The sequence below is a fragment of the Streptomyces aurantiogriseus genome (assembly GCF_014649375.1).
GTDB classification, from domain to species: domain Bacteria; phylum Actinomycetota; class Actinomycetes; order Streptomycetales; family Streptomycetaceae; genus Streptomyces; species Streptomyces aurantiogriseus.
Genome location: NZ_BMSX01000001.1, coordinates 338,507 through 450,951, shown reverse-complemented (window position 1 = coordinate 450,951; position 112,445 = coordinate 338,507). Strand labels below are relative to the sequence as shown.

At 70.7% G+C, this 112,445-nt stretch carries 99 protein-coding genes, 4 tRNA genes and 3 pseudogenes (2 of these 106 running past the window's edge); 51 read left to right on the top strand and 55 right to left on the bottom strand.

From position 1 onward, the window contains the following. The 5 genes from IE263_RS02135 to IE263_RS02115 form a co-directional block, all read right to left on the bottom strand. A protein-coding gene (locus IE263_RS02135; protein ID WP_189931515.1) for a DUF2637 domain-containing protein crosses the window boundary here: on the bottom strand, positions 1 to 508 show its 5' portion. Its footprint begins 119 nt before the window's first position; only the first 508 of its 627 coding nucleotides appear in the window; it begins with the start codon at positions 506 to 508; the stop codon falls past the left edge of the window. Between the two features lie 83 nt (positions 509 to 591). Beyond that, the gene (locus IE263_RS02130; protein ID WP_189931514.1) at positions 592 to 1,974 is read right to left on the bottom strand and encodes an FtsK/SpoIIIE domain-containing protein; all 1,383 of its coding nucleotides are present in this window, start codon (positions 1,972 to 1,974) and stop codon (positions 592 to 594) included. Beyond that, positions 1,974 to 2,330, bottom strand: a complete 357-nt coding sequence (locus IE263_RS02125; protein ID WP_108999490.1) for an SCO3933 family regulatory protein — start codon at positions 2,328 to 2,330, stop codon at positions 1,974 to 1,976. Before IE263_RS02125 ends, IE263_RS02130 begins: the two co-directional genes overlap by 1 nt. A 161-nt stretch (positions 2,331 to 2,491) precedes the next feature. Continuing rightward, positions 2,492 to 2,791 carry a hypothetical protein gene (locus IE263_RS02120; protein WP_229910756.1) on the bottom strand — a complete coding sequence of 100 codons (300 nt, stop codon included), beginning with the start codon at positions 2,789 to 2,791 and terminating at the stop codon, positions 2,492 to 2,494. 28 nt (positions 2,792 to 2,819) lie between these two features. Then, positions 2,820 to 3,608, bottom strand: coding sequence for a GntR family transcriptional regulator (locus IE263_RS02115; RefSeq protein ID WP_189931512.1), 789 nt, complete (start codon positions 3,606 to 3,608; stop codon positions 2,820 to 2,822). 110 nt (positions 3,609 to 3,718) lie between these two features. Here IE263_RS02115 and IE263_RS02110 point away from each other — a divergent pair, with 110 nt between their 5' ends. The 3 genes from IE263_RS02110 to IE263_RS02100 are packed head-to-tail and all read left to right on the top strand — an operon-like array spanning position 3,719 to position 4,990. Continuing rightward, complete coding sequence (locus tag IE263_RS02110; RefSeq protein WP_189932016.1) at positions 3,719 to 4,126, top strand: NUDIX hydrolase; 408 nt, start codon at positions 3,719 to 3,721, stop codon at positions 4,124 to 4,126. Between the two features lie 46 nt (positions 4,127 to 4,172). Further along, positions 4,173 to 4,601, top strand: coding sequence for an ATP-binding protein (locus IE263_RS02105; RefSeq protein ID WP_189931510.1), 429 nt, complete (start codon positions 4,173 to 4,175; stop codon positions 4,599 to 4,601). After that, positions 4,595 to 4,990, top strand: a complete 396-nt coding sequence (locus IE263_RS02100; protein WP_373311837.1) for a hypothetical protein — start codon at positions 4,595 to 4,597, stop codon at positions 4,988 to 4,990. The genes IE263_RS02105 and IE263_RS02100 overlap by 7 nt, the downstream gene beginning before the upstream one ends. Before the next feature lie 40 nt (positions 4,991 to 5,030). Here the strand turns inward: IE263_RS02100 and IE263_RS02095 are convergent, their stop codons facing one another. Further along, entirely contained in the window at positions 5,031 to 6,839 is a 1,809-nt protein-coding gene (locus IE263_RS02095) for an IS481 family transposase (protein WP_189931509.1), read from the bottom strand. Between the two features lie 547 nt (positions 6,840 to 7,386). Beyond that, complete coding sequence (locus IE263_RS02090; RefSeq protein ID WP_189931507.1) at positions 7,387 to 7,560, bottom strand: hypothetical protein; 174 nt, start codon at positions 7,558 to 7,560, stop codon at positions 7,387 to 7,389. A gap of 1,112 nt (positions 7,561 to 8,672) precedes the next feature. Here IE263_RS02090 and IE263_RS02085 point away from each other — a divergent pair. Beyond that, positions 8,673 to 9,095 carry a hypothetical protein gene (locus IE263_RS02085; protein ID WP_189931505.1) on the top strand — a complete coding sequence of 141 codons (423 nt, stop codon included), beginning with the start codon at positions 8,673 to 8,675 and terminating at the stop codon, positions 9,093 to 9,095. Positions 9,096 to 9,570: 475 nt separating this feature from the next. Further along, positions 9,571 to 9,993 (top strand): hypothetical protein, encoded by a 423-nt coding sequence (locus IE263_RS02080; protein WP_189931503.1) that lies wholly within the window; start codon positions 9,571 to 9,573, stop codon positions 9,991 to 9,993. A gap of 789 nt (positions 9,994 to 10,782) precedes the next feature. On the opposite strand, the gene IE263_RS02075 is transcribed toward IE263_RS02080, so the two are convergent. Continuing rightward, entirely contained in the window at positions 10,783 to 11,154 is a 372-nt protein-coding gene (locus tag IE263_RS02075; protein WP_189931500.1) for a DUF6344 domain-containing protein, read from the bottom strand. A 349-nt stretch (positions 11,155 to 11,503) separates the two neighbouring features. On the opposite strand from IE263_RS02075, the gene IE263_RS48190 reads away from it, so the two are divergent. Together IE263_RS48190 and IE263_RS02065 are read left to right on the top strand one after the other, a co-directional pair. Continuing rightward, positions 11,504 to 11,632, top strand: a complete 129-nt coding sequence (locus IE263_RS48190) for a DLW-39 family protein (protein ID WP_003999697.1) — start codon at positions 11,504 to 11,506, stop codon at positions 11,630 to 11,632. Between the two features lie 203 nt (positions 11,633 to 11,835). Next, a complete protein-coding gene (locus tag IE263_RS02065; protein ID WP_189931498.1) occupies positions 11,836 to 13,158 on the top strand; it encodes a hypothetical protein in 1,323 nt (440 codons plus the stop codon). 3 nt (positions 13,159 to 13,161) lie between these two features. Here IE263_RS02065 and IE263_RS02060 read toward each other — a convergent pair whose 3' ends face one another. Continuing rightward, positions 13,162 to 14,706 (bottom strand): serine/threonine-protein kinase, encoded by a 1,545-nt coding sequence (locus IE263_RS02060; RefSeq protein WP_189931496.1) that lies wholly within the window; start codon positions 14,704 to 14,706, stop codon positions 13,162 to 13,164. A gap of 203 nt (positions 14,707 to 14,909) precedes the next feature. Further along, complete coding sequence (locus IE263_RS02055; RefSeq protein ID WP_189931494.1) at positions 14,910 to 15,458, bottom strand: helix-turn-helix domain-containing protein; 549 nt, start codon at positions 15,456 to 15,458, stop codon at positions 14,910 to 14,912. A 184-nt stretch (positions 15,459 to 15,642) separates the two neighbouring features. On the opposite strand from IE263_RS02055, the gene IE263_RS02050 reads away from it, so the two are divergent. Further along, positions 15,643 to 15,715, top strand: a tRNA-Ala gene (locus IE263_RS02050). A 157-nt stretch (positions 15,716 to 15,872) separates the two neighbouring features. On the opposite strand, the gene IE263_RS02045 is transcribed toward IE263_RS02050, so the two are convergent. Continuing rightward, positions 15,873 to 16,577 (bottom strand): DUF5324 family protein, encoded by a 705-nt coding sequence (locus IE263_RS02045; RefSeq protein WP_189931492.1) that lies wholly within the window; start codon positions 16,575 to 16,577, stop codon positions 15,873 to 15,875. A 335-nt stretch (positions 16,578 to 16,912) separates the two neighbouring features. Here IE263_RS02045 and IE263_RS02040 point away from each other — a divergent pair, with 335 nt between their 5' ends. Both IE263_RS02040 and IE263_RS02035 read left to right on the top strand, forming a co-directional pair. Beyond that, positions 16,913 to 17,440, top strand: coding sequence for a peptidylprolyl isomerase (locus IE263_RS02040; RefSeq protein WP_189931490.1), 528 nt, complete (start codon positions 16,913 to 16,915; stop codon positions 17,438 to 17,440). Positions 17,441 to 17,556: 116 nt separating this feature from the next. Then, on the top strand, positions 17,557 to 18,453 hold the full coding sequence (locus IE263_RS02035) for a rhomboid family intramembrane serine protease (RefSeq protein ID WP_189931488.1): 897 nt from the start codon (positions 17,557 to 17,559) through the stop codon (positions 18,451 to 18,453). A 255-nt stretch (positions 18,454 to 18,708) separates the two neighbouring features. On the opposite strand, the gene crgA is transcribed toward IE263_RS02035, so the two are convergent. Then, positions 18,709 to 18,963, bottom strand: a complete 255-nt coding sequence (crgA, locus tag IE263_RS02030; RefSeq protein WP_189931486.1) for a cell division protein CrgA — start codon at positions 18,961 to 18,963, stop codon at positions 18,709 to 18,711. 141 nt (positions 18,964 to 19,104) lie between these two features. Between crgA and IE263_RS02025 the strand changes: the two genes are divergently transcribed. The 6 genes from IE263_RS02025 to IE263_RS02000 are packed head-to-tail and all read left to right on the top strand — an operon-like array spanning position 19,105 to position 23,223. Further along, the gene (locus IE263_RS02025; protein ID WP_189931484.1) at positions 19,105 to 19,893 is read left to right on the top strand and encodes a DUF881 domain-containing protein; all 789 of its coding nucleotides are present in this window, start codon (positions 19,105 to 19,107) and stop codon (positions 19,891 to 19,893) included. Positions 19,894 to 19,924: 31 nt separating this feature from the next. Beyond that, the gene (locus IE263_RS02020) at positions 19,925 to 20,602 is read left to right on the top strand and encodes a class E sortase (RefSeq protein WP_189931482.1); all 678 of its coding nucleotides are present in this window, start codon (positions 19,925 to 19,927) and stop codon (positions 20,600 to 20,602) included. Positions 20,603 to 20,618: 16 nt separating this feature from the next. Further along, positions 20,619 to 20,816: a hypothetical protein gene (locus IE263_RS02015; RefSeq protein ID WP_189932071.1), complete on the top strand. Its 198-nt coding sequence runs from the start codon at positions 20,619 to 20,621 to the stop codon at positions 20,814 to 20,816. Beyond that, positions 20,813 to 21,451 (top strand): aminodeoxychorismate/anthranilate synthase component II, encoded by a 639-nt coding sequence (locus IE263_RS02010; protein ID WP_189931479.1) that lies wholly within the window; start codon positions 20,813 to 20,815, stop codon positions 21,449 to 21,451. The genes IE263_RS02015 and IE263_RS02010 overlap by 4 nt, the downstream gene beginning before the upstream one ends. After that, positions 21,448 to 22,455 (top strand): class E sortase, encoded by a 1,008-nt coding sequence (locus IE263_RS02005; RefSeq protein WP_229910755.1) that lies wholly within the window; start codon positions 21,448 to 21,450, stop codon positions 22,453 to 22,455. Before IE263_RS02010 ends, IE263_RS02005 begins: the two co-directional genes overlap by 4 nt. Positions 22,456 to 22,461: 6 nt before the next feature. After that, positions 22,462 to 23,223: a class E sortase gene (locus IE263_RS02000; RefSeq protein ID WP_189931477.1), complete on the top strand. Its 762-nt coding sequence runs from the start codon at positions 22,462 to 22,464 to the stop codon at positions 23,221 to 23,223. Positions 23,224 to 23,290: 67 nt separating this feature from the next. Here the strand turns inward: IE263_RS02000 and pknB are convergent, their stop codons facing one another. From pknB to IE263_RS01970, 6 genes are all read right to left on the bottom strand, one after another. Further along, a complete protein-coding gene (gene pknB, locus IE263_RS01995; protein WP_189931475.1) occupies positions 23,291 to 25,288 on the bottom strand; it encodes a Stk1 family PASTA domain-containing Ser/Thr kinase in 1,998 nt (665 codons plus the stop codon). Positions 25,289 to 25,457: 169 nt separating this feature from the next. After that, positions 25,458 to 26,927, bottom strand: a complete 1,470-nt coding sequence (locus IE263_RS01990) for a peptidoglycan D,D-transpeptidase FtsI family protein (RefSeq protein WP_189931472.1) — start codon at positions 26,925 to 26,927, stop codon at positions 25,458 to 25,460. Next, a complete protein-coding gene (locus IE263_RS01985; protein WP_189931470.1) occupies positions 26,924 to 28,375 on the bottom strand; it encodes an FtsW/RodA/SpoVE family cell cycle protein in 1,452 nt (483 codons plus the stop codon). The genes IE263_RS01990 and IE263_RS01985 overlap by 4 nt, the downstream gene beginning before the upstream one ends. A 27-nt stretch (positions 28,376 to 28,402) precedes the next feature. Next, on the bottom strand, positions 28,403 to 29,935 hold the full coding sequence (locus IE263_RS01980) for a Stp1/IreP family PP2C-type Ser/Thr phosphatase (protein WP_229910754.1): 1,533 nt from the start codon (positions 29,933 to 29,935) through the stop codon (positions 28,403 to 28,405). Positions 29,936 to 30,076: 141 nt separating this feature from the next. Then, on the bottom strand, positions 30,077 to 30,592 hold the full coding sequence (locus IE263_RS01975) for an FHA domain-containing protein FhaB/FipA (protein ID WP_189931466.1): 516 nt from the start codon (positions 30,590 to 30,592) through the stop codon (positions 30,077 to 30,079). 10 nt (positions 30,593 to 30,602) lie between these two features. Beyond that, positions 30,603 to 31,481, bottom strand: coding sequence for an FHA domain-containing protein (locus tag IE263_RS01970; protein ID WP_189931464.1), 879 nt, complete (start codon positions 31,479 to 31,481; stop codon positions 30,603 to 30,605). 412 nt (positions 31,482 to 31,893) lie between these two features. On the opposite strand from IE263_RS01970, the gene IE263_RS01965 reads away from it, so the two are divergent. The 4 genes from IE263_RS01965 (at position 31,894) to IE263_RS01950 (ending at position 35,444) form a co-directional block, all read left to right on the top strand. Next, positions 31,894 to 31,977: transfer RNA gene (locus IE263_RS01965), tRNA-Leu, on the top strand. A 528-nt stretch (positions 31,978 to 32,505) separates the two neighbouring features. After that, a complete protein-coding gene (locus IE263_RS01960; protein ID WP_189931462.1) occupies positions 32,506 to 33,939 on the top strand; it encodes a DUF2252 domain-containing protein in 1,434 nt (477 codons plus the stop codon). 248 nt (positions 33,940 to 34,187) lie between these two features. After that, positions 34,188 to 35,018: a J domain-containing protein gene (locus tag IE263_RS01955; RefSeq protein ID WP_373311835.1), complete on the top strand. Its 831-nt coding sequence runs from the start codon at positions 34,188 to 34,190 to the stop codon at positions 35,016 to 35,018. Between the two features lie 96 nt (positions 35,019 to 35,114). Continuing rightward, positions 35,115 to 35,444, top strand: coding sequence for a rhodanese-like domain-containing protein (locus IE263_RS01950; RefSeq protein WP_189932008.1), 330 nt, complete (start codon positions 35,115 to 35,117; stop codon positions 35,442 to 35,444). Positions 35,445 to 35,453: 9 nt separating this feature from the next. Here IE263_RS01950 and IE263_RS01945 read toward each other — a convergent pair whose 3' ends face one another. The 6 genes from IE263_RS01945 to paaA all read right to left on the bottom strand — a co-directional run bounded on the left by IE263_RS01945 (position 35,454) and on the right by paaA (position 40,319). Then, positions 35,454 to 36,587 carry an acyl-CoA dehydrogenase family protein gene (locus IE263_RS01945; RefSeq protein WP_189931458.1) on the bottom strand — a complete coding sequence of 378 codons (1,134 nt, stop codon included), beginning with the start codon at positions 36,585 to 36,587 and terminating at the stop codon, positions 35,454 to 35,456. A 100-nt stretch (positions 36,588 to 36,687) separates the two neighbouring features. Further along, complete coding sequence (locus IE263_RS01940; RefSeq protein ID WP_189931456.1) at positions 36,688 to 37,749, bottom strand: 2Fe-2S iron-sulfur cluster-binding protein; 1,062 nt, start codon at positions 37,747 to 37,749, stop codon at positions 36,688 to 36,690. Beyond that, entirely contained in the window at positions 37,749 to 38,285 is a 537-nt protein-coding gene (gene paaD / locus IE263_RS01935; RefSeq protein ID WP_189931454.1) for a 1,2-phenylacetyl-CoA epoxidase subunit PaaD, read from the bottom strand. Before paaD ends, IE263_RS01940 begins: the two co-directional genes overlap by 1 nt. After that, positions 38,279 to 39,001 carry a 1,2-phenylacetyl-CoA epoxidase subunit PaaC gene (paaC, locus tag IE263_RS01930; protein WP_189931452.1) on the bottom strand — a complete coding sequence of 241 codons (723 nt, stop codon included), beginning with the start codon at positions 38,999 to 39,001 and terminating at the stop codon, positions 38,279 to 38,281. Before paaC ends, paaD begins: the two co-directional genes overlap by 7 nt. Beyond that, a complete protein-coding gene (paaB, locus tag IE263_RS01925) occupies positions 38,998 to 39,285 on the bottom strand; it encodes a 1,2-phenylacetyl-CoA epoxidase subunit PaaB (RefSeq protein WP_130439069.1) in 288 nt (95 codons plus the stop codon). The genes paaC and paaB overlap by 4 nt, the downstream gene beginning before the upstream one ends. Then, complete coding sequence (gene paaA / locus IE263_RS01920; protein WP_189931449.1) at positions 39,282 to 40,319, bottom strand: 1,2-phenylacetyl-CoA epoxidase subunit PaaA; 1,038 nt, start codon at positions 40,317 to 40,319, stop codon at positions 39,282 to 39,284. Before paaA ends, paaB begins: the two co-directional genes overlap by 4 nt. A gap of 373 nt (positions 40,320 to 40,692) precedes the next feature. Between paaA and IE263_RS01915 the strand changes: the two genes are divergently transcribed. The 3 genes from IE263_RS01915 to IE263_RS01905 are packed head-to-tail and all read left to right on the top strand — an operon-like array spanning position 40,693 to position 43,492. Then, positions 40,693 to 41,529 (top strand): DUF5819 family protein, encoded by an 837-nt coding sequence (locus IE263_RS01915; protein WP_189931447.1) that lies wholly within the window; start codon positions 40,693 to 40,695, stop codon positions 41,527 to 41,529. After that, positions 41,526 to 42,743 carry an HTTM domain-containing protein gene (locus tag IE263_RS01910; RefSeq protein WP_189931445.1) on the top strand — a complete coding sequence of 406 codons (1,218 nt, stop codon included), beginning with the start codon at positions 41,526 to 41,528 and terminating at the stop codon, positions 42,741 to 42,743. The genes IE263_RS01915 and IE263_RS01910 overlap by 4 nt, the downstream gene beginning before the upstream one ends. Beyond that, positions 42,740 to 43,492, top strand: coding sequence for a TrmH family RNA methyltransferase (locus tag IE263_RS01905; protein ID WP_189931443.1), 753 nt, complete (start codon positions 42,740 to 42,742; stop codon positions 43,490 to 43,492). The genes IE263_RS01910 and IE263_RS01905 overlap by 4 nt, the downstream gene beginning before the upstream one ends. A 6-nt stretch (positions 43,493 to 43,498) precedes the next feature. Here IE263_RS01905 and paaN read toward each other — a convergent pair whose 3' ends face one another. Further along, the gene (gene paaN / locus IE263_RS01900) at positions 43,499 to 45,205 is read right to left on the bottom strand and encodes a phenylacetic acid degradation protein PaaN (protein WP_189931441.1); all 1,707 of its coding nucleotides are present in this window, start codon (positions 45,203 to 45,205) and stop codon (positions 43,499 to 43,501) included. A gap of 161 nt (positions 45,206 to 45,366) precedes the next feature. On the opposite strand from paaN, the gene IE263_RS01895 reads away from it, so the two are divergent. Together IE263_RS01895 and IE263_RS01890 are read left to right on the top strand one after the other, a co-directional pair. Then, positions 45,367 to 46,881: a 3-hydroxyacyl-CoA dehydrogenase gene (locus IE263_RS01895; RefSeq protein ID WP_189931438.1), complete on the top strand. Its 1,515-nt coding sequence runs from the start codon at positions 45,367 to 45,369 to the stop codon at positions 46,879 to 46,881. After that, positions 46,878 to 47,468 (top strand): TetR/AcrR family transcriptional regulator, encoded by a 591-nt coding sequence (locus tag IE263_RS01890; protein WP_189931436.1) that lies wholly within the window; start codon positions 46,878 to 46,880, stop codon positions 47,466 to 47,468. The genes IE263_RS01895 and IE263_RS01890 overlap by 4 nt, the downstream gene beginning before the upstream one ends. 70 nt (positions 47,469 to 47,538) lie before the next feature. Here the strand turns inward: IE263_RS01890 and IE263_RS01885 are convergent, their stop codons facing one another. Next, a complete protein-coding gene (locus IE263_RS01885) occupies positions 47,539 to 48,024 on the bottom strand; it encodes an Lrp/AsnC family transcriptional regulator (RefSeq protein ID WP_189932006.1) in 486 nt (161 codons plus the stop codon). Positions 48,025 to 48,214: 190 nt separating this feature from the next. Here IE263_RS01885 and pdhA (IE263_RS01880) point away from each other — a divergent pair, with 190 nt between their 5' ends. From pdhA (IE263_RS01880) to IE263_RS01860, 5 genes are read left to right on the top strand one after another with little or no spacing between them, the layout of a single operon-like run. Beyond that, entirely contained in the window at positions 48,215 to 49,348 is a 1,134-nt protein-coding gene (gene pdhA / locus IE263_RS01880) for a pyruvate dehydrogenase (acetyl-transferring) E1 component subunit alpha (protein ID WP_189931434.1), read from the top strand. Then, positions 49,348 to 50,352, top strand: coding sequence for an alpha-ketoacid dehydrogenase subunit beta (locus tag IE263_RS01875; protein ID WP_189931433.1), 1,005 nt, complete (start codon positions 49,348 to 49,350; stop codon positions 50,350 to 50,352). The genes pdhA (IE263_RS01880) and IE263_RS01875 overlap by 1 nt, the downstream gene beginning before the upstream one ends. Then, complete coding sequence (locus IE263_RS01870; protein WP_189931431.1) at positions 50,352 to 51,785, top strand: dihydrolipoamide acetyltransferase family protein; 1,434 nt, start codon at positions 50,352 to 50,354, stop codon at positions 51,783 to 51,785. The genes IE263_RS01875 and IE263_RS01870 overlap by 1 nt, the downstream gene beginning before the upstream one ends. Before the next feature lie 54 nt (positions 51,786 to 51,839). Continuing rightward, complete coding sequence (locus IE263_RS01865) at positions 51,840 to 52,766, top strand: NTP transferase domain-containing protein (RefSeq protein WP_189931429.1); 927 nt, start codon at positions 51,840 to 51,842, stop codon at positions 52,764 to 52,766. Beyond that, positions 52,763 to 54,145: a molybdopterin molybdotransferase MoeA gene (locus IE263_RS01860; RefSeq protein WP_189931427.1), complete on the top strand. Its 1,383-nt coding sequence runs from the start codon at positions 52,763 to 52,765 to the stop codon at positions 54,143 to 54,145. Before IE263_RS01865 ends, IE263_RS01860 begins: the two co-directional genes overlap by 4 nt. 135 nt (positions 54,146 to 54,280) lie before the next feature. On the opposite strand, the gene IE263_RS01855 is transcribed toward IE263_RS01860, so the two are convergent. Beyond that, the gene (locus IE263_RS01855; RefSeq protein WP_189931425.1) at positions 54,281 to 55,396 is read right to left on the bottom strand and encodes a potassium channel family protein; all 1,116 of its coding nucleotides are present in this window, start codon (positions 55,394 to 55,396) and stop codon (positions 54,281 to 54,283) included. 111 nt (positions 55,397 to 55,507) lie between these two features. Between IE263_RS01855 and IE263_RS01850 the strand changes: the two are divergent. Next, positions 55,508 to 56,173, top strand: a pseudogene (locus IE263_RS01850) (potassium channel family protein); the annotation flags it as partial. 13 nt (positions 56,174 to 56,186) lie between these two features. On the opposite strand, the gene IE263_RS01845 reads toward IE263_RS01850, so the two are convergent. Both IE263_RS01845 and IE263_RS01840 read right to left on the bottom strand, forming a co-directional pair. Further along, entirely contained in the window at positions 56,187 to 57,035 is an 849-nt protein-coding gene (locus IE263_RS01845) for an ABC transporter permease (protein ID WP_189931420.1), read from the bottom strand. Further along, the gene (locus IE263_RS01840) at positions 57,032 to 58,039 is read right to left on the bottom strand and encodes an ATP-binding cassette domain-containing protein (RefSeq protein ID WP_189931418.1); all 1,008 of its coding nucleotides are present in this window, start codon (positions 58,037 to 58,039) and stop codon (positions 57,032 to 57,034) included. The genes IE263_RS01845 and IE263_RS01840 overlap by 4 nt, the downstream gene beginning before the upstream one ends. A gap of 256 nt (positions 58,040 to 58,295) precedes the next feature. On the opposite strand from IE263_RS01840, the gene IE263_RS01835 reads away from it, so the two are divergent. Beyond that, a complete protein-coding gene (locus IE263_RS01835) occupies positions 58,296 to 59,276 on the top strand; it encodes an NAD(P)H-quinone oxidoreductase (RefSeq protein WP_189931416.1) in 981 nt (326 codons plus the stop codon). A gap of 23 nt (positions 59,277 to 59,299) precedes the next feature. Here IE263_RS01835 and IE263_RS01830 read toward each other — a convergent pair whose 3' ends face one another. Then, a complete protein-coding gene (locus tag IE263_RS01830) occupies positions 59,300 to 59,848 on the bottom strand; it encodes a hypothetical protein (RefSeq protein ID WP_229910753.1) in 549 nt (182 codons plus the stop codon). A 206-nt stretch (positions 59,849 to 60,054) separates the two neighbouring features. On the opposite strand from IE263_RS01830, the gene IE263_RS01825 reads away from it, so the two are divergent. Next, entirely contained in the window at positions 60,055 to 60,603 is a 549-nt protein-coding gene (locus IE263_RS01825) for a bacterial proteasome activator family protein (RefSeq protein ID WP_189931414.1), read from the top strand. Positions 60,604 to 60,658: 55 nt separating this feature from the next. On the opposite strand, the gene IE263_RS01820 is transcribed toward IE263_RS01825, so the two are convergent. Beyond that, positions 60,659 to 62,302: a Stk1 family PASTA domain-containing Ser/Thr kinase gene (locus tag IE263_RS01820; protein WP_189931411.1), complete on the bottom strand. Its 1,644-nt coding sequence runs from the start codon at positions 62,300 to 62,302 to the stop codon at positions 60,659 to 60,661. Between the two features lie 346 nt (positions 62,303 to 62,648). Here IE263_RS01820 and IE263_RS01815 point away from each other — a divergent pair, with 346 nt between their 5' ends. After that, on the top strand, positions 62,649 to 64,247 hold the full coding sequence (locus IE263_RS01815) for a protein kinase domain-containing protein (RefSeq protein ID WP_189931409.1): 1,599 nt from the start codon (positions 62,649 to 62,651) through the stop codon (positions 64,245 to 64,247). A 104-nt stretch (positions 64,248 to 64,351) separates the two neighbouring features. Here the strand turns inward: IE263_RS01815 and IE263_RS01810 are convergent, their stop codons facing one another. Continuing rightward, positions 64,352 to 65,356 carry a phosphotransferase gene (locus IE263_RS01810; RefSeq protein ID WP_189931407.1) on the bottom strand — a complete coding sequence of 335 codons (1,005 nt, stop codon included), beginning with the start codon at positions 65,354 to 65,356 and terminating at the stop codon, positions 64,352 to 64,354. A 625-nt stretch (positions 65,357 to 65,981) separates the two neighbouring features. Here IE263_RS01810 and pdhA (IE263_RS01805) point away from each other — a divergent pair. Genes pdhA (IE263_RS01805) through IE263_RS01795 form a run of 3 tightly spaced genes read left to right on the top strand, consistent with a single transcriptional unit; the run spans position 65,982 to position 69,715 of the window. Beyond that, positions 65,982 to 67,238 carry a pyruvate dehydrogenase (acetyl-transferring) E1 component subunit alpha gene (gene pdhA, locus IE263_RS01805; RefSeq protein WP_189931405.1) on the top strand — a complete coding sequence of 419 codons (1,257 nt, stop codon included), beginning with the start codon at positions 65,982 to 65,984 and terminating at the stop codon, positions 67,236 to 67,238. A gap of 1 nt (position 67,239) precedes the next feature. Next, a complete protein-coding gene (locus IE263_RS01800) occupies positions 67,240 to 68,226 on the top strand; it encodes an alpha-ketoacid dehydrogenase subunit beta (protein WP_189931403.1) in 987 nt (328 codons plus the stop codon). A gap of 10 nt (positions 68,227 to 68,236) precedes the next feature. Continuing rightward, positions 68,237 to 69,715: a dihydrolipoamide acetyltransferase family protein gene (locus tag IE263_RS01795; RefSeq protein ID WP_189931401.1), complete on the top strand. Its 1,479-nt coding sequence runs from the start codon at positions 68,237 to 68,239 to the stop codon at positions 69,713 to 69,715. A gap of 478 nt (positions 69,716 to 70,193) precedes the next feature. Here the strand turns inward: IE263_RS01795 and IE263_RS01790 are convergent, their stop codons facing one another. The 5 genes from IE263_RS01790 to IE263_RS01770 form a co-directional block, all read right to left on the bottom strand. Continuing rightward, the gene (locus IE263_RS01790; protein WP_189931399.1) at positions 70,194 to 72,512 is read right to left on the bottom strand and encodes an ATP-binding protein; all 2,319 of its coding nucleotides are present in this window, start codon (positions 72,510 to 72,512) and stop codon (positions 70,194 to 70,196) included. 3 nt (positions 72,513 to 72,515) lie between these two features. Then, positions 72,516 to 72,587 (bottom strand) — tRNA-Ser (locus IE263_RS01785). Positions 72,588 to 72,592: 5 nt separating this feature from the next. Further along, a tRNA-Cys gene (locus IE263_RS01780) sits at positions 72,593 to 72,664 on the bottom strand. A gap of 221 nt (positions 72,665 to 72,885) precedes the next feature. After that, positions 72,886 to 74,244, bottom strand: coding sequence for an MFS transporter (locus tag IE263_RS01775; RefSeq protein ID WP_229910752.1), 1,359 nt, complete (start codon positions 74,242 to 74,244; stop codon positions 72,886 to 72,888). After that, positions 74,241 to 74,903: a GntR family transcriptional regulator gene (locus IE263_RS01770; RefSeq protein ID WP_189931397.1), complete on the bottom strand. Its 663-nt coding sequence runs from the start codon at positions 74,901 to 74,903 to the stop codon at positions 74,241 to 74,243. Before IE263_RS01770 ends, IE263_RS01775 begins: the two co-directional genes overlap by 4 nt. Positions 74,904 to 75,196: 293 nt before the next feature. On the opposite strand from IE263_RS01770, the gene IE263_RS01765 reads away from it, so the two are divergent. Next, complete coding sequence (locus IE263_RS01765; RefSeq protein WP_189931395.1) at positions 75,197 to 76,051, top strand: D-alanyl-D-alanine carboxypeptidase family protein; 855 nt, start codon at positions 75,197 to 75,199, stop codon at positions 76,049 to 76,051. An 83-nt stretch (positions 76,052 to 76,134) separates the two neighbouring features. Here IE263_RS01765 and IE263_RS01760 read toward each other — a convergent pair whose 3' ends face one another. Further along, complete coding sequence (locus tag IE263_RS01760; RefSeq protein WP_189931393.1) at positions 76,135 to 76,959, bottom strand: maleylpyruvate isomerase family mycothiol-dependent enzyme; 825 nt, start codon at positions 76,957 to 76,959, stop codon at positions 76,135 to 76,137. Between the two features lie 196 nt (positions 76,960 to 77,155). On the opposite strand from IE263_RS01760, the gene IE263_RS01755 reads away from it, so the two are divergent. Further along, complete coding sequence (locus IE263_RS01755) at positions 77,156 to 77,953, top strand: carbon-nitrogen family hydrolase (protein WP_189931391.1); 798 nt, start codon at positions 77,156 to 77,158, stop codon at positions 77,951 to 77,953. A 71-nt stretch (positions 77,954 to 78,024) separates the two neighbouring features. Here IE263_RS01755 and IE263_RS01750 read toward each other — a convergent pair whose 3' ends face one another. Beyond that, positions 78,025 to 78,453, bottom strand: a complete 429-nt coding sequence (locus tag IE263_RS01750) for an SsgA family sporulation/cell division regulator (protein ID WP_373311831.1) — start codon at positions 78,451 to 78,453, stop codon at positions 78,025 to 78,027. 176 nt (positions 78,454 to 78,629) lie between these two features. On the opposite strand from IE263_RS01750, the gene IE263_RS49430 reads away from it, so the two are divergent. Beyond that, the gene (locus tag IE263_RS49430) at positions 78,630 to 80,138 is read left to right on the top strand and encodes a sigma-70 family RNA polymerase sigma factor (RefSeq protein ID WP_189931389.1); all 1,509 of its coding nucleotides are present in this window, start codon (positions 78,630 to 78,632) and stop codon (positions 80,136 to 80,138) included. Between the two features lie 28 nt (positions 80,139 to 80,166). Here IE263_RS49430 and IE263_RS01740 read toward each other — a convergent pair whose 3' ends face one another. Next, entirely contained in the window at positions 80,167 to 80,661 is a 495-nt protein-coding gene (locus IE263_RS01740; protein WP_189931387.1) for an LURP-one-related/scramblase family protein, read from the bottom strand. 140 nt (positions 80,662 to 80,801) lie between these two features. On the opposite strand from IE263_RS01740, the gene IE263_RS01735 reads away from it, so the two are divergent. Beyond that, positions 80,802 to 82,625, top strand: coding sequence for a thioredoxin-like domain-containing protein (locus tag IE263_RS01735; protein ID WP_189931385.1), 1,824 nt, complete (start codon positions 80,802 to 80,804; stop codon positions 82,623 to 82,625). A 12-nt stretch (positions 82,626 to 82,637) separates the two neighbouring features. On the opposite strand, the gene IE263_RS01730 is transcribed toward IE263_RS01735, so the two are convergent. From IE263_RS01730 to IE263_RS01715, 4 genes are all read right to left on the bottom strand, one after another. Beyond that, positions 82,638 to 82,892 (bottom strand): DUF6458 family protein, encoded by a 255-nt coding sequence (locus tag IE263_RS01730; RefSeq protein WP_189931383.1) that lies wholly within the window; start codon positions 82,890 to 82,892, stop codon positions 82,638 to 82,640. Between the two features lie 194 nt (positions 82,893 to 83,086). Then, positions 83,087 to 84,385, bottom strand: a complete 1,299-nt coding sequence (locus IE263_RS01725) for a M18 family aminopeptidase (RefSeq protein ID WP_189931380.1) — start codon at positions 84,383 to 84,385, stop codon at positions 83,087 to 83,089. A 202-nt stretch (positions 84,386 to 84,587) separates the two neighbouring features. Next, a complete protein-coding gene (locus IE263_RS01720; RefSeq protein ID WP_189931378.1) occupies positions 84,588 to 86,414 on the bottom strand; it encodes an acyl-CoA dehydrogenase in 1,827 nt (608 codons plus the stop codon). A 135-nt stretch (positions 86,415 to 86,549) separates the two neighbouring features. After that, on the bottom strand, positions 86,550 to 87,395 hold the full coding sequence (locus IE263_RS01715; protein WP_189931376.1) for an intradiol ring-cleavage dioxygenase: 846 nt from the start codon (positions 87,393 to 87,395) through the stop codon (positions 86,550 to 86,552). Positions 87,396 to 87,581: 186 nt separating this feature from the next. On the opposite strand from IE263_RS01715, the gene IE263_RS01710 reads away from it, so the two are divergent. From IE263_RS01710 to IE263_RS01695, 4 genes and pseudogenes are all read left to right on the top strand, one after another. After that, the gene (locus IE263_RS01710) at positions 87,582 to 88,055 is read left to right on the top strand and encodes an SseB family protein (RefSeq protein WP_189931374.1); all 474 of its coding nucleotides are present in this window, start codon (positions 87,582 to 87,584) and stop codon (positions 88,053 to 88,055) included. Between the two features lie 177 nt (positions 88,056 to 88,232). Continuing rightward, entirely contained in the window at positions 88,233 to 90,182 is a 1,950-nt protein-coding gene (locus IE263_RS01705; RefSeq protein WP_189931372.1) for an NHL repeat-containing protein, read from the top strand. A gap of 127 nt (positions 90,183 to 90,309) precedes the next feature. Beyond that, a pseudogene (locus tag IE263_RS01700) lies at positions 90,310 to 91,017 on the top strand (pirin family protein); the annotation flags it as partial. 140 nt (positions 91,018 to 91,157) lie between these two features. Continuing rightward, positions 91,158 to 92,225: an AI-2E family transporter gene (locus tag IE263_RS01695; protein ID WP_189931370.1), complete on the top strand. Its 1,068-nt coding sequence runs from the start codon at positions 91,158 to 91,160 to the stop codon at positions 92,223 to 92,225. Here IE263_RS01695 and IE263_RS01690 read toward each other — a convergent pair. Beyond that, positions 92,174 to 94,354 carry an ATP-binding SpoIIE family protein phosphatase gene (locus IE263_RS01690; protein WP_189931368.1) on the bottom strand — a complete coding sequence of 727 codons (2,181 nt, stop codon included), beginning with the start codon at positions 94,352 to 94,354 and terminating at the stop codon, positions 92,174 to 92,176. The genes IE263_RS01695 and IE263_RS01690 overlap by 52 nt on opposite strands. A gap of 156 nt (positions 94,355 to 94,510) precedes the next feature. Between IE263_RS01690 and aspS the strand changes: the two genes are divergently transcribed. From aspS to IE263_RS01675, 3 genes are all read left to right on the top strand, one after another. Further along, a complete protein-coding gene (aspS, locus tag IE263_RS01685; RefSeq protein WP_189931366.1) occupies positions 94,511 to 96,274 on the top strand; it encodes an aspartate--tRNA ligase in 1,764 nt (587 codons plus the stop codon). A gap of 187 nt (positions 96,275 to 96,461) precedes the next feature. Then, the gene (locus tag IE263_RS01680; RefSeq protein WP_189931364.1) at positions 96,462 to 97,433 is read left to right on the top strand and encodes an intradiol ring-cleavage dioxygenase; all 972 of its coding nucleotides are present in this window, start codon (positions 96,462 to 96,464) and stop codon (positions 97,431 to 97,433) included. Between the two features lie 177 nt (positions 97,434 to 97,610). Continuing rightward, positions 97,611 to 98,012, top strand: a complete 402-nt coding sequence (locus tag IE263_RS01675; protein WP_189931362.1) for a hypothetical protein — start codon at positions 97,611 to 97,613, stop codon at positions 98,010 to 98,012. Between the two features lie 42 nt (positions 98,013 to 98,054). On the opposite strand, the gene IE263_RS01670 is transcribed toward IE263_RS01675, so the two are convergent. Further along, positions 98,055 to 98,717 (bottom strand): hypothetical protein, encoded by a 663-nt coding sequence (locus tag IE263_RS01670; RefSeq protein ID WP_189932000.1) that lies wholly within the window; start codon positions 98,715 to 98,717, stop codon positions 98,055 to 98,057. Between the two features lie 35 nt (positions 98,718 to 98,752). Continuing rightward, positions 98,753 to 99,022: pseudogene (locus tag IE263_RS01665) on the bottom strand (VCBS repeat-containing protein); the annotation flags it as partial. 272 nt (positions 99,023 to 99,294) lie between these two features. Between IE263_RS01665 and IE263_RS01660 the strand changes: the two are divergent. Then, positions 99,295 to 99,642, top strand: coding sequence for a hypothetical protein (locus tag IE263_RS01660; protein ID WP_229910751.1), 348 nt, complete (start codon positions 99,295 to 99,297; stop codon positions 99,640 to 99,642). A 22-nt stretch (positions 99,643 to 99,664) separates the two neighbouring features. On the opposite strand, the gene IE263_RS48180 is transcribed toward IE263_RS01660, so the two are convergent. After that, on the bottom strand, positions 99,665 to 102,196 hold the full coding sequence (locus IE263_RS48180; RefSeq protein ID WP_229910750.1) for an FG-GAP repeat domain-containing protein: 2,532 nt from the start codon (positions 102,194 to 102,196) through the stop codon (positions 99,665 to 99,667). A gap of 195 nt (positions 102,197 to 102,391) precedes the next feature. Here IE263_RS48180 and IE263_RS01650 point away from each other — a divergent pair, with 195 nt between their 5' ends. Then, a complete protein-coding gene (locus IE263_RS01650; RefSeq protein WP_308430572.1) occupies positions 102,392 to 103,735 on the top strand; it encodes a pectate lyase family protein in 1,344 nt (447 codons plus the stop codon). Positions 103,736 to 104,028: 293 nt separating this feature from the next. On the opposite strand, the gene IE263_RS01645 is transcribed toward IE263_RS01650, so the two are convergent. From IE263_RS01645 to IE263_RS01620, 6 genes are all read right to left on the bottom strand, one after another. After that, on the bottom strand, positions 104,029 to 104,286 hold the full coding sequence (locus tag IE263_RS01645; RefSeq protein WP_189931361.1) for a hypothetical protein: 258 nt from the start codon (positions 104,284 to 104,286) through the stop codon (positions 104,029 to 104,031). Further along, the gene (locus tag IE263_RS01640; protein WP_189931359.1) at positions 104,283 to 104,630 is read right to left on the bottom strand and encodes a hypothetical protein; all 348 of its coding nucleotides are present in this window, start codon (positions 104,628 to 104,630) and stop codon (positions 104,283 to 104,285) included. Before IE263_RS01640 ends, IE263_RS01645 begins: the two co-directional genes overlap by 4 nt. An 80-nt stretch (positions 104,631 to 104,710) precedes the next feature. Beyond that, on the bottom strand, positions 104,711 to 104,854 hold the full coding sequence (locus IE263_RS48175; RefSeq protein WP_229910749.1) for a hypothetical protein: 144 nt from the start codon (positions 104,852 to 104,854) through the stop codon (positions 104,711 to 104,713). Positions 104,855 to 104,903: 49 nt separating this feature from the next. Continuing rightward, a complete protein-coding gene (locus IE263_RS01630; RefSeq protein WP_189931357.1) occupies positions 104,904 to 105,770 on the bottom strand; it encodes a helix-turn-helix domain-containing protein in 867 nt (288 codons plus the stop codon). Positions 105,771 to 106,168: 398 nt separating this feature from the next. Then, on the bottom strand, positions 106,169 to 107,785 hold the full coding sequence (gene metG, locus IE263_RS01625) for a methionine--tRNA ligase (RefSeq protein WP_189931355.1): 1,617 nt from the start codon (positions 107,783 to 107,785) through the stop codon (positions 106,169 to 106,171). A 121-nt stretch (positions 107,786 to 107,906) separates the two neighbouring features. Beyond that, positions 107,907 to 109,802 (bottom strand): VWA domain-containing protein, encoded by a 1,896-nt coding sequence (locus IE263_RS01620; RefSeq protein ID WP_189931353.1) that lies wholly within the window; start codon positions 109,800 to 109,802, stop codon positions 107,907 to 107,909. 290 nt (positions 109,803 to 110,092) lie between these two features. On the opposite strand from IE263_RS01620, the gene IE263_RS01615 reads away from it, so the two are divergent. Beyond that, positions 110,093 to 112,177 (top strand): PhoX family protein, encoded by a 2,085-nt coding sequence (locus IE263_RS01615; protein ID WP_189931352.1) that lies wholly within the window; start codon positions 110,093 to 110,095, stop codon positions 112,175 to 112,177. Positions 112,178 to 112,241: 64 nt separating this feature from the next. Here IE263_RS01615 and IE263_RS01610 read toward each other — a convergent pair whose 3' ends face one another. Beyond that, positions 112,242 to 112,445, bottom strand: the 3' end of a protein-coding gene (locus IE263_RS01610) for an endonuclease/exonuclease/phosphatase family protein (protein ID WP_189931351.1). The gene runs 816 nt beyond the window's last position; the window shows 204 of its 1,020 coding nt (coding positions 817-1,020); its start codon lies off the right edge, out of view; it ends in the stop codon at positions 112,242 to 112,244.

Here is a 112,445-nt window from a genome sequence, read left to right as displayed (position 1 = left end):
CGTGGTCGATGAGGGCGGTCGGGACCGGGACGGCCGGGCGGTCCGGCGGGGCCTCGATGGCGGGTGGTGCCGGGGTGGGCGGCTCGGGGGCCGTTTCGGGCTCGTCCTCCTGGTCCTCGATCAGCTCGACGTCATCGGCCGTCTTGGGTGCGGTGTGGGCGAGGAGGGTTCCGCCGAGGAAGGCGACGGCGGGCCAGCCTGCGACGAGGATGCGCAGCCAGGCCGGGACGTCGTCGAGGTCGAGCAGGCCGGCCGTGGCGACGTTCGCGCCGAGGGACGCGGCGAGCGCGATGACGAACCAGCACCAGGCCGCACCCTTGGCCGAGCCGGAGCGCAGTCGACGCCAGGCGGCGACGAGCAGCAGGTCGACCGAGACGGGGTAGGCCCAGGCCTTCCAGCCGTCCTGTCCGGCCGCAACGGCGACGTCGTGGATGTGCGCGAAGGACAGCGCGGCGGCGATGAGCGCCTGGACGAGCACCGCGTCTACCCGCGCCAGTTGGGCGCGCATGAGGACGTCTCCTTCCTGATCGAGGCAAGGGAGGGGTAGGGACGTGGCGTGAGACGGTCACGCCGACCGGGGTGCGGTGAGGCTCAGTCGGTGAGGGGACGCGGCTGGACGGCAGGCCCCGGCCGCTCGACAGAGGGCAGAGGGGCGGGCACGTAGGGCCGGAACGGCTTCAGCGCGGACAGGTCCGGCACCAGATGGGCCGTCTCCCGGCAGACGTCGGCGGCGTCGCCGAGGGAGAGATACGGGGTGCGGATGCGGGACCAGCCCCCGGACGTGTCGCCGGCGACCGCGAGGCCGGGACGCTCGGCAGGGATGGCGCAGGCGGCGAGGACCGCTTCCGGCGCGATGTCGCCGAGGGCCATCTTCGCGGAGGCCTCATCGTTCACGCGGTGGCAGACCCGGCCGGTGAGCTGGGCTCGGAGCATGGTCGCGCCCTTGCCGAGTTCGGCACCGAAGCGCTGCCCGCAGACCTCCAGGTAGATGCCGGCCGCGCGGCCGAGCTGGGCGAGGCGGATGAGTTGGGTGACCATCTCGTCGCGCCGTTCCTCGTCCTTGCGGGTGGCGGTCAGGAAGAGTTCGGCTACCTCGTCGACGAACAGGGCGATGGGTACGGGCCGTTCGCTCTCGGGCAGGCCCCAGATGTCGGAGGTGATCTCCTCGTCAGGGGTGCCAGGGGCTATGCCCTGCCAGGCTTTGATCAGGTCGTATCGGTCCTCCATTTCCTTGACCAGGACGGGCAGCAGCTCTGCGGCTTCGTCCGGGTCGGTGGCCAGCGCTGAGAGACGCGAGGCGAACGGAGCCAGCTCGACGCCCCGCTTGCAGTCGACGCCGACGAGGGCGACGTTCTGTGGGGCGAGACCGGAGACGAGATGGCGCAGGTACATGGACTTGCCCGACAGCGTCGCGCCGAGGGTGAGTTGGTGGGGAACGGCCCGGTAGTCGCGGACGAAGGGCATGGCGTCCTCCCGCAGCGCGACCGGCACCTGGAGGAACCCGCCCTCGGTCTTGCGAGGCATCCGCACCTTGCGCAGGACGTCGAAGCCGACGAGCCGCAGTTCGACGACACCGGGCTTGACGGTGGAGACGTACACGGCGTGGACGCCCCAGGCGTGCCGCAGCCGTTCGGCGGAGGCGGCGACGTCGGCGGGTTCCTGCCCTGGAGCGAGGCGGAGGCGGAGCCGTAAACCGGACGACGTAGGACGGATGATGCCCCGCCGAGGCGGTACGGGCCGCACCTCCCGTCGGGTGGTGGCCTTGACGGCGAGGACCCGCAGCCGGGACGGCGCGACGGTCAGGCCGCAGGCTTCCATGACCGAGGCGTACGAGCTGAGCAGCCGGACGGTGGATATCGGGCCGCCGACGGCGGACCAGTAGAGGCGGGGGTGGTTGGCCCGGGCGTAGGCGGCCCCACCGCCGAATGCGGCGACAGGACCACCTACCTCCAGAAGCGTCGTGAGATCGGACATCAGGCCGAGGCCCCCATGACGGCCGGGAAGGCGGCCGGGGTGACGGCGGCGGCCCGGAAGGCGATGCCGTGACGCTGCTGTCCGTTGAACACCGACTCCCACGGCCGGGCGACGAGCCCCGGCAGCGAGACCGGCGCACCGAGGTTCAACCCCTCGGAGACACCGCCTTCCGGGACGGTGACCTTGATGAGCGAGGACTCCCCGTCCTCGATGTAGACGACGCCGATGGTCATCAGCGCCTCACCGCTGACGGCGTCCTTGGCGATCTCACCGGTCTGACGGTCGCGGACCTTCGGCTCGGGAGCCTCGGTGAGGAGGATCGTCGCGGCGGAGGTCTCCACACGGATGGTGCGCACAGTCTCGTTCCTATCTACTCGTCTATACAAGAAGCGATCTGTGAACCCGATCTCCCGGGCTCACGACGATCACCTTGCCACACAACTTGCCCACTCGTCTATACGAGTAAGCGTGTTGGGGTGTACGAGTTCGCTGTGCCGACGGGAACGAAGTGGCGAGGTCACCACCGAAACCGTGCCTTGCCCCCATGGATCCGGATGAGGAAATCGGTGATCGTTGATCCCCCCTCGCTCCCGGCGAGGACGAGGCCCGCCGCGCGAATGCGCTGGTCAGCCACCATGGCGGCCTCTCTATCTCCCCGCACCCAGGCCTCACGCGAGGCGTCGAAGAGCGGACGAAGCACTTCCCACTCAGGCCCCGGCTCGAAGGCGCAGTCCGTCCAGAACATGTCGATAGCCTCCATCCGGAGGGTTCCGACGAGCCGATCGCCGCACATGAGCTGCCAGCTTTCCTCGGTCACGCCGCGTCTCCCTCCTGATGCCACGGGCTCATGTGGCGGGTAGCTGGTACGCCAGGACGTACGCATCCGCCGCCATGACCGTGTCACAGACCTCGACGGGCCGCTTCTCGGCGTCGAAGGCGGTCCGGATCAGGTGAATGACCGGCACGCCGGCCGCAAGCCGCAGCGTGCGCACCTCGTCCGGCGAGGGCATCCGGGCACGGATCTCCTCCTCGAAGTGGTCGAGGCGGTGGCCCAGCTCTTCGAGCCGGGCGTAGATGCCGCCGGGGCCGGGGTTGGGTTCGGCGATCTGCGTGCCGCGGGCGATGTCGAGTGGCAGGTAAGAGGTGGCGAACTCGACCGGTCGACCGTCCAGGAGGTAGCGGCGCCGACGTGCGAGGACCCGTCGCACGGACCCGAGCCGCGCGGAGATGTCCTGACTGGCCTTCTCTTCCTGCACCTCAAGGCTGTCGACCTGCGGGTGACTGCCGGCCGCGTCGGCTTCGACGATGAACGCGGACTTCCCCTGATCGCGATGACGGCGGGCGAACCGGTCCGAGGCGAGCCGCCGCACGGGCGGTCGAGGCCGGACGAAGACGCCCTTGCCGTGCTCGGCGTGGACGAGGCCTTCCCCCTGGAGGATGGAGAAGGAGTTGCGGACCGTCATCCGGGAGACCCCGTAGTGGTCGACGAGCTCCGCTTCCGAGGGCAGCTTCTCGCCCTCCCGGAATCGCCCGCGGTCGATGGCCTCACGCAGCTGGTCGGCGATCTGTCGGAAGACCGCACGATCACTCGTGGGGTCGAGATCACCGAGCAGGCCCGAAGAAAGAGGGCTCACGTGTGTACTCCTTTAGGTATCTAGACGAGTGGGCGAGTGCTTGTTGCTACGGTGGAGAGCCTAGCCATCCGAGAGGGCCAAGGAACGTGAGCACAGAACGCCCGCACTCCGTGAGCGTGGCCGGGGTCGTCGTCGACGCCCAGGGCCGGGCCCTCCTGATCCAGCGCCGGGACAACGGCCACTGGGAACCGCCGGGCGGCATCCTCGAACGAGAGGAGACCGTTCCCGAAGCCCTTCAGCGCGAAGTCCTCGAAGAGACCGGCATCAAGATCGCGCTTCCCGCGATCCTCACCGGCGTCTACAAGAACATGACGGGCCTGATCGTCTCGCTGGTCTTCCGCTGCGAGGCAGCCGACGGCACGCCGACCACCGGCGACGAGACCCGTGCACTGCGCTGGGTGACCCGTGAAGAAGTCTCCGAACTCGCCGACGAGGCGTACGCGATCCGCGTCATAGACGCACTCGACGCGGCATCCCCGCCGGCCGTCCGCGCCCACGACGGCGTGAAACTCGTCTAGTCCGAACCCGCTGCACATGGCGGCCTACCAGCATGAAGGAACTTGTATGCACGAGTATACGAGTACTGCCCGGGTGTGGGGACTGTCTTGCCCAGGTTTCCCGGAAGAGGTCAGCCGGGCCCGCCGATGGACGCGCGACGTCCTGCGGGGCTCCCCTTTCGCGGAGGACGCCGAGCTGATCGTGAGCGAGCTCAGCGCGAACGCGATCCTCCACACGGCGAGCGGACACGAGTCGGGCAGCTTCCACCTAGCCGTCGCCGTCTCAGCCCAGGTAGTGGCGGTATCGGTTACGGACGCCGGAGGCACGTGCACGGCGCCGAAGGTCGAGCACCAGGACCAGGACGCCGAACACGGCCGCGGACTCGGCATGGTCAGCGCGATCGCCCACCGGGTCGTCGTCCACGACAGCGACGCCGGCCACACCATCACAGCGGAGCTCTTCACCGACGCACGCCGAGGAGGGCACCCGTGCTGAAGACGACGACCATGCCGGGCTTCTGGTGCGAGTGCTGGACACAACGACTCGACGGACGACGCCCACCGGCTCTCTTCGGCTCCTTCGACGCGTACTCGGCGGTCGAGGCGAACAACTGGGTGGCGACGATCCTGCGCACCATCTCGCCCGCACTCGACACGGCCGCGTCGCAGGAGGCGTGGACGCGACTCCACGACGACCGCATCGACACGAGGCGAGCCCTGTTGCGCCGGGAACCTTGGACGGTGTCCATCACGCACGTCAGCACGCGCATCACATGGACAGTCCGACCAGCACTCTTCCTGCCCCTTGCACACCGTCAGGGCGTCGAACTCCCAGCCTGCGCGAACGACTTCAAGCCCCACGCGACCGTGTCGGATCCCAGCTGATGCCTGACGTTCTGGTCCCAGGTGATGCTTGACGGTGGGCCTAGACAACATGGGAAGCCCCGTGGGGCTTGTTCGCTTTCACGTTACGGACCGGGACGTCGGTCGTGCGGCGGATGACCCGGATCTGGCCGTCCAGCTCGACGGTGATCGTCGTGTCCGACACGTGCACGGTCACGGTCCGGCCTGCGTAGGGGCGGCCGAGGGAGACAGTCTGGCGGCAGACCATGATCGTGCCGACCGCGCTGACCCGCCGCTGCACCCTCACGGGCTCGATGCCCGGACGCGGCGGCGGGCCGGCCGGACGCAAGCCCCGCAGACGCCGCACCGCCTCGGGGCTGAGCGGGTTGGGCCGCACCCGCAGCAGCTGTCGCGAGGACAGGTCGAAGAACGACAGCGTCTCGTCGTCGATCCGGATGCCGACCTGGCGGCCGCCGAGGATCTCCGCCGCCAGGACCTGGCGCCCGCCCAGGTTCACCAGCCCGCTGTTGTTCACCACCCGGTCCACCTCGAACGCCGCCCCGTCGCTGGCAGGCAGCGGGGCCGGCCCGGCCGCACGTCCGCCCCGGGCCGCCAGCTGCGCGAGATCCGCCACGGACAGGTGCGAACGCACACTCTTGATCCGCGTCCCGGCGATCAGCAGATGGATCACCGAGGTGTCGGCCCAGAACGTCACCGTCAGCCCCGAACGGGACGGACCCAGCCAGAACTGCTTGCCCGCGACCTGCAGATTCCCACTCGCAGGCACCACCCGCTCGAACTCCACCGGCCCACCCTCCTCCACCTGCACCACCTCCGGAAGAGGGGCAGCAGCGGGCACGGCTTCGGCCGGATCCGGCTCCGCAGAGGCAGTCCGCTGCTGCGGCACCAGCGCGAGCACCCCGGGCACCCTCAGGGCCAAGACGTCCTGTTCCTGCTCGGAAACCGGGGTGAACCGGTCGACCGGGGACTGCATGTCCAGGGCCTGATGCGGACGGACGGAGTTGTACTCCTCCACCCACGCATCCAGCGCCGTCTGAGCCGCCTGGACGCTCTCGAACGCGCCGCAGTCGTCCAGGAGTTCGCGCCGAAGCGTCTGATGGAACCGCTCGACCTTGCCCGTCGTGGTCGGCGACGCCGGCTGCGTCAGCCGGTGCGCGATCCCGTTCTCCCGGCAGATCCGGTCGAACAGCACCTCACCACCGTGCCCGAAACGGTCGGTGAACTGCTTGCCGTTGTCGGTGAGCACCTCTTCCGGCACCCCGAACCTCTGCAAAGCCCGGGCGAAGGCCGCGCAGACCGCCCTCCCGGTCGCCCGCTCGACCACCGACGCGATCACGCAAAACCGGGAATGGTCATCCACCCCGGTCACGACCTTGGCCTCGGTCAACTCCCCGGTCACCGGGTTGACCAGCATGACGCCGCCGACGATGTCCAGCTGCCACAGCTGCATCGGCCGATCCCGCTGCCAGCGCTTGTATTCCGACCGCTTCCGACGCCGGACTCCGGGTTCCACCAGCCCGTGACGGACCAGGATCCGATACACCGTCATCCGCGACGGCACCGGGCTCACCGCCCCGGACCGCTCCAGCACATGAGCAATCCGCCGCGGACCCCACCGAGGATGCTTGCGCCGCAGCTCACACACGGCCGCCTCCACCTCGGCAGACGCCTGATGCGGACACGAGGCCGGCCTGCGTGACCGGTCAGCCAGCCCGGCCAGACCCGAGGCCTCATACCGGGACTTCCAGCCGCTGACCGTCTGCCTGGACACACCCAGCTGGGCAGCGACCTCCGTCACCGTCGCACCCGCCAGCACCGCAAGCACAGCCCGGTATCTCTGCTCGACAACCGACAACTCCACCAGCGCCAATCCCGGCCTCCTGCCACACGCCGCAACGACGCGCACAGAAAAGCCGATCACGGCCACTGTCAACCATCAGCTGGGACCGAACTGTCAAGCATCACCCGGGACCGGACAAGCCCCACGCGACCGACTGAGTTACAACTTTCTCTACTGGTTCAAGGCGGCCCGCCTGCGGCGGGCCGCGCGCGCTGGCGGCCATGGGCCGCCGCCGCTTCCTGTCTCCGCCACCGCTGCGCCGGCCCCCGGCCACTCAGCGCGCAGCACCGCCAAGGTAGGCAGCCAGGCCCAGGAAGCAACTTGCCCAGCCCGAGCACCAGGACCAGGACCAGGCCCGACCAAGCGTGAACGCGCCGTCCGGCTGACCGCCCTTTCTCAATAGGAAAGCGTGGCTGAGGCCGGACAGGGTTGCTGGAGACACACGTGACAGATGCTCGTTCGGCGCTCCCGCCGCCGTGGCTGACTTTCGGTGGCTCAGGTCCGAACTGCGCGTCAGAGCTGGCCCACGTGCTGCGCGAGACTGCTGCAGCTCGAAGCCGACGGTGCTGGACGTCGCTCAGTTGTCCTGGGACAGGTGCTCAACCTGTTCTTCAAGTATCGATTGCGTGGCACTGGTGAAGTCTTGGACGAAGTTGGTCAGCGCCTGCGGAGGTTGGGGGGCGATCGTCCCCCACATCCAGCCGAGGAATACTACGGTGAATATGGTTAGAACTGCCGCAACGATGGTCAACCGGACAGTGGAAGCACGCTCCGCCCTCTCTTCGGCGGTTCGCTGGTGATCCTTCCTTACACGCTGGGACTGCAGCTTCCTCCTTGGTTCCTGCGTGTCTGCGCCGTCTGACGTGCGGCCTCGGCTCGCTGCGTTTTCCGTGGGGCGCTTAGCGCGAAGCGCCTTCAAGGTGTTCTCTGGCGATGAAGTCGTCACTCGCCCAATTTACGGCACCGCCTGTCGAGGACGGTGCGACGCACGTCTCCCCCGGGTTCGGCCGCAAGCGGCTCCGAAACGTGCGTTACGCACACGAAGGATATTTCCGAAGGAACCGCCGTAAGTCGCAAGTTGTGGCTTAAGGACGGCATGGTCGGGACGCCGAAGGGCGGCGCAAGCCTCAGGGACGCTGGCGATCACCGCCTCCCAATCCATAGATCGGGCCCAGTGCTGGCGTACTTGGTGCCGGTTCACGCAACGTCCACGACTTCTTGGGCCGTTCGGCCAAGCGCTTCAGATCTGTCCTTCAGCGGCCGAATCTGGCAAGCGGTCAACCTCCTTTAGAGGGCCGGGCAGGCCGTACGGTCCTGTCTGCGCGGATGGGGCAACCCTGTGAGATGAGCCATTTTCGGCCAAGAGGTGACACCGGCTCACTAGTCGCCACTTGTAACAGAAATACAGACCTCTTCCCTGCGCCGCCTGAGGGATCGCGTGCACGGAGGTGGCAGCCGGGCGTGATGTTTTCACGCCACACCTGAAACAAACCCCTGTTCTATTCGGACCGTCTCCGGCATGTTGATCACCGCGAACGGGCGATCCAGGTCTACCGCTTTCGTCGACTTCGGTCGCCGGTTGGGGTGTTGGTGTCAGGCACAGGGGAGGTGCTGTCAAGCGTGGCGTCACGGGTGGAAGCCACTTCGGTTTCTGTGGCCTGCGTGCAGCCGAGTTCCTCGACTCATGAACCAGGAACTGGCACCCCTGCAGCCATGACTGATCGGTACCGCGCCTGAGGTAGCCATTCGCAAGCGAGGGTCTGTCAAGCCCTCCACGGTGCCCGCGTCAGAGCGATGGGCTCTCTGTGGCACCTCATTCGAACTTGAGTTCGAATTTTGTCTCAAATGATCTGGGAGGGAAAGATGAACATCCAGGGAATAGCCAAGAAGGCCGTCACCGCAGCTGCCATAACTGTGTCTGCTGTGGCGCTGAGCACCGCCCCGGCCTGGGCCGGCACGAACGGCCACGCCTACACAGACTTCGAGGACTGCGGAGTTCTCTCCTGTACGACCATCGAGGCTGGTGAGGGCTTCTTCACGGCTAACGGCGACCAGTGGAAGGCCTGCGACCTCCTGTCCGACGGCGATCGCGTCATAGTCGAAGCTCGCTGGGTCAGCGGCGGGGCGACGCACATCTACTCCGCCACCGCCGCAAGTGGAACCGGAACGTGTGGCACGTACACGAAGGACATTCCCGAAGGGGTCACCGTGAATCTCAAGGTGTGGCACCAGAACGGTGCCAGCGGCACACCGAAGGATGTCACCAGCTTCAAGGGCGTCGCCTGATCTGAACCGGCTGCGGGCTGCCCTGACAGACGATTTCAGGGCAGCCCACCCCCGCGGCAGGCGCCAGACCGGTGCTGGAATGTGCGTGGTGCGAAGCCCCACTGCCATGGCGTCGCACAGCGTGGCGGCCTTCAAATAGGTCGTTCTTGCGAGGCAGAGGGCCAGCACGCGCACGTCTTTTACCGTGACGCGGCAGTTGTCCTCTCCCAACCGCTCGGCCTGTCATCGGACGAGGGCGTGCTGCGCGGTGAATGTGCCGCGTTGGTTGCGGTGGTCAGAAGCCCGCACCCGCAAGAGGTCCTCGCGCAGGTCATCTCGGAATGACGGTGCTGCGGATCTTGAAGGGTCGGTCCCATGCACGGGACCGCCGTAGGCGGGTCCTCGAACCGCCGCCCAATGCCCGCATCGGGGCGCACACCGACAAATCGCGCAATGCCGTGTCCAAAAGTATGTGGGCGAAATTATGAGAGGGACGATGAACGTCAAAGGAATAGCCGCGAAGGCCTTCACCTCCACCGCTATCGCAGTGACGGCCGTGGCTCTGGGCAGCGCGCCGGCTTCGGCTGGCACCAACGGCAGCGAATATACGCGGGCCCAGAGTTGCGGGGCCATCTCGTGCACAGCCATTCCGGTCGGTAAGGGCACCTTCACGGCCAACGGCGACAAGTGGGAGGCATGCGACCTCAGCGCCGACGGCGATCGCGTCATCGTTGAAGCTCGCTGGGTCAGTGGTGGGGCGACGCACATCTACTCTGCCACCGCCGCAAGTGGCGAGGGTACGTGTGCCACGTACTCGAAGGACATTCCTGAAGGAGTCACCGTAAACCTCAAGGTATGGCACCAGGACGGCGCGAACGGGACGCCGAAGGACGTCAACGGCTTCAAGGGCGTCGCCTGATCTGAACCGGCTGCGGGCTCCCGTCGATTTTCCAGGCCTCGGATCCTTTCTGGAGCCCTGACGGTGCGGCCTCTTGAGAAGGTGAGTGGCGATCTTGTCAAGTCCACCCCTGGCGGCTGACACCAGCGCCTGACACCAACACCCCCGAACGCCGGCGGTCACCCCCGAACCCCAGCGGACGGTCAGCCCAAGACCACGGCCGGTTGGCCACCGCTGCCGACGCCTCGCAATCGACCTGATAAGGATGAGGCCACAGGTTCAAATCCTGTTAGCCCCACCAGCGAAAAGGCCCCCAACCGATCATGGTTGGGGGCCTTTGACATCAGCGGTTGACATCAACCGCTGCGGTCGGCCGACAAGCGGGTCTTCCAGCAGCTCCGCGAGCATCGCGCCGGCTCTCCTCTCACTCTCACCGACCCCACCGACGACGACCGTCGGGCGAAGTACCAGCAGATCGCGGATCTTGCTCCGTACCGCCTCACCAGGCAGGACGTCGGCCACCTAGATCCTGTCCAGCGCCTGTTCCTTGGTTCGACGCCGAGTGCGCCGTCGGCACATGCATCGGCGACATCCGGTCGCAGTTACGAGGGGCCAATGAACCTGTGGCCCCTGTCAGCCACACCAGCGGCATCAGGGGGCCAGACCACGGCGAAGGCCCGGCGCTCCTCAGGGAGCTGCCGGGGCCTGCTTCGTGCGGGCTGTACGCAAGTCGCCGTTACGTCGTCGTGGTGCGTTGTTACGTGGTGCGTTGTTACGTCGTCGTGGTGCTGAGGGAAAGGGGGTGCGGGATCAGCGCTGGCGGGGGATCGGCGGTGTGGGATCCGCCGGGATGGATTCCGGCTCGCAGGGTGGCAGGAGATGGTCGGCGGGCTCCGCTTCCGTGCGGTGGCGGTGGCGACAGCTGGGGGACTTGCCGTGGGCCTCTGCTCGGATGCGTTGCTTCATCGTGGGGGGCAGTGACCGGGCGTGGAGCCAGGACCAGGGGGACATCGTCGACACGGTCGGGTGAGCGGTGGTGCCGCTCTTGCCGGTGTTGCGCGTCGGCTCGGTCTGCGCTACCGCCGTCGTGGCGGTCGTCGTGACGAATCCGAGCGCCGTGCACAGCGCGAGGAAGGCGGTGATGATGGCGGTCCACAGCTTCATGACTCGGTTCTCGGCCATGTCCCCTCACTTTCGGAGGCGGTCGATTTGCGTACTTTCCTCATGATGTGTATGAGGGCTCGGAAGTGGTGGACCGACGCTCGTGGCGCGGCGATGTTCCTATGAGCACCACTCCTATGGGTGCATGTAGGGAGAAAAGTTGGAGACAGGTTCATATAGGGCGACAATCGCCCTCCGTGGGGATGTGATCACCCTCCGGTCGAAGGTGTGGTCCGCTCCCCTCGACATCTCCTACAGCGCTGTCGAGGGCGGGAGTTGGGCGCCCGACGCAGGTCACCGATCGATATCGATCGGTGTGTATAGTCGGGCGCCAGAGGTCCCCTACGTCAAGGAAAGACGAGGTCGCGCGGTGAAGAAGCTTCTCCTGGTCGCACTGGCCGCCATCGGCGGGCTCCTCGTGTACCGCCAGATCCAGGCGGATCGCGCCGAGCAGGATCTGTGGACGGAGGCGACTGACTCCGTGCCCACGGGTTCGTGAGTACCGACACCGGAAACTGAACAGACCCCCGGCCGCCCCTCGTGGCCGGGGTCTTTGTGTTGCGGGGCACGCCCGCCCGAGATAGAGGCGGGCGTTTAGGACGCTCGTACGGAATGCGCGGGTGGTGCGCGGGTCGGCGGGGCAGGATGGCCCACGGTCGGGTCCGGGCAGGACCAGGTGCCGGCGAGGCGAGGGGGCGTGTGATGGGCCGGCGTGCGAGGTGGACGGCCGCGTGGGGCGTCGTGCGGCGAGTGACGGTCGTGGCCGCTGTGGTCTGTGTGACGTCGGCGGCGCTGCCGGGGACCGCCGCCGTGGCGGCGGACATGCCCTCCTACGGCTTCGACGAGGACGCCCGGAGCGTCACCGCCGCGCCGGGCACCGGCGACGCCGTACGCCTGGAACCCGGCACGACCTACCGCAGTTCCTTCACGGGCCGTGGGAAGGCCTACTACCGACTCGAACTCGACGCCGCCTCGAACGCGTACGTCTCCGTGACGGCCGTCCCCCGCGCCGACGCCACCCTCGCGAGCGGCGACGGGATCAAGGTCTCCGTGCAGGACGCCGACAGCACCGGCTGCTCCCGCGACTCCGTGACCGTCGGGGCGTCCCGGAGCCCGCGCCCGCTCACGGCCTGGGGCGCGCGCGAGATCCAGGCCGGCAAGCGGCTGTGCCAGGAGCCCGGGACGTACTACGTCGTCGTCGACCGCACCGGCACGGGCGGCGCCGAGTCCGACCTGCCCTGGGAGCTCGAGCTCGCGCTCGTCTCCGAGCCGCCGCTGGAGAAGGCCGGCGCCACGAGCGTGCCCGAGTCATGGAACTCCGCCACACCCGCGCCGGTGGCAGCCGAGCCCGTGCGCCGTCCGGGAGGCGCGGGCTTCGCCCGGGCGACGCCCTTGACCCAGGGTGTCTGGCGCGACGACATCACCCCTGGACAGACCCTCTTCTACAAGGTGCCCGTCGGCTGGGGGCAGCAGCTGTACGCCACCGTCGACCTGGACAGCGCGGAGAAGGACACCGGGTTCGTGGTGCCCGCGCTCGACCTGACCCTCTACAACCCCGTGCGCGCCGAGGTCGACGAGACGAGCATCGGCTACGGCGGCCGGCAGACGTCGACCTCGCTGCCCCCGCTGCCACCGATCCGGTACGTCAACCGGTACGCCCCCACCGACCCGACGAAGAGCCTGCGGTTCGCCGGCTCCCACTATCTCGTCGTGCATCTCGCCGCGAAGGTCGCCGACCGTTTCGGCGACGGCCCCTACGGCCTGAAGCTGCGCATCGGGGTCGGCGGAGCGGCGCAGTCCGGGCCTGGATACGCGGCGCAGTCGGCGCCGCGGGGTGTCTTCGAGGCCGACACCGAAGGCACGGAAGGCACGGAGGGCGGTGAGGTCGCGGCGGGCGGCGACACGGCCGGTGGCAGGGGCGGCGGCACCGCCATGAAGGCCGTCGCCGTGGGCGGCATCGGCACCGGCACCGCGCTGCTGCTGGTGCTCGGCGTGTGGACGGTCATGGCCCGTCGCCGGGCCTGAGGTTCAGATCCGCGCCAGCGCCCAGAACCCCACGGCGTAGCAGGCCAGCGCGAGCAGCAGGAGCGGGAGCGCGACCTTGGCCGGCGGGCCGGGGCGGCGGGGGGCGCGGGCGCGCCGGTGACCCCTACGGGCCTGTTCCGGCTTGTGAGGGGCCGAGTGCGGATCCTGAGCGGTGTACGAAGCGGTGGACGTGTCGACACGGGGCTCGGAGGGGCGCAGCGCGTAGGTGGGTTCGTGCGGGGAGACGGCAAAGGCCGGGGCGGGTGGCTGCGCCTGTGGAGGAGGGGGAGCGTAGGCGGGAGGACGAGGTGTGGGGGACTGCGCAGGCGGGGTCGCCGACAGGGAGGAGCCTGTGGGGTGCGGGGGTGGCAGGGGGAAGCTGCCGGTGTCCGACATGGAGGGAGCCGGTGTGGCAGCGGGGGCGGCTGCTCGGGGCGCCTGTCGCGCGGGCCCGCGTGGATCGGGCGGTGGGGTCACGGCGCCCGGGGTCGCGATGCCGCTCGTTCCCGGGGCGTACGCCGCCACGGAGCCCGTGCCCGCCTCTGACGCCACGGATTCCGTGCCGGGCCACGCCGAAAGGGAATCCGTGCCCGGGCCGGCGTCCGGTTCCTGCTCCGGGGCCGTTCGCTCGGAGGCCGACGGTCCCACCGTGATGCCCGAGGCGGGCTTCAGCGGGCCTTCAGGGCCGAATCCCTCGGGCAGCGGCCCGACTTGGTCGAAGATCTCGATCTGTTCGTTGTCCGGGCCGGGCTCGGGCAGGAGTTCGGCGGCCGCGGCCAGCGCCTTGCGTGCCCCCGTGGCCGTACGGAAGCGGGCCTGGGGATCCGGTTGCAGCAGCGTGGCCACGATCTGCCACAGCGGCTCCGGAATGCCCTGGGGAGCGCTCGGAGTTCCGTGTTCCGCGAAGTACTGGACGAGTGCCTTGACGTCCGGCTTGGCGCCCTCCAGGAGGTACAGCGCGACCAGGCCGACGGCGAACAGGTCGGCGGGGAAGTCGGGTTCGGAGCCCATCATCTGCTCGGGGGCGAGGTAACCGGGCGTTCCCACCACGAGGTTGGTCTCGGTGAGGCGCGGTTCGCCCAGGCGCATCGCGATGCCGAAGTCGGACAGCCGCAGCCGCGGCCGCGCCGTGCCGGTGGCCTCCAGCAGCACGTTGGCGGGCTTGATGTCGCGGTGCACGACACCTTCCGCGTGCACCGCGGCGAGCCCGGACAGGAGTTGGTCGAGGAGCGTGCAGACGAACGCGGGGGGCAGGGGGCCGTAGTCGCCGACGAGGTGGACCAGGGAACCGCCGGCGACCAGGTCCATCGTGAAGAGGACCTTGTCGTCGTCGGCGGCCCAGCTGGCGGGGGCGAGCACATGCGGATGGTCGATGCGCAGCGCCTGTTCGCGGACGAAGCGCAGCAGCGCGTGGGCGTCGCGCTGCTGGAGCACCTTGGCGGCCACATAGCGGCGGCGCCGATGGTCCCAGGCACGCCAGACGGCGCCCACCCCTCCGCGGCCGATCGGGTCGGCGAGTTCGTACCGTCCGGCGAAGACCTCACCCATGGCAGTGCGTCGCTCCTCCCCCTGCGGTTTCCCCCTGCTACCCCCTCGCTACCCCCGTGATGAGCGATACGACCCCCGTGATCCCTCGCGATCCCCCGCGTCTGCTGGTCCCCCGGTGAAGAGCGTCACCCCGCGCTCCTCGCGGCCCGCCTGCCTGCCGTCGGCCCGGTCGCCGAACCCCCTTCGGTGACCGGGCCCCGGGCTCAGCTCTGGTGGGACTGGTAGTGCGTGACCGCGTCGGAGGTGCGGCCGGCGCCGTACACCCGGAGGAACTCTGCCAGTTCCGGGTGGGTCGGGGCGAGGGTGTCGGCGGCGTCGATGATGTCGCCGGCGGCGGCCACCGAGCGCAGCAGCGACTGGATCTCGCGGACCACGCGCTTGACCGTGGGCGCCCCCGAACCGCTCGTCGTCTGCGTGGTGTTGCTGAGCACCGATCCCCCCTGCGACCTCTTGATCTCGTCCATGCGCTCGGTCGCCTCGGCGGCGCTGACGCTGCCGTCCGCGACCTGGGCCGCCAACTCCTGGAGCAGCTGCACGCGCTGCACCACGGCCGGGTTGCCGATCTTCGCCCGTTGGCCGCTCATCAGCTGCGACAGCATCGGCGCCGACAGCCCCAGTACCCCCGCGAGACGAGCCTGGTTGAGACCAAGATCGTCGATGAGCTTACGGAAGAGCGCCCCCAGCGGCTCCCCGTACCAGTTCCGCTGCAGTTCCCGCGCTCTCGCGGTGGCTTCCTGCTGTGCGGCATCCATGTGCGTCTCCCCATCGCTTCCCCAGAAAACCGCGGTTCGCTGTAGCGAACCACGCCGAGCATCTTACGGAGAGTGGTCATCCGCGGGGACCCCCAATCTTTTTGCGAGATACGGGGGGTGACCCGGTACTCTGGTCTGCGGCGCCCGCCGGTACGAGGTTGTTCCGGCCGGACGCTTGCTTTGAGGGGCCTTAGCTCAGTTGGTAGAGCGCTGTCTTTGCATGGCAGATGTCAGGGGTTCGACTCCCCTAGGCTCCACTTCCACGAAAAGCCCCTCCGACCGGCGCGACGCCGGTCGGAGGGGCTTTTCGGTGCTCAGGGCGGGCAAGGACGCCGAAGAACAACCCCTCCGGCCTCGTTTGGACGAAGCCGGAGGGGTTGTTTCACGTGAAACGTGAGCCGTGAGACGGGGGCCTCAGCTGCGGTCCTCGCGGTTCGCGGCCTCCTCCTCGGCCTCCTTCGCCTGTACCTCGGGGTCGAGGGAGGTCGTCTGGTCGGTGCCGTCCACCGAGGTCAGACCGCCCCCGGCGGGGACCTCCGTGGCGGCGGGCGGCTCGACCAGCCAGTCCGGGTTGGCCTGCTTGTCCCACCACTTCCAGGCCGCGAACGCACCCCCGGCGACGGCGCCCAGCACGGCGAGGGCCTTGGCGAGCTTGCCCGCCTTGGCACGGCGCCGGTGCTTGCGCGCCAGCTTCTGGATCTCCTTCGGCGTCACCTGCCCGCGCAGGGCGGCCAGCGCGGCGACACCGCGGGCGGCGGCCTCGTCCTTCACGGGTCCGGCCGCGGCCTTCGCCTGTTCGATCCTGGGCCGGGAGTAGTCGGCGGCCTGCCGTGCGGCCTGCCGCGTACGGGCGGCCGCCTCGTGCGCGGCATGGTCGACCTTCGGCGGGACGTGTGTCCGCGCCTGCTCCAGGCGGGGGATGACATGGGCGTCGTACTGGGCGCGGGCCTGTCCGGCCGCCTGCGACACCTTGGGCGCGAGCCGTACGCGGGCCTCATGCGCGTAGAGCGCGGCCTTCTCCTTGGCCGTGTCGGCGTAGGGCGCCACCACTTCCGCGGCGTGCAGCACGCTGTCCTTCGCCGAGCCGGTGGCGGCGCGCACGCTGTCGATGCGGGTCACGGGTTCCTCCTCCTCGGTGGCGTACGGTATTTCGACTTTCCACCCTTTTACGGATCATGCCTGCCGACGGCTGCCTGGGCATGCTCGGACGGGCATACGGGTGCCGAACGTCCCGAGTTGTAGTGATCGGATACAAGAGGGGGTGAATATGGGGCAACGTGAGCTTGTCGTCGACAATGCCACGGATCGGCTCCGCTCGCTCCCGTCAGGGACGAGTCGGGCGCTTTTCCGTACGCGAAGTGGGCGGTTACGGCATCCGAAGCGGTCGCCGGGCGACGTTTGGGCCCGGGCGTGCGAGGATCGGGGGGTCACAGGAAGACAACGGAAGGCAGATCGTGGCCGAGCAGCTTTACGCCACCCTGAAGACCAACCACGGCGACATCGAGGTCCGGCTCTTCCCGGACCACGCCCCGAAGACGGTCAAGAACTTCGTCGACCTCGCCACCGGCGGGCGCGAGTGGACCCACCCCGCCACCGGCGAGCGGTCCGCGGCCAAGCTCTACGACGGCACGGTCTTCCACCGGGTGATCAGCGGTTTCATGATTCAGGGCGGTGACCCGCTGGGCAACGGCACCGGCGGTCCCGGCTACCAGTTCGAGGACGAGTTCCACCCGGACCTGCGCTTCGACAAGCCCTACCTGCTGGCGATGGCCAACGCGGGTCCGGGTACCAACGGCTCGCAGTTCTTCATCACCGTCGCCCCGACGGCCTGGCTGAACCGCAAGCACACGATCTTCGGTGAGGTCACGGACGCGGCCAGCCAGAAGGTCATCGACACCATCGCGAGCACCCAGACCAACCCGCGCACGGACCGTCCGCTCAACGACGTCGTCATCGAGTCGGTCGTCGTCGAGAAGCGCTAGCAGTCCGGGCAGAGTCGGCAGCTCGACGGACGGTTCCCTCCGGGAACCAATTGCCCCGCCCGTCCGTATGGATGAGCGGGGCAAAGCCTTGCAGTACGACGACCTTGGGGGACCTCATGGATCAGGCGCCAGGCAGCCGGCAGGACGACGCCCACAGCGGCCTGCCTGCCTGCTACCGCCACGGCGACCGTGAGACCGGTGTGCGCTGCACCCGCTGCGAGCGGCCGATCTGCCCTCAGTGCATGGTCAGCGCGTCGGTCGGTTTCCAGTGCCCCGAGTGCGTCCGCAACGGTTCGGGCACGGGTCACGCGCCCGCGGCGTCCCGGCCGCGCACGCTCGCGGGGGGCACCATGACGGCCGACCCCCGTCTCGTCACCAAGATCCTGGTCGGTCTCTGTCTGGCCGTGTTCCTGGTCCAGCTCTCCGTCGGCGACCGCTTCACCGACAGCTTCGACCTGATCGGACGCGCCTACGTCCCCGTCCTCGGAGAGGTCGAGGGCGTCGCGGAGGGCCAGTGGTACCGCCTGCTGACCTCGATGTTCCTGCACGGCAGCTATATCCACATCGTCTTCAACATGCTCAGCCTGTGGTGGCTCGGCGGCCCCCTCGAAGAGGCCCTCGGTCGCGCCCGCTACCTCGCGCTCTACTTCGTCTCCGGCCTCGCGGGCAGCGCGCTGACCTACCTCATCGCCGCCCCGAACCAGCCGTCGCTCGGCGCCTCCGGCGCCATCTTCGGCCTCTTCGGCGCCACCGCCGTCCTGATGCGCCGGATGCGCTACGACATGCGGCCGATCATCGCGCTGCTGGTGATCAACCTGATCTTCACCTTCAGCCCGGGCTTCAACATCTCCTGGCAGGCTCACGTCGGCGGCCTCGTCGCCGGCGTCGTCATCGGCTACGGCATGGTCCACGCCCCGCGCGAGCGGCGCGCCCTGCTGCAGTTCGGCACCTGTGCGCTGATGCTCGCCGCGGCAGTGGTGATGACCCTTCTGAGGACCGGCCAGCTCGCCTGAGCGCTCTGTTTCCACAGTGTGCCGGATCTTGTGCACAGCGTGCGGGAACAACTGTGCCCCCTGTCACCGACCCGCTGTTTGTGCAGGTCAGGCAGGGGGCGAACAGGTTTGCGGCAACCGGTGTGGCAGTCGTATCGGTGTCAACCCTCGACGGGTTATCCACAGATCGTCTTTCTTTTCCCCAGGCGGGGTGTGGAAATCTGCCAGAGCTGTGGATAACTCAGCGGATACCCCTGGGCAGAGGTGGTACGGGGGCTACTTCCACTGGGTGGAGACGCCGAATCCGGCGGCGATGAAACCGAAGCCGACGACGATGTTCCAGTTGCCGAGCTGGTCGATGGGCAGCGATCCGTCGGTCACATAGAACACGACGATCCAGGCGAGCCCGATGAGGAACATGGCCAGCATCACCGGCGCGACCCAGGCACGGCTGTTCAGCTTGATCGCGGTCGCCTGCTTCGCCGGCGGAGGCGTGTAGTCGGCCTTCTTGCGGATACGTGACTTCGGCACGAGGGTCTCTCCTGTCGATGCGCTGCGTGGCCGCGCAGGGTACTGGGTCGGGCTCGGGGCAGCGTACAAGGGGACACTGAGCGCTCCCCCGGGCGTCCGTTAGCGTAGTGCTTCTACGGCGCCGAAGGAGATAAGGGTACGTTGAGCAATTCTGCCGACTCCCCCGGGACGGGTTCAACGGGTTCCGTTCCCGTCCGCCGGCCCCGTTTCCGGCCGGTGCGGGTGCTCACCGTGGGTGTCTTCGCCCTCGCGGGGCTCATTTTCTTCACCAGTTTCAATACGGCCAAAGGCACCAATATCCGTACGGACACGTCCTTGCTCAAGCTTTCCGACCTGATCCAGGAACGCAGCCGCAAGAACGGCGAACTGGACGAGTCCAACGCGACCCTGCGCGACGACGTCGAGTCGCTGGCCGAGGCCGACGACGGCAGCACGCGGGCGGAGGACGAGAAGCTCGCCCAGTTGGAGAAGAAGGCGGGCACCCAGGCCGTCAAGGGCAAGGCCATCACGGTCACGCTCAACGACGCCCCGCCGAACGCCACCGCCAAGCTCCCCGGCTATCCCGAGCCGCAGCCCGACTACCTGGTCATCCACCAGCAGGACCTCCAGGCCGTGGTGAACGCCCTCTGGCAGGGCGGCGCCCAGGGCATCAAGGTCATGGACCAGCGGCTGATCTCCACCAGCGCCGTGCGCTGCGTGGGCAACACCCTGATCCTCCAGGGCCGCGTCTACTCCCCGCCGTACAAGATCCAGGCGGTCGGGGACCCGGAGAAGCTGCAGCAGGCGCTCGCGGACTCCCCGGCGATCCAGAACTACATGGTGTACGTCAACGTCTACGGACTCGGCTGGAAAGTCACCGAGGACGGGACGGTGACTCTGCCCGGCTACTCGGGCACAGTGGATCTGCACTACGCGAAGCCAGTGGAGTAGCCGGAAGTAGCCGCCTTACGGGGAGCCGCCGGTGCGCGTGATCGTCCGGACCGTCAGCGAGCTGTGCATCACCGTCGGCACCGTGATCGTGCTCTTCGTCGTCTACGTGCTGTTCTGGACGGGCGTGAAGGCCGACCACGTGATGGACGACCAGATCGACCGCCTCGAGCAGCAGTGGGCGCAGGAGCCGCCGAAGACCCCGGCCGCGGTCGCGAGCCCGCCGCAGCCGGCGCCGTACCAGAAGGGCAAGCCCTTCGCGATCATGTACATCCCGCGGCTCGGTTTCACGTGGAACAAGCCGGTGCTCGAAGGGACGGCCACCAGCACCCTGAAGAAGGGCCTGGGCCACTACGCGGGCACCGCACGGCTCGGGCAGACCGGGAACTTCTCCGTCGCCGGGCATCGCCGCACCTACGGCGACCCCTTCAAGGACTTCCCGAAGCTGCGCCGCGGCGACGCGGTGGTGCTGACGGACGGGACGACCTGGTTCACGTACCGGATCGACCAAGGCCCGTACAAAACCATGCCGACGGACGTCGAGGTGATCGGCCCTGTGCCACGTAAGTCGGGGTATACGCGTCCCGGACGCTATCTGACGCTGACCACGTGCGATCCCGAGTGGGGGCACAGTCACCGGCTGATCGTCTGGGCGCACCTGGACTCCACACAGCCCGTGGAGGCAGGCAAACCGAAGGCTCTACGCCGTTAGTCTGGTGCCGTACGGCGTGAGTCTGGTGCCGTGGTGCGACGGAAGGGACGGCATGTACGGCTGGATCTGGCGGCATCTGCCGGGAAACGCCTTGATGAAGGCACTGATCTCGATCGTGCTGGTGCTGGCCGTCGTTTATGTCCTGTTCCAGTACGTCTTTCCGTGGGCCGAACCGCTGCTTCCCTTCAACGATGTGACGGTGGACAACCAGTGAGCGCGCGCATTCTCGTCGTCGACAACTACGACAGCTTCGTCTTCAACCTCGTCCAGTACCTGTACCAGCTGGGCGCCGAGTGCGAGGTCCTGCGCAACGACGAGGTCTCCACGGCCCATGCCCAGGACGGCTTCGACGGCGTCCTGCTCTCCCCGGGCCCCGGCACACCGGAGGAGGCCGGCGTCTGCGTCGACATGGTCCGCCACTGCGCCACGACCGGCGTGCCCGTGTTCGGCGTCTGCCTGGGCATGCAGTCGATGCAGGTGGCGTACGGCGGTGTGGTGGACCGGGCGCCGGAGCTGCTGCACGGCAAGACGTCGCTGGTGGAGCACGAGGGCAAGGGTGTCTTCGCCGGACTGCCCTCGCCCTTCACGGCGACCCGCTACCACTCCCTGGCGGCGGAACCGGCGACCGTCCCGGCCGAGCTGGAGGTCACCGCCCGCACGCACGACGGAATCATCATGGGCCTGCGCCACCGTGAACTGCCCGTCGAGGGCGTGCAGTTCCACCCGGAGTCGGTGCTGACCGAGCACGGGCACCGGATGCTGGCCAACTGGTTGGTGGAGTGCGGCGACCAGGGTGCGGTGGCGAGGTCGGCGGGGCTCGCCCCGGTGGTGGGCAGGGCCACGGCGTGACCGCGCTGCGCCCCGAGCGCGAGGACTTGTACGGCGGCACGCCGTACGAGCCTCCCATCGACGAGGAGACGGTGGCGCTGCGGATACCGCCGCCGGAGTCCGTGTTCGGCGGCGAGCCCATGACCGCTTCTGACGCCCCGGCAGCCTCTTCCGTCACCGGAACCACACCGGGCGGCCGAGCGGCCCGCAGAAAGGCCGCCAAGCGCCGCCACGGGCGTCATGGCGGCGCGCCTGAGGCAACGCGGCAGCCGGAAGGGCAGGAGGGGCACGAAGAGCGGGATGCGCGACCCCTCTCCCGTGTGGAGGCCCGCCGCCAGGCACGCGCGCGCAAGCCGAGCGCGGCCGTGGTCGCCAGCCGGGCCGTCGGCGAGGTGTTCATCACCACGGGCGTGCTGATGCTGCTGTTCGTCACCTACCAGCTGTGGTGGACGAACGTCCGGGCACACGCACAGGCGGACAAGGAGGCCAGCAGCCTCCAGGACGACTGGGCGAACGGCAAGCGCAACCCGGGGACCTTCTCGCCCGGGCAGGGCTTCGCCCTCCTGCACATCCCCAAGCTGGACGTGGTCGTGCCGATCGCCGAGGGCATCAGCAACAAGAAGGTGCTCGACAAGGGCATGGTCGGGCACTACGGCGAGGATCCGCTCAAGACGGCCATGCCCGACGCGAAGACCGGCAACTTCGGGCTCGCGGGCCACCGCAACACGCACGGCGAACCGTTCCGCTACATCAACAGGCTGCAGCCCGGCGACGCGATCGTCGTCGAGACACAGGACGAGTACTACGTCTACAAGATGGCCTCGATGCTGCCGGTGACCGCGCCGAGCAACGTGAGCGTCCTCGACCCCGTGCCGAAGGACTCCGGATTCACCGGGCCGGGCCGGTACATCACCCTGACGACCTGCACGCCGGAGTTCACCAGCAAGTACCGGTTGATCGTCTGGGGCAAGATGGTCGAGGAACGGCCGCGCAGCAAGGGCAAGCCGGATGCGCTCGTCGAGTAGGGGCAGATGAACGTGGCAGCGACCACCGACGACACTGAGCACGCAGAGCACACCGACGCGCCCTCGACCGCGTCCCCGCCGCCCCGGCGCCGGGGCGGCGGGATCGCCCTGGCGGTCAGCGTCTTCGGCGAACTCCTCATCACGGCCGGGCTGGTGCTCGGCCTGTTCGTCGTCTACTCCCTGTGGTGGACCAACGTCATCGCCGACCGCAAGGCGGACCAGCAGGGCGACAAGGTCCGCGACACCTGGGCCCAGGAGGACACCGGCCCCGGAGCGCTCGACACCAAGAACGGCATCGGCTTCCTGCACGTGCCCGCCATGAAGAACGGCGAGGTCCTGGTCGAGAAGGGCACCTCGTCGAAGATCCTCAACGACGGCGTCGCCGGCTACTACACCGACCCCGTCAAGGCCACGCTCCCCATGAGCGGCAAGGACGGCAACTTCTCCCTGGCCGCCCACCGCGACGGCCACGGCGCGAAGTTCCACAACATCGACAAGCTGAAGAAGGGCGACCCGATCGTCTTCGAGACGCGGGACAACTGGTACGTCTACACGGTGTACGCCGTCCTCCCCGAGACCTCGAAGTACAACGTCGAGGTCCTCGGCGGCATCCCGAAGGAGTCCGGGAAGAAGAAGGCCGGCAAGTACATCACCCTGACGACCTGCACGCCGGTCTACACGAGCCGCTACCGGTACGTGGTGTGGGGCGAGCTGGAACGGGTGGAGAAGGTGGACGCGGAGCGGACGCCGCCGAAGGAACTCGGCTGAAGCCACACAGACGTCGGGCCCTGCCGGATCAACCGGCAGGGCCCGACGTCTGTGTGCGGGGGAGCGGCTAGCCGCCGTCGGTGCCTCCGAAGACGATGGTTCCGCCGTTGTTCCCGCCGTTGTTGTTGCCGCCGTCGCCGCCGAAGGTGACCAGGTTGACCGTCTGGCCCCTGTTCACCGTGCTGCCCGGGGCCGGGTCCGAGCTGAAGACCCTGGCGTTGTCGTCGTTACTGCCGGTGATGCTGCCGACGTTCAGACCCGCGTCCTGGAGCGCCTTCTTGGCGTCCTTCAGGCTCAGGCCCTGGAGGTTGCCCGGGACCTGGGTCTGCTGGTTCTCGGGCGCTTTGCCGATCTGGATCTGCACCTGGGAGCCCTTGTCGGCCTGCGAGTTGGCCGACGGGACGGTCTGGATGACCTTGCCGACCTGGTTCGGGTCCTGGGTCTCGACCTCGGTGCAGTTGCCGACCAGGTCGTTGGCCTGCATCTGCGCCTTGGCCTGGTCACAGGTCTGGTTGAGGACGTCGGGGACGGTCGCCTTCTCCTCCGCCTTGGCGATGGTGAGGGTGATCTTGGAGCCCTTCTCCACTTCGTTGCCGAGCTCCGGGTTCTGCTTGATGACCGTGCCCGGCTCCTCCGTGGAGACCTCTTCCTTCGTCTCGACGACGAACTGGTACTTGTCACCCTCCAGCTCCGACTTGGCGTCCTCCAGGGTCTTGCCGAGGACACTCGGCACGGCCACCTTGGGCGCGCCGGTCGAGACGGTGATGTTGATCGTGTCGCCCTTGTTGACGTCGGCTTTGGGCAGCGGGTTCTGGTCGCACACGTTGCCCGCCGGCTGGTCCTCGCAGGCCTTCTTGGTGACCTGGACCTCCAGCTCGACGTTGCTCGCCATCGTCCTGGCGCGGTCCTCGGTCTGCCCGACGAAGTTCGGGGCCGGGAACGGCTTGTCCGCGCTGCCGTTGCCGGTGAAGGCCCACTTGCCGATGAGGATCGCGCCGACGAGCACCAGCACCGCCGCGACGACCAGCAGGATCGTCGAGGTGTTCGACTTCTTCTGACGGCGCCGGTCGGGGCGGTCGTCGTAGCCGAAACCGCCGTCGTCCGGGCTCATCGGGGGCAGCATCGAGGTGGCGCCGGCGTCTGTGGAGCGCAGGGCCGTGGTGGGCTGGTCGTCGGGGTAGCCGCCGTAGCCGACCGAGCCCATGGCCGCGGTGGCCGCGACCGGCTGGCCGTCGAGGCAGGCCTCGATGTCGACGCGCATCTCGTCGGCGGACTGGTAGCGGTAGTTGGGGTCCTTGACCAGGGCCTTCAACACGATCGCGTCCATCTCGGGCGAGATCTCGGGGTCGAAGACGCTCGGCGGCTGCGGTTCCTCACGGACGTGCTGGTAGGCCACGGCCACAGGGGAGTCGCCGACGAAGGGCGGGCGGACCGTCAGCAGCTCGTACAGCAGGCAGCCCGTCGAGTAGAGGTCCGAGCGGGCGTCCACCTGCTCGCCCTTCGCCTGCTCCGGGGAGAGGTACTGGGCGGTGCCGATGACGGCGGCGGTCTGCGTCATCGTCATGCCGGCGTCGCCCATGGCGCGGGCGATGCCGAAGTCCATCACCTTGACCTGGCCGTTGCGCGTCAGCATGACGTTCGCCGGCTTGATGTCGCGGTGGACGATGCCACTGCGATGGGCGTACTCCAGGCCCTGGAGGATGCCGATGGTCATCTCCATGGCGCGCTCCGGCAGCAGCTTGCGGCCGGAGTGCAGCAGCTCACGGAGGGTGGAGCCGTCGACGTACTCCATGACGATGTACGGGATCGAGACCCCGTCGATGTAGTCCTCGCCCGTGTCGTAGACCGCGACGATCGCGGGGTGGTTGAGCGAGGCGGCCGACTGGGCCTCCCGGCGGAACCGGGCCTGGAAGGAAGGGTCGCGCGCGAGGTCCGCGCGCAGCGTCTTCACCGCCACGGTGCGGCCGAGGCGGGTGTCATGCGCGAGGTAGACCTCGGCCATGCCACCACGGCCGAGCACGTGGCCCAGCTCGTACCGGCCGCCGAGGCGACGCGGCTCTTCCATAGCTACCTACCAGCCCTCTCCGTCGGTCCCGACCGGCACACGTGTGCGGCCGGAGGCTGCCGTCCGGGCATACCGTACCCGGACGGCGCTGTGTGACCTGGCCAAGCCCGTCACCCGATACAGGACCGGTATCGCAACGTGCACCGATGTGTAGGCGACGTGATCGGGGTCACTTCTTGCTGTTGATGACTGCCTGCATCACGTTCTTCGCGATCGGGGCCGCCAGACCGCCACCGCTGATGTCGCCGCGGTTGGCGGCGCCGTCCTCGACGACGACGGCCACGGCCACCGGCGCGCTGCCGTCGGGCAGTTTCGCGTAGGAGATGAACCAGGCGTACGGCTTCTCCTTGTTGTTCAGGCCGTGCTGGGCGGTACCGGTCTTGCCGCCGACCTTGACGCCGGAGATCTTCGCGTTGCCGCCGGTGCCCTGCGGCTCGTTGACGACCGCCTCCATCATCTGCTGGAGCTTCTGCGCCGTCTCGGAGGAGACGGCCTGGGACAGGACCTCCGGCTTGGTCGTCGTCAGGGTGTCCAGGTTCGGCGCCCTGAGCTGGTCGACCATGTACGGCTTCATCAGCTTGCCGTTGTTGGCGATCGCGGCGGTCACCATGGCCATCTGCAGCGGGGTGGCCCGGTTGGAGGCCTGACCGATGCCGTCCATGGCGTTCTGCGGCCTGTTGTCCTCGGGGTACACGCTCTCGGCGGCGCGGACCGGGGTGTCCAGCGCCTTGTTGTTGAAGCCGAACTTCTGCGCCTGCTCGATCATCTTCTCGTTGCCGACGGTGTCGGCCATCTTCGCGAAGACGGTGTTGCAGGACACCATGAGCGCGTAGCGCAGGGTGGCGTTCTCGCACTCACCGTGCTGGTTGGTGAGGGGCTTGGTCGACTGCGGCAGCGGGTACGGGTCCGGCGTCTTGGTGGCGTCGTCGATGCCCGACACCGCGCCGTTCTCCAGCGCGGCGGCCGCGGTGACGACCTTGAAGGTCGAGCCCGGCGGGTAGACCTCGCGCAGCGCCCGGTTGAGCGTCGGGTCGTCGGGGTTGTTCGCCTTCTGGACGGCCTTCCAGGCCTCGCCGTCCTTGTCGGAGTTGCCCGCGAACTTCGACGGGTCGTACGACGGCGTGGAGACCAGCGCGAGGATCTTGCCGGTGGACGGCTCGATCGCGGCGACCGCGCCCTTCTTGGTGCCCAGACCCTTGTACGCGGCCTTCTGCGCGGCGCCGCTGAGGGTGGTGACGACGCTGCCGCCCTGCCTCTCCTTGCCCGTGAGCATGTCGAGCGTGTTGCGGAAGAAGAGCCGGTCGTCGTTGCCGGAGAGGAAGTCGTCCTCCAGCTTCTCCAGCTGGTTGGCGCCGAAGGCCTGCGAGGAGTATCCGGTGACCGGCGCCCACATGGGGCCGTTCGTCCAGGTGCGCTTGTACTTGTAGTCGCCGCTGGTCTCCACGGAGCCGGTGATGGCCTTGCCGTCGACGATGATGTCGCCGCGCGGAATGGCGTAGCGCTCGATGTTGACGCGGCGGTTCTCGCTGTCGCTGGCCAGGCTGTCGGCCTTGACGTACTGCAGGTAGTTGTCGCGGATGAGCAGGGCCAGGATGAGGAGCCCGCAGAAGATCGCGATCCGGCGCAGGGGCTTGTTCATGACGGGCGGACCACCTGGGTCATCTCGGCGTCGGGGTTGGAGGCGGGGGCGGGGGCCGGGCGGCGTGCGGTGTCGCTGATGCGCAGCAGGATGCCGATCAGGGCCCAGTTGGCGATGACGGAGGAACCGCCGTAGGCCACGAACGGCAGCGTCATACCGGTCAGCGGGATGAGCCCCATGACACCGCCGGCCACGACGAAGACCTGGAAGGCGAAGGCGCCGGACAGACCCACGGCCAGCAGCTTGCCGAACGGGTCACGGGCCGCGAGTGCCGTGCGCACACCGCGTTCGGCGATCAGGCCGTAGAGCAGCAGGATCGCCATGACGCCGGCCAAGCCCAGTTCCTCGCCGAAGGTGGCGAGGATGAAGTCGGAGTTGGCGGCGAAGCCGATGAGGTCGGAGTTGCCCTGGCCGAGACCGGTGCCGAGGGTGCCGCCGGAGCCGAACGCCCACAGCGCCTGCATGGCCTGCTCGGAGTGGACGACGCCGTCGCTGACCCCGGAGCGGCTGGCCAGGTACTCGCCCATCGGGTCGAGCCAGGCCTGCACACGCGTCTGGATGTGCGGTTCGAAGCTCGCCACGCCGACGGCGCCGACCGCGGACATCAGCAGACCGAACACGATCCAGCTGGTCCGCTCGGTGGCGACGTACAGCATGATGACGAACATCCCGAAGAACAGCAGCGACGTACCGAGGTCGGTCTCGAAGACGAGGATCAGGATCGAGATCGCCCAGACGACGAGAATCGGGCCGAGGTCGCGGCCGCGCGGCAGGTACAGGCCCATGAAGCGGCGACTGGCCAGGGCCAGGGCGTCTCTCTTGACCATGAGATAGCCGGCGAAGAACACCGCGAGGACGATCTTCGCGAACTCGCCCGGCTGGACCGTGCCGAGGCCCGGAATGCTGATCCAGATCTTGGCACCGTAGATGTTGGCGCCGAGACCCGGCACGAGCGGCAGGACGAGCAGGAACAGTGCGCCGGCCATGGAGATGTAGGTGTAGCGCTGCAGGACGCGGTGGTCCTTGAGGAAGATCAGCACGGACACCAGCAGGGCGACACCCATCGCGGAGTACAGCAGCTGGCGCGGCGCCGCCTCGACGTAGGCGCTGCTCTGCTGCAGCCGCTTGGACTGGTCGAGACGCCAGATGACGACCAGGCCGATTCCGTTCAGGAGGGTCGCCAGCGGCAGCATCAGCGGGTCGGCGTACGGCGCGAACTTGCGGACCACGAGGTGGGCGACGCCGGCCAGCAGACCGAGGCCCAGGCCGTAGGCGAGCAGGCCGGGCGGCACCTGCTCGTTGATGGCGAGGCCCACGTTGGCGTAGGCGAAGACCGGGATGGCGACGGCGAACACCAGCAGCGCGAGCTCGGTGTTGCGCCGGCTCGGCGTACCGATCGAGCCGATCGTGGACGTGTGGTGCGTCGGCGAATTGGTTGTACTGCTCATCGTGTGACGGGGCCTCTCACGGCTTGCCTACTGCTTACCGCACAGCGAGACGACCTTCTGCTCCTCCTCCGACAGGGTGGGGCCGGGGCTGGGAGTGGGAGCGGTCGGGGACGTGGACGGGTTCGGGGACGTGGTCACCGAGGGGCTCGGTGATGCCTTGGACGTGAGGGAGGCGGGAGTGGTTCCCGTGGTTCCTCCGGCCTCGCCCTCGCCGGTCTTGGCAGTCTTCTCGCTCCGGGTCGTGGCCGCCTCCACCTGCTTCCTGCACGCTGAGGCCTGCACGGCCAGATCGTCGATCTTCTTCTGGGCGCTGGACAGACTGCCCGCGGAGATCGTCGCCTCGACCTGCTTCTGCTGGTACTCGGGGAGGTACTTGAGTTCGATCTCGGGGTGGTCCTTCTCCACCTTCGAGAGCGAGACCCAGGCCAGGTCCTGGCTGATCCCGCGGTACAGCGCGAGGTGTTCGCCGTTGGTGCCGACGTAGTACTGCGTCTGCGTCCAGCGCCAGCCGCCGTACAGCCCGCCGCCGATGACGGCGAGCGCCAGCACGCTGTAGAAGGATCTCTTCAGCCACCTGCGGTTCTTGCGGGGCTTGACGAAGTCGTCGTCGGTGTAGTCGCCGAAGCCGCCCGTGGGGATGAAACCCGTCACATCGCCGGAGCCGGGCGGGCCGAACTCGCCGCCCCCACCGTGCCCGTGACCCTGGCGGCCGAGGCCGGCGGCACGGCCGGCCGGGGTCTGCATGATCCCGTTGTCCTGCAGCTGGTGCTGGTTCTCCGCGACGGCACCGACCACCACCGGGGTGTCGGACATCTGCCCGGCGAGGGTGTCGCCGGTGTCCAGATCGAGGACGTCGGCGACGATCACGGTGATGTTGTCGGGGCCACCGCCGCGCAGCGCGAGCTGGATCAGCTCCTGCACGGTCTCCTGCGGACCCTGGTAGCTGGCGAGGGTGTCCTCGAGGGTCTGGTGGGAGACGACCCCGGACAGCCCGTCGGAGCAGATCAGATAACGGTCGCCGGCCCGGACCTCACGGATCGACAGATCGGGCTCGACATGCTCACCACTGCCCAACGCCCGCATCAGCAGGGAGCGTTGGGGGTGTGTGGTGGCCTCCTCCTCGGTGATGCGGCCCTCGTCGACGAGGCGCTGCACCCAGGTGTGGTCCTGCGTGATCTGCGTGAGGACGCCGTCGCGCAGCAGGTACGCGCGCGAGTCGCCGACGTGCACCAGGCCGAGGCGCTGTCCGGTCCACAGCAGCGCGGTCAGCGTGGTCCCCATGCCTTCGAGCTGGGGATCCTCCTCGACCATGGCGCGCAGCTGGTCGTTGGCGCGCTGGACGGCCGCGCCGAGCGAGGTGAGGACGTCGGAGCCGGGCACGTCGTCGTCGAGAGCGACGATGGTGGAGATCGCCTCGGAGGAGGCGACCTCACCGGCGGCGGCGCCGCCCATGCCGTCGGCGATGGCGAGCAGGCGCGGACCGGCGTAACCGGAGTCCTCGTTGCCCTCCCGGATCATCCCCTTGTGCGATCCGGCGGCGAAGCGCAGTGACAGACTCATGCCCACCTCGCCCGTCGGCCCCGGGTACAGCCGGTCGTGTCGAGCCACACTGCCCACCCTCCGGTCGGGAGCGCGCCGGGGCCCGGGGTGCCGGCCGCCGCTGCGTGCTCGCTCCGCTCGCGCTCATTCATTGGTGTAGCACTACTTCCGCAGCTCGATGACGGTCTTGCCGATGCGGATCGGCGCGCCCAGCGGGATCGGTGTGGGAGTCGTCAGCCGCGTTCGGTCGAGGTACGTGCCGTTGGTGGAGCCCAGGTCCTCGACGATCCACTGGCCGTCGCGGTCCGGGTAGATCCTGGCATGGCGGCTGGAGGCGTAGTCGTCGTCCAGCACGATCGTGCTGTCGTGCGCGCGGCCCAGCGTGATCGTCTGGCCCTGCAGCGCGACGGTGGTGCCGGTGAGGGTGCCCTCGGTCACCACCAGCTTGGAGGGAGCGTTACGGCGCTGGCGGCCGCCGGCCGCCTGCTGCCGCTGCTGCGGGGGCGCGGACTGCTGCCGGGCGGCCTGCTGCGGCCGGCCGGCCTCGCGCCGGGACCCGCGCTGGGTGACGCGCGTACCGAACAGATCGCTGCGGATGACCTGCACGGCCACGATCACGAACAGCCACAGTACGGCCAGGAAACCCAGCCGCATGACCGTGAGGGTCAGCTCTGACATTGCCCCCGCTTCACCCTTCGGCTTGCCTATAGATAACGGTGGTGCTGCCCACGACGATCCGCGAGCCGTCGCGGAGCGTAGCGCGGGTGGTGTGCTGCCCGTCCACCACGATGCCGTTGGTGGACCCGAGATCCTGGATCGTCGAGGGCGTTCCGGTCCGGATCTCGCAGTGCCGGCGGGAGACGCCGGGGTCGTCGATCCGCACGTCGGCCTCGGTGCTGCGGCCCAGCACGAGCGTCGAGCGGGAGATCTGATGGCGGGTGCCGTTGATCTCGATCCAGTGGCGGGTGCGGGACCCGGGCTGCGGTGCGCCCGCGAGGCCGCCGCCGGCCGCGCCGGGGCGCTGGCCGCCCGCGGCGGGCGGGTAACCGTAGCCACCGGGACGGGCACCGGCGGCGCCGGGCGGTGGTGCGGACGGCATGGGGGGCGCGGCGGCTCCGCCGGCGGGCGGATAGCCGTAGCCACCGGGGCGCTGACCGCCGGGGGGCGCGTGCTCGGGCGCCTGCTGGCTGCTGGAGGAGGCGAGCGTACGGCTGCGCACCCGGTACAGGCCGGTGTCGAGGTCGTCCGCCTTCTCCAGGTTGACCTTGATCGCTCCCATGAAGGTGTAGCGCTGCTGCTTCGCGTAGTCGCGCACCATGCCGGCGAGCTCGTCACCGAGCTGGCCGGAGTAAGGGCTGAGGCGCTCGTAGTCCGGCGCGCTCAGCTCCACGATGAAGTCGTTGGGCACGACCGTGCGATCGCGGTTCCAGATCGTCGCGTTGTTGTCGCACTCTCGCTGGAGCGCTCCCGCGATCTCGACGGGCTGGACCTCGGACTTGAAGACCTTGGCGAAGGTGCCGTTGACCAGACCCTCGAGACGCTGCTCGAATTTCTTCAGGACTCCCATGGGGCACCTCCTCCGTCGTGACTTGCGTCCCGCGTCCTGCTGCTTACCTGGTACTGCTTACTGATCGTATCCACGCGCCGGTGAATCGGCTGGTTCCCCCTGTCGGCCCCGTCGACGGATGTCGACGCCCTCCTTATGTACCTGCTTCTGCCCAGGATCGTAGAGGCGGCCGAGGACCAGTGTCCCGCACCCGACGGTGGACCTCGTCCGGCTCCTGGGGAGACGGCCGTCATAGGTACGAGGTTGATACGTGAACCAGTCACCGCCGAGACGTGCCGGGGTTGCCGTGGGCTCTCGCGGTGTCCACTGCCCCCGAACAACGGATGTGAACGCACCCTGTCCCGCGTGCTAATGTTCTGCGTGTCGGAAGGCGCCGGGCCGCAAAGCCCACAAGCCCAAGGACACACCCAATGCGCGGGTGGCGGAATAGGCAGACGCGCTGGATTCAGGTTCCAGTGCCCGCAAGGGCGTGGGGGTTCAACTCCCCCCTCGCGCACCGCTGGAAGCCCCGCAGGTCTCGGACCTGCGGGGCTTTCACATGTTCGGGGGCGGGTTCGGGGCGTGAGGTATCTCACGGGTGTGGGGGCCCGGTCAAGCCCGCGAGCACGACCGTTGAGCCTGCGGTGTCCCGAGCCCGCGGTGTCCCGAGCCCGCGGTGCCGGTCGCCGGTTTCGCGGCCTTGCGCGGTGCGGTGTCCTTCGCTCGCTCCTCGCGGTTGCGGAAGTCGACGACAGGGCGTGGTGGGTGCCGCGGGCCGCCCGCAGGCCGCCCGCAGACGGGCCCAGCAGTGTGGTTGGGGCGCCGGTGGTTCGCGGACGGGCCGAAGCCCTCGAATACCGCCGTGACCGTGGCCATGCTCACACCGGCGCGGAGCGGGTTGTCCACAGGTCGGGAGTTGTCCACAGGGTCTGACGCGGCTCGGGCGTCGGGCTGTACGGTCGGCACGAGTTGATGTTTCGGCTCGTCGAGCCGATCGATGTACGGATCTACGGACGATGCGTGACGTGCGGGGGAGGCGGTCGTGATGACCGAGGTCGGCGCTGGAGCGGGCGTGGGCGCGCAGGGGGCCGGAGGAGCGCGGCTTCCCCGGGTGCGTGGATTCGCCGAGTGGCCCTCCCCGGGGTCGCCGAAGGAGGAGGGCAAGGCGCTGCGTCGCCGGGTGCCGCGCGCGGCGCACGCCGGACTCGACCTGGACGCCTCCCGCCCGGACGCGGTCACGGCGGTCGAGGAGTCCAGCCGCGGCCGCATCCCCGAGCTCACGCCGATACGGGTCGGCCGGATGACAGCCACGCCGTTCGCGTTCCTGCGCGGCTCGGCGGGCCTCATGGCGTACGACCTCGCCCGAACGCCGATGACCCGGATCCGCGCCCAGATCTGCGGGGACGCCCACGCGGCCAACTTCGGCCTGTACGGCGACGCCCGCGGCGGCCTGGTCATCGACCTCAACGACTTCGACGAGACGGTCGACGGCCCCTGGGAGTGGGATCTCAAGCGGCTCGCCGCCTCCCTGGTGCTCGCGGGCCGGGAGGCCGGCGCCGACGAGGACACCTGCCGCAAGGCGGCGCACGACGCGGCCGGCGCCTACCGCCGCACCATGCGCCTCCTGGCCAGGCTGCCGGTGCTGGACGCGTGGAATGCCATCGCCGACGAGGAGCTGGTCTCCCACACCGACGCCCACGATCTGCTCGGCACCCTGGAGCGGGTCTCGGAGAAGGCACGGGCCAACACCAGCGGGCGGTTCGCGGCGAGGTCGACCGAGCCGACCGCGGAGGGCGGGCGCCGCTTCGTCGACGCGGCGCCGGTGCTGCGGCGCGTGCCGGACGCGGAGGCGGCGGCGGTGGCCGCGTCCCTGGAGCAGTACGTGACCACGCTGCCGGAGGACCGCCTCCCCCTCCTCGCCCGGCACGCGGTGCACGACGTCGCCTTCCGCATTGTCGGCACGGGCAGCGTGGGCACGCGGTCGTACGTCGTGCTGCTGCTGGACCACCGGGGCGAGTCACTGGTGCTGCAGGTGAAGGAGGCACGGGCGTCGGCCCTCGTGCCGCACCTGCTGACCGCCGGTTTCGACGCACCGGAGGTCGACCACGAGGGCCGGCGAGTGGTCCTCGGCCAGAAGCGGATGCAGGTTGTCAGCGACATCCTGCTCGGCTGGACCACGGTCGACGGCCGCCCCTTCCAGGTCCGCCAGTTCCGCAACCGCAAGGGCAGCGTCGACCCCGCCGCCCTCGCCGCCGACCAGATCGACGACTACGGCCGCATGACCGGCGCCCTCCTGGCCCGCGCCCACTCCCACAGCGCCGACCCGCGCCTCGTCGCCGGCTACTGCGGCAAGAACGAGGAGCTGGACGAGGCCGTGGCGACGTTCGCCGTCACCTACGCCGACCGCACGGAGGCGGACCACGCGGAGCTGGTGGCGGCGGTGCGGGCGGGCAGGGTCGCGGCGGAGATGGGGGTGTGAGGGCGAGGGCTGGGTGAGGGCCGGGTGAGGGAAGACGGGGGCTCAGGGAAGGCGGCAGCTGGGTGAGGAGGGCGGCCAGCTGAGTGGCCAGTTGAGTAAGGAGGGCGGGGGCTGGGTGAGGAGGGCGGGGGGCTGAGTGAGGGGCGTTCGGTGACGGGCGCCGACCTCGATGTGGGGTTGGGGAGGGTGGGGGCGGGGTGGGAGGGGGGGAGGGGGAGGGGGAGGGGGACGCCCCCCAAGAGGAGACGGTGGCCCTCCGGTCCGTGGCCTACGCTGGACAGGTGACGACCCCCGAAGCTGAGCAGGCGCGGCCCGAGGAGCGGCTGGAGCGGGCCGTGCGGGCCGCTGAGCAGGCGTTGATCGAGTTCGAGATCGCGGTGGAGACCTTCCGCGTCGAGGTCGAGAACTTCTCGCGGCTCCACCACCAGAAACTCGGTCCGATGTACGCGCGGCTCGACGAGCTGGAGGCACAGATAGCCGAGGCCCGGGCTGCCCGTACCGGCGACCCGGAGGATCTGCGCAAAGCGTCCGAGGCGCGGGCGCGGGTGTTGCCGATGCCCGGGGTTGAGGAGCTGTTCCACGGCTGGATGGACGGGGACGGGCTGTTCCCGGAGGCCGCGGCGATGCTCACGGACCAGTCGGTGCGGCCCCCGGAGCGGGTGCGGCCCAGCGACGAGGCGCGCAAGCTCTACCGGGAGCTGGCCCGCAAGGCCCACCCCGACCTGGCGCAGGAGGACGCGGAGCGGGCGCGGCGTGAGGAGTTCATCACCCGTGTGAACGCCGCCTATGCCCGGGGCGACGAGCCTCTGCTGCGGGAGCTGGCCGAGGAGTGGGCGGCGGGTCCGGCGCCCGCGGAGCGGAAGCCGAGCCCCAGCGAGGAGCTGTACGCCCGCCTGGAGTGGCTCGCCGAGCGCAAGGAGATGCTGACGGACGTCGCCCGGGAGCTGGAGGAGAGCGCGATCGGCGCGATGCTCCGGATGGCCCCGGACGATCCCGACCGCCTGCTGGACGAGATCGCCGATCAGCTTCTGGCGGAGGTCGCGAAGAAGGAGGCCGAGTTGGCGGAGATGGTGAGCTAGGGCACCCTCGGTACCCGTATCGGCAGCGCGTCCGCCGGGACCGTCCTGACGTGTGTGGCGTCCGGTAGCGTCGGGGGTATGAGTTTCGGAGCTGGTGTGCCCACGGTCGAGGTCGCGGACCTCAAGGACGGCGACTTCCTGCTGGACGTCCGCGAGGACGACGAGTGGCAGGCGGGTCATGCCGAAGGGGCACTGCACATCCCCATCAGCGAGTTCGTCGCCCGGTACGGCGAGCTGACCGAGGCGGCTCCGCAGGACGGTCGGGTCCATGTGATCTGCCGCTCCGGTGGCCGTTCGGCCCAGGTCACGATGTATCTCGTGCAGCAGGGCATCGACGCCGTGAACGTCGACGGCGGCATGCAGTACTGGGCGGCCGCGGGCCGGCCGGTCGTGACGGACGAGGGCCGGCCGGGCTCCGTTCTGTAGCGCGGGAGGTCAGCCGAGGGGGTGGGCGGCCAGCAGGTCGCCCAGGGTCTCCTCGTGCGCCGCGGCCGGGCCGAGGGACAGCTCCAGGTGTTTGGCCCAGGCGTGGTAGCGGTGCAGCGGGTAGTCGACGTCGGCGCCGAAGCCGCCGTGCAGGTGCTGGGCGGTCTGCACGATGCGCCGGACGCCCTCCGACGCCCAGATCTTGGCCACGGCGATGTCGCCGGAGGCGGGCAGCGCGCCCTGTGCACCGGAGGCGATCCGCCAGGCGGCCTGCCAGAGGGTGACCTCCATGGCGCGCAGGTCGATGTAGCGGTCGGCGGCCTGTACGGCGACGGCCTGGAAGCTGGCGATCGGGTGCCCGAACTGCTCCCGCTTGCCGGCGTAGTCGCTCGTCATCCGCAGCACGCGTTCGCCGAGGCCGAGTGTCAGTGCGCAGGTGCCGGTGGCCAGCAGTCCGCGCAGCCACTCCCAGGCGCCGTCGGTGGTGATGACGTCCCGGGCGGTGATCCGTGCCGATTCGAGACGCAGTTCGCCGAGCCGTTCACCGGTGGTGGAGATCTGCTCGGCGAGCGTGGTTCCCTCGTGTGCACGGGGGATCAGGGCGAGGACGCTGCGGTCGTCTCCGGTGTGCGCGGGCACGAGGACGAAGTCGGCGTCGTACGCCCACGGCACCGCCGTCTGTGTTCCGTCCAGCACCCATTCCTCGCCGTCCTGCCGGGCGGTCACGGCGAGTTCGGCCCCGTCATGGCCGGTGCGGCCGTGTGCGGCGACGGTGAGGACGATCTCGCCCCGGCCGGCTCGCGCGAGCAGCGCCGACTTCAACTCCGGGCTGCCGTAGGCCTGTACGGCGGCTGCGGCTGCGCTGCTCTCCAGGAGCGGGACCCTGGCCAGCACCTTCGCCGATTCGCGCAGCACCAGGCAGAGCGCGACGGCGTCCAGGCCGGCCCCGCCGTACTTCTCGTCGAGCAGCAGGCTCAGCAGGTCCGCGTCGGCGATCCTGGTCCACAGGGCCCGGTCGAAGTCGTCGGCGACGGCGCCTGTGGTGAGCGCGGGGCTGGGTACGCCGTCGGGTGCGACGCCGGCGAAGACTCCGCGCGCGGCCTCGGCCGCCGCCTGTTGCTCCTCGGTGAAGGTGAAGTCCACGGCCTGTCCTCCCGACGGGTCAGCTGATCTGACGGAGCGTCAAGATAGAACAGGTTCTAGGAGAAGGGAACGGTCGGACACGGTGCCCTTCCCCGTCCGCTCACCGGTCGAAGTCCACCTCCACCGTCTCTGTCAGCGGATGCGACTGGCACGCCAGCACATAGCCCGCCTCCGTCTCCTCCGGCTCCAGGGCGAAGTTGCGGTCCATGCGGACCTCGCCGGAGACCAGGAAGGCCCGGCAGGTGCCGCACACGCCGCCCTTGCAGGCGTAGGGGGCATCGGGGCGGTTGCGCAGGACGGTCTCGAGGACCGACTCGCCGTCCCGCACGGGCCAGCTGCCGCCGCGGCCGTCGAGGCGGGCGGTCACCGTGGCGTGGGTGGGCGCGCTCGTGGTGGCCGGGGGTGCGGTGGCATCCACGTGGAAGATCTCCTCGTGGACGCGGGAGCGGGGGACGCCGATCTCCCGCAGCGCCCGCTCCGCGCCCTGCACCAGGCCGAACGGCCCGCACAGGAACCATCCCGCCACCTCCGCCACGGGCAGCAGCGCCGGCAGCAGCGAGGTCAGCCGTTCCCGGTCCAGCCGCCCGGAGGGCAGTCCGGCCTGCTGCTCCTCGCGCGAGAGCACGGTGACCAGCTGCAGCCGGTCCGGGTAGCGGTCCTTGAGGTCGGCGACCTCCTCCAGGAACATCGTCGAGGCGGTCGTCCGGTCGCTGCGTATGAGACAGAACCGGGCCGCGGGCTCGCGTGCCAGCAGCGTGGAGGCGATCGACAGCACGGGGGTGATCCCGCTGCCGCCGACGATCGCCGCGTACAGGCCGGGGGCCGGCTCGAGGGTGAAGCGGCCCGCCGGTGTCATCACCTCCAGCTCGTCGCCGACGTTGATCTCCTTGAGGGCGTACGGGGAGAAGGCCCCGCCTTCGACCAGGCGTACGCCCACCCGCAGGGTGCGCGGCCCCTCGCCGCCGGGCTCGGGCGCGGGCGAGCAGATCGAGTACGTCCGCCGGATCTCGGTGCCGTCGGCCGTGCGGCGCAGGGCGAGGTGTTGGCCGGGGGCGTGCCGGTACTCCTCCCGCAGCTCGGCGGGGACGGTGAAGGTGAGGGCGACGGAGTCGTCGGTGAGCCGGTCCACAGCGGCCACGGGGAGCGGGTGGAAGCGGGCCATCACAACTCCTTGAAGTGGTCGAAGGGCTCACGGCAGGCGAGGCAGCGTCGCAGCGCCTTGCACGCGGTGGAGGAGAAGCGGCTGAGCAGTTCGGTGTCGGCGGAGCCGCAGTGCGGGCAGCGGATCGGGGCGTCGGCCGGGGCCTCCGAGGGGTGCGTGCGGGTCGGGCCGAGGGTGAGGGAGACCGGTTCCGAGGCCGACCGGGTGCGTGGGGGCGCTATGCCGAACTCCCGCAGTTTGCGTCGGCCTTCGGCGGAGATGTCGTCCGTCGACCAGGCGGGTGTGAGCACGGTGCGTACGGTGACCTTGCGGACGCCGTGTGCGTGCAGCGCCCGCTCGATGTCCTGGGACATCGCCTCCACGGCCGGGCAGCCGGTGTAGGTCGGGGTCAGTTCGACCTCGACGGCGTCCGCGTCACGCACGTGCACTGCGCGCAGGACGCCGAGTTCCCGGAGGGTGAGCACGGGCAGCTCGGGGTCCGGCACCGAGCCGGCCACCTCGAGGAGTTCCGCCTCCAGCGGGGTGAGTGTCACCATGACGCCCCCGGGTGGCTGCGGTGCAGGTGCTGCATTTCGGCGAGCATCCGGCCGAAGGGCTCGGTGTGCAGGCCCTGGCGGCCGGCGCCCGCCGTCCACGCCCCGGACTGCGGCCCGTCGGGCACGGTCAGGGTGGCTCGGCGCAGCACGTCGCCGACGGACTCCAGCCAAGCCGCGTTCATGTCCTCCGTGTCGATGTCCAGGCCCTCCACCGGCTGGAACATCTCTCCGGTGAACCGCCACAGCGCGTCGCAGGCCCGCTGCATCCGCTGGTGGCTGAGGTCCGTGCCGTCGCCGAGGCGCAGGGTCCACTGCTCGGCGTGGTCGCGGTGGTAGGCGACTTCTTTGACGGCCTTCGCCGCGAGCCCTGCGAACGGGCCGTCGCCGGTGGCCAGTCGGGCGTACAGCAGGTGCTGGTGGGTGGAGAAGTACAGCTGGCGGGCGATGGTGTGGGCGAAGTCGCCGTTGGGCTGCTCCACCAGCTGGAGGTTGCGGAAGGCCCGCTCCTCGCGCAGATACGCCAGCTCGTCCTCGTCGCCGGCCATCGACAGCAGTACCCGGGCCTGGCCGAGCAGGTCCAGCGCGATGTTGGCGAGGGCGACCTCCTCTTCGAGGACGGGGGCGTGGCCTGCCCACTCCCCCAGCCGGTGGGAGAGCACCAGGGCGTCGTCGCCGAGGGCGAGCGCGGCGGCCGTGGCAGTGGTGGTGGCCGTCACAGGTGCTTCACCCCTTCCGGGATCTCGTAGAACGTCGGGTGGCGGTACGGCTTGTCGGCGGCCGGCTCGAAGAACGGGTCCTTCTCGTCCGGCGAGGACGCGGTGATCGCCGTGGACGGCACGACCCAGATCGAGACGCCTTCGCCGCGCCGGGTGTACAGGTCGCGGGCGTTGCGCAGGGCGAACTCCGCGTCCGGCGCGTGCAGGCTGCCGGCGTGGGTGTGCGAGAGGCCGCGGCGGGAGCGCACGAAGACCTCCCACAGGGGCCAGTCGGTGTTCGTCATGCCTGTTCCACTCCCGTCTCGCCGTGTCCTGCCGCGGTGCTGTGCTTGGCCGCGTAGGCCGCGGCGGCCTCCCGTACCCAGGCGCCTTCGTCGTGGGCGCGCCTGCGCTGCGTGATCCGCTGCTCGTTGCAGGGGCCGTTGCCCTTGAGGACCTCTTTGAACTCGGTCCAGTCGATGGGGCCGAAGTCGTGGTGCCCCCGCTCCTCGTTCCACCGCAGGTCCGGGTCGGGGAGGGTGAGGCCCAGGGACTCCGCCTGGGGGACGCAGATGTCGACGAAGCGCTGGCGCAGCTCGTCGTTGGAGTGCCGCTTGATCTTCCAGTCCATCGACTGCGCGGAGTGCGCGGACTCGTCGTCGGGCGGGCCGAACATCATCAGGGACGGCCACCACCAGCGGTCGACCGCGTCCTGCGCCATCGCGTGCTGCTCCGGGGTGCCGCGGCTGAGGGCGAGCAGCAGCTCGTAGCCCTGGCGCTGGTGGAAGGACTCCTCCTTGCAGATGCGGATCATCGCGCGCGCGTACGGGCCGTAGGAGCAGCGGCACAGGGGGACCTGGTTGGTGATCGCGGCGCCGTCCACCAGCCAGCCGATCGCGCCGACGTCGGCCCAGGTCAGCGTGGGGTAGTTGAAGATCGAGGAGTACTTCTGGCGGCCGGTGTGCAGCTTGTCGAGCAGCTCGTCCCGGCCGGTGCCGAGGGTTTCGGCCGCGCTGTACAGATACAGCCCGTGCCCCGCCTCGTCCTGGACCTTCGCCATCAGGATGGCCTTGCGGCGCAGTGAGGGCGCGCGGGTGATCCAGTTGGCCTCCGGCTGCATGCCGATGATCTCGGAGTGCGCGTGCTGGGCGATCTGGCGGACCAGGGTGGCGCGGTACGCGTCGGGCATCCAGTCGCGTGGCTCGATGCGCTCGTCGGCGGCCACGGCGGCGTCGAAGGCGCGCTGGTGGGCGTCCTCGGTGCCGGTGGCGCCGGCAGTGCCGTCGTGGGCTCCGTGCTGCTGTGTGCGGGCCGGCTGGTGCGCGGCTGCTGTCGCCATGTCGGTCCCCCTCGATCTTGGGCTCTGCCCGAGCTTCTCCCGACCGATCGTTCGGTCCGTGCGATTCCATGGTGAGACGGCCGTCGTAAGGTGTCAACCGCTGTGGACAACCTGCGGGCCTGCCTGTGGACAACCTCGCGGGAAAGCGTGCGGCCCCCTTTTTTCGGTGCGGCCCGGCCGGGCCGGTCCGGGGGGACGGCTGCGCGGGGCGGGCGGGGCTGAGTACCGTTCCGTGCGACGCCTGTGCGACGGCCGTGCGAAGGCCGTCCGGCTGTGCGCGGTGGCGCACGCGGACGCGCGGCGGTGTGTACGAGCGAACCGCCGTGGGGCGGGAGCAGTCGGAAGACGGACCGGGATCGGGGAACGGGGCGGAATGGACGCGTACGACGGAGGCTCTGACGCACCGCGGGAGGCGGAGGCGGAAGCGGCGCCGGAGCCTGGGACGGGGCGGCCCACGGACATGCCGTCGGCGAAGGACCCCCTGCCCGGCGCCCCCGCCGAGATCGCCGACGCCCGCCTTCGGCCCGAGCCCGGTCATCTCGCCGCCCCCGCTCCGGAGCCCCGCACCGGTGTGGCCGCCCTCTCGCCCCGCTACCAGATAGGCGCCGCCCTCGCGCTCGCGGTCGTCGCGATCGCCGTCTGTGTGCACATCGGCATGGTGTTCCTGCACGTCGCGCCGTCCAACACGGTCAGCAAGACGCACGGCGAGGCGATCGACGAGTACATCTACCCGGAGTTCGAGCAGAACTGGAAGCTCTTCGCGCCGAACCCGCTGCAGCAGAACATCGCCGTCCATGTCCGCGCCGACATCCGCGCGGCGGACGGCGCCGAGCGCACCACCGGCTGGTACGACCTGTCCGCGCAGGACGGGCGGAACATCGACGGCAACCTGGTGCCCAGCCACACCCAGCAGAACGAGCTGCGCCGCGCCTGGGACTTCTACGTCGGCTCGCACGACTCCGACAACCGCTCGGTCGGCCCGCGCAGCGCCCTCTCCGAGGAGTACCTGCGCCGCATCGTCGTGCTGCGCCTGGAGCGTGGCGGTGCGGCCGGGGACGGCGGCGTGATAGAGCGCGTCCAGGTCCGTTCCCGCACCACCAATGTGGAAGCTCCCCCGTGGAGCGCCGACAAGGTCTCGTCGACGCCGGTGTTCCGCGTGCTGCCCTGGTGGTCGGTGCCCGCCGCCGAGGCCGAGGGAGGTGTCAAGTGAACCGGTTCTCCCTGTCGGTGTCCGCGGTCATCGCGCGCGTGACCGAGTCGGCGTTCGGGCCGTACCAGACGGCCGTGATCCGTATCGGCTTCAGCCTGACCTGGCTGCTGTTCCTGCTGCGCGAGCTCCCCCACCGCGAGGAGCTCTACGGGCCCGACGGCCCCTGGAGCTGGGAGCTGGCCCGGCGGCTGATAGACGGAAACGGCGCCTTCACGGCCCTGATGTGGTCGGACGGGCGGGCCTGGTTCGAGGCTGTGTACGGGCTCGCCGTGCTGGCGAGCGTGCTGTTGCTGCTCGGCTGGCGCACCCGCACGATGTCGGTGCTGTTCATGGTGGGCGTGCTCTCGCTGCAGAACCGCAGTGTCTTCGTCGGTGACGGCGGCGACAACGTCCTGCACCTGATGTCGATCTACCTCGTGTTCACGCGCTGCGGCCAGGTGTGGTCACTGGACGCGCGGCGGGCGCGGCGCGCCGACGAGGCACGCGCGCGTGGGGAGCGGGTCACCGACCGGGTGGGGCCCGCCCTGTGGGGTGTGTTCGGGGTCGTTCTGGTCGCGGCGGCCGGGACGGGCCGCTTCGACGGCGACTGGACCGTGCCGGCGATTCTGTGGGCGACCTGGGCCGCACAGGGCCTGTGGTGGGCCGTGGGGCGCCTGACGACGTCCCCCGAGCCCCGGATCCTGCTGGACGTCATCACCAACATCCTGCACAACGGCGCCCTGCTCGTGATCATGGCCGAGGCCTGTCTGATCTACGCGACGGCCGGCTGGTACAAGATCCAGGGTTCGCGCTGGCAGGACGGCACCGCCGTCTACTATCCGCTGCACCTGGACTACTTCTCGCCCTGGCCGGCCCTCGGCGACCTGATGTCCGCCAGCGGCACGATGGTGATGATCGTGACCTACGGGACGGTCCTCGTGCAGGTCGCCTTCCCCTTCACGCTGGTCAACCGGCGGGTGAAGAACGTCCTGCTCGTGGCCATGATGACCGAGCACGCGGTGATCGCCGTGGTGCTCGGTCTGCCGTTCTTCTCGCTGGCCATGATCGCCGCGGACGCGGTCTTCCTGCCGACGCCGTTCCTGCGCCGAATGGGCGGATGGGTGGTACGCGTGCGTGAGGCGATCCTCTCGCGGGACGGCGCCGCCGTTCCCGAGCAGCGGGACGCGCGCACGTCCGAGGACGCCGAGCCCAGCCGCGTAGGCTTCACGGCATGACCGACCCCCTCGCGCGGTGGCGCCGGCTCGCCGACGCCGCCGTGCTGCTCGACGGCTTCCACGCCCTCAAGCACGCCGTGCGCTTCGGGGCCGAGGTCCCGGTGGCGGTCGCCGTCGACCGGAAGGCGGCGCTCGCCCTCGCCGACGAGCTCGCCCCCGACGTACGGGCGACGCTGGACGCGCTCCTGACGGAGGTGCCGGAGGCGACGTACGCCTCGCTCGTGCCGCGTCCGCATCCCACGGCGGTGGCCGCTCTGGCCGTACGGCCCTCCCGTGAGGGGAATCTGCGGGTGCTGGCCCGGATGCCGCGCACCGCGCCGGTCGTGGTCCTCGACGAGCCGCGCAACCTGGGCAACGCGGGGGCCGTGATCCGGCTGGCCGCCGGTTTCGGCGCGACCGGTGTGGTCACCACCGGCACGCTCGACCCCTGGCACCCGACCGTCGTACGCGGCGGGGCGGGGCTGCACTTCGCGACGGCCGTGGAGCGGCTGACCGTCGACGAGCTGCCGCCCGGCCCGGTGTTCGCGCTCGACCCGGAGGGTGCGGACATCCGGGGCGTGCGGCTCCCGGACGACGCCGTCCTCGCCTTCGGATCGGAGCGCAGCGGCCTGTCCGCCGCGCTCCGCGCGCGTGCCGACCGTCTGGTGGCCCTGCCGATGCGCCCCCAGGTCTCCAGCTACAACCTCGCGACCAGTGTGGCCATGACGCTGTACCACTGGAGCGCGACCGGGGGCGCGAGGGCCTGTTGAGGGGCCTCAGGCCTCCCGGCGGACCTCCACCACCCGGAAGCGGTTCGCGACGAACGCCCCGTCGGTGAGGGCCGCGTTGGCCGCCGGGTTGCCGCCCGAGCCGTGGAAGTCGGAGAAGGCGGCCGTCTGGTTGACGTAGACCCCGCCGGTGAGGTTGAGGGACAGCTGGGCGGCCTCCTCCAGGCAGACCTCCTGGACGGCCTCCTCGACCTCCTCGTCGGTGGTGTACGCGCCGACCGTCATCGCGCCCTTCTCGCGGACCGTGCGCCGCACCAGGTCGAGGGCGTCCGCCGCGGAGTCGACGGCGACGGCGAAGGAGACCGGGCCGAAGCACTCGCTCATGAAGGCGGCCTCGTCGTCGGTCCCCTCCCAGTACTTCCGCGCGCCGTCCAGCTTCACGATCACGGGCGTGCGCACGACCGCGTCCGGGAAGTCCGGGTTGCTCACCTCACGTGAGGCCAGTGCGACCTCGCCCAGTCCGCTCGCGGCCTCCAGACGGGCCTTGACGCCCGGGTTGACGATCGCGCCCAGCAGGGCGTTCGCGCGCGCGTCGTCGCCGAGGAGACCCTCGACCGCGCGGGCGAGGTCGGCGACGACCTCGTCGTAGCTCTTGGGGCCCTGGTCGGTGCGGATGCCGTCGCGGGGGATCAGCAGGTTCTGCGGGGTGGTGCACATCTGGCCGCTGTACAGGGACAGCGAGAAGGCCAGGTTGGAGAGCATGCCCTTGTAGTCGCCGGTGGACTCGACGAGCACCGTGTTGACGCCGGCCTTCTCGGTGTGGACCTGCGCCTGGCGGGCGTTGGCCTCCAGCCAGTCGCCGAAGGAGGTCGACCCGGTGTAGTCGATGATCCGGATCTCGGGGCGGGTGGCCAGCGTCTTGGCGATGCCCTCGCCCGGGCGCTCGGCGGCCAGCGCGACCAGGTTGGGGTCGAAACCGGCCTCGGCGAGCACCTCGCGCGCCACGCTCACGGTGAGCGCGAGGGGCAGCACCGCGCGCGGGTGGGGCTTGACCAGGACCGCGTTGCCGGTGGCGAGGGAGGCGAACAGGCCCGGATAGCCGTTCCACGTCGGGAAGGTGTTGCAGCCGATCACCAGGGCGATCCCGCGCGGGACCGGCGTGAACCGCTTGGTGAGCGCGAGCGGGTCGCGCTTGCCCTGCGGCTTGGTCCACTCCGCGGTGTCGGGCGTGCGGACCTGCTCCACGTACGCGTACGCCACCGCTTCCAGGCCGCGGTCCTGTGCGTGCGGGCCACCCGCCTGGAACGCCATCATGAAGGCCTGGCCGGAGGTGTGCATGACCGCGTGCGCGAACTCGTGCGTCCGGTCGCTGATCCGCTTGAGGATCTCCAGGCAGACCACCGCGCGGATCTCCGCGCCCGCGTCCCGCCAGGCGCGCTGCCCGGCCTTCATGGCGGGCAGCAGCACGTCGACGTCCGCGTGCGGGTACGTCACGCCGAGCTCGACGCCGTACGGGGAGACCTCGCCGCCCACCCAGTCGTCCGTGCCGGGCTGGCCGAGGTCGAGGCGGGTGCCGAGGACGGCGTCGAAGGCCGCCTTGCCCGCTGCCGCGTCCAGGCTGCCGTGCTCCCCGTAGGCCTTCGGGTGTTCCGGATGGGGGGACCAGTACGCGCGTGTGCGGATCGCTTCCAGGGCCTGGTCGAGGGTGGGCCGGTGCTTGGCGATCAGAGCGTGCACGGTGAGTTCGGCGGCCATGCGGGACCAACTCCTCGTCTCAAGAGCTCCTCGTCGAGCTCATGACCTGGGCGGAAACAGGGGACAGGAACACACAGTCAGAGTTAGAGTAACCGAACGATCGGTCGGGACAAGGGGGACCGCCGCATCTGTGGAAAACCCCGTGCGGGAGGATCGCGCACATGACAGCACTCGACCTCAGCAGCCCCGTGGCCGTCGTCGGCACCGGCACCATGGGCCAGGGCATCGCCCAGGTCGCGCTGGTCGCGGGTCACCCCGTGCGGCTGTACGACGCCGTCGCGGACCGCGCCCGGGAAGCGGCCGCCGCGATCGGCGCCCGCCTCGACCGGCTCGTCGAGAAGGACCGTCTCACCGCCGCCGAGCGGGACGCCGCCCGCGCGCGTCTCACGCCCGTGGACGATCTCGCCGGGCTCGCGGGCTGCGCGCTGGTCGTGGAGGCCGTCCTGGAGCGCCTGGACGTCAAGCAGGAGCTGTTCCGCGCCCTGGAGGGCATCGTCGGCGAGGACTGTCTGCTCGCGACCAACACCTCGTCCCTGTCGGTGACGGCCATCGGCGGCGCCCTGCGCAACCCGGGCCGCTTCGTGGGCCTGCACTTCTTCAACCCCGCGCCGTTGCTGCCGCTCGTCGAGGTCGTCTCCGGCTTCGCCACCGACGTCACCTCGGCCACGCGCGCGTACGAGACCGCCCGCGTCTGGGGCAAGACCCCGGTCGCCTGCGCCGACACCCCCGGCTTCATCGTCAACCGCATCGCGCGGCCCTTCTACGCCGAGGCCTTCGCGGTCTACGAGGCCCAGGGCGCCGACCCCGCCACCATCGACGCGGTCCTGCGTGAGTCGGGCGGCTTCCGGATGGGCGCCTTCGAGCTGACCGACCTGATCGGACAGGACGTCAACGAGTCCGTCACGCACTCCGTGTGGCAGTCCTTCTTCCAGGACGTGCGCTTCACCCCCTCGCTCGCCCAGCGCCGCCTGGTCGAGTCCGGCCGCCTCGGCCGCAAGACGGGCCAGGGTTGGTACGACTACCGCGACGGAGCCGACCGCGCCGAACCGCACACCGCGGAGAAGCACCAGCCGCCCGCCTACGTCGTCGCCGAGGGTGACCTGGGCCCCGCCTCGGAGCTGCTCGCGATGATCCGCGAGGCGGGCATCCAGGTCCGCGAGGAGGAAGAGGACCACGGCACCCGCCTGGTGCTGCCCGGCGAGGGCCAGCTCGCGCTCGCCGACGGGCAGACCTCCGTGGAGTTCCGGGACGTCGTCTACTTCGACCTCGCCCTGGACTACCGCAAGGCCACCCGCATCGCCCTGTCCGCCTCCCAGGACACCTCCCCGCAGGCCCTCTCCGAGGCCATCGGCCTGTTCCAGGCCCTCGGCAAGGACGTCAGCGTCATCGGCGACGTCCCCGGCATGATCGTCGCCCGCACGGTCGCGCGGATCGTCGACCTCGCGCACGACGCCGTCGCCAAGGGCGTGGCCACCGAGGAGGACATCGACACCGCGATGCGCCTGGGCGTGAACTACCCGCTCGGCCCCTTCGAGTGGAGCCGCAGACTCGGCCGCAGCTGGGCCTGCTCCCTCCTGGACGACCTCCACCAGCGCGACCCCTCCGGCCGCTACGCGCCGTCCCTCGCGCTCTACCGGCACTCCTACGCCACCGAGAAGCGGGAGGGCGCCTCGTGACCACCGCCAAGCGCGACACGTACACCCCGGAGACCCTGCTGTCGGTCGCCGTGCAGGTCTTCAACGAGCGCGGTTACGACGGCACGTCCATGGAGCACCTCTCCAAGGCGGCCGGCATCTCCAAGTCGTCGATCTACCACCATGTCGCCGGCAAGGAGGAATTGCTGCGCCGCGCGGTCAGCCGGGCGCTGGACGGCCTCTTCGGGATCCTCGACGAGGAGCACGCGCGCGTGGGGCGCGCCGCCGACCGCCTGGAGTACGTCGTGCGGCGCATGGTCGAGGTGCTCATAGCCGAGCTGCCCTATGTGACGCTGCTGCTGCGGGTGCGCGGCAACACCGACACCGAGCGGTGGGCGCTGGAGCGCCGCCGCGACTTCGACCACCGGGTCGCCGCGCTGCTGAAGGCGGCCGCCGTCGACGGGCAGGTGCGCGCCGACGTGGAGGTGCGGCTCGCGACCCGGCTGGTCTTCGGGATGATCAACTCGATCGTCGAGTGGTACCGGCCGGACGGGCGGGGCATGGGCGAGCGCGAAGTGGCCGAAGCGGTGGTGCGGTTGGTGTTCGGAGGCCTCCGGGACGACGTCTGAGGCCGGTCCAGCCCCTGAAGCCTCACTTCTGTGGCTTCTTTTCAAGCCTCGTCCCTGTGGCTGTGAAGCCTCATCCCTGCGGTTCCAGGTCCTCCTCCTCGAACACCAGCAGCGTGCGCGTGCTGAGCACCTCGGGAATCGCCTGGAGCCGGGTGAGCACCAGCTCGCGCAGTGCCCTGTTGTCGGGCGTGTGCACCAGGAGCAGGACGTCGAAGTCGCCGCCCACCAGGGCGATGTGAGAGGCGCCGGGCAACTGTCTGAGCTGCTCGCGCACCGTGCGCCAGGAGTTCTGGACGATCTTCAGCGTGATGTACGCGGAGGTGCCGTGGCCGGCGCGCTCGTGGTTGACACGGGCGCCGAAACCGCGGATGACGCCGTCCTCGACGAGCCGGTTGATGCGCGCGTAGGCGTTGGCGCGCGAGACGTGCACCCGCTCGGCGACCGACCGTATCGACGCTCGGCCGTCCGACTGGAGCATCTGCAGGATGTCCTGATCGATGGCGTCGAGTGGGCGGGGCGGTGGCAGTAGGGGTCCGCCGTCCGGGCCGTCGGCCATTTGTTCAGCTGCCATGTCCCCCCGCCTCTCCGCCGTGGACGTCCTGCGTCCATCTCAGGTTGTGCAGAACCGTTTGTCCACAGCCTGAGGGTGCCTGTAGCCAAAATGTGCCGACGACCGAACAATCGGTAGGTGAGGCGGGTCACAGCCGACACGCCTCCCGTAGCCACTCCTATGAGGAGGTGCCGTCATGACGGTCATGGAGCAGCGGGGCGCGTATCGGCCAACGCCGCCGCCCGCCTGGCAGCCCCGCACCGACCCCGCGCCGCTGCTGCCCGACGCGGAGCCCCACCGCGTCCTCGGCACCGAGGCGGCCGCGCAGGCCGATCCGGAGCTGCTGCGCCGGCTCTACGCCCAGCTGGTGCTCGGCCGCCGCTACAACGCGCAGGCGACCGCCCTCACCAAGCAGGGCCGCCTCGCCGTCTACCCCTCCAGCACCGGTCAGGAGGCCTGCGAGGTCGCTGCCGCGCTCGTCCTTCAGGAGCGCGACTGGCTCTTCCCCAGCTACCGCGACACCCTCGCGGCCGTCGCACGGGGTGTGGACCCCGTCGAGGCCCTCACCCTGCTGCGCGGCGACTGGCACACCGGCTACGACCCCCACGAGCACCGCGTGGCGCCCCTGTGCACCCCGCTCGCCACCCAGCTTCCGCACGCCGTCGGCCTCGCCCACGCCGCCCGCCTCAAGGGCGACGACGTGGTCGCGCTCGCCCTGGTCGGTGACGGCGGCACCAGCGAGGGCGACTTCCACGAGGCGCTGAACTTCGCGGCCGTCTGGCAGGCACCGGTCGTCTTCCTCGTGCAGAACAACGGCTTCGCCATCTCCGTCCCGCTCGCCAAGCAGACCGCCGCCCCCTCCCTGGCCCACAAGGCCGTCGGGTACGGCATGCCGGGCCGCCTGGTCGACGGCAACGACGCGGTGGCCGTGCACGAGGTGCTGGGCGACGCCGTACGGCACGCGCGCGCGGGCGGCGGGCCGACCCTCGTCGAAGCCGTCACCTACCGCATCGAAGCCCACACCAACGCCGACGACGCGACCCGCTACCGCGGCGACGCCGAGGTCGAGACCTGGCGTGAACACGACCCGATCCTGCTGCTGGAGCGTGAGCTGACCGCGCGCGGACTGCTCGACGACGAGACGAAGCAGGCGGCGCGGGACGCCGCCGAGACCCTGGCCGCCGACCTGCGCGCCCGTATGAACCAGGACGCGACGCTCGACCCCATGGACCTGTTCGCCCATGTGTACGCCGAGCCCACCCCCCAACTGCGCGAGCAGCGCGCCCTGTTGCGGGCCGAGCTGGAGGCGGAAGGGGAGGAGGGGCGCTGATGACCACTGTCGCCGTCAAGCCGGCCACCATGGCGCAGGCCCTCACGCGCGCGCTCCGTGACGCGATGGCCGCCGACCCGTCCGTGCATGTCCTGGGCGAGGACGTCGGCACCCTCGGCGGCGTCTTCCGGGTCACCGACGGACTAGCCAAGGAGTTCGGCGAGGACCGCTGCACCGACACCCCGCTCGCCGAGGCGGGCATCCTCGGCACGGCCGTGGGCATGGCCATGTACGGCCTGCGCCCGGTCGTGGAAATGCAGTTCGACGCCTTCGCCTATCCGGCGTTCGAGCAGCTCATCAGCCACGTCGCCCGTATGCGCAACCGCACGCGCGGCCGTATGCCGCTGCCGATCACCGTCCGCGTTCCCTACGGCGGCGGCATCGGCGGCGTCGAGCACCACAGCGACTCCTCCGAGGCGTACTACATGGCGACTCCGGGGCTCCATGTCGTCACGCCCGCCACCGTCGCCGACGCCTACGGCCTGCTGCGCGCCGCGATCGCCTCCGACGACCCGGTCGTCTTCCTCGAACCCAAGCGCCTGTACTGGTCCAAGGACGCCTGGAACCCGGAGGACCCGCAGACCGTTGAACCCATCGGCCGCGCGGTGGTGCGGCGCTCGGGCCGGAGCGCCACACTCATCACGTACGGGCCGTCGGTGCCCGTCTGCCTCGAAGCCGCCGAGGCGGCCCGGGCAGAGGGCTGGGACCTCGAAGTCGTCGACCTGCGTTCGCTGGTGCCGTTCGACGACGAGACGGTCTGCGCCTCGGTACGGCGGACCGGCCGCGCGGTCGTCGTCCACGAATCGGGCTCCTTCTCAGGCCCGGGCGGGGAGATCGCGGCCCGCGTCACGGAGCGCTGCTTCCACCATCTGGAGGCACCGGTGCTGCGTGTGGCCGGGTTCGACATCCCCTACCCGCCGCCGATGCTGGAGCGCCACCACCTGCCCGGCGTCGACCGCATCCTGGACGCCGTGGCGCGTCTGCAGTGGGAGGCCGAGAGCTGATGGCACAGGTGCTGGAGTTCAAGCTCCCCGACCTCGGGGAGGGGCTCACCGAGGCGGAGATCGTCCGCTGGCTGGTCCAGGTCGGTGACGTCGTCGCCGTCGACCAGCCGGTCGTCGAGGTCGAGACGGCCAAGGCAATGGTCGAGGTGCCCTGCCCCTACGGCGGTGTGGTCACCGCCCGCTTCGGCGAGGAGGGCACGGAACTGCCCGTCGGCGCCCCGCTGCTGACGGTCGCGGTCGGCGCGCCGGCCTCCGGCGGTTCGACGGAGGGCTCGGACACCCGGGGCTCGGGCAACGTGCTGGTGGGCTACGGCACGTCGGAAGCGCCCGCGCGCCGACGCCGGGTGCGGCCGGCGCGGCCCGGGCCATCGGCCACCCCGGTACCGCCGGAGCCTGCCGCTGCTGCCACCGTGGCCCCGGCGGCCACCGGGCAGACCGGTGGCTTGGCCGGCCCGGGTGATGCCACGGTCCCGGCCGCGGACGGTCCTGTCCCCGTCATCTCGCCCCTCGTGCGCCGTCTCGCCCGGGAGAACGGCCTGGACCTACGGGAGTTGAGAGGATCCGGACCCGACGGCCTGATCCTGCGGGCGGATGTGGAGGACGCCCTGCGGGTGGCCGCAGCCCAGGGCCGGGTGACGCAGCCGACGACGGGGCAGCACACGCGTGTGGCGACGACCACCGCCCCCACCCGGCCCGCCCCGGTGACGCCGACGGCCGGCACCCCCACCCCCTCGGCCCCCGCCGGAGGCCGCCGCATCCCCCTCAAGGGCGTCCGCGGTGCCGTCGCCGACAAGCTCTCCCGCAGCCGCCGCGAGATCCCCGACGCGACCTGCTGGGTGGACGCCGACGCGACGGAACTGATGCGCGCCCGGACGGCCATGAACGCCGCCGGCGGCCCGAAGATCTCCCTCCTCGCCCTGCTCGCCCGGATCTGCACGGCGGCCCTGGCCCGCTTCCCGGAGCTCAACTCCACCGTCGACCAGGAGGCCAGGGAGGTCGTCCTGTTCGACCACGTCCACCTCGGGTTCGCCGCGCAGACCGAGCGGGGGCTCGTCGTGCCCGTCGTCCGCGACGCGCATGCCCGGGACGCCGAGGGGCTCACCGCGGAGTTCGCCCGCCTCACCGAGGCGGCCCGCACCGGCACCCTCACCCCGGCCGAACTGACCGGCGGGACCTTCACGCTGAACAACTACGGCGTCTTCGGCGTCGACGGCTCCACGCCGATCGTCAACCATCCCGAGGCGGCCATGCTCGGTGTCGGCCGTATCGTCCCCAAGCCCTGGGTCCACGAGGGCGAACTGGCTGTGCGCCAGGTCGTCCAGCTCTCGCTCACCTTCGATCACCGGGTGTGCGACGGCGGCACGGCGGGCGGCTTCCTGCGCCATGTGGCGGACTGCGTGGAACAGCCGGCGGTACTGCTGCGCACACTGTGAGGCCAGGGGGGCTCCCGCGTTCCCTGTGATCGGGACGCCGCGCATACTCGGGGGGTGACTTCGAACGAGCCCCGAGGAGCGACCTCCGGCGAGCCCCCCGCCCACGACGCCGTCGTGCTCGCCGGAGGCGGTGCCCGCCGCCTCGGCGGCGCCGACAAGCCCGGCGTGCGGGTGGGCGGGCGCGCGCTGCTCGACCGGGTCCTCGCGGCTTGCGCCGGCGCGCACACGACCGTCGTCGTCGCCGACCCCCGGCCCACCCTCCGGCCGGTGCGGTGGGCGCGCGAGGACCCGCCCGGCGCGGGCCCTCTCTCCGCCCTCGGCGCCGGACTGCACCACACCAGCGCCGACCTCGTCGTCGTCCTCTCCGCCGACCTGCCGTTCCTCGCGCCGGACACCGTACGGCGCCTGCTGGCCGCCCTGGGTAGCGGCGGAGCCGAGGGCGCGCTGCTCACCGACGCCGACGGCCGCGACCAGCCGCTCGTCGCCGCGTACCGCACGGCCGCCCTGCGCCGCGAACTCACGGCGCTCGGCGACGAGCAGGGTGGCCTCACCGGCCTCCCCCTGCGCCGGCTCACCGCCGGGCTCGACCTCACCCGCGTCCCCGATCCCGTCGCATCCTTCGACTGCGACACCTGGGACGACATCGCCACCGCCAGGGCACGTATCAGGGAGCATGGCCACGTGTTGGATGAATGGATTTCCGCAGTCAAGGACGAGCTGGGCATCGACCTCGACGTCGACACCGACGTCCTCCTCGACCTCGCCCGCGACGCCGCCCATGGAGTGGCCCGCCCCGCGGCCCCGCTGACCACCTTCCTGGTCGGCTACGCGGCCGCGCGGGCCCAGGGAGGCCCCGAAGCCGTCGCCGAGGCCGCCCGCAAGGCCGCCGCCCTGGCCCTGCGCTGGGCCGACGAGTCCGCCGACGGTCGCTCCGACGTGGCCCCGGACGCCACGCCCGACACCCGCCCGGACGCCGGATGACCGCCCCCGGAATCCGGGACGGCCAGGACGCGGAGGACCTCGACGTCGAGGAGGTACTCGCCCTCGTGAAGGACGACCACCACGCCGCGCGCCCGGCCGGCGACCGCGGCCCCGGACCCGTCCCGGCGCCCGGCCGAGGCAACCCCGCCCGCCCCTCCGGCGCGGAGCCCCGCCACCGGGCCACCCCCTGGACCGACGCCCGCGCGATCGCCGGTCGCGCCGCCCGCTCCCTCGCCGCCCGCCGCACCCCCGTCTCCGTGACCCTCGGCGACGCCCTCGGCCTCGTCCTGGCGGCCCCCCTCACCGCCCTCACCGACCTCCCCTCCTTCAACACCTCCGCGATGGACGGCTGGGCCGTCGCCGGCCCCGGGCCCTGGGACGTACGGGAGGAGGGTGTCCTGGCCGGGCACGCCGAACCCGCGCCGCTCGCCGACGGGGAGGCCGCCCGCATCGCCACCGGCGCCCGGATTCCCCCGGACACCACGGCGGTGCTGCGCAGCGAGCACGGCCGCACCGACGAGCAGGGACGACTCCACCCGACCCGCGAGGTCCAGCACGGCCAGGACATCCGTCCCCGCGGCCAGGAGTGCCGCTCCGGCGACCAACTGCTGCCCACCGGAGCGGTGGTGACCCCGGCCGTCCTCGGGCTCGCCGCGGCGGCCGGGTACGACACCCTGGCCGCCGTTCCCCGCCCCCGGGTCGAGGTGCTCGTCCTGGGCGACGAACTGCTCACCGAGGGCCGCCCGCACGACGGCCTCATCCGGGACGCGCTCGGCCCGATGCTGCCGCCGTGGCTGCGCGCACTGGGCGCCGACGTCGTGGCCCTGCGCAGGCTCGGCGACGACGCGAAGGCCCTGCACCAGGCCCTCACCCTGTCCTCGGCCGACCTCATCGTCACCACCGGCGGTACGGCCGCGGGCCCCGTCGACCACGTCCACCCCACCCTGCGCCGCCTCGGCGCCGAGCTCCTGGTCGACGGCGTCCAGGTGCGCCCCGGTCACCCGATGTTGCTGGCCCGCCTCAAGCCCGACCAGCACCTCGTGGGCCTGCCCGGCAACCCCCTCGCGGCCGTCTCGGGCCTGCTCACGCTCGCCGAGCCCCTGCTGCGAACCCTCGCCGCCCGTCCGGCCCCGGAGCCCTACACGCTGCCCCTGCGAGAGGCGGCGCAGGGGCACCCGTACGACACCCGGCTCATTCCGGTCGTTCTGCGGGGCGACCACGCCGTGCCGCTGCACTACCACGGCCCGGCGATGCTGCGGGGCATCGCGGCGGCCGACGCGCTCGCCGTCGTACCGCCGGGCGGTGCTCCGGCCGGTCAGGAGGCGGAACTGCTCGACCTGCCCTGGGCTGTGGCCGGTATCGGGGCCTGTTTCACGTGAAACGTCGGAAGGGGAGGGCATGTACCACCCAGCAAGTACCACCCCGGCGTGTTTCACGTGAAACGCACGGTTGGGCCTTCTCCGCCTGTTTCACGTGAAACCTCCCCGTAGGGCAGGTGGGGGCCTCCAGGACGGTCACGCCTGGTCGGCAACGATCGCCCGGCTCACCGTGATCACCCGGTCTCCCGCCTTGAGCTGGGCGAGTCGGGGGTCGGCGAAGTCCAGGAGTTCCTTGCCGCGGACGACGGCCACGATCAGGTCCGCGCTGGCGCGCGGCGACCGACCCGCCTCTTCCGCGGTGACGGGACGCTCGATGAGGTCCAGGCCGCTGCCGAGTGTCATCAGATCCTCCAGTGTCCTGGCCACGGTCGGGCTGACCATCGAGACCCCGAGGAGCCGGCCGGCGGAGCTGGAGCTGGTGACCACGGTGTCCGCACCGGACTGCTTGAGCAGTGGCACGTTCTCGTCCTCCCGGGCGGCGGCGACGATCGTGGCGCGCCGGTTCAGCTGGCGGGCGGTGAGGGTGACCAGGGCGGCGGTGTCGTCGCGTTGCGGGGCGACGATCACCCGGTCGGCGCTCTGGACCTCGGCCCTGAGGAGCGTCTCCGATCGGGTGGCGTCCCCGGTCACCGACACCAGTCCGTCGTCGCCGGCTGCGTCGGCCGCCTTGCGCTGGGCGTCCACCACGACGATCCGGTCCTTGCCGATGCCCTGCCCGACCAGCGTCTCCACCGCGTGACGGCCCTTCGTGCCGTATCCGACGACCACGACGTGGTCGCGGGTGCGGGCGCGCCAGCGGTGGACGCGGACCTGCTGGCGGGTGCGCTCGGTGAGCACTTCGAGGGTCGTACCGACCAGGATGATCAGGAACAGCACGCGCAGCGGGGTGATGACGAGGATGTTCACCAGCCGGGCGGCGTCGCTGACGGGCGTGATGTCGCCGTAGCCGGTGGTGGAGAGGGTGACGGTGGCGTAGTAGGCGGCGTCGAGGAAGTCGACGGAGCCGTCGGAGTTGTCGTTGTAGCCCTCGTGGTCGACGTAGACGATCAGCGTGGTGAGGGCCAGGACGAACAGGGCCAGGGCGAGGCGCCGGAGGACCTGTTGGAGCGGGGGGAGGCCGCTCTGCAGCGGCATGGTGATGGAGCGGCCCGCCTCGGCGTCGTCGCGGGCCTCGGCGCGCGAGCGGTACCAGAGAGACTTCAGGAGGGTGAGTCTGCCCCTCCCGGTGACTGGTCGTTCGTGGTCTCGCATCGCGTGCCCCCTGTGGTGGTGATCCGATCGGTGGGCACCATGGTTCCCGGCGGGGTCGCACCCACCGTGAGCAACACCCTGTCCGCACCGAGGTTTCGCCCAGCATCCCGGAGGTTCCCCTTGCGCGACCACACCGTCGTCGTCGGCTTCGGCACGAAGGGGCGGGCCGCGATCCGTACCGCCTGTGCCGCAGGGCTGCGCAAGGAGCAGGTCGTTGTCATCGACCCCGGTGCCAAGATGATCGACGCGGCGACGGCCGAGGGCTATGAGGGCGTGGTAGGCGACGCGACGCGCAGTGACGTGCTGCGGCGGGCGGAGGTGCAGCGGGCGGGGAAGATCATCATCGCGACCGAGCGTGACGACACCGCCGTCCTCGTGGTCCTGACGGCCCGCCAGCTCAACCCCCGCGCGAAGATCGTGGCCGCGGTGCGGGAGGAGGAGAACGCGCCGCTGCTGAAGCAGTCCGGCGCCGACGAGGTCATCACCAGCGCCGGAGCGGCCGGACGGCTCCTCGGCCTGTCCGTGCTCAGCCCGGCGGCCGGCCAGATCATGGAGAACCTGATGCACCAGGGCAGTGGCCTGGACATCGTCGAACGGCCGGTCACCAAGGCCGAGTCGGGACGCACCCCGCGCGAGACGGACGACCTGGTGGTGAGCGTCGTGCGCGGCCACCGGGTCCTCCCCTACGACGATCCGGCCGTCGGCGTCCTGGAGTTGACGGACCGTCTCGTCACCATCGTGCGGGTGCCGCCGGAGCGGCCGACGGCACCCCGTTGAGCCGCCCGCACACCTACTTACGGTTGTACAACCGCATCGTCACCGGCCCGAAGACCAGCACGAACAGCCCGGACCACCCCAGTGACCAGGCGATCTCGGCCGTCGGCCAGTCGCCGGCCATCAGCCCGCGCACCGCGGACGACAGATGCGTGACGGGGCTGTTGTTGACGAACGCCTGCAGCCAGCCCGGCATGGTCTTCGGGTCGACGAACACGTTGGACAGGAAGGTCAGCGGGAAGATCACCATCATGCTGACGCCCATCACCGACTTCTCGGTGCGCAGCAGCAGCCCGAACATCGTCCAGATCCACGAGAACGCGAACGAGAAGACGATCAGCAGGGCGATCCCTGCGACCACACCGCCGACCCCGCCGTCCGGGCGGTAGCCGAGGATCATGCCGACGGTGAGCATCACGACGGACGCGATGGTGTAGCGCAGGGCGTCGCCGAGGAGGTAGCCGACCATCGTCGACGGCCGCCAGATCGGCAGTGAGCGGAAGCGGTCGAACACGCCCTTCTCGATGTCGGTGTTCACCGAGACACCCGTGTACATCGTGATCATCACGACCGACATCACGAGGATGCCCGGCAGCAGGAACTGGATGTACTCCTTCGGCGACCCGGCCAGGGCGCCCCCGAAGAGGTACGTGTACATCAGCACCATCATGATCGGGAAGGCGGTGACGTCGAAGAGCTGCTCCGGCACGTGCTTGATCTTGAGCATCGCCCGCCAGCCGAAGGTGAGGGAGGCCGACCACGCGCTGGGGCGCGGCGGGCGCTCCTTGGCGACGAGCAGCGCGGCGAGCGAGTCGGCGCTGACGGGGGCGAGGTCCTGGGTCTCGTTGGTCGTCGCGGTGCTCATGCCGCCACCTCGTCGTTCGCGTCGTCGGCGCTCTCGTGGGTGTCGTGTCCGGTGAGGGCGAGGAACACCTCGTCCAGGCTGGGCTGGCCCAGCGAGAAGTTGTCGACGGTGATCCCGGCGCGGGCCAGTTCGCCGAGCGCCCGCGCGGCCTGCTCGGCGGCCGTGTCGCCGGCCGCCGCCGCCAGCCGGGCCGTCAGTGCCACGGGGTCCGGTTCGGGCTGCACGCGCGCGTCCAGCGCCCGCCGCAGCACCTCCGCCGCCTCCGGTCGCTGCTCCGCGTCCCGCAGCCGCAGATGGACGGAGCCGGCGCCCACGGACGCCTTCAGTTCGCCCTTCGTGCCCTCGGCGATCACTTTGCCCCGGTCGATCACGGCGATCCGGGAGGCCAGCTGGTCGGCCTCGTCCAGGTACTGCGTGGTCAGCAGCACCGTGGTGCCCTGGGCGACCACCGCCCGCACGATGTCCCACACCTGGTTGCGGCTGCGCGGGTCGAGACCGGTCGTCGGCTCGTCGAGGAAGAGCAGGTCGGGCGTGCTCAGGATGGACGCGGCGATGTCGATGCGACGCCGCATACCGCCCGAGTAGTGCTTGACCTGCTTCCCGGCCGCGTCGGTGAGCCCGAAGGCCTCCAGCAGCTGTGCCGACCGCTCCCGCGCGGCCTTCTTGCCGTGCCCGAGGAGCCGGCCCAGCAGCACCAGGTTCTCGGTGCCGGTGAGGTCCTCGTCCACCGACGCGTACTGGCCGGTGAGGCTGACCCGGCCGCGCACCTCGTCGGCCTCGCGGACGACGTCGTGGCCGAAGACGTGGGCCTCGCCGCCGTCGGGCCTGAGAAGGGTGGCGAGCATCTTGACGGTGGTGGTCTTGCCGGCGCCGTTCGGTCCGAGGACGCCGTAGACCGTGCCGGCCGGCACGGCGAGGTTCACGCCGTCCACTGCCCGGGTCTCGCCGAACGTCTTCACCAGGCCCGCGGTCTCGATGGCCAGGCCGGCGGTGTGCTGGCTCATGGTGGGGTGTCCTTCCGCGCAAAGGGGTTACGCATGGGGAGACCCTTACCGTCGCGCAGATTCATCGGTCCCGCACGGGGATTTCCGGATGGATCGGTCGAAGGACCGACGCGGGTCCGACCGGGGACCCGGGAAACTCCGACCGGGGACCCGGGAAACTCCGACCGGGGACCCGGGAAACTCCGACCGGGGACCCGGGAAGCTTCGGCCGGGGACGCGGGAGTTCCGACGGGACCGCAGGAGTAGCGTCCCCCTCATGCATGCGATCACGATTCCCGAACCTGGTGGTCCCGAGGCGCTGGTGTGGGACGAGGTCCCCGATCCCGTACCCGGCGAGGGCGAGGTCCTGGTCGAGGTGGTGGCCAGTGCCGTCAACCGTGCCGACGTCCTGCAGCGTCAGGGCTTCTACAACCCGCCGCCCGGCGCGTCTCCCTACCCCGGCCTGGAGTGCTCGGGCCGGATCGCCGCGCTCGGCCCGGGGGTGGCCGGCTGGGCCGTCGGCGACGAGGTGTGCGCGCTGCTCACGGGCGGCGGATACGCGGAGAAGGTCGCCGTCCCGGCCGGGCAGCTGCTGCCCGTGCCCGAGGGGATCGACCTCGGGCGGGCCGCCGCGCTCCCCGAGGTGACCTGCACGGTCTGGTCGAACGTCTTCATGATCGCCCACCTGCGCCCGGGCGAGACGCTGCTCGTGCACGGTGGTTCCAGCGGCATCGGCACTATGGCGATCCAGCTGGCCAAGGCCGTCGGCGCGAAGGTCGCCGTCACCGCGGGCACCGAGGAGAAGCTGCGGCGGTGCGCCGAGCTGGGCGCGGACGTCCTGATCAACTACCGAGAGCAGGACTTCGTCGAAGAGATCAAGAAGGCCACGGACGGCGCCGGTGCCGACGTCATCCTCGACAACATGGGAGCGAAGTACCTGGAGCGCAATGTCCAGAGCCTCGCCGTCAACGGCCGTCTCGCGATCATCGGCATGCAGGGCGGCGTGAAGGGCGAGCTGAACATCGGCGCGCTCCTGGGCAAGCGCGGCGCGATCAGCGCGACCACGCTGCGGGCCCGCCCGCTCGGTGAGAAGGCGGCGATCGTCGCGGCCGTACGCGAGCACGTCTGGCCCCTGCTCGCCGCCGGTCATGTGCGCCCCGTCGTCGACCGAGAACTCCCGATGAGCGACGCGGCCGCCGCCCACCGGGTCGTCGAGGAGAGCGGCCACGTCGGCAAGGTGCTGCTGATCACCCCCTGAGCGCGACAATCCGCTTCTGCTTCCTAGTCGCGCCGCAGGCGCAGGCCCAGGAAGGCCAGGCCGAGACCGAGGCCGATGAGGATGAGGCCGCTGCCGAGGGGCAGGATCCGCAGCACGCGCCCGGCGGGCTGCTCCTCGACGGCCTCGGCCTGCGGTGACGCGGAGGGGACGAGCTCGGCCTCATGAGGCGGTTCGCCCTGCTCGGCCGGTTCGTCGGCAGGGTCCTCGCCCGGTTCTTCACCCGGTTCTTCACCGGGCTCCTCGCCGAGTTCCTCCTCGCCCTCCGGTTCGACGAACACCTCACCGCTCCGCCCCGGCCGTACGCGCCCCTCCCCGGCCCGGCTCCCGGCCCGGTCGGGGTCGGAGGGGGAGGCGGAGAGAGAGGGAGAGGGAGAGGAGGACGTCGATACGGCGGCGTACGACGACACGCTCCCGTACGTCGATACGGCGGCGTACGACGACACGCTCCCGTACGACGAGACGGCGGCGTACGCCGATACGGTCGCGTACGACGCAACACCCCCGTACGGCAGCCCGACCGCCACCAGGCCGAGCCCCACCCCCACGCCCACCCCGGCCCCCGCCCTCCACCACCCCCGCCGCCATGGAGCCACGCCCGTGACCCCCCTCCCGGTGTCGAGCCGCCAAGAAAAGTAGCCATAAGCCTGGCACTTCTGAATTTTCATCGCATTTCGGACTCCGCCGAACGGAAACGGTGGATCACCCTGCGCAGGGGGCACCACGGTGATGAGGTGTAGGGGTGCGAGAGAATGGCGGCATGGAGATGCCGAGAAACGATAGGTCGCCGGAGAACGCCCAGAAGATCCTGGTCGTGGGCCAGGACGGCATGGCACTCGGGGGCATCGACGCAGACGAGGACTCCCGTGAGACGCCGGTGACGGAACAGGTCGAGCAGCCCGCGAAGGTCATGCGGATCGGCAGCATGATCAAGCAGCTGCTGGAGGAGGTGCGCGCGGCTCCTCTGGACGAGGCGAGCCGGGCCCGGCTCAAGGAGATCCACGCGAGCTCGGTGAAGGAGCTGGAGGACGGCCTGGCGCCGGAGCTCGTCGAGGAACTGGAGCGGCTCTCCCTGCCGTTCAACGACGACACGACCCCCAGCGACGCCGAACTGCGCATCGCGCAGGCCCAGTTGGTCGGCTGGCTGGAGGGCCTCTTCCACGGCATCCAGACCACTTTGTTCGCCCAGCAGATGGCGGCACGGGCCCAGTTGGAGCAGATGCGCCGCGCACTGCCGCCGGGCATGGGCGGCCAAGAGGGCACCGACGACCCGCGTGCGGGGGGCCGTTCGGGCGGACCGTACCTCTAGACCTCGACAAGAAAGGGCCCGGCGACCGGAGCCGGGCCCTTTTCCATGCCGTGTGTCAGGACGGCGGGTTGCCCGTCGACACGCTCAGCTCGATCTCGGGCATGTCCTCGGGGTCGACGTCCGTCCCCGCGGAGGGGAACTGGTCCATGACAGCGCCCTCGCCGTACGTGTTCTCGTCGTAGTCCTTGACGTTCATCGTCCAGCCGGCGGCCTGGAAGCACGCCTTGACCGACTGGATGTACTTGAACTTGAAGTCCGGTATCCGGATCTTGTCGGGGTCGTTGTACGACTCCTGCGGCTCCGAGCACTCGGTCGCGTCGATCGTCTTGGACGTGTCCGGCCCGCGGTAGTCGGCCGCCTTCGTGGCCGAAGCCGAGGTGCTGGGCCCGCCGGTGGCGCCGCCCCTTTCCTCGCTGCCGCTGTTCGCCAAGAGGGTCCCGACGAGGGCGCCGACGGCCACGACGGCCACGATCGTCGAGCCGATGATCACCGGCTTGTTGCTCTTGCGCCCGCCACCCGAGGACACGGCCGTCGAGGGCTGCGGGCTGAGGTTGTACGCGGGCGGGGTGTGCGGCGCCTGCTGGTGGCCGAAGGCCGGAGCGGGCGTCTGGTAGCCGCTCTGCTGCGGGTAGCCGTAGGACGGGGCGGGCGTCGAGGGCGCCGGGGTGCCGTACGGGTTGTTCGGGGCCGGCTGGTAGGGCGTCTGGACGTTGCTCTGGGGCGCCGGTGTGCTCTGGCCGACGGGCGGGAAGACCGCGGAGCCGACGCCCGCGCCGCTCGACGTCTGGACGCCGGGGACGATGCTCGGCGGGGCGGCCTGGAAGGAGGCCGCGACGCGCAGGCACTCGTCGCGCATGGCGACGGCGGTGGGGAAGCGCTCGTTCGGGTTCTTCTTCAGCGCGCGGGCGACGAGCGCGTCCACGGCCGGCGGCAGCGAGCGGTTGATCGAGGACGGAGCCACCGGCTCCTCCTGCACATGCGCGTACGCGATCGCCAGCGGCGAGTCCGCGTCGAACGGCAGCCGCCCGGTGACCAGTTGGAACAGCATGATGCCGACCGAGTACAGGTCGGAGCGGGCGTCCACGCCGCGGCCCAGCGCCTGTTCGGGCGAGAGGTACTGCGGGGTGCCGACGACCATGCCCGTCTGCGTCATCGAGGTGACGCCGGACTGCATCGCGCGCGCGATGCCGAAGTCCATCACCTTGACGACGCCGCGCTTGGTCATCATCACGTTGCCGGGCTTGATGTCGCGGTGGACCAGCCCCATCTCGTGGCTGATCTCCAGCGCCGCCAGCACGTCCGCGGCGATCTTCAGCGCTTTGTCGGCGGGCATCGCGCCCTGCTGCCGCACGTCCTCGTCGAGCACCGAGCCGAGCGGACGGCCCTCGATGTACTCCATGACGATGTACGGCGTCGTCATGCCGTCGAGGGTGTCCTCGCCGGTGTCGAAGACCGAGACGATGTTGGTGTGCGTGAGTTTGGCCACGGCCTGGGCCTCGCGGCGGAAGCGCTCGCGGAAGGCCTGCTCGCGGCCGAGTTCGGTGTGGAGTGTCTTGATCGCGACCTGGCGGTCGAGCACGGAGTCGTAGGCGAGGTGCACCGAGGCCATGCCGCCCTCGCCGAGCAAGTCGCGCAGCTGATAGCGGCCGCCGGCGAGCGCCCGCCCCGCGAACCGGCCCTGTGCGCCGTCCTGGCTCATCTTCTGCGTCCCCCGTAAGGCCCTCAGGCGCCTGTCGCTTGCCGTGGCTCGCCGTTGATCGAAAGTCCTATTCCCGGCCAAGTCTGCCCCAGGCCACTGACACGTCAAGCTCGGTGCCCGTTCCGTGACCGTACGCGAAAGAAGCGTCGCGGAAGCGTTACAGGTGCCGTACGGCCGGTACACAGAATTTGCGCGCGGGTACGGAGTGCGGGTTTGATGGCCGGTCTGTCTCGGACCGGTACCCGGGGTCGTCCCGCACCGGCGGCTTGCGCGGAGGCTGTAGCGTGGCCGACGGAGACCGTAACAACACCGCGCGCACCGCGGGCAGAAACGACGGCGAGGACTGATGGCACAGCAGCAGCGCGCTCAGGGCCCGTCCGACCCCGAGGCGACTGGCGGCGGTATGTCAGATGCGCCGGAGATGTGGGGTAACGGCGGACTTGTCGGGGACGGCCGGTATCGGCTCACCGGCAGACTCGGCCGGGGCGGCATGGCGGAGGTGTTCGCCGCCGAGGACGTGCGTCTCGGACGCACCGTCGCCGTCAAGCTGTTGCGCGCCGATCTCGCCGAGGACCCGGTGTCCAAGGCCCGCTTCACGCGCGAGGCCCAGTCGGTGGCCGGCCTCAACCACCATGCGATCGTCGCCGTGTACGACTCCGGCGAGGACGTCGTGGGCGGCCAGAGCGTGCCGTACATCGTCATGGAGCTGGTCGAGGGGCGGACGATCCGTGATCTGCTGCTCAACGCCGAGGCGCCGGGCCCCGAGCAGGCGCTGATCATCGTCTCCGGTGTGCTGGAGGCGCTGGCGTACTCGCACCAGCACGGCATCGTGCACCGCGACATCAAGCCGGCGAACGTCATCATCACGCACAACGGCGCGGTGAAGGTGATGGACTTCGGCATCGCCCGCGCCCTGCACGGCGCGTCGACGACGATGACGCAGACCGGCATGGTCATGGGCACCCCGCAGTACCTGTCGCCGGAGCAGGCCCTCGGCAAGGCCGTCGACCACCGCTCCGACCTGTACGCGACGGGCTGCCTGCTGTACGAACTGCTCGCGCTGCGCCCGCCGTTCACCGGCGAGACGCCGCTGTCGGTGGTCTACCAGCACGTCCAGGACATCCCGGTGCCGCCGTCGCGGACCTCGGACGGCGCGTGTCCGCCGGAACTCGACGGCCTCGTCATGCGCTCCCTCGCCAAGGAGCCCGACGACCGCTTCCAGACCGCGGAGGAGATGCGCGGTCTGGTCCAGTACGGCCTGCAGATGCTCTACGACCAGGGCGGCCACACCGGCACCTGGAACACCGGGCCGGTCGACGCCCCGGCCGGCGCCGGTGCCGCCGCGGGCTTCGCGAGCACGACCGTGCTGCCGCACGGCGCCGACGGCTCCAGCACCTCGCAGATCCCGCAGCCGATCCTGCCCGCGGGTTACGGAGGCGACGACGGCGGCTTCGAGGGGCACGGCAACAGGGGCAGCGGCCGCGGCAAGCTGTGGATCCTCGCCGTCCTCGCGGTGATCGCCATCGCCGCGGGCGTCGCCCTGGCGTTGAACAACGCCGGTTCCGACGGCGGCGGTGACACCAAGACCACGAAGTCGCCGAGCGCCACGCAGTCCGCGACCGACGACCAGACCAGCGCGCCCCCGAGCGAATCGCCGACCGACGAGTCCACGGAGGACACCTCGGACGGCAGCACCGGATCGGGAGACTCCGGTTCCAACTGGCAGCCGACGTACACGCCGTCGGAGGAGTCGTCGCCCAGCTACAGCAGCGAGCCGTCGGAGGAGCCGTCGGAAGAGGTGACCCCGACGGCGCCGACGGAGGAACCGAGCAATCCCGAGACGAGCGACCCGGGCACCGCGGACGGCGGCACGACCGAAGGCGGTGGCTCCTCGGAGGGCACCATCGAGGGAGTCACCAGCGGCACCGAAGGCGGGAACGGCTGACCCGCCCGCACACGGCACGACGCACGCGCGCGTGAACCCCTGACGGGGCTTCACGCGCGCGTGGCCGTTTCGGGGGCCGCTCCTCCAGTCCGTTCCGGGGGCCGTCAGCCCGTGAAGGCGTCGCACACCGCGCCGTACTCCCGTGTCCACCACACGGCGAGAGCCGAGCTGGCCGGGAACTGGGAGTCGGCGCGGGTGTCGCCGCGCTCGTAGTGCCAGCGCAGCATCCAGAAGTCGTTGAGGCGCTCCCACCACACGCGGTGCACGGCCGCCGCCAGTTCGGAGGGCGTGGCCCCGGCCGTGCGCCGGTACGCGCGCGCGTACGCCCGGGCCTTGGGCAGGTCGAGGGTGCCGTCGGGGAGGACGAAGAAGATCGCGGCGGCGCGCACGGCCTCCTCCGCGCGGGGCTGCACGCCGAGCCGGTCCCAGTCGACGATGGCGGCGGGGGCGTCGCCGCGGTAGAGCAGGTTGAACGGGTGGAAGTCCCCGTGCACCCAACCGACCGGACCGCCGTGCGGGGGACGGCGGTCCGCGTGCCGTTCCAGCAGGGTCCGCCGCTCCAGCAGCCGGTGGCGGGCCAGCTCGTCGAAGGAGTCGGCGGGGCGGTGCCGGCGCACGCGCGCGAGGAGGTCGTCGATCAGGGCGAAGGTGTCATCGGGGGCGGGGCTCTCGACAGGGGTGGTGCGGGCCCGCGCGTGCACCGGCATCACGCGCTCCAGGCTCGCGTGGACGACACCCAGCAGCGCCCCCAGGCGGGCGCACCCGACGGGCGTGAGCTGGGCACCGTGCCGGTGGCGGCCGTCGATCCAGGGGTGCAGGGCGTAGGCGTGGCCGCCGACGACGGCGACCGTGCGCCCGTCGCGGCCGGGCAGCGGGGGCGCCACGGGAACGCCCAGGTCGGCCAGACGCTGGGTGGCCCGGTGCTGGCGGACGATCGAGGCCGGGTCGGCGGTGTCCGGGTCGAAGTGGTGCTTGAGGAAGTAGCGGCCGCGGGTCGTGCGCAGACGGTAGCCCCGGTTCAGCAGCCCCTGGTCGACGGGTTCGCAGGCGAGCGGGGAGCCGGCGGCGTACCGGCGGAGGAGGGCTCCCAGAGGGGGCGCGTGGGGCACGAGGGGTGGTACACAGGAGCGCGGCACGCGCCCGATGCTAGGGCACGAGACGCGCCTGTGAGCTGGGCGTTGTCACAGAACGTCACCAGGCGTCACAAGTGGTCTCCGACGGTCGCCTTGGGATGCTGCGGTGGCGTGAAGTGGTCCGGGGTGAGAGGGAGTCTCCCGCCGATGCGGCGGTCGGTGATCCCCTCGCCGACCACTTCGATGCCGTGATCCGTCGAGAACGGCCTCGGCGCGCGCCACGCCGGACGACCTGGTGGTCGTTGGGGAGAAAAATCCCGGAATTTCGGTCTACACGTAAGGGATCGGTCTCGGACACGAACTCTTCCCGTGAGCTGGGTGTGCGGGATAACGTGCCGTTGCTCCGGCCTCCTGCAAGGCTGTGACCAGGGTCCTTCCCGACTTTGCCGATTTACTTGGAAATCCAAGCAAAAACGCAGGTCAGGAGGGGTTTCACAGAAATGTGTCGCACTGGGTAACGTGAGGCTTGCAGGGCGCTCGCCGGGGCACCTGTCACGCCTGTTCCGGCCGAGTGACACCCACCCCGTGCACGGGTGTCGGAAACAGGTGAGCCGCACTGGTTCCCGGCAACCCCGGGGGCCGGACCGACGGAGGAGCACACGTGACCGTGGAGAGCACTGCCGCGCGCAAGTCGCGACGCAGCGCCGGAGGCAAGGCCGGCGCCACCGGCACCGAGACGGCGGCCGGCACCACCCGCGCCGCGGCGGCCAAGGCCACCGGCACAAAGCGCACCAGCGCCACCCGCACCACCCGCGCCACCGCCAAGAAGGGCGCCGAGCCCCAGCTCGTGCAGCTGCTGACGCCCGAGGGCAAGCGCGTCAAGAACGCCGAGTACGACCCGTACGTCGCCGGTGTCACCCCCGAGGAGCTGCGCGGCCTGTACCGCGACATGGTGCTCACCCGCCGCTTCGACGCCGAGGCCACCTCCCTGCAGCGCCAGGGCGAGCTGGGTCTGTGGGCCTCGCTGCTCGGCCAGGAGGCCGCCCAGATCGGCTCCGGCCGCGCCCTGCGCGACGACGACTACGTCTTCCCGACCTACCGCGAGCACGGCGTCGCCTGGTGCCGCGGGGTCGACCCGACCAACCTGCTGGGCATGTTCCGCGGCGTCAACAACGGCGGCTGGGATCCCAACAGCAACAACTTCCACCTCTACACGATCGTCATCGGCTCCCAGACCCTGCACGCCACGGGCTACGCGATGGGCGTAGCCAAGGACGGCACGGACAGCGCCGTCATCGCCTACTTCGGCGACGGCGCCTCCAGCCAGGGCGACGTGGCCGAATCGTTCACCTTCTCCGCCGTCTACAACGCGCCCGTCGTGTTCTTCTGCCAGAACAACCAGTGGGCGATCTCCGAGCCGACCGAGAAGCAGACCCGCGTCCCGCTCTACCAGCGCGCCCAGGGCTACGGCTTCCCGGGCGTCCGCGTCGACGGCAACGACGTCCTGGCCTGCCTCGCGGTCACCAAGTGGGCCCTGGAGCGGGCCCGCAGGGGCGAGGGTCCGACCCTCGTCGAGGCGTACACGTACCGCATGGGCGCCCACACCACCTCCGACGACCCCACCCGCTACCGGCACGACGACGAGCGCGTGGCCTGGGAGGCGAAGGACCCGATCCTGCGCCTTCGCCGCCACCTGGAGGCCTCAAACCACACGGACGAGGGATTCTTCGCGGAACTCGAGGCCGAGAGCGAGGCGTTGGGCAGGCGAGTGCGCGAAGCGGTCCGTGCCATGCCGGACCCGGACCACTTCGCCATCTTCGAGAACGTGTACGCGGACGGGCATGCGCTCGTCGACGAGGAGCGGGCCCAGTTCGCCGCCTACCAGGCGTCGTTCGCGGACTCGGACGGGGGTAACTGAGATGGCCGAGACGATCAAGACGATGGCACTGGCCAAGGCGATCAACGAGTCGCTGCGCCGCGCGCTGGAATCCGACCCCAAGGTCCTCATCATGGGTGAGGACGTCGGAAAGCTCGGCGGAGTGTTCCGGGTGACGGACGGCCTGCAGAAGGACTTCGGCGAGAGCCGCGTCATCGACACCCCGCTCGCCGAGTCCGGCATCGTGGGCACCGCGATCGGTCTCGCCCTGCGCGGCTACCGCCCGGTGGTGGAGATCCAGTTCGACGGCTTCGTCTTCCCCGCCTACGACCAGATCGTCACCCAGCTCGCGAAGATGCACGCCCGCTCGCTGGGCAAGGTCAAGCTCCCGGTCGTCGTCCGCATCCCCTACGGCGGCGGCATCGGCGCCGTCGAGCACCACTCGGAGTCCCCCGAGTCGCTCTTCGCGCACGTGGCGGGCCTGAAGATCGTCTCCCCGTCGAACGCCGGCGACGCCTACTGGATGATGCAGCAGGCCATCCAGAGCGACGACCCGGTGATCTTCTTCGAGCCGAAGCGGCGCTACTGGGACAAGGGCGAGGTCAACGCCGAGGCCATCCCCGGCCCGCTGCACAAGGCGCAGGTCGTCCGCGAGGGCACCGACCTGACCCTCGTCGCCTACGGCCCGATGGTGAAGCTCTGCCAGGAGGTCGCCGCCGCGGCCGCCGAGGAGGGCAAGAACCTCGAGGTCCTCGACCTGCGCTCGGTCTCCCCGCTCGACTTCGACTCCATCCAGGCCTCCGTGGAGAAGACCCGCCGTCTGGTCGTCGTCCACGAGGCGCCGGTGTTCTTCGGCTCGGGCGCGGAGATCGCCGCCCGGATCACGGAGCGCTGCTTCTACCACCTGGAGGCCCCGGTGCTCCGGGTCGGCGGCTACCACGCCCCGTACCCGCCGGCGCGCCTGGAGGAGGAGTACCTGCCGGGCCTGGACCGGGTACTCGACGCCGTCGACCGTGCCCTGGCGTACTGAGGAGAGGGTCGTGACGACGATGACGGAAGCGTCCGTACGCGAGTTCAAGATGCCGGACGTGGGTGAAGGGCTCACCGAGGCCGAGATCCTCAAGTGGTACGTCCAGCCCGGGGACACGGTGACGGACGGCCAGGTGGTGTGCGAGGTCGAGACGGCCAAGGCCGCCGTCGAACTGCCCATCCCCTACGACGGTGTGGTCCGCGAGCTGCACTTCCCCGAGGGCACCACGGTGGACGTGGGCACGGCGATCATCGCGGTGGATGTGACGGGCGGTGCCGCACCCACCGAGGCGCCGACGCCCGCGCCCGCGTCGGCATCGGCACCGGCTCCCGCCCCGGCCGCGGAGGAGAAGCCCGCGGAGCCGAAGGCGGAGGGTTCCGGCCGCCAGCCGGTCCTCGTCGGGTACGGCGTGGCCACGTCCTCCACCAAGCGCCGGCCGCGCAAGGCCGTGGAGGTCCCGGGGCAGGAGTCGGCGGCCGCCGCGGCCGTCCAGGCGGAGCTGAACGGGCATGGGACGGCGGGCCACGCCACACCGCCCGTCGCCGTGGAGAAACCCCGACCGCTCGCCAAGCCGCCCGTGCGCAAGCTGGCCAAGGACCTGGGCGTGGACCTCGCGACGGTGGTCCCGTCCGGCCCGGACGGCATCATCACGCGCGAGGACGTCCACGCGGCGGCGGCCCCCGCACAGGCGCCCGCTCCCCAGCCGGAGGCCCCGCAGCCCGCCCCGGCGGCAGCCCCCGCGCCGGCCCCCGTCGCGGCGCCGACTCCGGTCGTCACGTACGACACGGCGCGTGAGACCCGTATCCCGGTCAAGGGGGTGCGCAAGGCGACCGCGCAGGCGATGGTGGGGTCGGCGTTCACGGCGCCGCATGTCACGGAGTTCGTGACGGTCGACGTCACCCGCACGCTGAAGCTCGTCGAGGAGCTCAAGCAGGACAAGGACATGCAGGGTCTGCGGGTCAACCCGCTCCTGCTGATCGCCAAGGCCCTGCTGGTCGCCATCAAGCGCAACCCGGACATCAACGCGTCCTGGGACGAGGCCAACCAGGAGATCGTGCGCAAGCACTATGTGAACCTGGGCATCGCGGCCGCGACCCCGCGCGGTCTGATCGTGCCGAACATCAAGGACGCCCACGACAAGACACTGCCGCAACTCGCGGAGGCGCTGAGCGAGCTGGTGGCGACGGCACGCGAGGGGAAGACGTCCCCGGCGGCGATGCAGGGCGGCACGGTCACCATCACCAACGTCGGCGTCTTCGGCGTCGACACCGGCACGCCGATCCTCAACCCCGGCGAGTCCGCGATTCTCGCGGTCGGCGCGATCAAGCTCCAGCCGTGGGTGCACAAGGGCAAGGTGAAGCCGCGTCAGGTCACCACACTGGCGCTGAGCTTCGACCACCGCCTGGTAGACGGTGAACTGGGGTCCAAGGTGCTGGCGGACGTGGCGGCGATCCTGGAGCAGCCGAAGAAGCTGATCACCTGGGGGTGAGACACCCCGCCCATGGGAGGAGCCGCGTGCCCGTCGCCCGGGACGCGGCTCCCGGAGGCCGGTCGCGTGGCCGGGCGGCCCGGCCCGGGCTCGGGTGTTCTCGCCCCGCCGCCCCTACCCTCCCCCACTCTCGACTTCGCTCGAGCGGGGGGACCCCCATCGTCCCTGGGGGCTCCGCCCCCAGACCCCCGACCTTCGCCCACCCACCACCCGACTCGGTCGGACAAAAGGCGACCCGCCAGACCGCGCCCCCTCACCCACCGGGCGAGCGCCACGCGTACCCACCGAGGCACCTCACCGGGCCGCAGGCCGGCACCGTTTCCCGAGGCACCCACCGGGCTGTGGCCGGCACCGTTTCCCGAGGCATCTCACCGGCCGAAGCCGGCACCGTTTCCCGAGGCATCTCACCGGGCCGCAGGCCGGCACCGTTTCCCGAGGCACCCACCGGGCTGTGGCCGGCACCGTTTCCCGAGGCATCTCACCGGGCCGAAGCCGGCACCGTTTCCTCTCGCATCCAGTGGCCGCCGGTGGTCCACCCCAGCAGAAGGCGGCCGTTGCCCTCCTCTGCTGAGCCGCCCTCCGTGACCTGGCGCAGGCCGGTGAGGGCGGGGGTCAGGCGGGTTGTCACATGGGCGGGGCGGCGGGTGGCCTCCTCGAAGAGCCAGGTCAGGGTGCGTGCCTGCTCCTGCTCCGTGCACAGGGACAGGTGGAACAGCATCTGGCGCCACGCGTAGGCCGCGTCCTTGATGGTGGACAGGGGGCGCGGGTTGCCCTGGACGCGGGCGGTCAGGTGGCAGACGGTGCCGAAGCTGCGGCGGGCCAGGTCCTCCCAGCCCGTGGCCGGGGCGATGCCGGCGCGGTGGACCAGGGTGGCCAGGTTGTGGGTGGTGAGGATCTGCGCCTGTTCGATCACCGTGCCGTTGGCGGCCACCGAGCCGAAGCCCCACCGCTGCCGGGACGAGGAGGCCTTGGCGCGCTCGGCGCACAGCTTCGCGAACCCCGGTGAGGTCCGGGGCCGGGACGTCCGGATCTGTGCCTCACCGGCCTCCGCGATCGCCATGTTGCGGACGGCCCGGTAGTCGATGCCGTAGTAGCGCTCGTAGAGGGAGCCGCCGCCCAGCAGTTCCGCCGCGACGCGGGCCGCGGCGAGGAACTTCGGGGTGAAGGTGCCCATGAAGATGTCCGCGGCCAGCTCCTCGACCAGGGGAGCGCCCAGGTCGGCCTGGCGGGCGAGGACGGACAGCTCGCGGACGAGGGGGTTGGGCAGGATCGTGCCGGGGAAGGCCTGCACGGCCAGTTCGCCGAGCTGCCGCAGCGCGATCGCGGACACCTCGCCCGCCTCGGCGTCGGAGCGCCACCCGGCCACGGCCTTCACCCACGGCAGCTCCTCCACCCGCACCTGCCGCTCCAGGTTGAGCAGCAGCAGCGAACGGCGGTTGCGGAACGCGCGGTAGTTGGCGGCGGCCAGGGTGCGCAGGGCGTCGTCCGGGTAGGCCTGCGCGGTGGTGGCGGCGACGAGCTGCGGGACCAGTTCGGCCAGCACCTCCGCCGAGGGCACGACTCCGCGCTCCACCAGCGTGCCGATGGGCGCGCTCAGCGCGGCCTCGACGGGCCGGCGCAGGGCGGGCGGGATCGCCGCGCCCGCGGGCAGCCCCGTCTCCCGCGCCTCGTCCTCGCTCACCGGAGCGACAAGCGGCTCGACTTCCGCGACACCCTCCTCCTGCGGCAGCCCGGACAGCCGGCGCAGCACGAGCTGGGCGAGGGCGTGGTGCGAGGGCAGCGCCGCCTGCGCGGCCTGCTCCCGGCGCAGCGCCGTCAGCTCGGCGGAACCGGGCAGCCCGCGGCGCCGCACCATCGACGTGACGGCGTGCCGCAGCAGCCCGAGCCGACGCGCGTCCAGCTCACGCCCGGCGACGGTCTCCTCCAGCGCGCCCCGCAGGATCCCCAGGTTCTGCTTGGGGTTGAGGTGCTTGGTGCAGTACGTGTGCCGGCGGGCGAGGTCGCGGTAGCGGTGCAGCAGCCGCGCGCCCCGCTCGTGCCAGGCGGCCTCGGGCGTGCGCGTCAGGACCTGCCCGTCCTCGGCCGTCTCCAGCCAGTGCGCGAGCAGTTCGTCCCCGAACGGGTGCCAGACGGCCAGGGCCTCCCGCTGCGTCTCCACCGCCTCGCTGGACCGGCGCCGGTGCAGGGCGTGCCAGGCGTCGTCGACGGTACGGCGGTGCACCGCGTCGGCGTCGGGCGCGGGACGGTCGGCGGGCGGCGGTGTGAAGCGCAGGCGGTCCGCGAACGGGGCCAGCTCCTCGACGAGGTCCAGCGCCGCGTCCGTCTCCCCGGCCCGGGCGAGCCAGGCCACGGTGAGCAGGGCGGCCTCCTCGGGGACGGTCACCTCGTACCGCCCGCTGTCCAGCAGGCCGTAGAGCCGGCCCAGCCCGTCCTCGGACAGCCAGTACGCGAACAGGGCCCGTCGGGTCTCCGGGATCCCCGCGTGCCGCGCGGCCTCGATCTCGTACGCGCGCAGCGGGCCGCCGGCGCTCGGCTCACCGGTGGCGAAGCCGCCGCGGACGACCTCGGGCGTCACCCAGGCGGGCAGTCCGGCGACCGGGGTGCGCGAGCCGATCGCGAGCAGCCCGTTGGCCATGCCCGCGAGGACGGCCCGCCAGGCGCGGCCCTTCTCCTGCGCACGGCTGCGGGTGTCGGGGTCCTGGTGGGTGTGGGCGGTCCTGAGCGCCTTGGCCAGTTGGCCGGACGCGTAGCCCGGGTTCGCCTCTGCGAGGTGCTGCTGGTCAGCGTCATGGTTCATAAGCCGACGTGACGGGTTCCGCCCCCGTGCCCTCCGGGTCTCGAGCCCGGTGCTCTGCTGCTGAGCTACACGTCGTGGATCCGACGTGGCGGGTGCCGCCCCCGCGCCCTCCGGGTCTGCAGCCCGGTGCTCTGCTGTTGAGCTACACGTCGATGGGCCAGACGGTAGAGGTCGAACGACCGTGCGGGCAACCGGTTTTGGTGGTCCGTTCCTTGTGGGCGGACCTGGGTGAATCAGCCCATTCGGTGTCGGCTTTTCGGCGAAGGGCACGTAAATCCAGCCCGTCCGGCGTTTGAGGACGAGGCCCGTTCAGGGCCGAAACGGGGGTCTGGGGGCGGAGCCCCCAGTAACGCCCAGACCAACACCGGCCCAGTCAAACAGGAACGTGCACGGAAGAAACCCGACTCGCAATCAACCGCTCCCGCTCCCGCCGAGCCGTCCGCCTCCGCAACCGCAGGATCTGACTCACCCCGAGCGCCTGCAGGACGAACACCGCGGAGAAGGCGACCCGATAGTCGTCCCCGGTCGCGTCCAGCAGCACGCCGATCGCGAAGAGCGTCGTCATGGAGGCGACGAAACCACCCATGTTGGTGATCCCGGAGGCGGTCCCCTGCCGCTCGGGCGGATTGGCCGGCCGCGCGAAGTCGAAGCCGATCATCGAGGCGGGCCCACAGGCACCGAGCACCGTGCACAGCACGACCAGCAGCCACATCGGCGCCCGCTCACCGGGATACACCAGCACGGAAGCCCACAGCAAGGCCGTCGCCCCGACGGTCCCCAGGGCGAGCGGCAGCCGCGCCTCGTGGTGCCGGGCGACGACCTGCCCGTACACGAGCCCGACGACCATGTTGGACAGGACGACCAGCGTCAGCAGCTCGCCGGCCGTGGCCCGGCTGAGTCCCTGCGCCTCGACGAGGAACGGCAGCCCCCACAGCAGCAGGAACACCATCGCCGGGAACTGGGTGGTGAAGTGCACCCACAGCCCCAGCCGCGTCCCCGGCTCCCGCCAGGACGCGACGATCTGCCGCCGTACGTACGCGGAGCCCCGGTGCGGGAAGGGCTCGGGCTCGTGCCCCTCGGGGTGGTCCTTCAGGAACAGCAGAAGCAGCACCAGTACGACCACGCCCGCCGCCGCGCTCCCGGCGAACGCGGCCGTCCACCCCACGCCGTGCAGCAACCGCGCCAGCACCAGCGTGGAAACGAGGTTGCCCGCCATCCCCGCCAGCCCCGCGAACTGCGCGACCAGCGGCCCACGCCGGGCGGGGAACCACCGCGTCCCGAGCCGCAGCACGCTGATGAACGTCATCGCGTCCCCGCACCCGAGCAGCGCCCGCGAGGCCAGCGCCATGCCGTACGAGGGCGAGAACGCGAACCCGAGCTGGCCGGCCGTGAAGAGCACGACGCCGATGCCCAGCATCTTCTTCGTACCGAGCCGGTCGACCAGCAGGCCGACCGGTATCTGCATGCCCGCGTACACCAGCAGCTGGAGGATGGAGAAGGTGGACAGGGCCGAGGCGTTCACATGGAAGCGGTCGGCGGCGTCGAGGCCCGCCACCCCCAGCGACGTGCGGAAGATGACGGCGACGAAGTAGACGGAGACACCGATCCCCCAGACGGCGACAGCTCGCCGTCCGCCCGGCGGATCCCCCGGAAGGGTGGAGTTGCTCCCCTGCCTCCCCGGCTCTCCCGGTACCCCCGGCTTCCCCGGACTCCCCGGCTTCCCCCGCGTCATCGGACCTCCCCCCGCGCCAGATGCGAGAACCAGCCGACGTGCCGGTGGACGATCCCGACGGCTGCCTCCGTGTCACCGGCGCGCAACGCCTCGAGGATCTCCTCGTGCTCGACGAGGGTCTTGGCGATCCGGTCGGGGTGGGAGTGCAGGACGGCGACGCCCATCCGCAGCTGCCGGTCGCGCAGTTGGTCGTAGAGCCGGGACAGGATCTCGTTCCCGCCGCTGCGGACGATCTCGGCGTGGAAGCAGCGGTCGGTGACCGCTGCCCCGGCCAGGTCACCGGCGGCGGCCTGCGCCTTCTGCCGCGCGAGCAGCTCCTCCAGCCGCTCGAGGAGCCCCGGCGGTGCCGGTACGGCCTTGCGCGCCGCGTGCTCCTCCACCAGCAGCCGGGTCTCCACCACGTCCGCGATCTCCTGCGCGGACACCGGCAGGACCAGCGCGCCCTTCTTCGGATAGAGCTTGATCAGCCCCTCCGCCTCGAGCCGCAGCAGCGCCTCCCGCACCGGAGTACGGGAGACCCCGACGGTCTCGGCGAGCTCGCCCTCGGTGAGAAGCGTGCCGCCCTCGTAACGGCGGTCCAGGACACCCTGTTTGACGTGGGCGTAGACACGGTCGGCGGCGGGCGGCTGCTTGAGCGGGACGGTCGGGGCGGATGGCATGTCCACAGGATAGATACAACACGTACGCATGAGGCTGCGGCGTCCACCATGCGGACCTGGAAGGGGCCGTCGGAGGGACGAAGATCACCGGGAGGTGGGACAGGAGAGGCGGTTGAGAAATTTCTCGCAGCGGACGCACAACCTTCTGTGCTACCTACGTGTCACACACATGCGGCCCCATCTGCTTTCCCCTCCAACTCGGCCGCACCGTAGGGGCATTCGACGTAATCGGGGTATTTCAGTTGATAACCGCCACCAAGGGCTTCCGTGTCCGCAGGGCCGCAGCCGTCGTCGTGACGACTGGCGCAGTGCTCGCCGCCGGTGCCCTCACCGCGGCGCCCGCGCAGGCTGCTGTCGCGGTGCCCACGATCACGGCCAAGAGCGGGTTCGTGATGAACGGCGCCACGGGCAAGGCGCTCTACGCCAAGTACGCCGACACGCACAGGCTCACCGCTTCCACCACGAAGATCATGACCGCGAAGGTGGTGCTGTCGCAGGCCAACCTGAACCTGGACGCTCCGGTCACGATCAAGAGGGATGTCAGCAACTACATGGTCGCCAAGGGCTACCCCTCGACGGCCCGCCTTATCGTCGGTGACAAGGTCACCGTCCGTCAGCTGCTGTACGGATTGATGCTGCCGTCCGGCTGCGACGCTGCGATGGCCCTCGCCGACAAGTTCGGTACCGGTACGACGGTCTCGGCCCGCACCAAGAACTTCATCGCCAAGATGAACAACATGGCCAAGAGCCTCGGCATGACGAACACGCACTTCGACTCGTTCGACGGCATCAGCAACGGGTCGAACTACTCGTCGGCGAAGGACCTGACACTCCTCGCCCGCAGCGCGATGAAGAGCACCACCTTCAAGTCCGTCGTGAAGACCAAGTCGTACACGGCGAAGACGAAGACGAGCACCGGTGCGACCCGCACGATGGCACCGTGGGTCAACACCAACACCCTGCTCGGCTGGAACGGCACCCTGGGCATCAAGACCGGTTCCGGCACCGAGGCCAAGTACGCCCTCGTCTTCGCCGCCACGCTCAACGGCAAGTCGGTCATGGGCACCGTCCTCACCTCCTCCTCGGCGGCCAACCGCACGACGGACGTGAAGAAGCTCATCAACTTCGGCTACGCGAAGATCGCCTGACGCCGGAACAGCACACGCAGCGGGCCCGTCGTGACACTCACGACGGGCCCGTTCCGTAAAGGTACCTCTTGTGTCTGAATGCCCTACTTCGTCACCTTGAAGTTCCGCAGGATCGCCGCCGTCAGCTCCGGTTCCCCCTCCGCCTTCACCCGGTCTGCGGCCGCCTCCGGGGTGACGCGGCCGCAGGCGAGGCGGACGTACGTCTCCCAGTCGAGGGTGAAGGCGGCGGCCGGGCCGAGGGCGGGGGCTGTTTCGAGGGTGCCGCGGCCCTGGATGTCGACGCGGATCGTGCGCAGGAACTCGACGGGCCCGTGGACGTCGAAGACGATCGCGGAGCTGCGCGGGGCGTCGGCCTTCTCGGCGACGACGGCGGGCAGTTCGGCGAGGAGGACATCGCGGGCGACGTGGGCGCCGGGGGAGTCGAGGTTGCCGGGGCGGCCGAGGGCGGTGCGCAGGTCCTGCTCGTGCACCCACACGTTGAACGCGTGGCTGCGCATGGACTCCTCGAGGGTGAGCTCGGTGCCGAGGGGGCCGCGCACCTTGGTGCCCGGGTCGCGCGACTCGTTCCGCAGCTGGCGGTTGCGGCGGATGATCGTGTACTCCAGCTCGGACGTCATCTCCGGTGCCGTGTGGTGCCGGCGGACGTCGACCTGCACCTCTATGTAGCGCTGGAGGTCGGTGGTGACGTGGAAGAGGTCGCGCGGGAGGGAGTGGATGGGCCGCGGGTCGCCGTACATCTCGCAGTCCAGCCCGATGACATGGGACACGATGTCGCGCACCGACCAGCCCGGGCAGGGCGTCCGGCGGTTCCAGTCCGCCTCCACCAGCGGCTGCACCAGCTCGGATATCGCTTCGATGGAATGGGTCCAGGCGTCGGCGTAGGGCTGGAGGGTGGGATGCAGACTCACGGAACGGGACCCCTCGGCGGTCGGTACACGGGCGGGCAGGTGGTGGCGGCGTTGCCAGCGGGAGGTGGCTGTCGGCGGGTGTCTTGAAACGCTAAGTTACGCTGCTGTGAGGCACCCCGGCAGTGCTTTCGTGTGACGATCGTAGGCCCGTGTGGGAAGCCCGTGTGGACCGCTCGAATGCCAGGACGGTGGTAGTGTGCGCGCGTCTCTGATCCAGATCGCCGTGGAAGAGGGCGAATCGGTCGAAGCGCGGCGGGTGCGGGTCGCCTCGCTGGTGCGTGAGCAGGCCGGTTCCGCCGACCTCGTGGTGCTTCCGGAGCTGTGGACGACCGGGGCGTTCGCCTACGAGGAGTTCGGCAGTGAGGCCGAGCCGCTGGAAGGGCCCACCTACGAGGCCATGGCCAAGGCCGCGAGCGACGCGGGCGTATGGCTGCACGCGGGCTCGATCCCCGAGCGAGACCCCGACGGTCCCCTCTACAACACGTCTCTCGTCTTCTCCCCCTCCGGTGAGCTGGCCGCCGCCTACCGCAAGATCCACCGCTTCGGCTTCGACAAGGGCGAGGCCGTCCTGATGGGCGCGGGGCGCGAACTGGTGACGGTACGGCTCCCCGGGACGACTCTCGGTCTGGCCACCTGCTACGACCTCCGTTTCCCCGAACTCTTCCGCGGTCTCGTCGACGCCGGCGCCGAGACCCTGGTCGTCCCGGCGGGCTGGCCGGAGCGCCGCCGGTCGCACTGGACGCTGCTGGCCCAGGCGCGGGCGGTCGAGAACCAGGCGTTCGTGCTCGCGTGTGGAACGGCCGGGACGCATGCGGGAGTTCCGCAGGCGGGTCACTCGATCGTGGTGGATCCGTGGGGCGAGGTGCTCGCGGAGGCAGGCTCCGGCGAGGAGGTCCTCACGGTGGACCTCGACCCGTCGAAGGTCGCGACGACCCGGGAGCAGTTCCCGGCCCTGAAGGACCGGGTGCTGGGGCTCCAGCCTCCTCGGCGCTGAGCGTCCCCGGCCGGCGGCGCGGCTCATACGCCGTCGAGGAAGGTGGCTCATACGCCGTCGAGCAAGGTGGCTCATACGCCGTCGAGCAGCGCGGCGAGGCCCCGGTCCAGGGCCGGGCCGAGGAACTCGTCGGCCGGTTCGGTCACGGTGTACGACCGCAGCAGGAAGCGGTGGAGCGCGGCGGAGTCGAAGCGGATCATGGCCACGCCCTCCGCCGCGTGGAGTTCCACGATCGTGTGGGACGGCCCGCACGGCCAGATGTGCACGGCGCCCACACCGGACGGCGCGACCAGCCCCTCCTCCAGGAGCGTGCGGGCGAACATCCAGGTCGCCCTCTCGCCGTCGAGCGTGGCGCAGCCCGGGAACACGAACTGCACGGCGAGCGGGTCGTCGGACGTGCAGCGCAGGGTGACGGGCACCGCGACCTCCTGGTCACGGGTGATCAGACGGGCGCCCATGGGCTGGTCCAGGGTGATGTGCACGGTCGGTCTCCGATTCATGTGCCGGTATGCCTTTCTCGACCGTGCGGAGGGCCGTGCATTACGCGACCGACGAGAGCAATCGGTGTGACCTGAGTCACTTTCTCGGGCCGCCGGAACTGTAGTTGAAAGTTTTGTCATCTACGCTGACAAACCTGAAACTCCCCTCCTTCGCAGGCAACTGGAGCGTTGCTGCCATGAACGCTGGTTCCACCCCCGGTTCCACCGCCGAGTACGCCCGGATCTACGAGGAGCAGCAGCCTCGGCTCGTCGCGTACGCGCGCTCGCTCACCAGGAACACCTGGGTCGCCGAGGACCTCGTCGCCGAGGCGCACTTCCGGGTGTGGCGGAGGCTGTCCGCGGGGCACGAGATCGACAACGTCCCCGCGTACCTCATGACGACGGTCCGGCATCTCGCGATCGCCGCCGGGAGCGCCGCCCGGGAGACACCGCGGGATCCGCAGACCGACGTGCGGGCCGAGGCCGACGCGCACGGGGACGACCCCGCCGAACAGGTGTCCTCCGTCGACCTGCTGATGCGGGTGCTGGGCCAGCTGCCCGAGCGCTGGGTGAAGGCGCTGTGGCTGGCGGAGGCGGAGGGCCAGCCGCTGGCGGCGATCGGGCCGCAGCTCGGCACCAAGCAGGGCGCGACCGCGGTCCTGCTCCACCGCGCCCGCGAGGGTATGCGGCAGGCCTACCTCAGCACCCAGACGGGTGTCCCGGACGACCCCGCCTGCCAGGTGCACTGTGCCCGTATGCCCGCGTACGTGCGCGGTGCGGCGACGGCACGGCAGTCCGAGCGGCTGCTCGGCCATGTGGACGCGTGCGACGACTGCCGCGCGCGGCTCACGGCCTTGATGCAGGCCAACAACCGACTGCCCGCGCTCGTCGGTCCGGCGCTGCTGGTGTTCGCGCTGGGCGGCGCGGGGCGGTTCCTGCTGTCGTTCACGGCGGGGTCCGCCGGTGCGGTGACCGGTGCGGTGACCGGGTCGAGTGCGGCGGGCGGGCACGGCGGCGGGCTGCTGCACGGGGCGCGCCACGCCGCCACCGGTGGCGCGAAGACGCCGCTCGCTGCCGCGGCGGGCGCGGCCGTGGCAGGCACCGTGGCGATCTGCCTCGCGCTCGGCTCGGCCGACGCCTCGCCCGAAACACCGGAAAGAACGCCGGTGGCCGAGGTCCCCGTGGCGCAGGCGCCGGTGGCGCAACCGCAGAAGGCCGGCACCGAGGAACCCGAGAGCCGGAGGCAGGAGGCCGAGCAGGTGCGCACGGCCGCCGGCACGGCCGTATCCCCCGGAACGTTCGCGGGACCCGCGACCCTCGAGCCGGTGGCCGACCCCGGCGGGACGGGGACGACGGGCGAGGCCGTGCCCCGGAAGCCTGCGGACGAGGCACCGCAACCGGGCGGTGCGGACAGGCCGGCTCCAGGAACGGACCCGGAGCCGGCGGCGCCCTCGGACAACCCGGGCACGCACACCCCCGGTTCGGGGACGGACGATCCGGAAACGGACGACCCGGCCACCGAGACCCCGACCGAACCTCCCGTGGACACCCCGGACCCGGAAACCCCCGCCCCTCCGAAGGAGGACACCCCGGCGCCGTCCGAGCCGAACCCCGAGGTACCCGGGGAACCCGGCGGCGACTGCGCGGACGGCCACGGTCCGATGCACGAGGCCCCCCACGGCCGTATCCCTCACGGCAGGGCTTGAGAAGTCCGGCCGCGTCGGTCCTCCCGCGTCAGTCCTCCCGCTCCTTCTCCGTCAGGTGGATCACGCACACCGTGACCGCGATCAGCAGCGCCGGATCCGCGTCCTCGCGTACGACGTCGACGCCGTACGTCTCCCGCACATGCAGCCAGCGCCGGGAGACGACGGCCAGGAGCTCGCCGTCGTACTCGATGGCGAACTCCCGGTCGAGGATCTTCCCGCTGACGTCCAGCTCGGTGCGGCCGTCCGCCAGGGAGACCCGGTAGTGGTTGCGCAGCAACGACAGCCGTTTCCGCCGGATGGTGGCCAGCGGCTCGCCGTCCCGTTCGATCACCATGGTGTCCCGCAGGGCGAACATCTTCTTGCGGATGTCGATCAGGACCCGCCCGTGGGTGTCCTTCAGCTCGAAGGTGTCCCGCAGCCGGATCGCCTTGCCGTCGACGAGGTACACCCTGTTCCCGCGGTCGTCCTCGATCCAGTAGTCGTCACCGAAGGCCAGGAGCCGGTCGCGCACGAGGAATCTCATGTCGTCACCGCTTCCCCGGCGGCCGGTCCGGAACGCCGTCGGTAGGCCGACGGGCTGAGTCCGCGTCCGGTGCGGCGGCGGACGAGTCCACGGGTACCGCCCGCCTCGACCGCCTGCGACGCCGTGACACCCTGGAGGCCATGAGTGACTCCTCTCCCCGCCGCGTCCGCGTCCGCGCCCCCGAGCTGATCGGCAAGGGCGGCTGGCTGAACACGGGCGACAAGCAGTACACCCTTGCTGACCTGCGCGGACGGATCGTCATCCTGGACTTCTGGACGTTCTGCTGCATCAACTGCCTGCATGTCCTCGACGAGCTGCGCGAGCTGGAGGAGAAGCACCGGGACACGGTCGTCGTCATCGGTGTGCACTCGCCGAAGTTCGTCCACGAGGCGGAGCACGAGGCGGTCGTCGACGCGGTGGAGCGGTACGGCGTGGAGCATCCGGTGCTGGACGACCCCGAGCTCGCCACCTGGAAGCAGTACGCCGTGCGTGCGTGGCCCACGCTCGTGGTCATCGACCCCGAGGGGTACGTCGTCGCCCAGCACGCCGGTGAGGGGCATGTGCACGCCATCGAGCGGCTGGTGACGGAGCTGGAGGCCGAGCACGAGGCGAAGGGCACGCTCCGGCGCGGCGACGGGCCGTACGTGGCGCCCGAACCGGAGCCCACGGCTCTCCGCTTCCCCGGCAAGGCGATCCTGCTGCCGTCCGGGAACTTCCTGGTCAGCGACACCACCCGGCATCAGCTGGTGGAGCTGGCGGGGGACGGGGAAAGCGTCGTGCGGCGGATCGGGTCCGGGGCGCGCGGCTTCGCCGACGGCACGGTGGACACGGCCGCCTTCAACGAGCCGCAGGGGCTGGCCCTGTGGGACGACTCCTCCGTCGTCGTCGCCGACACCGTCAACCACGCCCTGCGCCGCCTCGACCTCGTCTCCGGCGGGGTGACGACCCTGGCGGGCACCGGGAAGCAGTGGTGGCAGGGCTCATCGACGTCCGGCCCGGCCCGCGGGATCGACCTGTCCTCGCCGTGGGACGTGGCGCTCTTCGGCGGCAAGGTCTGGATCGCGATGGCGGGTGTGCACCAACTGTGGACGTACGACCCGGCCGAGGGCACGGTCGGCGTCGCCGCCGGCACCACCAACGAGGGGCTCGTCGACGGGCCCGCCGCCGAGGCCTGGTTCGCGCAGCCGTCCGGGCTCGCGGTCTCCCCGGACGGGGAGCGGCTGTGGCTCGCCGACTCCGAGACCTCCGCCCTGCGCTGGGTGGACCTCGAGGGCGTCGTCCACACCGCCGTCGGCACCGGCCTGTTCGACTTCGGGCACCGCGACGGCGCCGCCGAACAGGCCCTCTTCCAGCACCCCTTGGGCGTTACGGCGCTGCCCGACGGCTCGGTCGCCGTCAGCGACACCTACAACCACGCCCTGCGCCGCTACGACCCGGCGACGGGCGAGGTCACGACGCTCGCCACCGATCTGCGCGAGCCCAGCGACGCCGTCCTCGTCGGGGACGACATCGTGGTCGTGGAGTCGGCCCGGCACCGGCTCACCCGGCTGCGGCTGCCGGAGGAGGCGGTCAGGGTCGCCGCCGTCGCCCACCGCACCCAGCGCGCCGCCACCGAAGTGGCGCCCGGCAGGCTGCGGTTGGACGTGATCTTCCAGGCCCCCACGGGCCAGAAGCTCGACACACGGTACGGCCCCTCCACACGCCTGCTGGTCTCCGCCACCCCGCCCGAGCTGCTGCTGTCGGGCGAGGGCGCGGACACGGACCTGTCGCGCACGCTGGAGCTCAACCCGGCGGTGCGGGAAGGGGTTCTGCACGTCTCGGCCATGGCCGCGTCCTGCGACGACGACGCTGCGAACGAATACCCCGCCTGCCATGTCCACCAGCAGGACTGGGGCGTTCCGGTGCTGCTCACCGAGAACGGCGTCGACCGGCTGCCGCTGGTGCTGGCCGGCCTGGACGCCTGATCCCGGCAACGGTCACACGCCGTACCCGTCGTGGTATCCGCCGCGGTGGTGGTGATGGCGCTCCTCCTCGACGACGGTCGTCGAGGCCGGAGGCACCACCACGCGGCGGCGCCGGGCGATGCTGCTGAAGGTCGTCACGCCGATCAGGCCGACGATCATCAGGATGATTCCGACCAGGTCGAGGTTGACCCCCTGCATTTCCCAGTCGGTCGCGAACGTGAGGATGGCTCCCACGGCGATGAGGATGATGCACCCGCCGAGGCCCATGAGTGTCGCCTCCCCTTCGGTGTACCGGTCGTTCCGGTCCGTGACAGCGGGTACCCGGGCGACCGCCGACCACACATCACCGAGCTGCGGGCCGTCCTTGCCGCCGTCCGGGCCATCGCCGACCGCCTGCCGGACGAAGCCTCCGGAGGCGCGGCCCCCGGAGGCTGACCCGCGAGGAACGCCCTGGGCAGGCCCTAACCCTGCAGGAACGCCACCAGCGCGTTCGCCAGCAGGTACGGGTCGTCAGCGCCGCTCAACTCCCGTGCGCTGTGCATCGACAGGATGGCCACGCCGATGTCGACGGTCCGGATGCCGTGGCGGGCCGCGGTGATCGGGCCGATCGTCGTGCCGCACGGCATGGAGTTGTTGGAGACGAAGGACTGGAAGGGCACGCCCGCCTTCTCGCAGGCGGCGGCGAAGATCGCCCGGCCCGAACCGTCCGTGGCGTAGCGGTTGTTGACGTTGACCTTGAGGATGGGGCCGCCGTTGACGCGGGGGTGGTGCGTCGGGTCGTGCCGCTCCGCGTAGTTGGGGTGGACGGCGTGACCGGTGTCGGAGGAGAGACAGACGGTGCCGGCGAAGGCCCGCGCCCGGTCCTCGTACGACCCTCCGCGCGCGAACACCGAACGCTCCAGCACGCTGCCGAGCAGCGGCCCGTCCGCGCCGGTGTCCGACTGCGAGCCGTTCTCCTCGTGGTCGAAGGCGGCGAGGACCGGGATGTACGGCAGACCCGCACCGCTGGTCGCCACGGCCGCCAGCGCCACCGTACCGGCGTGCACGGACAGCAGGTTGTCCATGCGCGGCCCGGCCACCAGCTCCTGGTCACGGCCCAGGTAGGCGGGCGGCTCGACGGAGTGCGTCATCAGGTCCCAGCCGGCGACCTCGCCCGCGGGCAGCCCCGACTCCTCCTCCAGGAAGGCGATCAGGTCGCCGTCCCGGACGTCGTTGCCGAGACCCCAGATCGGCTGGAGGTGGCGCTGCTTGTCGAGCTTGAGGCCCTCCGACGACACGGAACGGTCCAGGTGGATGGCGAGCTGCGGCACCCTCAGCAACGGCCGGCCGATGTCGACCAGGCGTGTCGAGCCGTCCCGCAGGGTCACCCGGCCGGCGAGGCCCAGGTCGCGGTCGAGCCAGGAGTTGAGCAGCGGCCCGCCGTAGATCTCCACGGCGACCTGGCGCCAGCCGTGCGCGCCGGTGTCGGGCAGCGGCTTGACGCGCAGGTTGGGGGAGTCGGTGTGGGCGCCGATGATCCGGAAGGGGGTGTGCGGGGTGGCGCCCTCGGGGACGTACCAGGCCACGATCGCGCCCCCGCGCAGCACGTACTTGCCGCCGCTGGACCCGTCCCAGGCGTCCGTCTCCGCGACCTGCCGGAAGCCGGCCTTCTCCAGCCGTTCGGCGGCGTTCGCCACGGCGTGGTACGGCGAGGGGCTCGTCGCCAGGAAGGACATGAGGTCGTCGGTGTGGCCGCGGTCGAAGCGGGAGGGTTCGCTCATGGGGTTCACCTTAACGACGTACGAGGGCCCGCTCCCCGAGATGGGGAGCGGGCCTCGTGAGGTGTGCGAAGTGACGGGTGTCCACCAGGTGCCCGGAGCTGGTGCGGGCCGGGGGCGAGTCACGCGGCCCGGCGCTTGCGGGGTGCCGCCCGCGCCCACCCGTGCCGCCCCGGCGGCACGACCGCCCGCGGCTTGACGGGGCCTAGAACGCGGCCTCGTCCAGCTCCATCAGGTCCAGTTCGACGCCCTCGGCGACCTTGCGGGCCAGGGTGACGCCGGGCAGAACGTTGGCGGCGAAGAACTTCGCCGCGGCGATCTTGCCGGTGTAGAAGGCCTTGTCCTTGGCGGAGGCCGTCTCCAGCTTCTCGGCGGCGACCGCCGCGCCCTTCAGCAGCAGGTAGCCGACGACGACGTCACCGGAGGCCAGCAGCAGACGGGTGGTGTTCAGGCCGACCTTGTAGATGTTCTTGACGTCCTGCTCGGTGGCCGCGAGGTCGGTCAGCATCAGGCCGACGATGGCCTCCAGTTCGACGGCCGCCTTGGCCAGGTGCTCGCGGGCGCCCGCCAGCTCCTCGCCGCCGGTGCCCAGCGCCAGGAACTTCTTGATGTCCTCGGCGAGGGAGTTCAGGGCCGCGCCCTGGTTGCGGACGATCTTCCGGAAGAAGAAGTCCTGGCCCTGGATCGCGGTGGTGCCCTCGTACAGGGTGTCGATCTTGGCGTCGCGGATGTACTGCTCGATCGGGTACTCCTGCAGGAAGCCGGAGCCACCGAAGGTCTGCAGCGACTGGGCGAGCTGCTCGTAGCCCTTCTCGGAGCCGTAGCCCTTCACGATCGGCAGGAGCAGGTCGTTCAGGGCGTGCTCGGCGGAGGTGTCCTCGCCGGCGGCCTCCTTGACGGCGATCGCGTCCTGGACCGAGGCGGTGTAGAGGACGAGGGCGCGCATGCCCTCCGCGTACGCCTTCTGCGTGATGAGCGAGCGGCGCACGTCGGGGTGGTGGGTGATGGTGACCTTCGGCGCGGTCTTGTCCATGAAGTTCGCCAGGTCCGGACCCTGGACGCGCTCCTTGGCGTACTCCAGCGCGTTGAGGTAGCCGGTGGAGAGGGTGGAGATCGCCTTCGTGCCGACCATCATGCGGGCGAACTCGATGATGCGGAACATCTGGCGGATGCCGTCGTGCTTGTCGCCGATCAGCCAGCCCTTGGCGGGGTGGCGGTCGCCGAAGGTCATCTCGCAGGTGTTGGAGGCCTTCAGGCCCATCTTGTGCTCGACGTTGGTGGCGTAGGCGCCGTTGCGCTCGCCCAGCTCGCCGGTCTCGAAGTCGAAGAGGTACTTGGGGACGAGGAAGAGGGACAGGCCCTTGGTGCCGGGGCCGGCGCCCTCGGGGCGGGCGAGGACGTAGTGGAGGATGTTCTCCGACATGTCGTGCTCACCGGACGTGATGAAGCGCTTCACGCCCTCGATGTGCCAGGAGCCGTCCTCCTGCTGGATCGCCTTGGTGCGGCCGGCGCCGACGTCCGAGCCGGCGTCCGGCTCGGTGAGGACCATCGTGGAGCCCCACTGCTTCTCGACGGCGATCTGCGCGATCTTCTTCTGGACCTCGTTGCCCTCGTCGAAGAGGATGCCGGCGAAGGCCGGGCCCGAGGAGTACATCCACACGGCCGGGTTGGCGCCGAGGATCAGCTCGGCGTACGCCCAGATCAGGGACGGCGGGGCGGTGGTGCCGCCGATCTCCTCGGGCAGGCCCAGACGCCAGTACTCGGAGTCCATGAAGGCCTGGTAGCTCTTCTTGAAGGAGGCCGGGACCGGCGCGGTGTTGGTCTCCGGGTCGAAGACCGGGGGGTTGCGGTCGGCGTCCGTGAAGGACTCCGCGAGCTCGTTCTCCGAGAGGCGGGTCAGCTCCTCGAGGATGCTCTTCGCGGTCTCGGTGTCCATCTCCTCGAACGGGCCGGTGCCGTACAGCTTGTCGCGTCCCAGTACTTCGAAGAGGTTGAACTCGATGTCGCGGAGATTCGACTTGTAGTGCCCCATGGCGACGGCTCCCGGCTCCGTAGAGAGATCGGCGAGGCACTGGATCCTCGCGCTAGTTCACGTACCAACAAGTAGCTACGATGATGCTACCCGTCGGTAATAAGCCGCAACCCCGAACCGGTGAACTGTGACAGGTCACACCGGCACCGTCAGCGTCGCCGTGTATCCCTTCTCGACGCTGCCCGTCATCGTGGCCAGCTGCTGGTCGTGGCCGTCGCTGAAGATGTTGTCCGTCTCCAGGGAGAGCCGGCCCAGGTTCTGCGCGCTCTGGCTGTAGCCGTCCGTGGCGTACACCGTGTCGCAGACGTCCTCGGGCAGCGCGAGCTGCGAGGTGTTCGTGATGGACGTGGCCGCCGTGGCGTCGTCCAGGCTGCCGTAGACCTCGAAGTGGATGTGCGGCCAGCGGCCCGGGTAGCAGGCCGGGAAGATGCTCGTGAAGGTGACCCGGCCCTTGTCGTCGGTCTCCTGGACGCCCCGCAGGTAGTTCTCCTCGGTGACGCCCTCGGAGTACAGGGAGTAGTTGCCGTCCCGGTCGCAGTGCCAGAGGTAGACGGCGGCGCCCTTCTTCGGGGTACCGCAGCCGGAGGCGGCGTCCACGACCGTGAGCGTGACGGTGAGGGGGACGCCCTCGGCGGTGCCGCCCGCGGAGTCGCCGAAGCTCTTCGTGATGTCGCTGCGGACGACACCGCTCTCCTTGAGGACGTTCACGCCGTTCGAGCCGTCGCCGGGATAGGGGCCGGCGGTCTCGTTCGGGATCGTGGCGCACTCGGCGGAGGAGCTGCCGGACGACGCGGACGAGGAGGAGCCGGAGGCGGAGGAGGACGACGACGCGGTGTCGTCCTCGCTGCCCGAGCAGCCCACCAGGGGCACCAGGCTCGTCCCCGCGAGAAGCCGGATCATCCGGCGGCGGGCGAGGACGGGAAGGTCGTAGGAGAGCCCTCTGTCGTGCTCGTGGTCTTCGTCGTCGTGGTGGTGCCGCATGGTGGTGCCCCTCGCTGTGATGGCCGGCGCTGTGCCGTTCCGTGGCGCGCTCTTCGATGGGGGGACGCTATGGGTGTCCACTGTGGGATTCCAGGGCCGGCGCTGTGAAGTACCCATGGGGTGTGCGGGCCTCCCGGTGGCCCCGTGCCACCCCACTCGCCGGGCGATCTCGGTACGCTTGCGCGCATGTATGGATACGGCCAGCCCATGGACGGTGGCGCTGCCCAGCAGCAGTACGCCCCGCCGCAGCAGCCCATGGCCGGCGGGTACGGCCAGCAGCCGCCCCTGTATCCCGAGCCGTCCCCGCCCTCGCTCGCGGACGCGGTGCGGGCCTTCACCACCGGGCAGATGGCCGCCGAGGACTTCCAGCAGGTCTTCGCGACCTCGAAGGTGTACTGCCCGCGCGGCGACAACCCCGGCTTCCTCGCCCTGCACAACACCCAGCAGCCGGTGATCCCGATGTTCTCCACGCTCAAGGAGCTGCGCCGGTACGCGGGCAAGGAGTCCAAGTACTTCGTCATCACCGGTGCCGAGGTGCTCGACCTGCTGCCCACCGGCTACGGCTTCGTCCTCGACATGGAGGGCGAGCACCGGATGGTCTTCGACGCGAAGGCGGTCGAGCAGATGGTCGACTTCGCGATGCGCCGCATGTACGGCTGAGAGTTCCCCCGCGGCCGGAAAACGCTTCCGTGTTTGTCACAGGCATGCCATAGGGTTCCCTCTGGCAGCCGCGCCCCGTATGTCACCGCGCTCACGCGGTCGCGTCCGGGTGCCGCGCGGCGCTCTCATCTCCCGGTCGACCACCGGGTTCTCTTGTGGGGGTTCCTTACTGTGCGCATGCGCAGCACTTCGGCCGCGACGGCACTCGCGGTCCTCGTCAGCTCTGCGGCGCTGAGCGTCGCCGCGGCCGGTACCGCCGCGGCCGCTCCCGCCACCGTCACCAGCCCCGTCGGCCTCGTCGTGGACCACGCCCTGCAGCGTGTCTTCGTCGGTGACCAGGCCAACGGGCGGATCCTCGCCGCCGACTACACGGGCAAGCTCGTCGGGCTGAACGTCGGCTTCGGCGACGTCAGCGACCTGGCCGTGTCCGACGACGGCGCCACCGTCTACGCGGCCCTGCCGGCCACGCACGAGATCGTGGCGCTCGACGCGACCACGCTGCAGGTGAAGACCCGCTACGCCGTCGCCACCAACGCCGGCCCGCGCCACCTGGCCTTCTCCGCCGGCAAGGTGTGGTTCACGTACGGCGACCAGTGGGACGGCGACCTGGGCTCCGTCGACCCGTCGGTGGACCCGGCGAGTGGCACCGACCCGGTGACGCTGGCGCAGTTCCCGACCGAGGGCACCTCGGTCGGCCTCTGGGGTCAGGCCCTGCTGGACACCGACCCGCTCCGTCCGGGCGTGCTGGCCATCGGCCAGACCGGCGGCGGCTCCACGGACTCGATGGCCGTCGTCGACGTGTCGAGCGGGGCGCCCCAGCTCACGGCCTGGCACTTCAGCGACTACACGCTGAACACCGGTATCCGGGACATCGACCTCGTCGCGGGCTCGAACCAGGTCCTGGTCAACGGCACGGACCGGGACGCCTACGCGGACGGGAAGTTCAGCAAGGCCGGCGCCTACCCGGCAGGGCAGGCGGCCGACGTCGGCCGCAGTGGCCTGATCGCCCAGATCACCGGCACCAAGGTGGCGGTGTACCGGCCGAACGCCGCCCAGCCGGTGCGCACCTTCAGCACCGGAACCCAGCCCGCGGCCGACGTGACCTGGGCCCCGGACTCCTCCCGGATCTTCGCGCTCGTCCAGGACGGCAACGGCTACACGGTCAAGCCCCTGACCCAGCCGGCGCTGAACGTCCCCACCCTCACGGTCAACGCCCCCGCGTCCGCCCCGCGCGCCAAGAAGCTCACCGTCACCGGCAAGATCTCGGCGACGGTGCCGCTGCCGGCCGGGGTGAAGCTGACCGTCACCCGCACCGACCTGGAGAGCCCGAGCGGCAAGGCGCTGCCGGCCGTCACGGCGAAGGCGGACGGCACGTACTCCTTCACGGACGTCCCGCCGGCCGGTGGCACGGTCACCTACAAGGTCACCTACGCGGGTGACGCCACGCACACCGGGGCGAGCGCCTCCGACAAGGTCGCGGTCTCCCGGGCGGCGGTCTCGCTGACCCTGAACAACAACGGCAAGATCTACAACCACGGCACCGACGTGAAGTTCACGGCGCGCCTCGGTACGACGTACAAGAACCGTACGGTCCAGATCTGGTCGGACCCCTTCGGCGGCGACGCCCCGAACAGGCTGATCAAGACCGCCAAGGTCGATGCCCACGGCAACATCGGCGCGTGGGTGGACATGACCCGCGACACGACCGTCACCGCGGTCTTCGCGGGCGACGCCGGCTACGCGCCGAAGACGGTGAAGGTCACGGCGTACGCGCGCGTGAAGGTCTCCATGGCCGTCTCCAAGCACTACAAGACGGCCAAGATCGGCTCGACGTCGTACCAGTGGTTCCACAGGAACACCGACCCGCTGCTCACCTCGACGATGAGCTACTACCCGGGTCGTCAGCAGCGCTTCGATCTGCAGGTCTCCTACCGGGGTTCGTGGGTCCCCGCGGACCCGCTCTGGGTGGGGATGGCCACGAACGGCAAGTCGCTCGTGACGCTGGAGGCCCCCGGTGAGTCCGGATGGAAGGTGCGCGTCCGCTCGGCGTACATCAACGGCTCGTCCGGTGACAGCGTGAACTCGACGACGTACGGGGCCTGGAAGTACCTGTACTTCAGCAACTGAGCATGATCGCCTGAGGGCGGTCCAGGCAGCGGAGCCCGGAGGGAATGTCCTCCGGGCTCTTGTCGTTCTGGGTGGCAGAAAGTTCAACGCTCAACTAAACTGGGACGCACGTCGCCCAAGGAGGTACATCGACGGCATCTTCGACCACCAGGACAGCAACGGCGGTGGCGGCACCATCACCAACGGCGACACCCAGTGGATGACGGCCGGCGCGGGCCTGCTCCACATCGAGGCGCCGCCGGAGCACCTCGTCATGTCCGGCGGCCTCTTCCACGGCCTCCAGCTGTGGGTGAACCTCCCGGCGCAGGACAAGATGATGGCCCCGCGCTACCAGGACATCCGCAGCGGCAACGTCCAGCTGCTGACGTCCCCGGACGGCGGCGCGCTCCTGCGCGTCATCGCCGGCGAGCTGGACGGCCACGCGGGGCCGGGCATCACCCACACCCCCATCACGATGATCCACGCGACGCTGGCGCCGGGCGCGGAGATCACCCTGCCCTGGCGCGAGGACTTCAACGGTCTCGCGTACGTCCTGGCGGGCAGGGGCTCGGTCGGCACGGAACGCCGCCCGATCCACCTCGGCCAGACCGCCGTCTTCGGCGCCGGTGGCTCGCTGACCGTCCGCGCGGACGAGAAGCAGGACTCCCACACCCCGGATCTCGAGGTCGTCCTGCTGGGCGGACAGCCGATCCGTGAACCGATGGTCCACTACGGCCCGTTCGTCATGAACACCAAGGACGAACTGATGCAGGCCTTCGAGGACTTCCAGAAGGGCCGGCTGGGGACGATTCCGGCGGTGCACGGGATGACGGAGGAGGGCCCGCAGGAGGTCTGAGCTCCGGTACGTCGCGTCACGGCCCGAAGCCGCAACCTCGTGTTGCGGCTTCGGGCCTGCCTGTCTCAGCGGGGGCGCTGCGTCACCCGGGCGGGCCGTGTCCGCAGGACAGCCCTGCACGTGCGTGATCCGCTGGAGTCGTGCGTCTGCTCCCCGACCCCGTTCGCCGGCTCGCCGCCTGGTGCGTCGTCATCCTGCTCGTGTCCGGTGTCGTGTACGTCGGGATCCGGCTGTCCGTGGAGTTCCGGACGGCGATCGTGCCGGTGTTGCTCGCGTTGCTCGGGACCGCGTTGCTCGGGCCCTTTCATCGGAGGCTTGTCAGAGCGCGGGTCAATCGGTCCGTGGCGGCCGGAGTCACCTGTGTGGCCGTGGTGTGCGTGGTCGGGGGAGCCGTGTACATCGTCGTCGCCGCGCTGGTCGCCAGCGGGGACGACATCGTGGCCTCGTTGCGGAACGCGGGGCGGGACCTCGCCGAGCACTTCGGGGCGGCCGGGACCTCGTTGGACGATCTCGCCTCCAACGCGCGGGAGTTGCTGACCAAGTTCGGGGGGACCGCCGCCTCCGGGGTCATCAGCGGGGTCAGTGTGGTGGGCGAGACCATCGCCATGGCCGTACTCGCGCTGTTGCTCGTCTTCTTCTTTCTGCGTGACTCCGACCGGGCCGTCTCCGCCCTGCGGGCCTTCGCGCCGGGCGGCACCGCGGACACCCTGGAGGCCATGGCGCGGCGGGCCTTCCATGCCGTCGAGGGGTTCATGCGGGGGACGACCTTCATCGCCTTCATCGATGCCGTGTGCATCACCGTCGGGCTGCTCGTGCTCGACGTGCCGGGTGCCGTGGGGCTGGGGGCGCTCGTCTTCGTCGGTGCCTACATCCCCTATCTCGGCGCCTTCCTCTCCGGCGCCGTCGCCGTGCTCGTCGCGCTGGCCGACCGGGGGTTTGTCATCGCGTTGTGGGTGCTCGGGGTGGTGCTCGCCGTGCAGGTGCTGGAGGGGCATGTGCTGCAGCCGATGATCCAGAGCCGGACCGTGCAGATGCATCCGGCGGTGGTGATGCTGACGATCACGGCCGGGGCGTCCGTCGCCGGGATCCTCGGAATGCTGCTCGCCGTACCGCTGACGGCGGCGGCGTTCGGGGTCCTGCACGAGCTGCGGACGCGTTACGCGGCCCCCTCGGACACGTCCTCGGAGGCGCCCGCGGAGGGCTCGTAGAGGTCGAACCAGATGCTCTTGCCCTCGCCGCGCGGCGCCACCCCCCACTCGTCCGCGAGCAGCTCGATGAGGACGAGGCCGCGGCCCGAGGAGGCCAGTTCGCCGGGGCGGCGCTTGTGGGGCAGGTCGTCGCTGGTGTCGGTGACTTCGATACGGAGGCGGCGTTCGCCGGGCGCGCCGGTGACCTCGGCGACGAGCAGCGCGTCGGCGTCCGTGTGCACGAGGACGTTCGTCAGCGTCTCGGAGACGAGCAGCACCGCCGAGTCGACCTGGTCGTGGCAGGCCCAGTCGTGCAGCAGCTCGCGCACCTGCCGGCGGGCCTCGGCGATCCGCTCGGGCTCGGCCTGCGCGACCGTCAGCACGGTGCGCCGCCCGGGCGGCCGTACGGGCGCGGCGGCGCCGAGTCCGCTGCCCTCGCCCTGGCGGCAGACGAGGAGGAGCGCGATGTCGTCCTCGCGCCGGTCGGCCAGGGGGCCGGTGGTGTGGTGGGACGAGGGGCCGTGGACCGCCTGGACCAGGGCGTCCGCCAGTTCCTCCAGGTCGCCCTCGTGTGTCTCCAGGATCCCGCGGACACGCTGCCAGCCGGTGTCGAGGTCATGGCCGCCGGTCTCCAGCAGGCCGTCGGTGCACAGCATCAGCGCCTCGCCCGGCTCCAGGGCGAGGCGGGTGGTGGGGTAGTCGGAGTCCGGGTCGATGCCCAGCGGCAGTCCGCCGGCCGTGGCGCGGACCAGGACCGTGCCGTCGGCCATCCGGATCGCCGGGTCGAGGTGGCCGGCCCGGGCGAACTCCAGGACCCCCGTCACCGGGTCGACCTCGACGTACAGGCAGGTCGCGAACCGCAGATCGGCGGTCGCGTCGACACCGTCGCTGTGCGTGAGGCCGTAGAAGAAGCGGGAGGCGCGGGAGAGGACGGCGTCGGGGCGGTGGCCCTCGGCGGCGTACGCCCGCAGGGCTATGCGCAGCTGGCCCATGAGGCCCGCGGCCCGGACGTCGTGGCCCTGCACGTCGCCGATGACCAGCGCGAAGCGCCCTCCCCCGGACTTCGTCCGGGAGGTGCCCCCGGGCAGCGGGATCATGTCGTACCAGTCGCCGCCGACCTGGAGGCCGCCGCCGGTGGGGATGTAGCGGGCGGCGAGGGTCATGCCCGGTATCTCGGGGCCGAGCGTGGGCAGCATCGAGCGTTGCAGGCCCTCCGTCAGCTCGCGCTGGGTCTCGGCGGCGCCCGCGCGGGTCAGGGCCTGGGCGAGCATGCGGGCCACGGTGGTGAGGACGGACCGTTCGTCGGGGGTGAACGCCACCGGATAGGTGAAGGCGGCCATCCAGGCGCCCATGGTGCGGCCGGCCACCGTCAGCGGCAGGAACGCCCAGGACTGGCGGCCGAAGTGCGCGGCCAGCGGCCAGGTGAGCGGGTAGCGCGACTTGTACTGCTCGGGTGAGGACAGGTAGACGGCCCGGCCCGTGCGCGCGACCTCGGCGGCCGGATAGTCCGTCTGGAGGGACATCTGGGTGAAGGGGCTCTCGTCGCCGGGCCGTTGCCCGTGATGCCCGATGACCGTCAGCCGGTCGCCCTCGACGCCGAAGACGGCCAGTCCGTCCGGGGAGAAGCCCGGCATGGACAGGCCCGCCGCGACCCGCAGCACCTCCTCCGTGGACCGCGCCTCCGCCAGCGCCCGGCCCGCGTCCAGCAGGAACGCCTCCCGGGAGCGCCGCCAGTCGCCGGTGACGGCGGTGCGTCCGGCGGGGGTGCCCGGCCTCGGCTCGGTGACCTCCTGGAGCGTTCCGATCAGCTCGTACGCCCGCTTCACCGGGTCGAACGACGGCTTGGAGCGGCTGCGGACGACCCGGACGACCCGCCCCTGGTCGTCCATGATCCGGATCCGGACCTCGGCGAGGGTGCCCTCGGCGACGGCGAGCCGGATGACGCCGGTGATCTCGTTCCAGTCGACGGGGTGGAGGCGGGCCCGGGTCTGGGCCTCGGTGAGAACGGTCTCCTCGGCGGGCAGCCCGAGCAGCCGGGCGGCCTCGGCATCGACCGTGACCAGTCCGGTGGCGGTGTCCCAGTGCCACAGGCCGGTCGCGAGGGCGGCGAGAACCTCCCCCACGGCGGGCAGAGGCTCGCCAGTGCGCATTGCCCCACTTTAAGAAGACGCGATCGAACCCTGCCACTGATCATCGACCGGGTGGTGACGTCATAAGTGGGGAGAGCCGTTCGTGGGCCGCCCGGTACGCTGGGGGTTGTTTCACGTGAAACGTGCCCCCGATCCGCGAAGACTGGATGAACGACGATGCATCGGTACAGGTCCCACACCTGCGGCGAGCTCCGCGCCTCTGACGTCGGCACCGACGTCCGGCTGAGTGGCTGGCTGCACAATCGGCGCGACCTGGGCGGCATCCTCTTCATCGATCTGCGCGACCACTACGGCATCACGCAGCTGGTCGCCCGTCCCGGCACGCCCGCGTACGAGGCCCTCGACAAGCTGACCAAGGAGTCGACGGTCCGCGTCGACGGCAAGGTCGTCTCCCGCGGCACCGAGAACGTCAACCCGGACCTGCCGACCGGTGAGGTCGAGGTCGAGGTGGGCGAGGTCGAGCGGCTGGGCGCCGCCCAGCCGCTCCCCTTCACCATCAACACCGAGGACGGGGTCAACGAGGAGCGGCGCCTGGAGTACCGCTTCCTGGACCTGCGCCGCGAGCGCATGCACCGCAACATCATGCTGCGTACGGCGGTCATCTCCGCGATCCGCCACAAGATGACGGCGCTGGGCTTCAACGAGATGGCGACGCCGATCCTGTCGGCCACCTCCCCGGAGGGCGCGCGTGACTTCGTCGTGCCGTCCCGTCTCAACCCGGGCAAGTTCTACGCGCTGCCGCAGGCCCCGCAGCAGTTCAAGCAGCTGCTGATGATCTCCGGCTTCGACCGCTACTTCCAGATCGCGCCCTGCTTCCGTGACGAGGACGCGCGTGCGGACCGTTCACCGGGCGAGTTCTACCAGCTCGACATCGAGATGTCCTTCGTCGAGCAGGAGGACGTCTTCCAGCCGGTCGAGAAGCTGATGACGGAGCTGTTCGAGGAGTTCGGCAACGGCCGTCACGTCACCTCTCCCTTCCCGCGGATCCCGTTCCGCGAGGCGATGCTGAAGTACGGCTCCGACAAGCCGGACCTGCGCGCCCAGCTGGAGCTGGTCGACATCACCGACATCTTCGAGGGCTCCGAGTTCAAGGCCTTCGCGGGCAAGCATGTCCGTGCGCTGCCGGTCCCGGCCGTCCAGGACCAGCCCCGCAAGTTCTTCGACCAGCTCGGTGAGTACGCGGTCTCGCTCGGCGCGAAGGGCCTGGCCTGGGTCCGCGTCGCCGAGGACGGCTCGCTGACCGGCCCGATCGCCAAGTTCCTCACCGAGGACAACGTCGCCGAGCTGACCAAGCGGCTGTCGCTGGCGGCCGGTCACGCCGTCTTCTTCGGCGCGGGTGAGTTCGACGAGGTCTCGAAGATCATGGGCGCGGTGCGCGTCGAGGCCGCCAAGCGGGCCGGCCACTTCGAGGAGGGCGTCTTCCGCTTCTGCTGGATCGTCGACTTCCCGATGTACGAGAAGGACGAGGACACCGGAAAGATCGACTTCTCGCACAACCCGTTCTCGATGCCGCAGGGCGGCCTGGAGGCCCTGGAGACCCAGGACCCGCTGGACATCCTGGGCTGGCAGTACGACATCGTCTGCAACGGCGTCGAGCTGTCCTCCGGCGCGATCCGGAACCACGAGCCGGAGATCATGCTCAAGGCGTTCGAGATCGCGGGCTACGACCGGGAGACCGTCGAGGAGAAGTTCGCCGGCATGCTGCGCGCCTTCCGCTTCGGCGCCCCGCCGCACGGTGGCATCGCGCCGGGCGTCGACCGCATCGTCATGCTGCTGGCCGACGAGCCCAACATCCGCGAGACGATCGCCTTCCCGCTCAACGGCAACGCCCAGGACCTGATGATGGGCGCGCCGACGGAGCTGGAGGAGGCGCGGCTGCGCGAGCTGCACCTGACGGTGCGCAAGCCGCAGCCGAAGTAGGCCGGGAGCAGGGCAATCAAGTAGGGCAAGCAAGGTGAGCAAGCCAAGCCTTACCTAATTGAATTCCCGAAAGGGGCCGGAAATCGCCGTGGATTTCCGGCCCCTTCCCGTTTCCGTTTCCGGTTTTCTTGGCAAACCACAGTCCCTTCCCACGGCTCTGACAGGCTCCTTACCTAGCGTCCGGGCCATGACGGGAACACAAGGACCGAAGCACAAAAGGGATCTGACGCGACGCAAGGTCGTCGTGGCCGGCGGAGCCGCCGTGGCCGCTGTCGGGGCGGGCGGCGCCCTCGCGATGCCCGCCTCCGCCGACGAGGCGACCGAGGCGGCCGGCACCGCGTCCGCCTCCGCGGCCGGCACCGCGAAGACCTGCTACAAGCTCACCTCGGAGACCACCGAGGGGCCGTACTACATCGACGCGGACAAGCTCCGGCAGGACATCACCGAGGACAAGGAGGGCATCCCGCTGACCCTCCAGCTCAAGGTGATCGACTCCGAGACCTGCAAGCCGGTGGCCGACGCGGCCGTCGACGTCTGGCACTGCGACGCCCTGGGGCTGTACTCGGGGTACGAGAGCTTCTCCCAGGGCGGCGGGACCGCCCCGACGGACGCGCCCTCCGGCACCCCCACGGACGTGCCGTCCGGCACCCCGACCGGTGAGCCGCCGTCCGGCGGTGGCGGCGGCGGGCACGAGGAGCCGACCAGCGACACCCGCTACCTGCGCGGCACGTGGAAGACGGACAAGCAGGGCCGTGTCACCTTCAAGACGATCTTCCCTGGCTGGTACCAGGGCCGCTGCGTGCACATCCACACCAAGGTGCACGTGGACGGCGAGTGGACCGACGCCGGTTACGAGGGCGGGCACGCCTGCCACACCGGCCAGTTCTTCTTCGACGAGGAGTCGGTCCTGGCCTCGGCGGTGGTGGAGCCGTACGCCTCGAACACCGCCGAGCGCACGACCCTCACCGAGGACACGATCTACGACCAGAGCGGCGCGGCGGGCGGTCTGCTCAAGCTCCGCTACGACAAACGGGACATCTCCAAGGGCGTACGCGCGTCGCTGACGGTCGGCGTGGACCCGGCCGCGACGCACGACGGCCAGGACGCACCGCAGCCGGGCACGTCGGCGTCGGCCTCGCCGTCGGCTTCCGCGAGCTGAGGGACTGAGGGTCCGGGTCACCGCCGTTCGCGCCGGCCGGCGGTGACCCGGACTCTCTGGGAAACCTCACCGCAGGCACACAGGAATCCCGAGGGGCGCCCACAGCGGCCTGCCGTCTCCTAGGAGAGGAGGGAGCCGGGCCGACGGGGGCCGGCTCGGCAAGGGAGGACGCCAGCCATGGGATTCATGATCACGCTCTCGGTACTGCTGATCGCCGGCGCGGTGGCAGGGGTCGTGGCCCAGCGCCGCAACCAGCGCGCCCGCCCGCCGTCCGACCTGGACGCGGAGGCCGAGGCCAACCACTGGCTCGTACGGCTGGGTGGAGGGCTGGTCCCGCCGGACGTCCGTGCCCGGACGAGCGCGGACGGGAGCGCGGACCGGGCACTGACCAGCGCGGCGGAGTGCCACCGCACGGCACGCGCCCAACTGGCCGCAGCGCATACGGCGGCGGAGTACGGGGAGGTCACGCGGGTGGCCAAGGAGGGGCTGGAGCATCTCCGGACGGCCCGCACGGCCTTGGGCCTCACCCCGGATCCGGAATCCGGCCCCGCCCGGCTCCCGTGCCCCCACGGTGCGTGAGGCCTTCGCGGTCACATCGCGCTGGCGCCGCAAGCGGCCGCGTCACTCCTCCTGGTCATCCGGTGACGCCCCCTCCTCCAGCAACCGCTCCGCGATGTCCGTCGACCAGGCCTGCGCCCACACCCGCAGCTCGCTGATGTCGTCCTCTGCCAGGCCGTACGCCGTGAAGGCCGTGTCCGGGTAGTGGTCCGTGCCCGTCAGGCGGGACTGGAGGGTGGGGAGGTCGAAGTCGTCGCGGGTGTGGCGGCGGGCCAGGTTCTCCAGGTCGGGGAAGGTGAAGCGGGCGGACGCAGCCCGGGCGTCGATGAGGTCGATCGCGAGGCCACGGTCGTGGAGGGCACGGATCTTGGTGCCGACGGCGTCCGGGAGGGAGAGGGCCGGGCCGTACGGCGTGGGGACGGGCGGGGCCGACAGCGTTTCCTTGTGGAGGGTCAGGGGGGCGGTGCCGACGGTCAGGTCCGCGGAGAACGGGCTCGTGCTCCGGACGGTCACCTCGTGGCCCCGGGAGGTCAGTGCGGCGGCCACTCCCCATGTGATGCGCCGCATGGGGTGCGTGCTGTTCGTCGCCAGGTCCACGTTCCCGTGGGGCCGTTCGAGCAGCCCGTGAGCCTGGAGGGCCCAGCCGCCGGCCAGCGCCAAGGGGGCGTCGGCCGCGGCGAAGACCTCGGAGAGGAGCGCCCCGACGGCCGGTTCCCCGGTGCTCAGATGACCCAGCCCAGACCGTGACCGCCCAGCAGGGCGAACGCGTCGCCGGCCTCCGCCGTGTCCGGCACACCGGCGCTGTTCTGCGTGACGACGGCCCGCCGCGTCGCCGACAGCCCCTTCCTGGACCCGTACAGCACGACGACGGCGCCCGCCCCCTGCTTGCCCGCCACGTCCGCGCCGGGCGCCGGCAGCGCCGCGTCGCGATAGCCGTCCCCGTTGAAGTCACCGGGGACCGCGCCGTGCACGGCGGCGGCGGGCGTGGCCGGGAGCGCGGCGGCGCCCAGCAGCCCCGCCAGCAGAATCATGGCCGCTCTCCAACCGCCCTTGGAAACAGGCAAGTTCACAGGCCCCCTCCACCCCGGGCGCGCCTTCCGCGCCCCGGCATCCCGTCAGGGAGTGTAAAGGCCGCCCGCCGGACGAGCGGGTCGGCGGGCGGCCCCGGTCCGCGGAGGCAACGGTCCGTTCACTGACGGTCACCGGTGGCACCCTGCTGATCGACTTCGAGGGCGACGGTCTCGACTCCAACGGCACCTTCACCGTCAGCGGCGGCACGCTGCTCGCGGCGGGCAGCGCCGGCATGGCCGTGGCGCCCGACGAGAACTCCGGACAGGGCTGGGTGTCGGCGACCCTCGACTCCTCCGTCCCGGCGGGCACCACCCTGCACGTGGTCGACGCCGACGGGAAGGTCGTGGCCACCTACGTCACGTCCAAGCAGATCCAGAACGTCGTCTATTCGTCGTCCGCCATCCGGTCGGGGGCGGAGTACCGCATCCACTCCGGCGGCTCGGCAGGCACCGGCGGCACGGGCGGCCTCGCGGCGAAGGCGGGGACGCTGGGCTCGGCGGAGCAGATCGCGAAGGTCACGGCGGGGGACGCGCCCGAGGGCGGCGGGTTCGGCGGTGGACCGGGCGGGGGCCGGCGCTGACCGGCCCGCGCCCGTACCGGTCCTAGAACACGCCCTTGTACGCGCCCCAGCCGGTGCCGACCTTCACCCGGGCGCCGAAGCCGCCCGTGCCGGTACCGGGGAGGCGGTAGAGGACGCCCGCGGTGTCCCGTGCCACCAGGTCCGCCTTCCTGTCCCCGGTGACGTCCCCGGCCCCGATGACCAGGTTGTACGACGCGCCCCAGTTGGCGTACAGCTTCACACGGGCGGTGAAGGTGCCCCTGCCGGTGCCGAGGTAGCGGTAGAGGTTGTCGGCCTTGTCCTGGGCCAGCAGGTCACCGATGCCGTCGCCGTTGAGGTCCCCGACGCCGACGACCTTCTTGTACGTCTTCCAGTTGTCGTACAGCTTCACGCGCGCCGACAGCTTGCCGGTGCTCGTGCCCTTGTACAGGTACACCGCACCCGTGGACGCGTTGCGGGCGAGCAGGTCCGGGAGGCCGTCCTTGGTGAGGTCGCCGGGGGCGGTCAGGACGTCGTACTGGTTCCAGCCGCTGGTGGCGAGGGTGGTGTACGACGTCGTCGGCGTGAGCGCGCCGCCGCAGGCCGGCTTGTACAGGCGCACCGCCCCGCTGCTCAGCCGGACGAGGACGTCGTTGCAGCGGTCGCCGCTCAGGTCGCCGAACGGCACCGCCCTGATGGTCGTGGGCCAGCCGGTGCCCAGGTCCCGCACCGAGTTCAGCGTGCCGTAGCGCAGCTGGAGCCGGCCGGTGCTGGTGAGGGTGAGCAGGTCACCGACGCCGTCCGGGAGGGCGGACGCGCCGCCGAAGTCACGGAGGACGGGGGCGCCGCCGGCCACCGTCAGCGTGCCGCTCGCCAGCGTCGGCGTACCCGCGTAGCCGGACTGAGTGGCCTTCAGGGTCCAGGACACCTTGCCGTTGGCGGCCCAGGCGCCGGAGGTGGTGCGGCCGTTCCAGGAGGCGGCGACGGTGGTGGTGCCGGGGGCGCCGGTGAGCGTGCGCAGGGTGCGGCCGGCCGTGTCGGTGAGGGTGAGCGTCCAGGAGGTGACGGGGCTGTTGGCCTGCCAGGCCGGCGCCCAGGCGGAGGCGCTCTTGAAGTTCACGGACGCCGGCACGGACGACGAGGCGAGCGCGAGCCTCGGGTAGGTGGTGCGGGCCGCCTCGAGGCCGGTGGCGCCGTCGTCCGTCCAGGTCCACACGGCGGTGGCATCCGTGGCCGAACTCGCCGCTATCTCGCCGGTCACGGACTTGCGCGGGCCGGCGTCGACCTCCCGGGGGGTCGTCCACTCGCCGTCGACGAGCGTGGCCTCCAGGAGGCGCTCGTCGTACATGTCGGGGATGTCCTGGTGCCAGAGGACGTGGACCGAGCCGTCCGGGGCGATCGCCGCGTCGTGCCCGTCCCGGCTGGACGAGGAGACCATGACCGAGTTGGTGGACAGGGTCCGCGACGCCGACCACTGGCCCGTGGCGGCGTCGAAGGTGGTGGTGCGCAGGCTGTACGTGGACGCGTCGGTCCACACGAGGGTCACGTCCCCGTCCGGTCCGAGCAACGGCTCGGGGTTCTCGTAGAGGAAGCCGGTGTCCGTAGCGGCGGTCTCCGCGGTGCTCCAGCCGGAGGCGGCGTCTGTGCGGCGCACCGCCTGGAGCGCCCTGTTCTTGTCCTGCCACACCAGGACCACGCCGTGGGCGTCGGAGGCCAGCGTCGGGTTCGTCGTCTGGGAGATGATGTCGAGGGCGATGTCGTCGGTGAGCTTCGCCGGTGTCTGCCAGTCGGCCGCCCCGGCCGGCCGGGCGTTGGTCATCACGTACGAGATTCCGTACTGGTGCATCCGGTAGGACACGACCAGCCCGCCCTGCGCGTCCGACGCGATCTGCGGCTTCCAGACGACGGCGCCGTAGTACGGACCGGAGTAGGAGTGGGCGTTGCTGACCCGCACCGGTGCCGTCCAACTGCCTTCCGCGGCAAGTGTGGTGGCGTACGCCTCGCTCGGGATGGACACGGCGGTGCCCTGCGGGCGGCCGACCCAGACGGCGGCGACGGTGCCGTCCGGACCCTGCGCGAGGTCCAGCTGCGAGGCCGTGAGCTGCTTCTCGGTACCTACGAGCTCGACGGGCGGCGACCAGGCCGACGCCTGCCCCGCGCCCAGCACGGCGGCGACGACCCTCGAGGGGCCCGTGGCGGTGCCGGACGAGGTCGGGCTCGGATACTCGGCCCATACGGCGGCGACCGAGCCGTCGGACCGCGCCACGATCCGGGCCTCGCCGACGGGGGCGGTGGTGAGCACGACCGGGGCGCTCCAGGTGTCGCTCCCGGCGGGGCGCGTGGCGGCGTGGAGGTGGCCGGTGCGGCCGGGGGCCGCCGTGATCCAGACGGCGACCGCACTGCCGTCGGACCGTACGACGACGTCCTGCGGAGCGGACTGTTCGCTGCTCAGCGTCACCGGGCTCGTCCACGGCGGGAGCGTGGCCGCCGCGGCGGCCGGAGCGGCCGGGAGCGCGGTGCCCGCGAGGACGAGCGAGACGGTGGCGAGCGCGGTGGCCGCGGCGCGACGGCGCGGCGGCAGGCCTGATCTGCGCATGTGTGGTGATTCCCCTCCCCGTAGGGGCGTTCGCCCCCCGATGCGAACCTTAAGGGGGTCGTGAGGGAATCGTGAAGGTGCTTGATCGTGCGGCGGAGGGGGCGGAGAAGAATTTTCTTCGAGAGGCGGCAACTCTTCATCCGGCGGCGGCTACTGACGAGGCGTAAGCCAGAAGCAACCCGTTAGGACTCCCCTGTGGCAGCTCCCGCTCACCGTCGGTCCCTCCGCACCCGCCGCACCCTCGTCGTCTCCGCCGCCGTCGTGGCGGCCGGGGTCGGCGCCGGGGTGTTCGTGATGAACGCGAACGCCGGTGCCGTCGACCTGTACCACCAGACGCTCGCCGCGAAGGACGGCTGGGCGTCCTCGGGCACGGGGACGACCGGGGGCACGAAGGCCGACGCCGCCCACACCTTCACCGTCTCCACCCGCGCCCAGCTCGTGAAGGCGCTCGGCTCCGCGACCGACACCACGCCCCGGATCATCAAGGTCAAGGGCATGATCGACGCCAACACCGACGACTCGGGCAAGAAGCTGACCTGTGCCGACTACGCGAAGGGCACCGGCTACTCGCTGTCCGCCTACCTGAAGGCGTACGACCCCGCCACCTACGGCCGCTCCAAGCTGCCCTCGGGCACGCAGGAGACCGCCCGCGCCACCGCGCAGAAGAACCAGGCGAAGAACGTCGTCTTCAAGGTCCCCGCCAACACCACGATCGTGGGCGTGCCCGGCACCAACGCCGGGATCTCCGGCGGCATGGTCCAGATCCAGAACGTGGACAACGTCATCGTCCGCAACCTCACCTTCGCCGCGACCGAGGACTGCTTCCCGCAGTGGGACCCGACCGACGGCGACGACGGCAACTGGAACTCGAACTACGACTCCGTCACCCTGCGCGGCGCGACCCACGTCTGGGCGGACCACAACACGTTCACCGACGCCCCGCACTTCGACACCGCGAACCCGAAGTACTTCGGCCGCGAGTACCAGATCCACGACGGCGCCCTCGACATCACCAAGAGCTCGGACCTGGTGACCGTCTCGCACACCCAGTTCACCAACCACGACAAGACGATGCTGATCGGCGGCAGCGACAGCGAGCCCGCCGGCAAGCTGCGCGTCTCCCTCCACCACAACGTGTGGAAGGGCATCATCCAGCGCGCTCCCCTGGCCCGCGTCGGCCAGGTCCACATCTACAACAACTACTACGACGTCACGACCCTCAACGGCTACGCGCCGCAGTACAGCATCAACTCCCGCGCCAAGGCCCAGGTCGTCGCCGAGAACAACTACTGGAAGCTGCCCTCCGGCGCGAAGGCCGCCAAGCTCCTCAGCGGCGACGGCACCGGCGCCGTCAAGGGCAGCGGCAACCTCGTCAACGGCACGGTCACCGACCTGGTCGCCGCGTACAACGCCGCCTCGTCCAAGGACCTGAAGACGACGGTCAACTGGACCCCGACCCTGACGGCCGGCCTGGAGTCCTCGGCGAAGAACCTGCCGACGACGCTGGCGACGACGACGGGCGCGGGCGTTCTCAAGTAGCGCTCGGCACCACCGCCTGAGCGGCCCCTGAAACGCGCGAGGGCCGGGAGACCACGAGCCCCCGGCCCTCGCGTTCGCCACGGCTGTCTCGTCCACGAGGTCACCTCGCGCCAGCGGCGCGTTCGGGTGGAGCTGCGTTCGGAGGGCATCGACAAGGCCGCCGATGCGTGGCGCCGCGGGCTGGAGGTGGCGGTGACGGGAGACCTGGAGCCGCGTGACACGGGATGCGGATGAGGAGGGTGGAGGCGTTCGTGGTGTGGCCGGACAGCGGGCGGGAGGACGGCTGCGGCGGTTCAGAATCCCAGGTAGGTGATCTGAACGACGTAGACGCGTTCGCTGCGTACGACGACCTGATACGTGAACATGCCGCCGGGGACGATAACGTCGCCGCCCTTCGGGTCGATGCCTTGATGGGCCCGACCATGGACGTGGACCGCCTCAGCAGCTCTGACCAGCTCTTCCGCTTTGCTTTCCACCCTGGCGAGGAAATCGGCGGGAGCCGTGCGGGCCGCTTCCTCCGCTCCGAAGGCGTACTCCCACTTCCAGCTCAACCGCGCACTGCCTTCATGGCTTCGTCCAGTACGGCGGTCAGTTCCTGGAGAGCTTGTCGAGCGATGACGGGATCCTCGTCCTCCAGATTGCTCTGCGCCCGCTCGAAGCGGGAGGACAGGTCGGGGCGGCGGGCGATCTCGATGTCCCTGGCCCAGAGGAGGACCCAGCTCTGCACGGGGCTCAGGGACTGCCACTCGACGGCCTTGGCGAAGGCCTCGTCCTTCGTGGCCTGCATCTCCTCCAACCGGCCAGGAGCCACGACGGCGAGGGCCGCACGGAGAGCGTCCGGGGTCTGCTTCGGGCGGGCGATCAGCTCGCGTGCACGGTCGGCCGGTGTGCTCATGATGTCCTCCAGGAGTGCCCCAGCCAGGTTATCCGGGCGGGCCTTCATCAGGAGGGGGTGTCGTACGTCTTGGGCGGGAGTCACTGCTGCTCGCCGGTCCCGCTCTCGTAGCGTGGCAGGTTCTGGGTCGAGATGGTCCAGTCGCCGATGGAACGAACGAAGTCGCGCATGGCCTGGTACCGGTGGGAGGCGCCCTGCTGAGCGTTCTTCGAGGCGGTGGTCATGGCGCTCGCTCCTCGTCTGTGCCCAGGGGCAAGGATCGTCGCTTTCATGCTAGGCGGCCTCGGGGAGATCGGATCGGCAGTCGCGGCAGCGGCCGGGGGCCGGGGAGCGGAAGGGGCGGTCGCAGCCGTCGCAGTTCTGGAACGGGTGCCGGGGCTCCGGGGCCGGTGAGGCCGGGGGCCTGATAGGGGGCAGAGGTGGGAGTTGCGCGGCCAGGCGGTGGGCCAGGAAGGCGGCCGGTCGGATCAGGGGTTCCAGCGGCAGGTTCTCGGCCAGGGCGTGGCGTACGGCCGTGGGCGTGAGATCGCGTTCCAGCCAGGCTGCGACGCCAGGGGCGAGGTGTTCGGCGTCGGTGGCGGAGAGGAGGAGACGGGGGTCGCGGCGGCGGAGGCCGGCGAGGAGGTCGATGGCCGCCTGGAGGAGGGCGGGGGAGGTGCACGAGGGCTGGGGTACGGCGGGGAGGCGCTTGCGTGGGGGTGGCTTCTCGGGAGCCGTGCGGCGGGCGGGCCTGGTGGAGGGGTCGGCCGGGGCGGACCGGTGTCCGGGCTTGTTGCAGGAGACCGTGCGGGTGACGATCCGGCCGGTGGGGGTGCGTTCGCGGGTGCGGCGGAGGTAGCCGTGGGTTTCGAGTTCGCGCAGGGCGGCGGCGATACGGGTGGGGCCCTCGGGGAAGCGGGCGGCAAGGGTCTTGATGTCGACGGCGGTGCCCGGTCGCACCGACTGGATGTAGCACGCCAGCCCGATGGCGAGCAGCGAGAGCTCCTGGTGCTGGGCGAGGTGGTTCCCGATCACCGTGAAGTTCTCGGTGTGGCGGGCGTTGTCGTGGACGACGCCGGAGTCAGGCCGCGCGTGAGGGTGCTTTTTGCCCGGGATGCGGGACTGGGCCTGCGGGGGCGCGCTAAGGTGCTCGGTGTCCATCAGGAAGCCCTAACTTCCTCGGTGGTCAGGCCCTCGCACTGGGATGCCAGTCCCGGCGAGGGCCGTCGCATGTCTGCGGTTGGGTCGTGCTGAGCGTAAGGCAGGCAACCGGTCCCGAATCCAGCCCAGTTGGGCATATTCACTCTCGGGAGTGAGTTTGCCCCGCGGGAGGGAGGGGTGGGGCTTGGTGGGGTTTTTTCTCCCCAGTGGTCAGTACATAGGGAGCGCAGGTCAGACCGGGGTGTGGGGCGTCATGCTTCGGTGATTCCGTGGCGGGGAGGGTGAGTTCGGCCCAGCCCCCCGGACTGCTGGTGGGGCGGTTGCCGCGGCAACGCGAGCGGCCCGGTGACGTCGTACGACGTCACCGGGCCGTTGTGCTCATGAGGCCTTGCCTTGCCTCAGGCGCTCGGCTTCTCCTCCAGGCGGGGGAAGAGGACCGCGCCCTTGGTGACCGTGGATCCGGCGGGCAGGCGGCCCCAGTCGCCCGCTTCCTGGACCCGCTGGTCGCCGAGTGCGCCCAGGGTCGGCTCGGCGCCCAGGGAGTCCCAGAGCTTCTGGGAGGTGTCCGGCATGATCGGGTTGAGCAGGACGGCGACGGCGCGGAGGGACTCGGCGGCCGTGTAGAGGATCGTCGCCAGGCGGGCCTTGCCCTCCTCGCTGGTGTCCTTCGCGACCTTCCACGGTTCCTGCTCCGTGATGTAGCCGTTGACCTGCTTGACGAAGTCGAAGACGGCCAGGATGCCGCCCTGGAAGTCCAGCTCGTCGCCGATCTTCCGGTCGGCCTCGGCGACCGCCTTGGCCAGGCCGTCGTGCAGGGCCTTCTCGGCCTCGCCGTCGGCGGTGGCCTCCGGCAGGGCGCCGTCGAAGTACTTGCCGACCATGGCCGCGACGCGGGAGGCGAGGTTGCCGTAGTCGTTCGCCAGTTCGCTCGTGTACCGGGCGGAGAAGTCCTCCCAGGAGAAGGAGCCGTCCTGGCCGAAGGCGATCGCGCGCAGGAAGTACCAGCGGTAGGCGTCGACGCCGAAGTGCGAGGTGAGGTCCTGCGGCTTGATGCCGGTCAGGTTCGACTTCGACATCTTCTCGCCGCCGACCATCAGCCAGCCGTTCGCGGCGATCTTCCCGGGCAGCGGGAGGCCCTGCGCCATCAGCATCGCGGGCCAGATCACCGCGTGGAAGCGGAGGATGTCCTTGCCGACCAGGTGGACGTCGGCCGGGAAGGTGGCCTCGAACTTCTCCTGGTTCTCGTTGTAGCCGACCGCCGTGGCGTAGTTCAGCAGCGCGTCGACCCACACGTAGATGACGTGCTTGGGGTCCCAGGGGATCGGGATGCCCCAGTCGAAGGTCGAGCGGGAGATCGACAGGTCCTGCAGGCCCTGGCGGACGAAGTTCACGACCTCGTTGCGCGCGGACTCGGGCTGGATGAAGCCGGGGTTCGCCTCGTAGTGGGCGAGGAGCTTGTCGCCGTACTCGCTCAGCTTGAAGAAGTAGTTCTCCTCGCTGAGGATCTCGACGGGCTTCTTGTGGATCGGGCAGAGCTTCTGACCTGCGAAGTCACCCTCGCCGTCGAGGAGCTCGCCGGGGAGCTTGTACTCCTCGCAGCCGACGCAGTACGGGCCCTCGTAGCCGCCCTTGTAGATCTCGCCCTTGTCGTACAGGTCCTGCACGAACTCCTGGACGCGGTCGGTGTGCCGCTTCTGCGTGGTGCGGATGAAGTCGTCGTTCGCGATCTCCAGGTGCTCCCAGAGGGGCTTCCAGGCCTCCTCGACGAGCTTGTCGCACCACTCCTGCGGGGTCACTCCGTTGGCGTCGGCGGTGCGCATGATCTTCTGACCGTGCTCGTCCGTGCCGGTGAGGTACCACACCTTCTCGCCGCGCTGACGGTGCCAGCGCGTGAGCACGTCCCCTGCGACGGTCGTGTAGGCGTGGCCCAGGTGAGGAGCGTCGTTGACGTAGTAGATGGGGGTCGAGACGTAGTACGCCTTCGCCCCCTGCTTCTCGGTTCCAGTGGCCGCCATGCCCGAAATCCTACTGGGCTCATGAAGATCGACTCACATGCGTTTCGGGGGGTGGACGGGGCCGGTCGAGCCGGTCCCGTCCACCCCCCGTCGGGGTGCGATGCGGGTGGTGACGCGCCGGTTACGGGCGCCAGGCCGCCAGTACGCCCTCGTAGAGCTCCTGGTCCGTGAGTTCGAGGGGCGTGGGGCCCGCGTGGAAGAAGGCCGTGTTCTCGGTCTTCAGTTTGCGGAGGTAGTCGAAGGCCTTGTTGTCGTGCTCGCCGAAGGCGACGAAGGAGAAGAACAGGGTGGGGTGGTTCTTCGCGGCGTCGGTGAGGGACTGGGTGGCGGGGGTCTTGGCGTCCGGGGCGCCGTCCGTCTGGAAGATCACCAGGGCGGGGGACCGGTCCGACTCCCTGTGCTTCTCGTGGTGGGTCACGACGGCCTCGACGGCGGCGTGGTAGCTGGTACGGCCCATGCGGCCGAGCCCTGCGTGCAGCTCGTCGATCTTGTTCTCGGGGTCGGTGAGGGTGAGGTCGGCGGTGCCGTCGACCTCCGTGGAGAAGAAGACGACGTGGACCTTGGGCTCGGGGGCCACGTGAGCGGCGAGGGCCAGGGTCTGGTCGGCGAGGGCCTGGACCGAGCCGTCCTTGTAGTACGGGCGCATGGACGCGGAGCGGTCGAGGACCAGGTAGACGCTCGCGCCGGCGTCGGTGAGGTTCAGCTTCGTGAGGGTGGAGCCGGCTGCCTTGTAGGCGGTGGTGAGGTGGGCCGGGACGGGGCTCTGCGAGGGCTGGGCGCCCCCCTCAACGGCCTCGGCTTCGCCTTCGGCCGAGTCGTTCCCACCCGCACCACCCGTGCGGCTCTCGTTGTCGGGTGCGGGTGGCCCCTGCGGGGCGTCCTCGCCGTCGGCGACCGCGGGCTCGCTCGGCTCCGCCGTGACCGCGGGCTCCGCCGAGTCGGCCGGTTCTGCCGGGGCGGCGGGGATGGCCGTGTCCGCCGACTCCTCGGCGTCCGCCGGCTCGTCGGCGGCCGCCGTGTCGGTGGGCTCCACCGGCTCAGCCGCGTCCGTCGCCTCGGCCGTGGCCGTCTGCTCCGCAGCGGCCGTCGTGTCCTCGGTGGCCGGTTCCGGGGTGGGCTCGGCCTCTGGCTGGGGCTCCACAACGCTCTCGGCCTGCGGCTCCTGCTCCGCAACGGTCTCGGCGACCGGCTCGGGCTGCGGCTCCTCCGCGGGCTTCTCTTCCGTTGCGGCGGACTCGGGCTCCGCGTCCGGCACGGGGTCGGCCTCCGGGGCCGACTCTTCCGCGACCGGCTCGGCCTGCGGCTCCTGCTCTGCAGCGGCCTCGGCGGCCGGCTCGGCCTCGGCGGCCGCTTCTTCGGCGGACGGCTCTGCCTCGGGCTCCGACTCCGGGGTCGGCTCTTCTGCGGTCGGCTCGGTCTCGGGCTCGGCTTCCGGCGCGGGTACGTCAGCGGCCGGCTGCTCCGCCTCGGGGGCCGCCTCTTCAGCGACCGGCTGCTCCGCCTCCGGGGCTGCCTCTTCGGCGACCGGCTTTGCCTCGGGCTCGGTGGCGGGCGTGGCTTCCTCAGCCGCCTCCACCTCGGCCTCGGTGGCGGGCGCAGCTTCCGCGGTCACCGCCTCCGCCGGGGTCTCGGCCTCTGCCGCTTCCGCGGTCACCGCCTCCACCGGGGCCTCGGTCTCCGGTGCCGCCTTCACCGGGGTCTCGGCCTCCGGCGCCGCCTCCTCCGCCGACCTCGTCGGCTTCGGGACCGTCACATTGTCGAAGGCCGCCGCGACCAGTTCGTGCTCGCTGGTCGCCGTGCGGGGCTCGGGCACCTGGGCCGTGGGCGGGGTGGGGGGCGTCGGCTCAGCCGTGGGCTGCGGTGCCGTCGGCTCGGCCGCCGGCTCCGGTGCCGTCGGTGCGGATGCCTCGGTCGTGCCCTCTACCTGCGAAGGAACCCGTTCCGCACCCTCTGCCTCGGCGGTGCGCTCCTTGCGTGAGCGGCCGAACGCGTTCCGCAGGAGAGTGAGAATGCCCATGTGCGCAACCCTTCGAGTGAGTTGATGCCCGTCAATCCCTGGCCAGGACGGACACGTAAGGTTAGCGGCCCCAGGTGGTGATCTTGGGGAGGGGTGAGTGGGCGGAAGCCCGGTGTGTCAACACCGCCTCGGGCCCGATCGGCAGCCCTGTCGGCATCCCGGTCGACCGCCGCGTCAACACCCTTGTGGCTTCCGGGGATTCACCTCTCGTTCACCCAGCGTCAGCGCTTCCGCACATACGTCCCCCTACCGTCACGCTCACACCAAGGGCACGCAAGGGGAGAACAATCGTGCGTAAGCTGCTGCCGCTGATCGGAACGCCGTCCCAGTCGCATCCCGGCGGACGATCCGCCATGACCTGTCGTTTCCGGTGTGGTGACGCCTGCTTCCACGAGGTGCCCAACACCAGCGACAACGAGTACGTGGGTGACGTCATCGCGGGGGCCCTGAGCCGCCGCTCGATGATGCGCGCCGCCGCCGTCGTCACCGTCGCGGGTGCCGCCGGTGCGGCGAGCGTCGCGGGGGCGCGCCCGGCCGGTGCGGCGACCCCGGAGGCGTCCGCGGCGTCGTACGGGAAGCCGTCGGCCCCGAGCAAGGGCGCGCGTGGGCTGCGGTACAGCTCCGTCGCTCCGAACACCACCGACGCCGTGACCGTCCCGGACGGCTACGGGCAGAACGTCGTGATCCGCTGGGGTGAGCCCATCCTGCGCGGTGCGCCGGCCTTCGACCCGGAGAACCAGACCCCGGCCGCCCAGGCGGGCCAGTTCGGGTACAACAACGACTTCCTCGCCCTGCTGCCCCTGCCCGGGGAGCGGAACCGGCAGCTCCTCGTCGCCAACCACGAGTACACCGACGAGATCCTCATGTTCCGCGGCTACGACGCCGCCAACCCCACCCGGCAGCAGGTCGAGATCGCCTGGGCCGCGCACGGGCTGTCCGCCGTCGTCGTGGAGGGCGACCGGAAGACCGGCAAGCTCGTCGCCGTGCCGCGGCACCCGCTCAACCGGCGTGTCACCGCCACCACCGAGTTCCGCATCACCGGCCCCGCCGCCGGCTCCGCGCTCCTGAAGACCTCCGCCGACCCGACGGGGACCAAGGCCCTGGGCACGCTGAACAACTGCTCGGGCGGTACGACCCCCTGGGGCACCACCCTCCACGGCGAGGAGAACTTCAACCAGTACTTCGCCAACAGCAGCCGCGCCACCGACAAGCGGTACGGCATCGGCACCGGCGCCACCGAGCGCAAGTGGGAACGTTTCGACAAGCGGTTCGACGTCGCCCAGGAGCCGAACGAGGTCCACCGCTTCGGGTACGTGGTGGAGTTCGACCCGTACGACCCGGCCTCCACGCCCCGCAAGCACACCGCGCTCGGCCGGTTCAAGCACGAGGCCGCGACCGTCCGGCTCACCTGCGACGGGCGTCCCGTCGTCTACTCCGGTGACGACGAGCGCTTCGACTACTTCTACAAGTTCGTCAGCAGCAAGCGGATGAAGCACGGCACCAGCCGCGCGGTCCGCGAGCACAACCTCTCCCTGCTCGACGAGGGCACCCTGTACGTCGCCAAGCTGACCGGCGACTCCCCGGCCATCGAGATCGACGGCACCGGCAAGCTCCCGAGCGACGGCGAGTTCGACGGCAGCGGCGAGTGGATCCCGCTGGCCACCGCCACCGCGAAGGGCGCCGTCTCGCACGTCGAGGGCATGACCGCGGAGGAGGTGTTCGTCTTCACCCGTCTGGCCGGTGACAAGGTCGGCGCGACGAAGATGGACCGCCCCGAGGACATCGAGCCCAGCCCGGTCACCGGCAAGGTCTACGTCGCCCTCACCAACAACTCCAACCGCGGTGTCGGCACGAACGCCAAGGCGGACGAGGCCAACCCGCGCAACGCCAACAAGCACGGGCACGTGCTCGAACTCACCGAGCGCTGGAACCAGCCGGAGAGCACGAAGTTCGCCTGGTCGCTGTTCCTCGTCGCGGGCGACCCCGACGACCCGGCGACGTACTTCGCGGGCTTCCCGAAGGACGACGTCAGCCCGATCTCCTGCCCGGACAACGTGGCCTTCGACCCCTACGGCAACCTGTGGATCTCCACGGACGGCGCCCAGCTCGGCTCGCACGACGGTCTGTTCGGTGTCGCGACGCGCGGTGCGCGGCGCGGTGAGCTGAAGCAGTTCCTGACCGTCCCGAAGGGTGCCGAGACCTGCGGTCCGATCATCCAGGAGCGGCGGGTGCTCGTCGCCGTGCAGCACCCGGGTGAGATCGACGGCGCGACGGTGGAGAAGCCGGCGAGCACCTGGCCGGACGGACCGGGCAAGATCGTTCGCCCGGCGGTCGTGGCCGTGTGGCGCGCGGACGGCGACGACATCGGCGTCTAGCCACGGCCCATCCCGGCCGACGACGGCGGCGAGGGCGTTCATCGTCCTCGCCGCCGCGCGTCCGTCAGCTCCCCCGGTGCAGCGTGACGTCGACGACCAGGGAGCGGTGGTCGGTGTCCGGCAGGTCGAGGAACCGGGCCCGGCTCGCCGAGAACTCCCCGGAGACCAGGACATGGTCGATCTGGGCGCCCAGCGTCGGTGTCGTCCGCGCCGGCCAGCTCGGCTCGCGGTGTGCGCCGGCGAGGCGGGCGGCGTCGGACAGCCCGGT

What these genes read in the sequence shown, in the direction of transcription:
- IE263_RS01705 (WP_189931372.1), top strand. Translation starts at nt 88,233, where the DNA reads ATGCGCAGCACTTCGGCCGCGACGGCACTCGCGGTCCTCGTCAGCTCT.
- IE263_RS01630 (WP_189931357.1), bottom strand. Translation starts at nt 105,770, where the DNA reads ATGGACACCGAGCACCTTAGCGCGCCCCCGCAGGCCCAGTCCCGCATC.
- IE263_RS01835 (WP_189931416.1), top strand. Translation starts at nt 58,296, where the DNA reads ATGCATGCGATCACGATTCCCGAACCTGGTGGTCCCGAGGCGCTGGTG.
- IE263_RS01985 (WP_189931470.1), bottom strand. Translation starts at nt 28,375, where the DNA reads ATGAGCAGTACAACCAATTCGCCGACGCACCACACGTCCACGATCGGC.
- IE263_RS01875 (WP_189931433.1), top strand. Translation starts at nt 49,348, where the DNA reads ATGACCACTGTCGCCGTCAAGCCGGCCACCATGGCGCAGGCCCTCACG.
- IE263_RS02060 (WP_189931496.1), bottom strand. Translation starts at nt 14,706, where the DNA reads ATGGGTGAGGTCTTCGCCGGACGGTACGAACTCGCCGACCCGATCGGC.
- paaD (WP_189931454.1), bottom strand. Translation starts at nt 38,285, where the DNA reads ATGGTGACACTCACCCCGCTGGAGGCGGAACTCCTCGAGGTGGCCGGC.
- IE263_RS01840 (WP_189931418.1), bottom strand. Translation starts at nt 58,039, where the DNA reads ATGAGCCAGCACACCGCCGGCCTGGCCATCGAGACCGCGGGCCTGGTG.
- IE263_RS01735 (WP_189931385.1), top strand. Translation starts at nt 80,802, where the DNA reads ATGAGTGACTCCTCTCCCCGCCGCGTCCGCGTCCGCGCCCCCGAGCTG.
- IE263_RS01895 (WP_189931438.1), top strand. Translation starts at nt 45,367, where the DNA reads ATGACAGCACTCGACCTCAGCAGCCCCGTGGCCGTCGTCGGCACCGGC.
- IE263_RS01825 (WP_189931414.1), top strand. Translation starts at nt 60,055, where the DNA reads ATGGAGATGCCGAGAAACGATAGGTCGCCGGAGAACGCCCAGAAGATC.
- aspS (WP_189931366.1), top strand. Translation starts at nt 94,511, where the DNA reads ATGCATCGGTACAGGTCCCACACCTGCGGCGAGCTCCGCGCCTCTGAC.
- IE263_RS01860 (WP_189931427.1), top strand. Translation starts at nt 52,763, where the DNA reads ATGACCGCCCCCGGAATCCGGGACGGCCAGGACGCGGAGGACCTCGAC.
- IE263_RS01775 (WP_229910752.1), bottom strand. Translation starts at nt 74,244, where the DNA reads ATGACGCGGGGGAAGCCGGGGAGTCCGGGGAAGCCGGGGGTACCGGGA.
- IE263_RS01800 (WP_189931403.1), top strand. Translation starts at nt 67,240, where the DNA reads ATGGCCGAGACGATCAAGACGATGGCACTGGCCAAGGCGATCAACGAG.
- IE263_RS02085 (WP_189931505.1), top strand. Translation starts at nt 8,673, where the DNA reads ATGAACATCCAGGGAATAGCCAAGAAGGCCGTCACCGCAGCTGCCATA.
- paaB (WP_130439069.1), bottom strand. Translation starts at nt 39,285, where the DNA reads ATGACGAACACCGACTGGCCCCTGTGGGAGGTCTTCGTGCGCTCCCGC.
- IE263_RS01715 (WP_189931376.1), bottom strand. Translation starts at nt 87,395, where the DNA reads ATGCGGCACCACCACGACGACGAAGACCACGAGCACGACAGAGGGCTC.
- paaN (WP_189931441.1), bottom strand. Translation starts at nt 45,205, where the DNA reads ATGGCCGCCGAACTCACCGTGCACGCTCTGATCGCCAAGCACCGGCCC.
- IE263_RS01640 (WP_189931359.1), bottom strand. Translation starts at nt 104,630, where the DNA reads ATGAGCACACCGGCCGACCGTGCACGCGAGCTGATCGCCCGCCCGAAG.
- IE263_RS01960 (WP_189931462.1), top strand. Translation starts at nt 32,506, where the DNA reads ATGACCGAGGTCGGCGCTGGAGCGGGCGTGGGCGCGCAGGGGGCCGGA.
- IE263_RS01870 (WP_189931431.1), top strand. Translation starts at nt 50,352, where the DNA reads ATGGCACAGGTGCTGGAGTTCAAGCTCCCCGACCTCGGGGAGGGGCTC.
- IE263_RS01940 (WP_189931456.1), bottom strand. Translation starts at nt 37,749, where the DNA reads ATGGCCCGCTTCCACCCGCTCCCCGTGGCCGCTGTGGACCGGCTCACC.
- IE263_RS48180 (WP_229910750.1), bottom strand. Translation starts at nt 102,196, where the DNA reads ATGCGCAGATCAGGCCTGCCGCCGCGCCGTCGCGCCGCGGCCACCGCG.
- IE263_RS02075 (WP_189931500.1), bottom strand. Translation starts at nt 11,154, where the DNA reads ATGGCCGAGAACCGAGTCATGAAGCTGTGGACCGCCATCATCACCGCC.
- IE263_RS01740 (WP_189931387.1), bottom strand. Translation starts at nt 80,661, where the DNA reads ATGAGATTCCTCGTGCGCGACCGGCTCCTGGCCTTCGGTGACGACTAC.
- IE263_RS02035 (WP_189931488.1), top strand. Translation starts at nt 17,557, where the DNA reads ATGGATCAGGCGCCAGGCAGCCGGCAGGACGACGCCCACAGCGGCCTG.
- IE263_RS48175 (WP_229910749.1), bottom strand. Translation starts at nt 104,854, where the DNA reads ATGACCACCGCCTCGAAGAACGCTCAGCAGGGCGCCTCCCACCGGTAC.
- IE263_RS01730 (WP_189931383.1), bottom strand. Translation starts at nt 82,892, where the DNA reads ATGGGCCTCGGCGGGTGCATCATCCTCATCGCCGTGGGAGCCATCCTC.
- IE263_RS02000 (WP_189931477.1), top strand. Translation starts at nt 22,462, where the DNA reads ATGAACGTGGCAGCGACCACCGACGACACTGAGCACGCAGAGCACACC.
- IE263_RS01975 (WP_189931466.1), bottom strand. Translation starts at nt 30,592, where the DNA reads ATGTCAGAGCTGACCCTCACGGTCATGCGGCTGGGTTTCCTGGCCGTA.
- IE263_RS01675 (WP_189931362.1), top strand. Translation starts at nt 97,611, where the DNA reads ATGGGATTCATGATCACGCTCTCGGTACTGCTGATCGCCGGCGCGGTG.
- IE263_RS01980 (WP_229910754.1), bottom strand. Translation starts at nt 29,935, where the DNA reads ATGAGTCTGTCACTGCGCTTCGCCGCCGGATCGCACAAGGGGATGATC.
- IE263_RS01970 (WP_189931464.1), bottom strand. Translation starts at nt 31,481, where the DNA reads ATGGGAGTCCTGAAGAAATTCGAGCAGCGTCTCGAGGGTCTGGTCAAC.
- IE263_RS01990 (WP_189931472.1), bottom strand. Translation starts at nt 26,927, where the DNA reads ATGAACAAGCCCCTGCGCCGGATCGCGATCTTCTGCGGGCTCCTCATC.
- IE263_RS01720 (WP_189931378.1), bottom strand. Translation starts at nt 86,414, where the DNA reads ATGGGGCACTACAAGTCGAATCTCCGCGACATCGAGTTCAACCTCTTC.
- metG (WP_189931355.1), bottom strand. Translation starts at nt 107,785, where the DNA reads ATGGCGGCCACTGGAACCGAGAAGCAGGGGGCGAAGGCGTACTACGTC.
- IE263_RS01770 (WP_189931397.1), bottom strand. Translation starts at nt 74,903, where the DNA reads ATGCCATCCGCCCCGACCGTCCCGCTCAAGCAGCCGCCCGCCGCCGAC.
- IE263_RS01660 (WP_229910751.1), top strand. Translation starts at nt 99,295, where the DNA reads ATGGCCGTGGCGCCCGACGAGAACTCCGGACAGGGCTGGGTGTCGGCG.
- IE263_RS01885 (WP_189932006.1), bottom strand. Translation starts at nt 48,024, where the DNA reads ATGGCCGACGGCCCGGACGGCGGACCCCTACTGCCACCGCCCCGCCCA.
- IE263_RS01820 (WP_189931411.1), bottom strand. Translation starts at nt 62,302, where the DNA reads ATGAGCCAGGACGGCGCACAGGGCCGGTTCGCGGGGCGGGCGCTCGCC.
- IE263_RS01905 (WP_189931443.1), top strand. Translation starts at nt 42,740, where the DNA reads ATGACCGACCCCCTCGCGCGGTGGCGCCGGCTCGCCGACGCCGCCGTG.
- IE263_RS01690 (WP_189931368.1), bottom strand. Translation starts at nt 94,354, where the DNA reads ATGCGCACTGGCGAGCCTCTGCCCGCCGTGGGGGAGGTTCTCGCCGCC.
- IE263_RS02065 (WP_189931498.1), top strand. Translation starts at nt 11,836, where the DNA reads ATGGGCCGGCGTGCGAGGTGGACGGCCGCGTGGGGCGTCGTGCGGCGA.
- IE263_RS49430 (WP_189931389.1), top strand. Translation starts at nt 78,630, where the DNA reads ATGAACGCTGGTTCCACCCCCGGTTCCACCGCCGAGTACGCCCGGATC.
- IE263_RS01680 (WP_189931364.1), top strand. Translation starts at nt 96,462, where the DNA reads ATGACGGGAACACAAGGACCGAAGCACAAAAGGGATCTGACGCGACGC.
- IE263_RS01855 (WP_189931425.1), bottom strand. Translation starts at nt 55,396, where the DNA reads ATGCGAGACCACGAACGACCAGTCACCGGGAGGGGCAGACTCACCCTC.
- IE263_RS01725 (WP_189931380.1), bottom strand. Translation starts at nt 84,385, where the DNA reads ATGAGCGAACCCTCCCGCTTCGACCGCGGCCACACCGACGACCTCATG.
- IE263_RS01750 (WP_373311831.1), bottom strand. Translation starts at nt 78,453, where the DNA reads ATGAATCGGAGACCGACCGTGCACATCACCCTGGACCAGCCCATGGGC.
- IE263_RS01915 (WP_189931447.1), top strand. Translation starts at nt 40,693, where the DNA reads ATGGACGCGTACGACGGAGGCTCTGACGCACCGCGGGAGGCGGAGGCG.
- IE263_RS01710 (WP_189931374.1), top strand. Translation starts at nt 87,582, where the DNA reads ATGTATGGATACGGCCAGCCCATGGACGGTGGCGCTGCCCAGCAGCAG.
- IE263_RS01620 (WP_189931353.1), bottom strand. Translation starts at nt 109,802, where the DNA reads ATGGGCATTCTCACTCTCCTGCGGAACGCGTTCGGCCGCTCACGCAAG.
- IE263_RS02055 (WP_189931494.1), bottom strand. Translation starts at nt 15,458, where the DNA reads ATGGATGCCGCACAGCAGGAAGCCACCGCGAGAGCGCGGGAACTGCAG.
- pknB (WP_189931475.1), bottom strand. Translation starts at nt 25,288, where the DNA reads ATGGAAGAGCCGCGTCGCCTCGGCGGCCGGTACGAGCTGGGCCACGTG.
- IE263_RS02105 (WP_189931510.1), top strand. Translation starts at nt 4,173, where the DNA reads ATGCACGAGTATACGAGTACTGCCCGGGTGTGGGGACTGTCTTGCCCA.
- IE263_RS01815 (WP_189931409.1), top strand. Translation starts at nt 62,649, where the DNA reads ATGGCACAGCAGCAGCGCGCTCAGGGCCCGTCCGACCCCGAGGCGACT.
- pdhA (WP_189931434.1), top strand. Translation starts at nt 48,215, where the DNA reads ATGACGGTCATGGAGCAGCGGGGCGCGTATCGGCCAACGCCGCCGCCC.
- IE263_RS01845 (WP_189931420.1), bottom strand. Translation starts at nt 57,035, where the DNA reads ATGAGCACCGCGACGACCAACGAGACCCAGGACCTCGCCCCCGTCAGC.
- IE263_RS02080 (WP_189931503.1), top strand. Translation starts at nt 9,571, where the DNA reads ATGAACGTCAAAGGAATAGCCGCGAAGGCCTTCACCTCCACCGCTATC.
- IE263_RS01790 (WP_189931399.1), bottom strand. Translation starts at nt 72,512, where the DNA reads ATGAACCATGACGCTGACCAGCAGCACCTCGCAGAGGCGAACCCGGGC.
- paaA (WP_189931449.1), bottom strand. Translation starts at nt 40,319, where the DNA reads ATGGCGACAGCAGCCGCGCACCAGCCGGCCCGCACACAGCAGCACGGA.
- IE263_RS02130 (WP_189931514.1), bottom strand. Translation starts at nt 1,974, where the DNA reads ATGTCCGATCTCACGACGCTTCTGGAGGTAGGTGGTCCTGTCGCCGCA.